This window comes from Paraburkholderia fungorum, from assembly GCF_046027215.1.
Lineage (GTDB): Bacteria > Pseudomonadota > Gammaproteobacteria > Burkholderiales > Burkholderiaceae > Paraburkholderia > Paraburkholderia fungorum_D.
Map to the genome: position 1 here is coordinate 2,303,278 of NZ_JAQQEN010000002.1, position 115,343 is coordinate 2,418,620.

At 60.5% G+C, this 115,343-nt stretch carries 86 protein-coding genes, 3 tRNA genes, 3 rRNA genes, 2 pseudogenes and 1 riboswitch (2 of these 95 only partly in view); of the genes and pseudogenes, 30 read left to right on the top strand and 64 right to left on the bottom strand.

All coding sequences use genetic code 11. The features are described from left to right. From selB to fdnG, 6 genes are all read right to left on the bottom strand, one after another. Positions 1-927: the 5' portion of a selenocysteine-specific translation elongation factor gene (gene selB / locus PQR27_RS30750; RefSeq protein ID WP_408527340.1), read on the bottom strand. 987 nt of this gene lie to the left of the window's left edge; only the first 927 of its 1,914 coding nucleotides appear in the window; it begins with the start codon at positions 925-927; its stop codon lies beyond the left edge, outside the window. Further along, the gene (selA, locus tag PQR27_RS30755) at positions 924-2,354 is read right to left on the bottom strand and encodes an L-seryl-tRNA(Sec) selenium transferase (RefSeq protein WP_408527342.1); all 1,431 of its coding nucleotides are present in this window, start codon (positions 2,352-2,354) and stop codon (positions 924-926) included. The genes selB and selA overlap by 4 nt, the downstream gene beginning before the upstream one ends. Before the next feature lie 16 nt (positions 2,355-2,370). Then, positions 2,371-3,366: a formate dehydrogenase accessory protein FdhE gene (gene fdhE, locus PQR27_RS30760; protein ID WP_408527343.1), complete on the bottom strand. Its 996-nt coding sequence runs from the start codon at positions 3,364-3,366 to the stop codon at positions 2,371-2,373. Between the two features lie 109 nt (positions 3,367-3,475). Then, a complete protein-coding gene (locus PQR27_RS30765) occupies positions 3,476-4,132 on the bottom strand; it encodes a formate dehydrogenase subunit gamma (protein ID WP_408527344.1) in 657 nt (218 codons plus the stop codon). Next, positions 4,119-5,051: a formate dehydrogenase subunit beta gene (gene fdxH / locus PQR27_RS30770; RefSeq protein WP_408527345.1), complete on the bottom strand. Its 933-nt coding sequence runs from the start codon at positions 5,049-5,051 to the stop codon at positions 4,119-4,121. The genes PQR27_RS30765 and fdxH overlap by 14 nt, the downstream gene beginning before the upstream one ends. Before the next feature lie 9 nt (positions 5,052-5,060). After that, complete coding sequence (fdnG, locus tag PQR27_RS30775) at positions 5,061-8,129, bottom strand: formate dehydrogenase-N subunit alpha (RefSeq protein WP_408527346.1); 3,069 nt, start codon at positions 8,127-8,129, stop codon at positions 5,061-5,063. Positions 8,130-8,314: 185 nt separating this feature from the next. On the opposite strand from fdnG, the gene selD reads away from it, so the two are divergent. Continuing rightward, on the top strand, positions 8,315-9,382 hold the full coding sequence (selD, locus tag PQR27_RS30780; protein WP_408527347.1) for a selenide, water dikinase SelD: 1,068 nt from the start codon (positions 8,315-8,317) through the stop codon (positions 9,380-9,382). 52 nt (positions 9,383-9,434) lie between these two features. Then, entirely contained in the window at positions 9,435-9,569 is a 135-nt protein-coding gene (locus PQR27_RS30785) for a hypothetical protein (RefSeq protein WP_408527348.1), read from the top strand. Between the two features lie 174 nt (positions 9,570-9,743). On the opposite strand, the gene PQR27_RS30790 is transcribed toward PQR27_RS30785, so the two are convergent. From PQR27_RS30790 to PQR27_RS30835, 10 genes are all read right to left on the bottom strand, one after another. After that, positions 9,744-9,820, bottom strand: a tRNA-Val gene (locus PQR27_RS30790). A 76-nt stretch (positions 9,821-9,896) separates the two neighbouring features. After that, positions 9,897-11,342 (bottom strand): NAD-dependent succinate-semialdehyde dehydrogenase, encoded by a 1,446-nt coding sequence (locus PQR27_RS30795; protein ID WP_408527349.1) that lies wholly within the window; start codon positions 11,340-11,342, stop codon positions 9,897-9,899. 169 nt (positions 11,343-11,511) lie between these two features. Further along, positions 11,512-12,426: a LysR family transcriptional regulator gene (locus PQR27_RS30800; protein ID WP_408527350.1), complete on the bottom strand. Its 915-nt coding sequence runs from the start codon at positions 12,424-12,426 to the stop codon at positions 11,512-11,514. Positions 12,427-12,449: 23 nt separating this feature from the next. Further along, the gene (gene fdxA / locus PQR27_RS30805) at positions 12,450-12,785 is read right to left on the bottom strand and encodes a ferredoxin (RefSeq protein WP_408527351.1); all 336 of its coding nucleotides are present in this window, start codon (positions 12,783-12,785) and stop codon (positions 12,450-12,452) included. Continuing rightward, positions 12,785-13,558 (bottom strand): enoyl-CoA hydratase-related protein, encoded by a 774-nt coding sequence (locus PQR27_RS30810; protein ID WP_408527352.1) that lies wholly within the window; start codon positions 13,556-13,558, stop codon positions 12,785-12,787. The genes fdxA and PQR27_RS30810 overlap by 1 nt, the downstream gene beginning before the upstream one ends. After that, positions 13,555-14,736, bottom strand: coding sequence for a CaiB/BaiF CoA transferase family protein (locus PQR27_RS30815; protein WP_408527353.1), 1,182 nt, complete (start codon positions 14,734-14,736; stop codon positions 13,555-13,557). The genes PQR27_RS30810 and PQR27_RS30815 overlap by 4 nt, the downstream gene beginning before the upstream one ends. Beyond that, entirely contained in the window at positions 14,733-16,118 is a 1,386-nt protein-coding gene (locus PQR27_RS30820; RefSeq protein WP_408528357.1) for an FAD-dependent oxidoreductase, read from the bottom strand. Before PQR27_RS30820 ends, PQR27_RS30815 begins: the two co-directional genes overlap by 4 nt. A gap of 37 nt (positions 16,119-16,155) precedes the next feature. After that, the gene (locus PQR27_RS30825) at positions 16,156-16,995 is read right to left on the bottom strand and encodes an ABC transporter permease (protein WP_408527354.1); all 840 of its coding nucleotides are present in this window, start codon (positions 16,993-16,995) and stop codon (positions 16,156-16,158) included. Further along, positions 16,995-17,828 carry an ABC transporter ATP-binding protein gene (locus PQR27_RS30830; RefSeq protein ID WP_408527355.1) on the bottom strand — a complete coding sequence of 278 codons (834 nt, stop codon included), beginning with the start codon at positions 17,826-17,828 and terminating at the stop codon, positions 16,995-16,997. Before PQR27_RS30830 ends, PQR27_RS30825 begins: the two co-directional genes overlap by 1 nt. A gap of 3 nt (positions 17,829-17,831) precedes the next feature. Further along, complete coding sequence (locus PQR27_RS30835; RefSeq protein ID WP_408527356.1) at positions 17,832-18,863, bottom strand: ABC transporter substrate-binding protein; 1,032 nt, start codon at positions 18,861-18,863, stop codon at positions 17,832-17,834. 517 nt (positions 18,864-19,380) lie between these two features. On the opposite strand from PQR27_RS30835, the gene PQR27_RS30840 reads away from it, so the two are divergent. Beyond that, a complete protein-coding gene (locus PQR27_RS30840; RefSeq protein ID WP_408527357.1) occupies positions 19,381-20,508 on the top strand; it encodes a porin in 1,128 nt (375 codons plus the stop codon). 426 nt (positions 20,509-20,934) lie between these two features. On the opposite strand, the pseudogene PQR27_RS30845 reads toward PQR27_RS30840, so the two are convergent. Continuing rightward, positions 20,935-21,048, bottom strand: a pseudogene (locus PQR27_RS30845) (IS6 family transposase); the annotation flags it as partial. A 207-nt stretch (positions 21,049-21,255) separates the two neighbouring features. Here PQR27_RS30845 and PQR27_RS30850 point away from each other — a divergent pair. Next, on the top strand, positions 21,256-21,717 hold the full coding sequence (locus tag PQR27_RS30850) for a hypothetical protein (protein WP_408527358.1): 462 nt from the start codon (positions 21,256-21,258) through the stop codon (positions 21,715-21,717). 193 nt (positions 21,718-21,910) lie between these two features. Here PQR27_RS30850 and rrf read toward each other — a convergent pair. From rrf to PQR27_RS30875, 5 genes are all read right to left on the bottom strand, one after another. Continuing rightward, positions 21,911-22,023 (bottom strand): 5S ribosomal RNA (rrf, locus tag PQR27_RS30855). Positions 22,024-22,243: 220 nt separating this feature from the next. Further along, positions 22,244-25,122 (bottom strand): 23S ribosomal RNA (locus PQR27_RS30860). A gap of 323 nt (positions 25,123-25,445) precedes the next feature. Continuing rightward, positions 25,446-25,521, bottom strand: a tRNA-Ala gene (locus PQR27_RS30865). 70 nt (positions 25,522-25,591) lie between these two features. Then, a tRNA-Ile gene (locus PQR27_RS30870) sits at positions 25,592-25,668 on the bottom strand. A 77-nt stretch (positions 25,669-25,745) separates the two neighbouring features. After that, positions 25,746-27,276: ribosomal RNA gene (locus tag PQR27_RS30875) — 16S ribosomal RNA — on the bottom strand. Together the 16S, 23S and 5S rRNA genes with 2 tRNA genes alongside form the textbook arrangement of a ribosomal RNA operon. Positions 27,277-28,064: 788 nt before the next feature. Here PQR27_RS30875 and rpoD point away from each other — a divergent pair. Continuing rightward, positions 28,065-30,065 (top strand): RNA polymerase sigma factor RpoD, encoded by a 2,001-nt coding sequence (gene rpoD, locus PQR27_RS30880; protein WP_408527359.1) that lies wholly within the window; start codon positions 28,065-28,067, stop codon positions 30,063-30,065. Positions 30,066-30,109: 44 nt separating this feature from the next. Here rpoD and PQR27_RS30885 read toward each other — a convergent pair whose 3' ends face one another. After that, on the bottom strand, positions 30,110-30,757 hold the full coding sequence (locus PQR27_RS30885) for a methyltransferase domain-containing protein (RefSeq protein WP_408528358.1): 648 nt from the start codon (positions 30,755-30,757) through the stop codon (positions 30,110-30,112). Positions 30,758-30,974: 217 nt separating this feature from the next. Further along, entirely contained in the window at positions 30,975-32,108 is a 1,134-nt protein-coding gene (locus PQR27_RS30890; protein WP_408527360.1) for a GGDEF domain-containing protein, read from the bottom strand. Between the two features lie 354 nt (positions 32,109-32,462). Between PQR27_RS30890 and PQR27_RS30895 the strand changes: the two genes are divergently transcribed. Further along, a complete protein-coding gene (locus PQR27_RS30895; protein ID WP_408527361.1) occupies positions 32,463-33,512 on the top strand; it encodes a VTT domain-containing protein in 1,050 nt (349 codons plus the stop codon). 196 nt (positions 33,513-33,708) lie between these two features. On the opposite strand, the gene PQR27_RS30900 is transcribed toward PQR27_RS30895, so the two are convergent. Then, positions 33,709-34,578 (bottom strand): CHAD domain-containing protein, encoded by an 870-nt coding sequence (locus PQR27_RS30900; protein WP_408527362.1) that lies wholly within the window; start codon positions 34,576-34,578, stop codon positions 33,709-33,711. A 364-nt stretch (positions 34,579-34,942) separates the two neighbouring features. Between PQR27_RS30900 and PQR27_RS30905 the strand changes: the two genes are divergently transcribed. Continuing rightward, a complete protein-coding gene (locus PQR27_RS30905; protein WP_408527364.1) occupies positions 34,943-36,529 on the top strand; it encodes an inorganic phosphate transporter in 1,587 nt (528 codons plus the stop codon). Positions 36,530-36,623: 94 nt separating this feature from the next. Here PQR27_RS30905 and ppk2 read toward each other — a convergent pair whose 3' ends face one another. Continuing rightward, positions 36,624-37,550, bottom strand: a complete 927-nt coding sequence (gene ppk2 / locus PQR27_RS30910) for a polyphosphate kinase 2 (RefSeq protein WP_408527365.1) — start codon at positions 37,548-37,550, stop codon at positions 36,624-36,626. A gap of 189 nt (positions 37,551-37,739) precedes the next feature. Next, on the bottom strand, positions 37,740-38,138 hold the full coding sequence (locus PQR27_RS30915; protein ID WP_408527366.1) for a VOC family protein: 399 nt from the start codon (positions 38,136-38,138) through the stop codon (positions 37,740-37,742). 185 nt (positions 38,139-38,323) lie between these two features. Between PQR27_RS30915 and PQR27_RS30920 the strand changes: the two genes are divergently transcribed. Beyond that, a complete protein-coding gene (locus tag PQR27_RS30920; protein WP_408527367.1) occupies positions 38,324-39,367 on the top strand; it encodes a S1C family serine protease in 1,044 nt (347 codons plus the stop codon). Positions 39,368-39,495: 128 nt separating this feature from the next. Here PQR27_RS30920 and PQR27_RS30925 read toward each other — a convergent pair. The 7 genes and pseudogenes from PQR27_RS30925 to PQR27_RS30955 all read right to left on the bottom strand — a co-directional run. Then, positions 39,496-39,894, bottom strand: a pseudogene (locus PQR27_RS30925) (gamma-glutamyltransferase); the annotation flags it as partial. 8 nt (positions 39,895-39,902) lie between these two features. Beyond that, positions 39,903-40,196: a gamma-glutamyltransferase gene (locus tag PQR27_RS30930; RefSeq protein WP_408527368.1), complete on the bottom strand. Its 294-nt coding sequence runs from the start codon at positions 40,194-40,196 to the stop codon at positions 39,903-39,905. A gap of 248 nt (positions 40,197-40,444) precedes the next feature. Continuing rightward, a complete protein-coding gene (locus PQR27_RS30935; protein ID WP_408528359.1) occupies positions 40,445-41,848 on the bottom strand; it encodes an MFS transporter in 1,404 nt (467 codons plus the stop codon). A gap of 250 nt (positions 41,849-42,098) precedes the next feature. After that, on the bottom strand, positions 42,099-42,863 hold the full coding sequence (locus PQR27_RS30940) for a phosphocholine cytidylyltransferase family protein (RefSeq protein ID WP_408527369.1): 765 nt from the start codon (positions 42,861-42,863) through the stop codon (positions 42,099-42,101). Positions 42,864-42,888: 25 nt separating this feature from the next. After that, positions 42,889-43,908: a flippase-like domain-containing protein gene (locus PQR27_RS30945; RefSeq protein ID WP_408527370.1), complete on the bottom strand. Its 1,020-nt coding sequence runs from the start codon at positions 43,906-43,908 to the stop codon at positions 42,889-42,891. Beyond that, on the bottom strand, positions 43,905-44,726 hold the full coding sequence (locus PQR27_RS30950; protein ID WP_408527371.1) for a HalD/BesD family halogenase: 822 nt from the start codon (positions 44,724-44,726) through the stop codon (positions 43,905-43,907). The genes PQR27_RS30945 and PQR27_RS30950 overlap by 4 nt, the downstream gene beginning before the upstream one ends. Beyond that, positions 44,723-45,421 (bottom strand): CDP-alcohol phosphatidyltransferase family protein, encoded by a 699-nt coding sequence (locus PQR27_RS30955; protein WP_408527372.1) that lies wholly within the window; start codon positions 45,419-45,421, stop codon positions 44,723-44,725. Before PQR27_RS30955 ends, PQR27_RS30950 begins: the two co-directional genes overlap by 4 nt. 236 nt (positions 45,422-45,657) lie before the next feature. Between PQR27_RS30955 and PQR27_RS30960 the strand changes: the two genes are divergently transcribed. Further along, on the top strand, positions 45,658-46,104 hold the full coding sequence (locus PQR27_RS30960) for a hypothetical protein (protein ID WP_408527373.1): 447 nt from the start codon (positions 45,658-45,660) through the stop codon (positions 46,102-46,104). Positions 46,105-46,313: 209 nt separating this feature from the next. On the opposite strand, the gene PQR27_RS30965 is transcribed toward PQR27_RS30960, so the two are convergent. Further along, complete coding sequence (locus PQR27_RS30965) at positions 46,314-48,290, bottom strand: PhoX family protein (protein WP_408527374.1); 1,977 nt, start codon at positions 48,288-48,290, stop codon at positions 46,314-46,316. A 190-nt stretch (positions 48,291-48,480) separates the two neighbouring features. Continuing rightward, positions 48,481-49,029 (bottom strand): hypothetical protein, encoded by a 549-nt coding sequence (locus tag PQR27_RS30970; protein WP_408527376.1) that lies wholly within the window; start codon positions 49,027-49,029, stop codon positions 48,481-48,483. Between the two features lie 626 nt (positions 49,030-49,655). Between PQR27_RS30970 and PQR27_RS30975 the strand changes: the two genes are divergently transcribed. The 3 genes from PQR27_RS30975 to PQR27_RS30985 all read left to right on the top strand — a co-directional run bounded on the left by PQR27_RS30975 (position 49,656) and on the right by PQR27_RS30985 (position 52,080). Then, positions 49,656-50,807, top strand: coding sequence for a porin (locus PQR27_RS30975; protein WP_408527377.1), 1,152 nt, complete (start codon positions 49,656-49,658; stop codon positions 50,805-50,807). A 284-nt stretch (positions 50,808-51,091) separates the two neighbouring features. Next, positions 51,092-51,433, top strand: a complete 342-nt coding sequence (locus PQR27_RS30980) for a sugar ABC transporter ATPase (protein ID WP_408527378.1) — start codon at positions 51,092-51,094, stop codon at positions 51,431-51,433. Between the two features lie 143 nt (positions 51,434-51,576). After that, positions 51,577-52,080, top strand: coding sequence for a metal-dependent hydrolase (locus tag PQR27_RS30985; RefSeq protein WP_408527379.1), 504 nt, complete (start codon positions 51,577-51,579; stop codon positions 52,078-52,080). A gap of 843 nt (positions 52,081-52,923) precedes the next feature. Here PQR27_RS30985 and PQR27_RS30990 read toward each other — a convergent pair. The 24 genes from PQR27_RS30990 to PQR27_RS31105 form a co-directional block, all read right to left on the bottom strand. After that, entirely contained in the window at positions 52,924-53,721 is a 798-nt protein-coding gene (locus PQR27_RS30990) for a YfaP family protein (RefSeq protein WP_408527380.1), read from the bottom strand. A gap of 291 nt (positions 53,722-54,012) precedes the next feature. Beyond that, the gene (locus tag PQR27_RS30995) at positions 54,013-55,797 is read right to left on the bottom strand and encodes a DUF2300 domain-containing protein (RefSeq protein ID WP_408527381.1); all 1,785 of its coding nucleotides are present in this window, start codon (positions 55,795-55,797) and stop codon (positions 54,013-54,015) included. Positions 55,798-55,808: 11 nt separating this feature from the next. After that, the gene (locus PQR27_RS31000) at positions 55,809-60,614 is read right to left on the bottom strand and encodes an alpha-2-macroglobulin family protein (protein ID WP_408527382.1); all 4,806 of its coding nucleotides are present in this window, start codon (positions 60,612-60,614) and stop codon (positions 55,809-55,811) included. Next, positions 60,611-61,312: a DUF1175 domain-containing protein gene (locus tag PQR27_RS31005; protein ID WP_408528360.1), complete on the bottom strand. Its 702-nt coding sequence runs from the start codon at positions 61,310-61,312 to the stop codon at positions 60,611-60,613. The genes PQR27_RS31000 and PQR27_RS31005 overlap by 4 nt, the downstream gene beginning before the upstream one ends. 144 nt (positions 61,313-61,456) lie before the next feature. After that, entirely contained in the window at positions 61,457-63,241 is a 1,785-nt protein-coding gene (locus PQR27_RS31010) for a DUF2138 domain-containing protein (protein ID WP_408527383.1), read from the bottom strand. Positions 63,242-63,613: 372 nt separating this feature from the next. Further along, a complete protein-coding gene (locus tag PQR27_RS31015) occupies positions 63,614-64,810 on the bottom strand; it encodes an aminotransferase-like domain-containing protein (protein WP_408527384.1) in 1,197 nt (398 codons plus the stop codon). Between the two features lie 159 nt (positions 64,811-64,969). Further along, the gene (locus PQR27_RS31020) at positions 64,970-66,142 is read right to left on the bottom strand and encodes an NAD(P)/FAD-dependent oxidoreductase (RefSeq protein WP_408527385.1); all 1,173 of its coding nucleotides are present in this window, start codon (positions 66,140-66,142) and stop codon (positions 64,970-64,972) included. Positions 66,143-66,276: 134 nt separating this feature from the next. Continuing rightward, complete coding sequence (gene amaB / locus PQR27_RS31025) at positions 66,277-67,776, bottom strand: L-piperidine-6-carboxylate dehydrogenase (protein ID WP_408527386.1); 1,500 nt, start codon at positions 67,774-67,776, stop codon at positions 66,277-66,279. 279 nt (positions 67,777-68,055) lie between these two features. Continuing rightward, complete coding sequence (gene tssM, locus PQR27_RS31030; protein ID WP_408527388.1) at positions 68,056-72,072, bottom strand: type VI secretion system membrane subunit TssM; 4,017 nt, start codon at positions 72,070-72,072, stop codon at positions 68,056-68,058. Positions 72,073-72,102: 30 nt separating this feature from the next. Then, positions 72,103-73,356 (bottom strand): type VI secretion system protein TssL, long form, encoded by a 1,254-nt coding sequence (tssL, locus tag PQR27_RS31035; protein WP_408527389.1) that lies wholly within the window; start codon positions 73,354-73,356, stop codon positions 72,103-72,105. Between the two features lie 222 nt (positions 73,357-73,578). Next, the gene (locus PQR27_RS31040; RefSeq protein ID WP_408527390.1) at positions 73,579-74,310 is read right to left on the bottom strand and encodes a hypothetical protein; all 732 of its coding nucleotides are present in this window, start codon (positions 74,308-74,310) and stop codon (positions 73,579-73,581) included. A gap of 2 nt (positions 74,311-74,312) precedes the next feature. Continuing rightward, entirely contained in the window at positions 74,313-76,625 is a 2,313-nt protein-coding gene (locus PQR27_RS31045; protein WP_408527391.1) for a hypothetical protein, read from the bottom strand. A 208-nt stretch (positions 76,626-76,833) separates the two neighbouring features. Continuing rightward, positions 76,834-77,256, bottom strand: coding sequence for a hypothetical protein (locus PQR27_RS31050; protein WP_408527392.1), 423 nt, complete (start codon positions 77,254-77,256; stop codon positions 76,834-76,836). An 8-nt stretch (positions 77,257-77,264) separates the two neighbouring features. Continuing rightward, a complete protein-coding gene (locus PQR27_RS31055; protein ID WP_408527393.1) occupies positions 77,265-79,538 on the bottom strand; it encodes a hydroxyethylthiazole kinase in 2,274 nt (757 codons plus the stop codon). 151 nt (positions 79,539-79,689) lie between these two features. Then, positions 79,690-80,373, bottom strand: a complete 684-nt coding sequence (locus tag PQR27_RS31060) for a hypothetical protein (protein ID WP_408527394.1) — start codon at positions 80,371-80,373, stop codon at positions 79,690-79,692. Next, a complete protein-coding gene (locus PQR27_RS31065; protein ID WP_408527395.1) occupies positions 80,373-82,688 on the bottom strand; it encodes a hydroxyethylthiazole kinase in 2,316 nt (771 codons plus the stop codon). Before PQR27_RS31065 ends, PQR27_RS31060 begins: the two co-directional genes overlap by 1 nt. A gap of 62 nt (positions 82,689-82,750) precedes the next feature. Beyond that, positions 82,751-85,276, bottom strand: a complete 2,526-nt coding sequence (tssI, locus tag PQR27_RS31070; RefSeq protein WP_408527396.1) for a type VI secretion system Vgr family protein — start codon at positions 85,274-85,276, stop codon at positions 82,751-82,753. A gap of 42 nt (positions 85,277-85,318) precedes the next feature. After that, positions 85,319-85,573: a PAAR domain-containing protein gene (locus tag PQR27_RS31075; RefSeq protein WP_408527398.1), complete on the bottom strand. Its 255-nt coding sequence runs from the start codon at positions 85,571-85,573 to the stop codon at positions 85,319-85,321. Positions 85,574-85,621: 48 nt separating this feature from the next. After that, positions 85,622-86,968 (bottom strand): type VI secretion system baseplate subunit TssK, encoded by a 1,347-nt coding sequence (tssK, locus tag PQR27_RS31080; RefSeq protein WP_408527399.1) that lies wholly within the window; start codon positions 86,966-86,968, stop codon positions 85,622-85,624. 23 nt (positions 86,969-86,991) lie between these two features. Continuing rightward, the gene (gene tssJ, locus PQR27_RS31085) at positions 86,992-87,492 is read right to left on the bottom strand and encodes a type VI secretion system lipoprotein TssJ (protein ID WP_408527400.1); all 501 of its coding nucleotides are present in this window, start codon (positions 87,490-87,492) and stop codon (positions 86,992-86,994) included. A gap of 76 nt (positions 87,493-87,568) precedes the next feature. Further along, entirely contained in the window at positions 87,569-88,054 is a 486-nt protein-coding gene (tssD, locus tag PQR27_RS31090) for an Hcp family type VI secretion system effector (protein WP_408527401.1), read from the bottom strand. A gap of 88 nt (positions 88,055-88,142) precedes the next feature. Then, positions 88,143-89,636, bottom strand: a complete 1,494-nt coding sequence (tssC, locus tag PQR27_RS31095) for a type VI secretion system contractile sheath large subunit (protein ID WP_408527402.1) — start codon at positions 89,634-89,636, stop codon at positions 88,143-88,145. 43 nt (positions 89,637-89,679) lie between these two features. Next, the gene (tssB, locus tag PQR27_RS31100; RefSeq protein WP_408527403.1) at positions 89,680-90,219 is read right to left on the bottom strand and encodes a type VI secretion system contractile sheath small subunit; all 540 of its coding nucleotides are present in this window, start codon (positions 90,217-90,219) and stop codon (positions 89,680-89,682) included. 10 nt (positions 90,220-90,229) lie between these two features. Next, positions 90,230-90,685 carry a hypothetical protein gene (locus PQR27_RS31105; RefSeq protein ID WP_408527404.1) on the bottom strand — a complete coding sequence of 152 codons (456 nt, stop codon included), beginning with the start codon at positions 90,683-90,685 and terminating at the stop codon, positions 90,230-90,232. Between the two features lie 12 nt (positions 90,686-90,697). On the opposite strand from PQR27_RS31105, the gene PQR27_RS31110 reads away from it, so the two are divergent. The 11 genes from PQR27_RS31110 to PQR27_RS31160 all read left to right on the top strand — a co-directional run bounded on the left by PQR27_RS31110 (position 90,698) and on the right by PQR27_RS31160 (position 103,452). Continuing rightward, positions 90,698-91,231 (top strand): TagK domain-containing protein, encoded by a 534-nt coding sequence (locus PQR27_RS31110; RefSeq protein WP_408527405.1) that lies wholly within the window; start codon positions 90,698-90,700, stop codon positions 91,229-91,231. Between the two features lie 44 nt (positions 91,232-91,275). Further along, positions 91,276-91,818: a type VI secretion system baseplate subunit TssE gene (gene tssE, locus PQR27_RS31115; protein ID WP_408528361.1), complete on the top strand. Its 543-nt coding sequence runs from the start codon at positions 91,276-91,278 to the stop codon at positions 91,816-91,818. A 29-nt stretch (positions 91,819-91,847) separates the two neighbouring features. Beyond that, positions 91,848-93,737 (top strand): type VI secretion system baseplate subunit TssF, encoded by a 1,890-nt coding sequence (gene tssF, locus PQR27_RS31120; protein WP_408527406.1) that lies wholly within the window; start codon positions 91,848-91,850, stop codon positions 93,735-93,737. Further along, positions 93,737-94,792 (top strand): type VI secretion system baseplate subunit TssG, encoded by a 1,056-nt coding sequence (tssG, locus tag PQR27_RS31125; protein ID WP_408527407.1) that lies wholly within the window; start codon positions 93,737-93,739, stop codon positions 94,790-94,792. The genes tssF and tssG overlap by 1 nt, the downstream gene beginning before the upstream one ends. A gap of 97 nt (positions 94,793-94,889) precedes the next feature. Beyond that, positions 94,890-95,939: a type VI secretion system protein TssA gene (tssA, locus tag PQR27_RS31130; RefSeq protein WP_408528362.1), complete on the top strand. Its 1,050-nt coding sequence runs from the start codon at positions 94,890-94,892 to the stop codon at positions 95,937-95,939. Between the two features lie 274 nt (positions 95,940-96,213). Continuing rightward, complete coding sequence (gene tssI, locus PQR27_RS31135; protein ID WP_408527408.1) at positions 96,214-99,036, top strand: type VI secretion system Vgr family protein; 2,823 nt, start codon at positions 96,214-96,216, stop codon at positions 99,034-99,036. A 156-nt stretch (positions 99,037-99,192) separates the two neighbouring features. Then, entirely contained in the window at positions 99,193-100,293 is a 1,101-nt protein-coding gene (locus PQR27_RS31140) for a hypothetical protein (protein WP_408527409.1), read from the top strand. Positions 100,294-100,303: 10 nt separating this feature from the next. Next, the gene (locus PQR27_RS31145; protein WP_408527410.1) at positions 100,304-102,043 is read left to right on the top strand and encodes a glucosaminidase domain-containing protein; all 1,740 of its coding nucleotides are present in this window, start codon (positions 100,304-100,306) and stop codon (positions 102,041-102,043) included. Between the two features lie 63 nt (positions 102,044-102,106). Further along, the gene (locus tag PQR27_RS31150; RefSeq protein ID WP_408527411.1) at positions 102,107-102,559 is read left to right on the top strand and encodes a hypothetical protein; all 453 of its coding nucleotides are present in this window, start codon (positions 102,107-102,109) and stop codon (positions 102,557-102,559) included. A gap of 33 nt (positions 102,560-102,592) precedes the next feature. Beyond that, positions 102,593-102,844, top strand: coding sequence for a PAAR domain-containing protein (locus PQR27_RS31155; protein ID WP_408527412.1), 252 nt, complete (start codon positions 102,593-102,595; stop codon positions 102,842-102,844). Then, positions 102,841-103,452 carry a hypothetical protein gene (locus tag PQR27_RS31160; protein WP_408527413.1) on the top strand — a complete coding sequence of 204 codons (612 nt, stop codon included), beginning with the start codon at positions 102,841-102,843 and terminating at the stop codon, positions 103,450-103,452. The genes PQR27_RS31155 and PQR27_RS31160 overlap by 4 nt, the downstream gene beginning before the upstream one ends. A 180-nt stretch (positions 103,453-103,632) precedes the next feature. Here the strand turns inward: PQR27_RS31160 and PQR27_RS31165 are convergent, their stop codons facing one another. Further along, positions 103,633-104,475, bottom strand: a complete 843-nt coding sequence (locus tag PQR27_RS31165) for an HTD2 family dehydratase (RefSeq protein WP_408527414.1) — start codon at positions 104,473-104,475, stop codon at positions 103,633-103,635. A gap of 362 nt (positions 104,476-104,837) precedes the next feature. Here PQR27_RS31165 and PQR27_RS31170 point away from each other — a divergent pair, with 362 nt between their 5' ends. Further along, a complete protein-coding gene (locus PQR27_RS31170) occupies positions 104,838-105,626 on the top strand; it encodes a 2OG-Fe(II) oxygenase (RefSeq protein WP_408527415.1) in 789 nt (262 codons plus the stop codon). 245 nt (positions 105,627-105,871) lie between these two features. Here the strand turns inward: PQR27_RS31170 and PQR27_RS31175 are convergent, their stop codons facing one another. Both PQR27_RS31175 and PQR27_RS31180 read right to left on the bottom strand, forming a co-directional pair. Beyond that, positions 105,872-106,603, bottom strand: coding sequence for a CbtA family protein (locus PQR27_RS31175; protein ID WP_408527416.1), 732 nt, complete (start codon positions 106,601-106,603; stop codon positions 105,872-105,874). Between the two features lie 11 nt (positions 106,604-106,614). Further along, positions 106,615-106,836 carry a CbtB domain-containing protein gene (locus PQR27_RS31180; RefSeq protein WP_408527417.1) on the bottom strand — a complete coding sequence of 74 codons (222 nt, stop codon included), beginning with the start codon at positions 106,834-106,836 and terminating at the stop codon, positions 106,615-106,617. A gap of 53 nt (positions 106,837-106,889) precedes the next feature. Further along, positions 106,890-106,979, bottom strand: a riboswitch (adenosylcobalamin (AdoCbl) riboswitch). A 94-nt stretch (positions 106,980-107,073) separates the two neighbouring features. On the opposite strand from PQR27_RS31180, the gene PQR27_RS31185 reads away from it, so the two are divergent. Beyond that, complete coding sequence (locus tag PQR27_RS31185) at positions 107,074-107,649, top strand: histidine phosphatase family protein (protein WP_408527418.1); 576 nt, start codon at positions 107,074-107,076, stop codon at positions 107,647-107,649. Between the two features lie 87 nt (positions 107,650-107,736). On the opposite strand, the gene PQR27_RS31190 is transcribed toward PQR27_RS31185, so the two are convergent. Continuing rightward, complete coding sequence (locus PQR27_RS31190) at positions 107,737-108,177, bottom strand: hypothetical protein (RefSeq protein WP_408527419.1); 441 nt, start codon at positions 108,175-108,177, stop codon at positions 107,737-107,739. A 1,003-nt stretch (positions 108,178-109,180) separates the two neighbouring features. On the opposite strand from PQR27_RS31190, the gene PQR27_RS31195 reads away from it, so the two are divergent. The 5 genes from PQR27_RS31195 to PQR27_RS31215 form a co-directional block, all read left to right on the top strand. After that, positions 109,181-110,707, top strand: a complete 1,527-nt coding sequence (locus PQR27_RS31195) for an ATPase domain-containing protein (protein ID WP_408527420.1) — start codon at positions 109,181-109,183, stop codon at positions 110,705-110,707. Between the two features lie 4 nt (positions 110,708-110,711). After that, positions 110,712-112,409: an ATP-binding protein gene (locus tag PQR27_RS31200; protein WP_408527421.1), complete on the top strand. Its 1,698-nt coding sequence runs from the start codon at positions 110,712-110,714 to the stop codon at positions 112,407-112,409. 131 nt (positions 112,410-112,540) lie between these two features. Beyond that, positions 112,541-113,146 carry a MarR family winged helix-turn-helix transcriptional regulator gene (locus PQR27_RS31205; RefSeq protein WP_408528363.1) on the top strand — a complete coding sequence of 202 codons (606 nt, stop codon included), beginning with the start codon at positions 112,541-112,543 and terminating at the stop codon, positions 113,144-113,146. Between the two features lie 6 nt (positions 113,147-113,152). Further along, entirely contained in the window at positions 113,153-115,255 is a 2,103-nt protein-coding gene (locus PQR27_RS31210) for an FUSC family protein (protein ID WP_408527422.1), read from the top strand. 46 nt (positions 115,256-115,301) lie between these two features. Beyond that, a protein-coding gene (locus PQR27_RS31215) for a DUF1656 domain-containing protein (protein ID WP_120348982.1) crosses the window boundary here: on the top strand, positions 115,302-115,343 show its beginning. It continues 168 nt past the right edge of the window; the window shows 42 of its 210 coding nt (coding positions 1-42); its start codon is at positions 115,302-115,304; the stop codon falls past the right edge of the window.

Genomic DNA, 115,343 nt, shown 5'->3' on the forward strand with positions numbered 1-115,343 from the left:
CGCGTCGAGCAACGCGACACGCGCGACCTGATGCTGCGTACCCAGATGCACATGCAGCGGCGCCCAATGCTCGAGGGTGAAAGGCACATCGGCAAGCAGCGTCAGCTTGACATCGATCCGTTCCGACGCTTGCGACAAACGCGGATCGACAACCCAGTCGCCGCGATCGATCACGCTCTTTTCGATGCCTGCGAGATTCAACGCGCAGCGCTCGCCAGCGCGTCCGATCTCGGCCGGCCGGTTCTGCGAATGGATGCTGCGTATTCGCACCGGCAGATTCTTCGGCGCGAGCAGCATCGTGTCGCCGACGCCGACCCTGCCCGACACGACCGTCCCCGTCACGATGGTCCCCTGGCCCGCGAGCGTGAAGACCCGGTCGACGGCGAGGCGGAACAGGCCATCGTCGCGCTTCATGTGCCACGCTGCCGCTGCCGCATGCAGATGCGCTTTCAATGCGGCGACGCCGGGGTCACCGGCAAGGATGGCGTGGGTATCGAATACAGGTGCATCCTCCAGCGCGCTACCGTTCAGAAACAACGCGATTTCCCGATGCACCTCCTGCAATCGCTGCGCGTCCACGCGGTCGATTTTCGTCAACGCGATCGCGCCGCGCCGGATGCCGAGCAGTTGCACAATCGACAGATGCTCGCGTGTTTGCGGCATCACACCGTCATCCGCGGCGATAACGAGCAGCGCGAAATCGATCCCGCTCGCGCCCGCGGTCATGGTGTGAACGAGCTTTTCGTGACCTGGCACGTCGATCAGGCCGAGCACGTCGCCGTTTTCAAGCGGCACGTATGCGTAGCCCAATTCAATTGAAATGCCGCGCGCCTTTTCTTCCTTCAGACGGTCGGTATCGACGCCCGACAGCGCTCTCACCAGACTCGTTTTGCCATGATCGATATGCCCCGCCGTGCCGACGATCATGCGTGCGTACCCTTCAACTGCTCGATCAGTTGCGCTTCATCGGCGGCTTCGAGGCAACGTAGATCGAGACGCAAGGCATCGTCCGCAATTCGGCCGATGACAGGGCGCGCCATTTCACGCAGCACCTTTTCGAGCGCGAGCAGTTGACGTCCGCCGCGCTTGCCGTCGGCTGTCCTGATGACAAGACCGTAGCTCGCCAGCACGTCTACGGGCAATGCACCGCTGCCGATCTGGCTGAACATGGGCTCGGCCATCACGGCGTACCGGTCGCCAATTGCGCATTGCAATGCAGGTTGCACGCGCTCTGCGGCAAGCCGGATTTCGCCGGCGGGACGCGTAAGCAAACGCAGTGTGGTCAACCGTTCAGTGAGCCTCTCCGGCGCACGATACAGTTGCAGCACAGGCTCGAGTGCCGCGAGCGTCAGCTTGCCGACCCGCAGCGCGCGCTTGAGTGGATGCTTCTTGATCTTCGCGATCAGATCGCGCCTGCCGACGATCAGCCCCGCTTGCGGACCACCGAGCAATTTGTCGCCGCTGAAGGTGACAAGGTCGGCGCCGGCCTCGATGGTTTCGCGCACCGTCGTTTCGCGCGGCAAGCCCCATTGCGTCAGATCGACTAGCGTACCGCTGCCGAGGTCTACCGCAACGGCGAGACCTCGCGCATGCGCGAGCGGCGCGATTTCGCCAACACTGACCGCTTTCGTAAAGCCATTGATCGCATAGTTACTCGCATGGACTTTCATCAGCAGCGCGGTGCCCGGGCCAATGGCTTCGTCGTAGTCCTTCAGATGGGTGCGATTGGTGGTGCCGACTTCGCGGAGCCTTGCACCCGCGCGGCTCATGATGTCGGGAATGCGAAACGCGCCGCCGATTTCAACCAGCTCGCCGCGCGACACGATGACTTCTTTCTTCGACGCCAACGCAGACAGCGTCAGCAACACAGCAGCGGCATTGTTGTTGACCACGGTTGCCGCTTCGGCGCCGGTCAGCTCGCAGATGAGTGCGTCGATCAGATCGTCGCGATCGCCGCGTTTGCCGGTGGCGAGATCGAATTCGAGGTTGGCGGGTTGCGTCAGCGCCTTCACGACGGCTTGCACCGCTTCGTCGGGCAACAGCGCGCGGCCGAGATTGGTATGAAGTACAGTGCCGGTCAGATTGAAGACACTACGTAGACGTGACTCATTACGCGTGCGGAGCGTGGCGCCGACGCATACCTGCAGTTGCGCGATATCGAGCGCGCTCACGGATGCATTGCCCAACTGTGCGGTGGCGCGCCAGCTATCGAGTGCGTGGCGTAACGCGCTCAGCACCTGGGTGCGGCCAAACTCGGTAACCAGCGCCGCAAATTCCGCCGACGCGATCACCTTTTCCACCGATGGCACGCGTGCCATGAGCGCTCGCAGTTCAGCGCCGGTCACATCGCTCACGAGGCAATCCTCTTTATCAGTCAGACTCGCCGGCAGGGTCGGCTGAATTGTCGGCCTGCTCCGGCCACAGCCACGGATGCGGCGACGCACGCCGGTAACCCTCCGCTCCCATCAGCAGATCAAGCGTCAGACTGGCGAGATCGTCCGCGAACGGATCGAAGTCGTAGTCTTTCGACTGAACGCCGATCTTCCGGTAAGTATGGCATTCGTCGCACGATTCCGCTTTCAGCGCTGCGTTCTTCGTTTCGGCCTCTCTCGCGGTCTCATCGGCGTCCTGCGATCCGACCGCGTGGTAAGCAATGCCTTTGGTCGAATCGCAATTCGAACACTTGGAGCGGACCATGTGCCACTCGGTTGCGCATAAGCCGCATTGCAGATAGCGGTAATTGTCATACTGGCCGCCCACACGCACGGTACTCGCCACGGGATGCGATCCGCACACGGGGCACAAGCCGAGCGTTTCGAGGTACGGCACCTCACGCTTGTCGATATCCGCGGCGAGGTCGGTCCACACCACTTGCAGCGCGGCCATGATGAACGGCGCGCTTGCCGGGTCGACCTCCCCGAAGCGCTGCGCGAAGATCGCGTCGGCCTGGGACTCGAGCGCGGCGGTGTCGAGCGTGCGCAGCTTTTCGAAGAGCGCTTCCAGCGGTGGTGTGAGCGGGCCGGCAACAGCGACTTTGTCGAGCAGTTGCCGCAGTACGTCATGCCACGCCGGATCGCGCATGCCGGAGAGCGCCGGAATCAGCGGCATGGAATGCTGTTGCGCGCTGGCGATTAATTCAGCGCTGGGCGGCTTCGCCTTGAAGCCCGTGATGACGGCTTGCTGCGCGTCCGCCAGCACGGCCATCAGACGCAGATAGCCGGCGATCGGATTGCCGAGCGCCGCAAGTTGCCGCAGACGCGCGGCACGCACCGAAAAAACCGCCAGACGTTCAGGCGTGCGGATACGTGGAATCGCCGAGGGATCGAGCGACTCGATCTCGCCGGCGTCAAGAATGCGTTGAACCAAAGTATCGACCTCGGAAAGCTGACAAGCCGCCGCGCTTCATCGAACAAGGGCGGCGGCGCGGGAAGTCGCGGGAAACCTCGGGAAGCCGCGCGCTTAAAATCACGCCGCGCTACTTGCCGATCATTTCCTTGAACCAGTTTGGGTGGTGCTTTCTCGCCCAGCCGTAAGTCACCGTGCCGCGCGTCATCGCGCCGACCGAGCCTTTGATCCACAAGGCCGCATAAATATGCACGACGATGCCCACGATCAGCACGAACGCCGCGGCAGCATGCACGAGCGCGGCGAGGCGAATAATTTCGATCGGAAAATACATCGAAAAATAGCGCCGCCAGATCACAATGCCGCTGCCCAGCAACAGCAGCATGCAGATTACCATCGTGAAAAATAGCAGCTTTTGTCCGGCGTTGTACTTGCCGATCGCGGGGAGCTTCTCCTCGCGGTTGTTGAGTACGTCGTCGATCTGCCGCATCCACTGCAAATCGGCCTTGTCGAGATAGTTGTGATGCCAGAACCGCAGCGCCAGAATCAGGAACGACAGGAACATCACGCAGCCGACAAACGGATGCAGGATGCGCGTCCATTGGCCGCCGCCAAAGATCGCGTATAGCCACGACATGGCCGGATGAAACATGGCGAGCCCCGACAACGCCAGCAGGATAAACGTGATCGCGGTGATCCAGTGATTCGTACGCTCATTCGACGTGTAACGCACGATCAGGCGGTTGCCTCTCACGTCCTTCAGTTCATGCTGTTCAGCGTGCTTCATCGGATGCCTCCTGCGAACGGCGTGCTTCGTCGGCTTCGCGCTGCGCTTCGGCTTCGTCCGCCTCGGTCACCTCGTTCGGGCCGACGCGCGTGTAGTGGAAGAAACCGGCCAAGGCCGTGAGCGCGATGCCTGCCAGTGCCAGGGGTTTGGCCAGCCCCTTCCACAGGTACACCATCGCGCTGATCTTCGGATTCTGCGCCAATCCGTGATACAGGTTGGCTTTATCGGCGTGATGCAATACATACATCACGTGCGTGCCGCCCACGCCGGCAGGGTCGTATAAACCGGCGTTCTGGAAGCCGCGCTCCTTCAGATCTTCAATCCGGTCCGCCGCCTGCTGTTTCATGTCCTCCTTGGTGCCGAACATGATCGCGCCGGTTGGGCAGGTCTTCACGCAAGCCGGCTCCTGACCGACCGCCACGCGATCCGAGCATAGCGTGCATTTGTATGCGCGATGGTCTTTCTTCGAAATACGCGGGATGTTGAACGGGCACCCGGTGATGCAATAGCCGCAGCCGATGCAGTTTTCCTCGTGAAAATCCACGATGCCGTTCGTGTACTGCACGATCGCGCCCGGCGACGGGCAGGCCTTCAGACAGCCCGGATCTTCACAGTGCATGCAGCCGTCCTTGCGGATCAGCCACTCGAGATCGCCTTGCGCGTTCTCGTACTCCGAGAAGCGCATGACGGTCCACGAATGCTCTGACAAATCGCGCGGGTTGTCGTAAATACCGGTGGTCGTGCCCACTTCGTCGCGCAAGTCGTTCCATTCCATACAGGCCGTCTGACACGCCTTGCAGCCGATGCACTTCGACACGTCGATGAGCTTGGCAACCGTCCCCGTAACCGGCTCGCGAATCTGCGGCTCCGGCAAGGTGGTGGCGGAGAGGCGTTTGATATCCAGTGATTGCAGTGCCATCTCTGCTCCTTATGCCTTTTCGACCTTGACGAGGAACGACTTGAATTCCGGTGTCTGTGAATTCCCATCGCCCACGGAAGGCGTCAGCGTATTGACGAGATAGCCCGGCTTCGTGAGTCCCTTGAAGCCCCAATGCAACGGCAACCCCACTGTCTGGACTTTTTTCCCCTCGATCATCAGCGGTTTGATGCGTTTGGTGACAAGCGCCACGGCAATGATATGCCCGCGATTGGACGACACCTTGACACGATCTCCCGCCACCACGCCCACTTCCTTTGCCAGATCCTCGCTGATTTCCACGAACTGTTGCGGCTGCACGATCGCGTTCAGGCGCGCGTGCTTGGTCCAGTAGTGGAAATGTTCGGTCAGACGATAGGTGGTGGCGGTATGCGGGAAATTCTCATGGGTGCCGAACGCAGCGCGATCGTCCGGGAACACGCGCGCCGCAGGACTGCTGACGACGGCCTTGTTATCCGGATGCAGCGGGTTGTAGCCAAGCGGCGTTTCAAACGGTTCGTAGTGCTCGGGGAACGGCCCTTCAACCAGCCCGGCACGCGAGAAGAAACGCGCGACGCCTTCCGGATTCATGATGAACGGATTCATGCCGTTTTCCGGCGGTTCATCGGCTTTGAAGTCCGGCACGTCCACACCCGTCCACATCTTGCCGTTCCACGCGATCAGCTTACGGGTGGGATCGAACGGTTTGCCGCTAACGTCACAGGAAGCCCGGTTGTACAGAATCCGCCGGTTCGCCGGCCATGCCCACGCCCAGTTCGGCGTATTGCCGATGCCGGTCGGGTCGGCGTTGTCGCGGCGGCCCATCTGGTTGCCCGCCTCCGTCCACGCTCCGCAGAAGATCCAGCAACCGCTCGCGGTGCTGCCGTCGTCGCGTAACTGCGCGAAGCCCGCCAACTGCTCGCCGGCTTTGGCAAGCACCCTGGTTTTGTCGGCAGGATCGGTCACGTCGGCGAGCGCCTTGCCGCTGAACTCCATGGCGATTTCTTCAGGCGTCGGGCTTTCCGGATCGGCATACGGCCAACTCATGTTGAGAATCGGATCGGGATATTTGCCGCCGTTCTCCTTATAAGCCTGACGAATACGCAGCCACAGTCCCGACATGATCTCCAGGTCGCTCCTCGATTCGCCTGGCCCAGTCGCGCCCTGCCAATGCCACTGCAGCACGCGGCTCGAACTGACCAGCGAGCCGCGTTCTTCCGCGAAACACGTGGTTGGCAAACGGAACACTTCCGTTTGGACCGCCGCTGGATTGACGTCGTTGAATTCGCCGAAATTCTTCCAGAACTCGGAGGTTTCAGTGGCGAGCGGATCCATGATGACAAGCCACTTCAGCCTGGCGAGACTTGCGCCGATCTTCGCCTTGTTCGGCGCCGCGGCAAGCGGGTTGAAGCCCTGGCAGATGTAGCCGGTCATCTTGCCTTGATTCATCAGCTCGAAGACCTGCAGCATGTCGTATGGTTTATCGAGCTTCGGCAGATAGTCAAAGCCGAAGTTGTTGCCAGCGTTCGCGTTGTCGCCCCACCACGACTTCATGAAGCTGACATGGAACGCACGATAGTTGCGCAAGTAGCTCAGCTGATTAGGCCGTAGCGGCTGGGCCGCGCGCTTCTTGATGTACGCCTCGAAGTCCTGCTCCGCTTCCATCGGCAAAGTCATATAGCCCGGCAGCAGATCCGACATCAATCCGAGGTCGGTCAAGCCCTGAATGTTCGAGTGGCCGCGCAGTGCATTCATGCCGCCGCCCGCGATGCCGATGTTGCCCAGCAGCAATTGCACCATCGCGCCGGTGCGGATGATCTGCGCGCCAATCGAGTGATGGGTCCAGCCGAGCGCATACAGGATCGTGCCGGCGCGCCCGGGAACTGAAGTCGACGCCAGCATTTCGCATACCTTCAGGAATTTTTCCTTCGGTGTGCCACAAATTTTCTCGACCTGCTCGGGCGTGTAGCGCGAGTAGTGCTGCTTCATCAGCTGATAGACGCAACGCGGGTTTTGCAGCGTCGGATCGATTTTCGCGTAGCCGTCGTCGCCAATCTCGTAGTTCCATGAGGTCTGGTCGTACTTGCGGCTTTCCGCGTCGTAGCCGGAATACAGGCCGTCCGTGAACGAGAAGTCCTCGCGCACGATGAACGGCATGTCCGTGTAATTCCTGACGTACTCGTGCTGGATCTTGTCGTTGGTGAGTAAATAGTTGATCACGCCGCCGAGGAACACGACGTCCGACCCGGTGCGGATCTGCGCGTAATAGTCGGCGACCGATGCCGTACGCGTAAAGCGCGGATCGACCACGATCAGCCTTGCCTTGCGATGCGCCTTCGCCTCCGTGACCCACTTGAAACCGCACGGGTGCGCCTCGGCCGCATTGCCGCCCATCACCAGAATCACGTCCGCGTTCTTGATGTCGACCCAATGATTCGTCATCGCTCCACGGCCAAACGTCGGGGCAAGACCTGCCACCGTCGGGCCATGTCAGACACGTGCCTGATTATCGAATGCGAGCATGCCGAGACTGCGGACAGTCTTGTGCGTCAGATAACCGACTTCATTGCTACCGGCGGATGCGGCGAGCATGCCGGTGGTCAGCCAGCGGTTGACCTTCCTGCCGTCTTCCGTCGTTTCGACGAAATTGGCGTCGCGGTCTTCCTTCATCAGTTTCGCAATGCGGTCGAGCGCGTCTTCCCACGAAATCCGTTTCCACTCATTCGACCCAGCCGCGCGGTACTCCGGATACTTCAGACGGCTTGAGCTGTGAATGAAATCGATCAGGCTCGCACCCTTCGGGCACAGCGTGCCGCGATTGACCGGATGGTCGGGATCGCCCTCGATATGGATGATGCTGGACTTTGCATTCTTGGCGTTGTCGCCGAGTCCGTACATCAGGATGCCGCAACCGACCGAACAATACGGACAGGTATTGCGGGTTTCAGTGGTACGCGACAGCTTGTACTGGCGGACTTCCGCTAACGCGGGTGCCGGCGAGAAGCCCAACAGGGCCAAACTCGATCCGGCGAGCGTGGTTGCGGAGACCTTCAGAAACTGTCGCCGGGACATATTGGACATTAATGGCCTCGGCTCTCTGTGGGATACCGATTCCGATTATAGGGTTTGGCATGAAGTCCTGCTGGATACGTGAAGGAGATCGAACCATGCCTTGTTTGCGGTACGCCGGCGCGTGGCCGCCATCACTGCAAGATGCGCGAACAACCTTCATAATTGCGGTCATTCAACGCCGAAACTCCGCGCTCATGACCGATACCCTTGCTACCGGGAGCCAGACTACGCCGCGTCTGACCAGCCTGTCACATGGCGGCGGCTGCGGCTGCAAAATCGCCCCCGGTCTGCTCGCCGACCTGCTCAGGCGCAGCGCGCCGCTGCCGTTCTTTCCCGACCTGCTGGTCGGCAACGATACCGCCGACGACGCCGCCGTCTACAAACTCAACGAGCAGCAGGCGATCGTCGCGACCACGGACTTCTTCATGCCGATCGTCGACGACCCGTTCGACTTCGGCCGCATCGCCGCGACCAATGCGCTCTCCGACGTCTATGCGATGGGCGGCACGCCGATCATGGCGCTGGCGATCGTCGGCATGCCGATCAATGTGCTGCCGCACGACGTGATCGCGGCCGTGCTCAAAGGCGGCGAAGCCGTGTGCGCCGAAGCGGGCATTCCGCTCGCGGGCGGCCATTCGATCGATTCGGCGGAGCCCATCTACGGGCTTGTCGCGATCGGCGTGGTCGATCCGCGGCGCGTCAAGCGCAATGCGGGCGCGCAGGCGGGCGACGTGCTGATTCTCGGCAAACCGCTGGGCGTCGGCATCCTGTCTGCTGCACTGAAGAAAGACCGGCTCGATTCCGCGGGCTACGCCGCCATGATCGCGGCCACGACCCAGCTCAACCGGCCCGGCGCCGCGCTGGCCATGCTGGACGGCGTGCATGGACTCACGGATATCACCGGCTTTGGCCTGCTGGGCCACACGCTGGAATTGGCTCGCGGTTCGAACCTGACCGCCCGCGTGCGCTACGCGGACCTGCCGTGGCTACCGGGAGTGGTCGAATTCGCCGAAGCGGGCATCTTTACCGGTGCGTCCAGTCGTAACTGGGCGGCATATGGACACGACGTCGGGCTGCCTGCTTCACTGCCGCCGACTGCGCGCACCCTGCTCACCGACCCGCAAACCTCGGGCGGCCTGCTGGTCTCGTGCGCGCCGGGAGCGGTCGACAACGTCCTCGCCATCTTCCGCGCCGACGGTTTCGGCGACGCCCGGGTCATCGGCGAAATGGTCGGAGGAGAAAGGCGTGTCGAAGTGAGCTGAGGTGGTATGCAGAGTAGTGAGTAACTTATTGGTAATTGCTTTGAGGTTCCAGATGAAACACATCGCAGCATTCTCCGTCGCGACCTGGTCGGCCGCGGCCATTCTGTACTTTGGACAGCACTCGGTGTCGATGATCGTCGTGAGCGGCGTCGTCGCGCTCGCAGGCTTCGATCTGCTTCGTCCTTAGCGGCGCCACGCGCTGACGTAAGGCGTATTTCGACAGCAAGTGCTGCCAGTAACTGCAAGCAATGAGGGAAACTGAAAAGACGGCCGCACAGTGAAAATATGCGTCGAAAGAGGTGCTGCGAGAACATGACAGTAGACGAAAGCAAGGCTGCTTTCGCCTACGTCACATATGCGTTGGTAGGCTCGATTGGATTCGAACCAACGACCCCCACCATGTCAAGGTGGTGCTCTAACCAACTGAGCTACGAGCCTTTAGAGGCGCGAATTATAGAGACTCCGCGCGCGCAGCACAAGACCCGAACTGACATTGATTGTCGGCTGGCTTCGACTATGCCGCCATCACCGAAACCGCCTTCGTGACCAGATAGCCTTCCATGGCTTCCGGGCCGCCTTCCGAACCGTAGCCGGAATCTTTCACGCCGCCGAACGGCATTTCCGGCGACGGCGTGGCCGGCTGGTTGATCCACAGCATGCCGACTTCCATCTGCTGCGAGAGCAGATGCACGTTGCGGAACGATTTCGTGAATGCATAGCCCGCGAGGCCGTACGGCAGACGGTTTGCTTCGGCGATCGCGTCTTCGAGCGTGTCGAAACCGCGGATCGCGGCGATCGGGCCGAACGGCTCGTTGTTGAACACGTCGGCTTCGAGCGACACGTTGGTCAGCACGGTCGGCGCGAAGAAGTTGCCTTCCGAGCCTACGCGTTCGCCACCCGTTTCGACCTTGGCGCCGGTCTTGCGCGCGTCGTCGAGCACCTTGCTCATCGCCGTCAGACGGCGTGCGTTGGCGAGCGGCCCGAGCGTCGTGCCTTCAGCCAGACCGTCGCCGAGCTTGAGGCTCTCAGCGTGCTTGACGAGTGCCGCCGCGAACTCTTCGCGGATGCTGTTGTGCACCAGAAAGCGCGTGGGCGAGATGCACACCTGGCCCGCGTTGCGGAATTTCGCGCCGCCTGCTGCTTTCACGGCCAGCGCCACGTCCGCGTCTTCGGCCACGATCACCGGCGCGTGACCGCCCAGTTCCATCGTCGCGCGCTTCATATGGGCACCGGCGAGCGCCGCCAGTTGCTTGCCGACTGGCGTCGAACCCGTGAACGTGACTTTGCGGATCACCGGATGCGGGATCAGGTAGGCGGAAATCTCGGCCGGATCGCCGAACACGAGGCCCACCGTGCCGGCCGGCACGCCGGCTTCAACGAACGCCTGCAGCAGCGCTGCCGGCGACGCCGGGGTTTCTTCCGGCGCCTTGACGAGGAACGAGCAGCCGCAGGCGAGCGCCGCGCTCAGCTTGCGCACGACCTGATTGACCGGGAAATTCCACGGCGTGAAGGCAGCGACCGGGCCGATCGGTTCCTTCAGCACCGTTTGCTGCGCCGCGAGGTTGCGCGACGGCACGATCCGGCCGTAGACGCGACGGCCTTCGTCGGCGAACCACTCGATGATGTCCGCGGCGGCCAGCACTTCGACACGCGCTTCGGCGAACGGCTTGCCCTGTTCCTGCGTCATCAGGCGGGCGATGTCGGAGGCGCGCTCACGCACCAGTGCCGCGGCTTTGCGCATGGTGGTGGCGCGTTCGTTGGCCGGCACCTTGCGCCAGGCTTCGAAGCCGCGCTGCGCGGCGGCCAGCGCGCGGTCCAGATCGGCGATGCCGGCGTGGGCGACCTTGCCGATGGCCTGGCCAGTGGCGGGATTGATGACGTCGAGGGTTTTGCCGCTGGCGGCGTCGCACCATTCGCCGTTGATCAGAAGTCGGGTATCGGTATAGCCTGATGTGACCATGTTGTGTTCCTGGTGGTTGGAGAACGATCGACCGCGATCCAGAGGGACGGGCGGTCAATCATTTAGGATTGCTGGAATATGGCCGCTCGCAGCGAAGGCTGCGTGGAGGCTACCGAATGCGGCCTCGCCGTGCCCTCCCGGCAAAGTCCAATCGGCAGCAATGCTGAGATCAGGCGTCGCGCAACGCCAGCTCGACATGCTTCAGGCGCCGCACGATACGTTCGACGAACTCCAGCGTCACGTGAGGCAGCACTCGCTGGTTGGGTGCGATGACGCCGACAGTGAGCTCATTGACATTCACGTCGTCGAGCGGCCTCCACACCACCTCGCCACGCGCCAGTTCGTCGAGGAAAGCCAGTTTGGAGAAAAATGAAATGCCCCGCCCCGACGCAATCAGCCGCTTGAGCAGCGTGGTCGAATTGCAGGTGACGCTCGGCTGCAGCGACTCCCAGTACTCGGGAAAATCAGTTGTGACGACGCCCTGGATCGGGGACCGTCCCTCCAGGCGCAGAAAAGCATGATTGCGGCATTCGTCGAAGCTGATGCGCTCGGTCTTTGCTAACGGATGCGACGAAGCCATGACGACACCCGGCGGCAATGAAACCTCGGTTACCACATCGAGACCGGTTGGCAACTTCGTAATGTACGAAATGCCGACGTCGTACTCACCACTGACAAGCCGCGTGGGTACATCGTGCGGCGGCACCGCGGCGATCGAATAGGTGACGGCCGGATAGGCGTCTGAAAACTCCTCGACGGTCGCCGGCAGGAAATCGACGAAGAGCGAATCCATTGCCGCCACCGACACATGTCCCTTGCGTTCGCCTTTGAGGTCGTCAAGTTCGCTGCGCATCAGGTGGAAGTCGTTCAGCGTCGCGCGAATGTGTTGCAACATGCGCTCGCCGGCCGCATTCAAGCGGATGCCATTGGGCAGCCGGTCGAACAGTTCGGTCCCCATCTCCGCTTCGAGCTTGAGGATCTGGCGGTTGACCGCGCTCGACGCGACATAGAGATTCTGCGCGGCCTTGCGGATCGAACTGCAGCGCGCCACTTCGACAAAATATTTCAGGACATTCGCGTGCATCGTGCTGCCTCAGTTCATCGGTGTCAGTTCATCGGCCGCACCGTCCAGGCGGCGACCACGGGATGATCGCAGGCTACCTTGCCCACGTCGCATGCGCCACCCGGGGAACCGAGCGCACTGGCGTCCGCGCCGAAAAAATCCCGGTTCACGGCGGCGAACATGGCCTCCGATTGCGGGAGTTCTTCATCGTGAAAGATCGCATCGGTCGGGCACACTGACACACACACCCCGCAGTTGATGCACTCCTCCGGGTGGATGTAGAGCGTGCGCCCGCCCTCGTAGATGCAGTCGACAGGGCAGCATTTCACGCACGCGCCGTCTTTGACGTCGATGCAAGGCGAAGTGATGACGTAGGCCATCAGCGTCCGCTCCAGACCGGTTTGCGCTTCTCCTGGAACGCGCGTACACCTTCATTTGCGTCCTCGGATTGCAGCGCGGCCACGAGAGCAGGCAGGCGCAACGCCTGGGCGTCCGCCGGCGAGAGCGTGGAGGTGCGCCTGACCACCTGCTTGATCGCCTGCACCGACAGCGGCGCGCACGCGAGCAGCGCCTGAACCCAGCGCCCGACGGCCGCATCCAGTTCGGCACGCGGCACGACTTCGTTGACGAGGCCCATATCGAGCCCCTCGCGTGCCGAAATCCGGCGGCCGGTCATCAGCATCGCCATCGCCTGACGGTAGGGAATCTGGCGTTGCAGCAGGGTCATGCCGCCGTCGAGCGGCATGCGCCCGACGAGCGCCTCGGGCAGCCCGAAGCTTGCCTCGTCGCAGGCGACCACCAGATCACACCCCAGCACCATTTCGAAGCCGCCACCCAGCGCATAGCCGTTGACCCGCGCGATCACCGGCACATTCAGCGTCTCGCGCAGTGCAATGCCGCCGAAACCTCCCGGACGCGGCGCCGCCCAATATTCAAGACCGCTCACAGACGGATTCTTCAGGTCCGCGCCGACGCAGAACGCGCGCTCGCCCTCGCCGGTCAGGACCACGACGCGCACGTCGCGGCTGTGCTCGAGCTCGGTCCACACGCGTTGCAGTTCGGCTTCGGTGGCGAGGTCCACGGCATTGAGCGCTTCGGGCCGCGCCAGCGTCACCGTGGCGACGTGCTGATCGATCACAAGACGCACGCTCATACAGCCTCCGTGGCGAGCTTGCTGCGTACTTGCTGCAGCACCTCTTCGGTATGCTGGCCGAGCCGCGGCGGCGCGCGCCACAGGCCAACCGGTGCGAGTGAAAGCTCGATCGGGCTGCCGATGAAGCGCACCGGCTGGCCCTCGCCCTCGCCTTCCAGAATCAACTGGTTATGCAGGGTCTGAGGATCGACCAGCGCTTCGCGCAGGTCACGCACCGGCGCACACAACAGGTCCTGTTCCTCGAGCCGGGCGAGCCAGTAGTCGCGCGTGTTGCTCGCAAAGCGCTCCCGGAAGGTCCGCTGCAATTCGGCCTTGTGAGCGAACTGCTGGTTGAGATCGCAAAAGCGCGCGTCCAGCGAGAGATCGTCGATCTGCAGCGCGGCGCAGATGTCGCGCAGCGGATTCGCCTTGAATGCACCGACGAGCACCAGCGCGCCGTCCTCGGTATCGAAGACACCCGAAAGCGGCATCGCGGCCCAGTTCACTTCCGAGTCAGCCATCATGATCATGGCGGCTTCCTGCATCTGCATCGCCAGCATCGAGTTGTACAGCGACACGTTGACCTTCTGCCCCTCGCCCGTGCGCTCACGATGCAGCAACGCGAGCAGGATGCCCTGCACCATGTGCATGCCCGCCGAATAGTCGGCGAGCGCGGTCGGGTACACGGAAATCGGCAGCGACTCATCCGCGCGACGCGCCATCACGCCGCTCATCGCCTGGGCAAGCACGTCCTGGCCGCCCTTATGCGCATACGGTCCGGTTTCACCGAAGCCCGTGCCCACCGCGTAAATGATCCGCGGATTCAAGCGACGGCAGTCTTCATAGCCGACACCCATGCGGTCCATCACGCCCGCGCGGAAATTGCTGACGACCACATCCGCTTCCGCGATCAGCGCCTTCAGATCAGCCATCTGTTGCGCGTCGCGCAGGTCGAGTGCCACGCTGCGCTTGTTGCGGTTCAAACTGCAGAAGATCGGATTGTCCGCGCCGGCCACCGGCTCGAACGTCGAGCGGCTGAGATCGCCCGTGCCCTTTCTCTCGACCTTGATCACGTCGGCGCCGTAATCAGCGAGCATCTGCGTGCAGACCGGGCCCATCATCACCTGCGTCAAATCGACTATACGTACCCCTGCAAGCGGCAGGTCAGGCGTCTTTGCAACGTGGTCGGCGACGCTCATGCGGCCTCCCGCTTGTTGATGTGCACGGCAAGCGACGGGACGTCGGCGTTGCGGCCGGTCTGGTCGCCCGGATCGGCGCCTTGCGCGCGCAAGGTCTTCTGCAGCGTGTGCACGTCGACGTCACGCACCCGCACGCCCGCGCTGAGCGCGAGCGCGGCAGCTACCCCAGCGGCTTCGCCCATCGCCATGCAAGGCGGGATTTCACGCGACATCTTCTGCGCCTGCGAGGTTGCCGAATAGTGGCGGCCGGCAACCAGCAGGTTGTCGATCTGCTTCGGCAGGAGCACGCGATACGGCATGTAGTAGTCACGGCCACGCGCGATGCTGTCGTTAAAACGCGTGCGCTGCGCGAGATCATCCTTCGTCATCACATACTCGCCTTCGAGCAGGCGCGTCTGACGCACGCCGGTTTGCGGCGCGACGTCGATCACGTAACACTGCTCAAAGCCTGGCAGCTTCTCGCGCACGAAATCGACCACCGCGTGAATGTGTTGACGCCCCTGCACTTCAGCGCGTGTCAGGTCCTCGGGTTTGAGGCCGTCGAGCCCCGCCATGTGCGGGCAGTTGCACCACACCACCCCGGGCAACGGTGTCTTCAGCCACCAGCAGCCCCACGAGCCACCGAGAATGCGCTTGATCTGGCGATCCAGTGCCGCGAATGCCTCGGGTTCTTCGGCTTCGAAACGCTCGGCCGCCTCCGTATCGACGCCGCCGAGCCGGAATACCGTGGTCGTAATATAGGTGCCGCCGACATGCGGCACGCCCGCCGACGCCGCGACATCCAGGTCGCCCGTTGCGTCGATCACGACGTCGGCAAGGATCGCTTCACGGCCGCTCTTCGTTTCGCAGATCACGCCCTTCACCTGACCGTCCTCGACCAACGTGCGCGAGAACCATGAATGCAGACGCAACTTGATGCCGAGCGATTCCACCATCTCCAGCGCGACGCGCTTCATCGCGTCCGGGTCGAACGCCGCGGCGAAGCACACCGGATGAGGCGTCTTCTGGCTGTGAAAGTCGAACGTGCCCCAGCGGCCCCACTGGCGATAGGCGGCCGGATCCTCGCCCCACTCGTCCGAGCGCGGAAACACCGCCAGCTTGCGCGCGGCCATTCGTTCGATGAAGGTCATGCAGACACCGCGCACCGAAATTTCCTGCAGGTGGTTGTCCCACATGTCGTCGAGTACCAGCACCATGCCGCCGGATGCAAGGCCGCCCAGATGGTTGTAACGCTCCAGCAAAATCACCTCGGCGCCGTTGCGCGCCGCGCCAATCGCTGCCGACAGGCCAGCGGGACCGCCACCAACCACCACGACATTTGCCTTGGCCGCGACGCGCACATCGCGTGCGCTTTCCTGAATCAGATCGCTGATCATATTGATTTATCTCCTCTGAGAATTCGGGTGTTTCGTGTTCGGTTCAGTGCGCGCTTTCGGGTTGCCATCTGACCACCAGCCGCTCGACGATCGCGATCGCCAGGAAAAACAGGCCGGACAGCACGGCGCTCATGATGATCGCCGTATACAGCAAGGCCGAATCGAAGCTGTAAGTCGCCTGGATGATCATTGCGCCGATACCTTGCGTGGCGCCGATCCACTCGCCGACCACCGCGCCAATCACCGACATCGACGCGGCAATGCGCAATGCGGAGAAGAGATACGGCAGCGAAGCGTAGAGGCGCAGCTTGAAGAAGATTTCGCGCTTGCTTGCCGACAGGATCTGCATCAGTTCCATCGCCTGCGGATTCACCGCCTGCAGTCCGCGGACCATGTTCACCAGCGTCGGAAAGAAACAGACGATCGCCGCGATCGTGATCTTCGGCTCAAGGCCGTTACCCATGATGAGAACCAGAATCGGCGCCTTCGCGACTACCGGAATTGAGTTGATCATCACCGCGACCGGATAGAAGATGTCCTGCAGCGTCTTGTTGTGCACGAAGACGGTGGCGATCAGAATCGCCGCCAGGTTGCCGAGCAGGAAGCCGCCCGTCGCCTCGATCGCGGTCGGCACCAGGTTCTGCAACAGTACATCGCTCTTGCTGAGAAGCGTCTCCAGAACGAGTAACGGCGACGGCGCGATAAACGGCTTCACATGAAAGCCCGCCACGACCGCCCACCACGCGAAGAGCAGGCCCGCGACACCGAGTACCGGCAGAAGGCGCGCCCGCCACAGCCGCTGACGGCGACTCGCAAGCCAGGCCTGCGCTTCAGGGTCCGCCGCTGGCGAAGACAGATTCAATTGCATTTCGGACGTGGTCATCAGCAGGTCTCCAGTACGCGTCGCAGATAGGCGGCGAGTTCGACGAATTCACGGGTCTCGCGGATATCGAGCGTTCGATCTTCCGGCAGCCCGACCGGGACGATCTCCTTCACACGCCCGGGGTTGGCGGCCAGCATCAGCACCCGCTGGCCGAGAAACGCCGCCTCATAGATGCTGTGTGTGACGAAGAGGGTCGTGAGGCCCATCTCTTTCCAGACGCGGCGCAATTCTTCGTTCAGACGATCACGCGTGATTTCATCGAGCGCGCCAAACGGCTCGTCCATCAGCAGGACTTTGGGGTCGCTGACGAGCGCGCGCGCAATCGCGACACGCTGGCGCATCCCGCCGGACATCTCGTGCGGGTAGGCATCCTCGCGACCCTTGAGGCCGACGAGTTCGAGCAGTTCACGGGGCGTCGCCCGGCCAGCACGTGCCTTGCCGCCCGCTACTTCAAGCGGCAACTGCACGTTCTGGATGGCCGTGCGCCACGGCAGCAACGCCGCGTCCTGAAACACGAAGCCGATGTCCCGATGCTCACGCGCGACACGTGGCGCCGCGCCAAGCACACTGATCTCGCCGCGACTCGGCTTGATGAGGTCCGCGACGACGCGCAGGAACGTCGACTTCCCGCAGCCCGACGGACCCAGAAGGGTGAGGAATTCGCCGGCCGCGACGTCAAGGCTCAACCCCTCGATCGCGGTGACGCTGCGCCGATCGGTGAAGAAGCGTACGTTGATATTGCGGCAGCTAATCGACAGATTGCTGTCTTGCAGGCCGGCGACGGACGAGCCGGCCCCGTCCGCGCGCGGCGGATTGATAGTGGCAGCATGCATGGATTACCCCTTGAGGCGAGAGGAACGGGTGGCGTTGAGAACGTCCATCGTCATCACGTCATCGACTTTTGGCTGACCTCTTTGGAACTGGCCCAGTTGACCGTACATCGCGATCTGCTCTTCCCAGACCTTCGCGTCCATCGTGCCCCAGCCCTGGGTCTGCGTGGTCTGATCGAACGCGTAGCCCATCAGCGAATCGATTGCGACGCGCTCATCGGCACGGTTCAGGTTCGGATATTCCTTGATGAGCAGATCGACAGCCTGATCGCGATGCGCATTCGCGTAGGTCCAGCCACGCGCGGTGGCGCGCAGGAAACGCGCAACGGTGTCGGGATGGTCCTTGAGCGTTGCGGTGTTCGCGTAGTACGGCAGCGCGTAGAGGCGCACGCCGGTATCCCACAGGCGCAAATCGACGCGATCTGCCCCGAGCGGCTTAAGTGCCGTGGTGTTGGTTTGCCAACCGGTTACCGCATCGACCTGACCGCTCAGAAGCGGCATCATGTCCGCGCCGATCGGCACAATGTTGACCTGGCTTTCCGGGATTTTGTTCTTCGCGAGCAGCGCCTTGAGCAGCACCATGCCCGTCGACTGGATACCGATCTTCTTGCCGATCATGTCGTGCGGCGTGCGCACAGGATTTTTCTTGAGCGAAAAGAAACTGTAAGGATGCTGTTGCAATCCGACGGCGATGCACTTGATCGGCAAGCCTTCCGAGACTGCGAGCATGATCGACGGGCTGGACGAAATCTCGCCGGCCTCGGATCGGCCCGAGGCGACAATCGCAACGCCATCAATGTTCGGGCCACCCGGCTGGATGTGAAAATCGATTCCTTCCTGCTCGTAATATCCGAGCCGCTTCGCCGTCACCTCTCCGACCTGGTTGCCGCCCGGGATCCAGCCCAGTTGCATATTGACGGTTGCCCTGTCGCCCGCAAAGGCACGCACCGACAGCAGTGCGCCCGTTGCAGCCATGCCGCCCGCCGCGAGTGTCATTCGCAGCAAACGCCGACGTCCGGCATTTTCGATTACTGACATCATCTCCTCCGTTGGTCCTTCCTGATACAAGGGACTGGGCCTCTAACGCTCAGTGCTGCCGGTCAAATCGATTATTAAGAGTCAAAAGTGTCCCCGCAAGCATCAATTTTGAAGATGAGTGATGCCGAAATTAGAGCACCCCATCTGTGCGCGATTTCCGACAAAGCACCCAAAAGCGTGCGCGATTCGTGCACCTCTTTGACCTCGACGCGCTAAAAATTCGATCACTGGTAGTCAAATTCGGTGCTAGCTGTCGCGAATTTTGTTCCGCAAGAATCGGCAGCAATCGCATCAGATTCGTATCGGCGCGCAGAGCGATCATCGAAAGGCGTTTGTAATGACACGCAATCTCACTGTGGGAGCACAGCGCTGAGCTGGCTGTTACCCGGAGAAAGCTGAGACCGTCATCGGAAGCACAAAGACATCGCTGTGCAATACGTTTGTTTCGTGATCCTAATTTCCAGTCAGCTTCAGGCTTTCGCTTTTACTTTCCCAAAACAAGCGTTCAAAGGAAACCATGAATCGACGCATCCTTGTTCTCGCCACCATGGCTCTGTTCTGCCAGACGGCATCTGCCCAAAGCAGCGTGACCCTGTACGGCCTGATTTCGACCGGCATCGTCTACGCGAATAACCAGAAAGGGGCCGACAAGCAAGGCCACTCGACGTGGCAATTCGCGAGCGGCCCGATGCAGACGCCTCGCTGGGGGATGAAGGGTGAAGAGGATCTGGGCGGAGGAATGAAAGCCATCTTCACGCTGGAAAACGGCTACAGCGTCGCTACTGGCGCCCTGTCGCAAGGCGGCCGTGAATTTGGCCGGCAGGCTTTTGTCGGCTTGTCGTCGAATACCCTCGGCACGGTGACCTTAGGCCGTCAATACGATGAGGCAGTCACCCTGTGTGTGTTCTCGTCGGCCTGTCAGTTTGCGGCATACGGCGCGCACATTGGCGACAGTGATAACGTGTTCGACACGTTCCGCATCAATAACGCAGTCCAGTACAAGAGCGTCGACTATAAAGGTCTTCAGTTTGAAGGCCTCTACGGGTTCTCGAACAAGGCAGGCGGCTTCTCCGACAACAATGCCTATAGCGCGGGGGTGCAATATCGCAACGGGCCGCTGTCAGCCGGTCTGGCGTACCTTCAGGTCAATACACCGAACGACCCCAATAACACGAACGGCGCTGTGGTCAACGACTATGGCTTCACGTCACCGTTCATCACGAATCCGGCAACCAACGCCGGCGTCAGCAAGCAGAGAATGTATGGAGCGGGGGGCGCCTATGGGTTCGGGGCGGCTAGCGTGTCGCTGCTTTATACCAACGCGCGATTCGACTATGTCGACACGTCGCGCCTGACACTTCAGAATTTTGAGGTTTCGCTGACCGACTATGTGACGCCACAACTCATGCTTGGCGCCGCGTATATCTTCACGACAGGGCAATACCGCCCGCAGGACAACAGTCCAAAATGGCATCAGGTAAATGCCGGCGTGGACTACTTTCTGAGTAAGCGCACCGATCTCTTCTTCGTGGGCATCTATCAGAAAGCGGCCGGCGACGCGCAATACGCGCAGATCTATTCGCTTTCCCCGTCCACCACCAAGTCGCAAGTCTCCGCCGTGATCGGACTCAGGCATAAATGGTAAGTAGCATGACTAACTTATTGAGCGGAAGGATATTCCAACCGGCCATCGTTGCGCGTCCCGCACACGCGGCGTCTGCGTGCGGCATGCAAGAACGCTACGACCGTTGCTGTCATTCGCGCTTCGTTGTAGTGGCCGCTTTTCAAATAGCCGGTTCGAAACGGGTAGTCGGTATTCTTATCCGTAAGAGACGTGCACCCATGTGAGTCGACGCGGATCAGCGCGTCTGCGCGGGTCCTCGTGGAACCGCCTGACAATTGGCGATCGCAACGCCAGCGCCCAATTCCATGACAGCCAGCTTTCGGCGTTTGGATCCGGGTTCCGGGCTGGTACATGTGCCGTCGCGAAAGCCGAGCACGCGACGCCCGTGTTCGCGCGTGAAGCGTGAGGTGCTGGCTGTTCTCAACTCGTTTAATCAGGTGGACACGGTCGCTCGAGCAGCCGCAGTTCAATGTCACGCAAGCTCGACTGGAAGCGGAAGTACCGGCGCGCTGCGCAGTGATTGATGGCGACAGGCCGGCGATGCCCGTAGTAGAGCGATTTCGATTCCGACGTCGCAGTACCTTACGCAATTCACTCCGCAACCTGACAATTCGCATCTAACGCATGCCGTTTGCATGAAAAATTGGCAAGCAAACGATTGCTTGTCAAAAAAATGAGCCAGTTTGCGTACGGAAACCACGGGAAGGTCTCAACCTTTTATCGCCCGCGCCGTTATTGCGTCTGCACAGGCATAAATATTGGACCTTCATGGCACAAGCTATTCCATTTTCCCGTAACACTGGCGCTGCGCGTGCGCGACATGCCAAAGCCATGCTGTTACCGATCGCCCGGCGGACCGCCGATGAACTCGCACTGCGAGTTCATCTCGCGCTCGACGCGTTGCGTCGCGGCGTCGGCGGCATGTCCGATGCGCAAACGCTTACGCAAGTCATGCTGTTGACCGGCTTTCTGGCTGAATCTGGCTTCGGCTCGGCGACCGGCGAGCAACTCGGTGCGGCCGAGCGAGCGGTAGCCGCGGTCTTCGATATCGGTCGCGAGACCGGCGAATGGCGGTTGGATAGCGAAGCATTTGCGCTTTTTGCTGAAATCGCGACGAATTACGACCGGCAACTGCATGGCGCGCCCCTTTGGGCCGTCACCGATGCCAGCGAGCGCCTCGACCGGTTTACCGCAGGCATGTCATATCAGCCGGTGCGGAGACGGGCTTAATGGAATCGAGTGACATAGGCCAGCGAGGGAAGCCCGTCGGCCAAGTTGGTCTGTCGCTGAAGGTTGCTGTATGGGTTGGGGCTGCGATAGTGCGGCGAAACTGTTCGCTTGAGATTCCCGGATTGTCCTGTTTTCACGCGCCGTAAACGCAGAAACCCCACCGTTCTGGTGGGGTTTCTGTTGCTGCTAGGGAGCCTGACGATTACCTACTTTCACACGGGAATCCGCACTATCATCGGCGTGGAGTCGTTTCACGGTCCTGTTCGGGATGGGAAGGGGTGGTACCGACACGCTATGGTCATCAGGCATGACTTGTTGTCGTGTCGCCCTTGAGGGCGGCACAACCAATCGGGAAGAAGTAGCTGAGAGGATGCCTCTCGCAACACGTTCAATACGTGCGGGTTGTGTTGTTTCTGGCACAACAACGATCACTCAACCGTGTGTGGTGTCCGCCCCCCCTTCGGGGGTGGGGTCCGCGTAAGTGCTGAAGCACTAGCGCTAACCGGACACGAAACACACCTGTTATAGGATCAAGCCTTACGGGCAATTAGTATCAGTTAGCTTAACGCATTACTGCGCTTCCACACCTGACCTATCAACGTCCTGGTCTTGAACGACCCTTCAAGGGGCTCGAAGCCCCGGGGATATCTCATCTTAAGGCGAGTTTCCCGCTTAGATGCTTTCAGCGGTTATCTCTTCCGAACATAGCTACCCGGCGATGCCACTGGCGTGACAACCGGTACACCAGAGGTTCGTCCACTCCGGTCCTCTCGTACTAGGAGCAGCCCCCTTCAAATATCCAGCGCCCACGGCAGATAGGGACCAAACTGTCTCACGACGTTTTAAACCCAGCTCACGTACCTCTTTAAATGGCGAACAGCCATACCCTTGGGACCGGCTACAGCCCCAGGATGAGATGAGCCGACATCGAGGTGCCAAACACCGCCGTCGATATGAACTCTTGGGCGGTATCAGCCTGTTATCCCCAGAGTACCTTTTATCCGTTGAGCGATGGCCCTTCCATACAGAACCACCGGATCACTATGACCTGCTTTCGCACCTGCTCGACTTGTCGGTCTCGCAGTTAAGCACGCTTATGCCATTGCACTATCAGCACGATTTCCGACCGTACCTAGCGTACCTTCGTACTCCTCCGTTACACTTTGGGAGGAGACCGCCCCAGTCAAACTGCCTACCATGCACTGTCCCCGACCCGGATCACGGGCCAAGGTTAGAACCTCAAACAAACCAGGGTGGTATTTCAAGGACGGCTCCACGCAAACTGGCGTTCACGCTTCATAGCCTCCCACCTATCCTACACAGATCGGTTCAAAGTCCAATGCAAAGCTACAGTAAAGGTTCATGGGGTCTTTCCGTCTAGCCGCGGGGAGATTGCATCATCACAAACACTTCAACTTCGCTGAGTCTCGGGAGGAGACAGTGTGGCCATCGTTACGCCATTCGTGCAGGTCGGAACTTACCCGACAAGGAATTTCGCTACCTTAGGACCGTTATAGTTACGGCCGCCGTTTACCGGGACTTCAATCAAGAGCTTGCACCCCATCATTTAATCTTCCGGCACCGGGCAGGCGTCACACCCTATACGTCCACTTTCGTGTTTGCAGAGTGCTGTGTTTTTATTAAACAGTCGCAGCCACCAGTTTATTGCAACCCCTTCACCCTTCTGGCGCAGGCCAGTCAAGCTACAGGGGCGTACCTTATCCCGAAGTTACGGTACCAATTTGCCGAGTTCCTTCTCCCGAGTTCTCTCAAGCGCCTTAGAATACTCATCTCGCCCACCTGTGTCGGTTTGCGGTACGGTCTTGTTAAACTGAAGCTTAGAGGCTTTTCTTGGAACCACTTCCAGTTGCTTCTTCACCGAAGTGAATGGCGCCACGCCCTTGAATTGCGCACCCGGATTTGCCTGAGTGCCTTCTCCAACGCAGCGACCGGGACTTCCAACACCCGGACAACCTTCCGCGATCCGTCCCCCCATCGCATTTAACAATGGTGCAGGAATATTAACCTGCTTCCCATCAGCTACGCATTTCTGCCTCGCCTTAGGGGCCGACTCACCCTACGCCGATGAACGTTGCGTAGGAAACCTTGGGCTTACGGCGAGGGGGCCTTTCACCCCCTTTATCGCTACTCATGTCAGCATTCGCACTTCCGATACCTCCAGCGCACTTTTCAATGCACCTTCGCAGGCTTACGGAACGCTCTCCTACCATGCACATAAATGTGCATCCGCAGCTTCGGTATATTGCTTAGCCCCGTTACATCTTCCGCGCAGGACGACTCGATCAGTGAGCTATTACGCTTTCTTTAAAGGATGGCTGCTTCTAAGCCAACCTCCTGACTGTTTTAGCCTTCCCACTTCGTTTCCCACTTAGCAATATTTGGGGACCTTAGCTGGCGGTCTGGGTTGTTTCCCTCTTGACACCGGACGTTAGCACCCGATGTCTGTCTCCCGTGATTGCACTCTTCGGTATTCGGAGTTTGCTATGGCGTAGTAATCCGCAATGGACCCCACAACCATGACAGTGCTCTACCCCCGAAGGTGATACACGAGGCACTACCTAAATAGTTTTCGGAGAGAACCAGCTATTTCCAGGTTTGTTTAGCCTTTCACCCCTATCCACAGCTCATCCCCTAACTTTTCAACGTTAGTGGGTTCGGACCTCCAGTACGTGTTACCGCACCTTCATCCTGGCCATGGATAGATCACCTGGTTTCGGGTCTACACCCAGCGACTGAACGCCCTGTTCGGACTCGCTTTCGCTACGCCTGCCCTAATCGGTTAAGCTTGCCACTGAATGTAAGTCGCTGACCCATTATACAAAAGGTACGCCGTCACCCCTTGCGAGGCTCCGACTGTTTGTATGCATGCGGTTTCAGGATCTATTTCACTCCCCTCCCGGGGTTCTTTTCGCCTTTCCCTCACGGTACTGGTTCACTATCGGTCGATCACGAGTATTTAGCCTTGGAGGATGGTCCCCCCATCTTCAGACAGGATTTCACGTGTCCCGCCCTACTTCTCGTACACCCAGTTCTTCCTCGCTGTTTTCGTCTACAGGGCTATCACCTGCTATGGCCGCACTTTCCAGAGCGTTCGACTAACAATGAAGATAAAGAGTACAGGCTGGTCCCATTTCGCTCGCCACTACTCTGGGAATCTCGGTTGATTTCTTTTCCTGCGGTTACTTAGATGTTTCAGTTCACCGCGTTCGCTTCGCATGACCTATGTATTCAGTCATGGATACTCCATAAGGAGTGGGTTTCCCCATTCGGATATCGGTGGATCAAAGCTCGTTTGCCAGCTCCCCACCGCTTTTCGCAGGCTACCGCGTCCTTCATCGCCTGTGATCGCCAAGGCATCCACCACATGCACTTGTTCGCTTGACCCTATAACGGGTGTGTCTCATGCCGCATCCACTGGGGATGCAGCGCTCCTCACATCGTTACAGGTTGAGTATTCGTGTTGCGCCGTATTCCAAAGCAATCTTTCGATCACCTTTTCATACATTGATACAATCACAACCCTGATTCACCTACTCGCACACCCATCTCTAAGTATGCTTTCGTGAATCTCTTTACTACTTCTTCCTGATTGTTAAAGAACGACAGCCGATATCGCAGTTGCTATAACCGCGTATCACTCTGACTGGCTCAATCGCCAATGCGAAACGCTCTGTGCCTTTAAACACAGAACCCTGCGCATTGAAGATTGGTGGAGGATGACGGGATCGAACCGACGACCCCCTGCTTGCAAAGCAGGTGCTCTCCCAGCTGAGCTAATCCCCCAGTCATGCAGATAACGCAATCTGATAGTCCCGGAGTCTTCACCGGTTAGCTGCAGCCACCGCAGAAACAGTGGTGGGTCTGGATGGATTCGAACCATCGACCCCCGCCTTATCAAGACGGTGCTCTAACCAACTGAGCTACAGACCCCTGAGTCTGTCTGCGTATCTGTCTTAATTTCACAGCCGATAAGCGTGAGCGCTCAACGTTTGACACGTTAGCTCGAGAAAGGAGGTGATCCAGCCGCACCTTCCGATACGGCTACCTTGTTACGACTTCACCCCAGTCATGAATCCTACCGTGGTGACCGTCCTCCTTGCGGTTAGACTAGCCACTTCTGGTAAAACCCACTCCCATGGTGTGACGGGCGGTGTGTACAAGACCCGGGAACGTATTCACCGCGGCATGCTGATCCGCGATTACTAGCGATTCCAGCTTCACGCACTCGAGTTGCAGAGTGCGATCCGGACTACGATCGGTTTTCTGGGATTGGCTCCCCCTCGCGGGTTGGCGACCCTCTGTTCCGACCATTGTATGACGTGTGAAGCCCTACCCATAAGGGCCATGAGGACTTGACGTCATCCCCACCTTCCTCCGGTTTGTCACCGGCAGTCTCCCTAGAGTGCTCTTGCGTAGCAACTAGGGACAAGGGTTGCGCTCGTTGCGGGACTTAACCCAACATCTCACGACACGAGCTGACGACAGCCATGCAGCACCTGTGTTATGGCTCCCTTTCGGGCACCCCCACCTCTCAGCAGGGTTCCATACATGTCAAGGGTAGGTAAGGTTTTTCGCGTTGCATCGAATTAATCCACATCATCCACCGCTTGTGCGGGTCCCCGTCAATTCCTTTGAGTTTTAATCTTGCGACCGTACTCCCCAGGCGGTCAACTTCACGCGTTAGCTACGTTACCAAGTCAATGAAGACCCGACAACTAGTTGACATCGTTTAGGGCGTGGACTACCAGGGTATCTAATCCTGTTTGCTCCCCACGCTTTCGTGCATGAGCGTCAGTATTGGCCCAGGGGGCTGCCTTCGCCATCGGTATTCCTCCACATCTCTACGCATTTCACTGCTACACGTGGAATTCTACCCCCCTCTGCCATACTCTAGCCCGCCAGTCACAAATGCAGTTCCCAGGTTAAGCCCGGGGATTTCACATCTGTCTTAGCGGACCGCCTGCGCACGCTTTACGCCCAGTAATTCCGATTAACGCTTGCACCCTACGTATTACCGCGGCTGCTGGCACGTAGTTAGCCGGTGCTTATTCTTCCGGTACCGTCATCCCCCCAGGGTATTAACCCAGAGGTTTTCTTTCCGGACAAAAGTGCTTTACAACCCGAAGGCCTTCTTCACACACGCGGCATTGCTGGATCAGGGTTTCCCCCATTGTCCAAAATTCCCCACTGCTGCCTCCCGTAGGAGTCTGGGCCGTGTCTCAGTCCCAGTGTGGCTGGTCGTCCTCTCAGACCAGCTACAGATCGTCGCCTTGGTAGGCCTTTACCCCACCAACTAGCTAATCTGCCATCGGCCGCCCCTGTAGCGGGAGGTCCTAAGATCCCCCCCTTTCCTCCGTAGAGCGTATGCGGTATTAATCCGGCTTTCGCCGGGCTATCCCCCACTACAGGACACGTTCCGATGTATTACTCACCCGTTCGCCACTCGCCACCAGGATTGCTCCCGTGCTGCCGTTCGACTTGCATGTGTAAGGCATGCCGCCAGCGTTCAATCTGAGCCAGGATCAAACTCTTCAGTTCAAACCTGTTACTGTTTTCGGTCTCTTTCGAAACCGGTCGCTCACTCAACGTACTGACGAATGATCATCCCATCCGAAGATGGGAAAACCTTCCTTTAATACTAGTGTGAGACTTGATACTTTCGCTTGTCGGCAGAATCCGGAGATCCCACCGCGCGTCGCGCATCAAGCGCCCACACTTATCGGCTGTTAATTTTTAAAGATCGAGTCCGCATTCACTACCAAACCCGCACCGGACACCTCAGCTTCAACCACCCGGCACCGCTTCGTTCTGCGTCGCTGCATCAGCAGCAGAGAAACGAGATTATGAAGAACGACCGGCATGTCGTCAACCCCCCTTTTGTGAATTTTTCTTTGGGTTAACGAGAATCGGCGCCCGAATGTGCACCTCACTATATGGAGCCGGATCGACGCATGCCATCCCATCGTGTGAGAACGGGCGACATCGTCTATAGTGAGGAGCATGTCCGCGCACGCGGCGAGCAGTTGAAATACCGCTATCAGCCCCCACCTGAAGGTACGGCTGACAGGGAAGCAAGAACCCGCGAAAAGAGCGCATGAAGAATTGTGTGTGCTCAAAATGCGCGCAAAGGCACAAGCTCGTATATAATGCGAGCCGCGCGAATTTCGCACTTTTCTATCGGCCCGCTTCGAGCGGGCTCATCTTTTTTGCTCCCCAGAGCAACAGCCAAACAACCGCGTTGAGTCACTCAGGTGATGTTGAGCCATGCTCGAAACGCCTGACGGTCGCGTCCTGCGTCTCATAGCGAAGTCTCTAGAGGAGAATACGTGAACCCTTTTGATCGCGAAGATTCGCAACACGAAACCGCCGGCTTCACCGCCAAGGCCCCCGGTCGCACTGCCAAAGGCAAGGGCGCGGGCAAAGCGATTCCCGTAGCGGCCGAACTGCCGCCGCAACAAGCTGAAGAGCGTCAGCGCCAGATGCGTGCGCTGATCCAGCTGGGCAAGGAGCAAGGCTACCTGACCCACGCTCAGATCAACGACCATCTGCCCGACAACTTCGCGCAAACCGCAGCGATCGACAGCATCGTCAGCGCGTTCAACGACATGGGCGTGCAGGTCTACGAGCAGGCCCCGGATGCGGAAACCCTGCTGCTGAACTCGAACGCACCTGCTGTGGTGTCGGACGATCAGGCAGACGAGGAAACCGAAGTCGCATTGTCGACGGTCGATTCGGAATTTGGCCGCACGACGGACCCCGTGCGTATGTATATGCGCGAGATGGGCGCGACCGAGCTGCTGACGCGCGCGGGCGAAATCGCGATTGCCAAGCGCATCGAAGACGGTCTGCACGAAATGGTGCAGGCGATCGCCGCTTGCCCCCTCGCAATCACCGCGATTCTGGCGAGCGCCCAGCAGGTGGCGGACGGTGATCTGCGCATCGACGAACTGGTCGACGGCCTGAACGAAGACACGGCGGCAGCGGAAGAAGCCAACGCAGGCACTGACGCGGCAGCCGACCTCGACGCCGACGCGACCGACGAGGACGACAGCGATAGCGACGACGAGGACGACGCCGGTCCGGCCGACTCCTCAGCCGCTGACGAAGCGCGCCTGAAGCAACTGACGAGCGATTGCCTCGAAATCTTCGCGCAGGTCGGCATTCTGTCCGACCAGCTGAACGCCTCGCACACGCGCGGCGACGTCACGTCGAAAGCCTATCAGCGCGCCCGCGAAGAGATTCAGCAACATCTCGCGAAAATTCGCTTCACGGCTCGCACGATCGATCGTCTTTGCGGCGACGTGCAAAGCCAGGTCGCACAGGTCCGCGAAATCGAGCGCCGCATCCTGCAAATCGTCGTGACGAAGAGCGGCATGCCACGCGAGCAGTTCATCGAATCGTTCAAGGGCCACGAAGCCGACCTCGGCTGGACGGAGCGCGCAGCGCGCGGGGCGTCGTCGTTCGGTGCAGCGCTCGAGCGCCATCTGCCGGCGATTCAGTCGGAACAGCAAAAACTGATCGACATCGAAGCGACCGTTTCGCTGCCGCTCAAGCATCTGAAAGAGATCAATCGTCAGATGGTCGCGGCCGAGTCGAAGATGCGCAAGGCCAAGAGCGAGATGATCGAGGCAAATCTGCGTCTCGTGATCTCGATCGCGAAGAAGTACGTGAACCGCGGCATGCTGTTCCTCGATCTGATTCAGGAGGGCAACATCGGTTTGATGAAGGCCGTGGACAAGTTCGAATACCGCCGCGGCTGGAAGTTTTCCACGTACGCCACGTGGTGGGTTCGCCAGGCGGTGACGCGTTCGCTCGCCGACCAGGCTCGCACGATCCGCGTGCCGGTGCACATGATCGAAACGATCAACAAGCTCAACCGCATTTCGCGCGAAATCCTGCAGCAGACCGGTCAGGAAGCGCATCCGTCGGTGCTGGCAGAACGCATGGAACTGTCGGAAGAGAAAGTGCGCGGCATTCTGAAGATTGCCAAGCAGCCGGTGTCGATGGAAACGCCGGTGGGCGACGACGGCGACGCCACGCTCGGCGACATGATCGAAGATTCGGCAGCCTCCTCGCCGGCCGACGCAGCCATGCAGGCCGACTTGCGCGCCGCGATCGACGACGCGCTCGACTCGCTGTCGCCGCGCGAAGCGAAGGTGCTGCGCATGCGCTACGGTATCAACACGAAGTCCGACCATACGCTCGAGGAAGTCGGCAAGCAGTTCGACGTCACGCGTGAGCGGATTCGTCAGATCGAGAGCAAGGCCATGCGCAAGCTGATGCATCCGAGCCGCGCCGATCGTCTGAAGTCGTTCCTCGACCGTTAAGCTAGCGGTTGCGCTTGTCGTGCAGTTTGCACGGCAAGCGCGCTTCAATCACGAGCCGCGCCGATCGACTGGTCCGCGCCAGGCTTTTCAAAAGCAAGGCGTGTCCAGTTCACGCCGCTGCGGCGGTTACCCTCCTGAATGGATGGCGTGCCGAGATTCAACACAGGCCGCAACTCATACAGCGCTGCAAGATCTATCGTCTCCTGCGCAGACACCTCAAACATACGGCGCCCCGGCGGCACCGGCCCATGTCGTAACGACATGATCAGCACACCCCCTTCGCACATTAACGAAGCCACCCTCGGCATCGATCGCGCACGCTGGTGAGCATCAAGATGCATCCACACGGCGGTGAGCATGACCACGTCGTACGTTCCCTTCCTTGCACACAGAACCGTCAGATCCGGAAGACTATCGTCGAGCCATTCGATTCTTGACGACGTGTGCATGGCCATTGCCGGAACGCGCAGTGCATCGGTTGGTTCGACCGCGACGACGGTGTGGCCCGATTCAGCCAGCGCGGCCGCATCGCCACCTGCACCAGAACCGATGTCGAGAATGCGAGCGGGACCGCGCGGGATCAGGTGCAGGATCGACCGGTGCAACTCGGCGAACGGAATCTCCCGCCAATTCCGCAAGAGCGCCGCTGCTTCGTCCGCGTAGCCTTCCGTCCCGCTGATCTGAGCCGACATCAATCAAGGCCCTCCCTGTTCGACTGACGCTGTCTCGCCGCGCGATTCAGTACCTCACTACTCTACGCGACTCGTTCGTCAGACCGCGGTGCGCTCAAACGAACAGCGAAATGGTCACCTCGGTCGGCCGGGCAATGGGCATCGCGGTCGCGCATCGACGCGGCGAGTCACGATCGGCCGGATCGGACCCCATGCACCTCAGGCTGGCGAATGAGGCTCAGCCGGTCGCAAGCGCTTCATCGGTGAGTTCGACGCGATTGCGGCCGCTCGCTTTTGCGCGATACAGCGCGCGGTCGGCGACGCTATTCAGGCGCGCGAGGCTGGCGTCCGCGGCATCGAGACAGGCGATGCCGATGCTGCACGTATAAGCAGGCAGATCGCGGTCCGCGCGCTGTTGCACCAATTGGCGAATCGCGCTGGCTCGCGCGTAGGCTTCGTTTGCGCTGGCGTCCGCGAGCAGGATAGCGAACTCTTCGCCACCGATACGTGCCAGATGATCGTGGGGCTCCAGGATTGCAGCCACGCGCTCGGCGAAGTCGACGAGCACACGATCGCCGGTGTCATGGCCGAAGCGATCGTTAATTGCCTTGAAATGATCCAGATCGACGATCAGCATGGTGACGGTCCGGCCAAGGCGTTGCGCGCGGCCCTGCGCCTTGGCGTGCAGGATTGCGAACGCGCGACGATTCAGCAGACCGGTAAGCGGATCGATCGCCGACTGCCTTTCGAGTTGCGCGTGTAGCCGGTTGGTCGCGACCATGACGAAGCCGACTGTCACCGTCAGCGTCATGAAGTTGCTGATTGCCAGATACGATATCTGGAATGGATTGTGGGCGAACAAATCGGCGGCGGTGTCGCCCGGCGCGATGCTGGAGGCGCAACGGACAGCGGTCGAAACCGCCTGGACGAGAAACATGAACCCGAGAAATGCCGAGTTGTAGTTGCGTCCGCCACAGAAGAACAGGAGCCGCGCCTGCGCGGCGTACAACACGGTGAGCAGCGCCGTCACACAGGCCATGCGACCAAAAAAGTCGGGATGTCCCCACAGCATCCAGGAGAAGCAGACGCTGCCGAATGCGACCGCACCGATGGCGAGGCGCCATGACGGTTTTCGTCCGAAGAATATTTCTGTGCCGATCAGCCATAGGGCGGCGCCGATCAGCATCGTGGAATTGGCGAGGACGATGGATGCCCAATCGGGGATGGCGCCGCGCAACGCCAGGAGGACTGCGGTGATTGAAATGACCAGAGCACCGGCCGCCCAGTAAGCCAGCCCCCGGATGTTGGCGGGGAAGCTACGGTTTAGCGAGAACAACACCATCGACATCAATCCGGGCATGACGGATGACATCAGGATGACTGTACGGAGGTCAATTGTGATCATCGAATACAGAAGTGGCTTGTTTGCTGCGCGGTGCTAGCGTTTGGATTGGTTGTCCTTCAATGTGTTTACGGCCTGATTGTGGGAAGCTGAATGTGGTTTTGGGGTTTGTGCCTTTCAGGCGGATGTTTTTGCTATGGGGTTGCGGTGCTTGCGATGTTTGCCGCCAAAGGCAAAACAGATCAACCAAAACCCCACACCAACAATCAAGTATCCTCCCCAACATACCCTCCAACCCCAGCAGGAACAAACCTTGCGCGCCAACCAAAGCGCAAAAACCCCGGCGCCCAGCCGGCAAAACCATAGCTATCAGGAGTCCCGCAATTGGTAGAATTTCCGTCTTCGGCGGTTTCAACCTGGGGCGGCTCAGTCGTATTCGTCAACGTCCTGTTGACGCGCCTCGGCGTACCGATCCCCGCGGTGCCGGTGCTCCTCTTCGCGGGCTCGGCGATCGCCGCCGGCACGCTATCTTTCTGGCCGGTCCTCTTCGCCGCCGTGCTCGGCGCGCTCATCGGCGACGGCGCGTGGTTCACCGCGGGCCGCGTCTACGGCCGCAAGCTGATCAGCGCTCTCGGCCGGCTCTCGCCCGCCATCGATTCCAAAGTCGCCAAAGCACGCTCGCTGTTCGAGCGCTTCGGCGTGCCACTCGTGTCAATCTCGAAGTTCGTTCCCGGGCTCGCACTCATCACCCCGCCGCTGATGGGCACGACGGCCGTCGATACCCGCATCTACGCCATCTGGGATCTCGTCGGCGTGCTGGCGTGGGCCACCTTCTGGCTGCTTGGCGGCGCCGCGGCAGAACGGGAGTTGCACATGCTGCTGGCATTCGTCCGCGCGCGCGGCGGCACCGTGATCGATATCCTGCTCGCAGCGGCCTTGGTGTACCTGGCGTTTCGCCTGTACCAGCGGCGTCGCGACCGCCGCCGGTTCGCGCTCGCGCCCCCCTCCACCACCTCGGAAGTCGCGCCCGGCCGTGGATGGCGCCATATCGCGCCGCCCTTGGTACTCGATGCCAGGCCCGCAGCAACGACGCATGAAGCGCCGCGCCGCATCCCCGGCGCGCGGACGCTCGATCCGCACTCGCCAGAACAGGTCGATTGCGCCCTGCTCGCGTACGATATGGTGATTTATTGCATTTGCCCGGACAGCTCGATCGCCGTCGACATCACGCAAAGAATGCGCCGCAAGGGCTACACCCGGATCCGCGCGCTGAGAGGCGGTCTGGATGCCTGGCAACGACGCGGCTTTCCCGTGGAGCCTCTATCGCCAACAGACGAACTGCGCCCCCGTAAGCGGGCGTCGGAACTCTACGGCGACATGCGCGGCGCAGTCACGCTACGCGGTCTCGCCCCGCGGCGCAGCGAGAGTATCTGACTGCACATGCCGCACACGCCAAAAGTCGGCCTAAGCGGCTTTTTTGAGCACCGCCGCACTCACCGCCTCCAATCCTGCGCCACCGAGACGAACTGACGAGATCGCAACCCGCCGCTTTGGCGGCAAAGCATAAAGCTGCCGATCGGCAGTCATGCATATCCGTTTTCCCGGACATGCGCGGCGCCAACCAGTCGCGTCACAGCTTGCGCAGCAGTCCCGCGGCCGAGCGCATCCTGCGCTTGCGTTCTTTCTTCAGCCAATGGAGCGCTGCATCGGTATCGCCGGATCCGGCCAGCAGCGCCGCGTTGTCGCGCAGCAACATTTCGCTCGCGACAATATCGTTCAGGGCGCCAAAACGTTTCTGAATCTGTTTCAGCCGCTTGAGGATACGTTTATGACTGCCGCGCAGAATCGGCTCGAAAAATTCGAGCAGGTAGCGCAGTTTCTTTCCGGCCTTTCTGACGTCATGAAACGACGCGTAGTTGGCGCGTTTCGCGTGAGACGCGCGTTTCATCCGTTTTCTTAGCGACCGTTCTGACACCGCCACGCGTTTGTCGACGAATTTGGCCAGCGGCACGCGCTCATGTGCGGTGTTCAGTTCTTTGGTGGCGCTCGTCAGCGCATCGCGCAACAGATGTTTGACGTCCGCGTTCGATAGCGTTTCGCGGCTCGTCGCCAGCGCGTCACCACGAACCTCTTCGAGCTTGGGCCTAATCGCGCGTGCGCCGCTATCATCCTGCGCGATCAGTTCGATCAGAATGTCCCAATCGCGGGTCTTGCCCGCCGCCGTCGCCAGATATTTGTAGAGCGCCCGTTGGCGGGTATTCTCGCCTTTGTCGAGCAAGGGTTCGAACGCCCACCATAACGAACGTAGACGCCGTAAGGACACGCGCAGTTGGTGCAAGGCTTCGGGCGACGCATCGTCGCGCACCGCAGCGGCATATTCGATCGCATGATCGACAAGAGGCGCCGCGTATGAAGCGAAGGCCGCCTCCGCCGAGGGCTCGTCGCCGGTCGCCTTGCCGTGCTCAGCGCGTGTGTCGCTCTTGCGGCTCTCCCGTTTCATCGACCCTCCTCCAAAGCCCTTTGTAAGCAGCGTAACAAATAAAGGTCCAACGTGTATCGCGCTCGCTCACAGCACTGGACGGCAAACCGTCGCGAGGAATGCGGTTCACGTTTCTTTCCGCTTCGTAAGAAAAGGACCCGTTGCAGGACCAGCTGCGTGGCCCGCGTAAAGTCATAGCATTTTTCGGACAGCTGATCGTAAGGATCCGCCGCGATCAAAGTAGCGGACCGCGGTAGCGCGCGAAAAATGGTCGCCCCTAGGTCCGCAAACCCTCGTCCTGCATAGACGTCACGTTACTGTCATCAATACGACATGCAGCCCCAGCAGGATCGGTGGTTCCGCGACAAACTTTGGGGCTCACGTCATGCCGGAACTTTCGTACCCGCAGCCAGGCGCTGCAAGTGGAAAGGGGCGCAGTATTGGCCTCATTGTTTTTCTGGTCGTGATCGCCATCGGCGCCATCTATTGCGCCACTCATCTGGTTGACGATTTACAACCGGTTCGCGAAGGCTCGGCTCTGCCCTATCTGCTGCTAGGTGTCGCGCTATTGATCGCGCTCGGCTTCGAGTTCGTCAACGGCTTTCACGACACCGCCAACGCCGTCGCCACGGTGATCTACACCCATTCTCTGGCGCCGAACATCGCGGTAGTGTGGTCCGGCACCTGGAATTTCCTTGGCGTGCTGACGTCGAGCGGCGCGGTAGCGTTCGGCGTCCTGCAATTGCTGCCCGTCGAACTGATCTTGCAGGTAGGCAGTAGCGCCGGCTTTGCGATGGTTTTTGCGCTGCTGATTGCCGCGATCATCTGGAATCTCGGTACCTGGTATTTCGGTTTGCCCTCGTCGAGCTCGCATACGCTGATTGGCTCGATCATCGGGGTTGGCCTCATGAATCAGCTGATGCATGGGTCCAACGGCACGAGCGGCGTCGACTGGAACCAGGCGCTCGGTGTCGGCAAGTCGTTGCTGTTTTCGCCGCTGGTCGGCTTTCTGGCGGCAGGTTTGCTGCTGCTGATCCTGAAGGCCGTGGTGCGCGTTCCGGCGCTGTATGCCGAACCCAAGGGCAAGGAACCGCCGCCGTTCTGGATCCGCAGCCTGCTGATTCTCACCTGCACCGGCGTTTCGTTCGCGCACGGTTCGAACGACGGTCAGAAAGGCATGGGCCTCATCATGCTGATCCTGATCGGCACGGTGCCGACGGCCTACGCGCTGAACAAGGCGGTCACGCCGGCGGAAACGCAGACCTTCGTCGCCGTCGCGCAACAGGCTTCGGCGACGCTCGCCAAGTACACGCAAGGCACCGCGCCTTCCGCTAACCCGCGCGCCGATGTCGAAGCCTATGTCCGCACGCGCCAGTTGACACCCGCCACGCTGCCCGCCCTGCAGCAACTGACCGACCAGATCGGTCATCAGGTCGGTGCGTCGGGATCGATGGCAGGCGTACCGCAAGGCATCATCGATAACGTGCGCAACAACATGTATGTCGCCTCCGAAGCGATTCGCCTGATGGACAAGGCCAAGCAACCCGCCTTCTCCGCGGAGGACGCCAAGATCATCGACAATTTCAAGGCGCAAACCGATCACGCCACCAAGTTCATTCCCACCTGGGTCAAGGTCGCCGTGGCCATCGCCCTGGGCCTCGGCACGATGGTGGGCTGGAAGCGCATTGTGGTGACGGTGGGCGAAAAGATCGGCAAGCAGCATCTGACTTACGGCCAGGGCGCATCCGCCGAACTGGTGGCGATGCTGACGATCGGCGCGGCCGACATGTACGGCCTGCCGGTATCCACGACACACGTGCTGTCGTCGGGTGTGGCGGGCACCATGGCGGCGAACGGCTCCGGTCTGCAGTGGAACACCGTACGCAGTCTGGTGATGGCGTGGGTGCTGACGCTGCCGATATCGATCGCGCTGGCCGGGGGCTTGTACTGGCTGTTCCGTATGGTGTTCTGAACGCAACAGGAGCCGATCAGCCGATCGCGCCCCCGATTGATGCAAAAAAGCGCGGCCATGCCGCGCTTTTTTTATTTCACCGTTCAGAAGCTGCTCAATAAATTTCCGGCACGATCATCGATTCGGGCACCGGCTGGCGACTGTATTCATTGTTGTAGACCCGCGCCGGCAACTCGACGCTCGAGTGTTCGATCTCGTGATACGGCAGCTGGCTCAGCAGATGATGAATGCAGTTCAGACGCGCACGTTTCTTGTCGACCGCCTGCACGACCCACCACGGCGCCTCGGGAATATGCGAGCGCTGCAGCATGACTTCCTTGGCCTGCGTATAGGCTTCCCAGCGGCGCCGGCTTTCCAGATCCATCGGACTCAGTTTCCACTGCTTCAGCGGATCGTGGATGCGGTTCTGAAAGCGGATTTCCTGCTCTTCGTCGGTAATCGAAAACCAGTACTTGAGAATCTGCACGCCGCTTCGCGCCAGCATCTTTTCGAATTCCGGCACCGAGCGGAAAAACTCTTCGTACTCTTCGTCGCTGCAAAAATTCATCACACGCTCGACGCCCGCGCGGTTATACCAGCTGCGATCGAACAGCACCATTTCGCCGCCGGCCGGCAGATGCGACACGTAACGCTGGAAGTACCACTGCGTGCGTTCGCGGTTATTCGGCGCCGGCAGTGCCGCCACGCGACACACGCGCGGATTGAGCCGCTGCGTGATGCGTTTGATCGCCCCGCCCTTGCCGGCCGCATCGCGCCCTTCGAAAATCACCACGAGGCGATGGCCGGTCTGCACGATCCAGTCCTGCAGCTTGACGAGCTCGCCTTGCAGACGGAACAGCTCGCGAAAGTACATCTTGCGCGCCTCGCGATGCTCGGGCGTAAAGCCTTCCGCACCGTCGATGATGCGGTCGTCGACCTCCATTTCGAGTTCCTCGTCGTATGCATCGATGAGGTCTTCCTCGAAACGGCGTTGCCGCTCTGCCAGCAATTCGACTTCAGGTCTCAGATCCAGCTCTTTCATTGCGGTTCTCCTGGCAACGGAAATGGGTAAGCACGCGGCGCAAGCTCGACGCGAACGGGTTCGATTATCGAAGCGCGAGGTGTCAGCCATGTTACCGGCGCGGCAACCGCACGTGGACGTCACCGGCGCATACGCATGGCCGTGCCTTTTCGATACCCATAATAGCGAGTTTTGCGTGCCGCTCCGGCGCTAACGCAGTGGCCGGGCAAAGCTGATTTCGTGGCCGTCCGGATCGGTGATGTGGAAATAGCGCTCGCCCCACGGCGCGTCAGAAGGCTCGAGCGAAGGCTTCAGACCCGCGGCCAGCGCCTTCCGGTAAAGCGCATCCACATCCGATACATAGATGATCACGCGCCCCCACCAGTTGACCGGCGCGCGCGTGTCGACAATCAGATTCAGGTACGAACCACCGAACGCAAACGAGGTAAACGCCTCCTGCGGACCGCCAAATTTGATGGGAAAACCGAGCGCCTGGTAAAACAGCACCGCGCGTGGCATATCGCGGGTGGCGAGCGTGATGGCACTAATCGATTCGATACGCGGTTCCGTCTGCGGACTCGATGAGGCTGGCGAGGCGGGCGAATTCATGGTGGCAGTCTCCCTGGCATGACAGGCGGCTCATGCGCGGCCGCACGGGTGCGGGCCCGGCCATCGGCTCGGCCCCGCTCAGGAAAGTGTCTCACAGGCCGCGCCGTCGCACGCATCCCCGCGCATGCTCTTGAAAACTCTCGCGGCGCCCCGCATCTCGAATTCCGTTTATCCGGAGCATCGCCATGGGAAGCCGTCCACGCTTCATCGATGACCTGTCGCGCGCCGCGTCCGACGCCCCCGGGCCACACACCCTCACGCCATTAGCCGACGACGTCCTGCTCGACGCCTATTCCCGCACCGTGATCGGCGCGCTGGAGCGCGTCCAGCAGGCGGTCGCCTTCATTTCCGTCGAACGCCGGCTACCCGGCGAAGCAGGCCGCGACGGCCGACCCCCACGCGGCGGCACCGGCTCCGGCTTTCTGTTCACGCCCGACGGCTACCTGCTCACCAATAGCCACGTCGTGCACGGCGCCACGCACATACGCGTGACGCTCGCCGACGGCGCGAAATTCGACGCCGATCTGGTCGGCGACGATCCCGGCAGCGATCTGGCCGTGCTGCGCATCGGCTCGCCCGAGCCGTTGCCGCACGTCGAACTCGGCGAGTCGTCGCGGCTCAGGGTCGGGCAGATCGCGATCGCGGTGGGCAATCCGCTCGGCCTCGCGCAAACCGTGACGACCGGGGTAGTGTCGGCACTCGGCCGCTCGCTGCGTTCGAATTCGGGTCGCATGATCTACGACGTGATCCAGACCGACGCCGCGCTCAATCCGGGCAATTCGGGTGGTCCATTGATCAATTCGGCGGGTCAGGTGATTGGCGTGAATACCGCGATCATTCCCGGCGCGCAGGCGATCTGCTTCGCCACCGCGATCGACACCGCCAAATGGGTCATCATGCAGATCTTCGCGCATGGCCGCGTGCGGCGCGCGTACATTGGCGTGGCCGGGACCACAAGGCCGCTGTCGCGCCGCGTGCAGCGCTATTTCGGCTTGAGCGCCGAAAGCGGCGTGCACGTTATGGAAATCGTCAAAGGCAGCCCGGCCGCGCTTGCCGGCCTGCGCACCGACGATACGATTGTCGCGATCGACACGCTGCCGGTACAGGATGTGGATAGTCTGCAGCGCACGCTCGATGCGTCGCGTATCGAGAAACCGGTCAATGTCACCGTGGTGCGCGGCGCACAACGGCTGGAACTGACGTTGACCCCGGTCGAGCAGACCACTTGATCTGACACGTTTGTCACGCTCGCCGTCCGCATGAAAAAAGCCTCGCGCCCGATCGATCGGGCGCGAGGCTTTTGGGACCGACAGGCGGCGCTTCTGCCACGAGGCGCCGACCAGCCACCTCCAACCGCTTACTGGATCACCCGCGTCACACCCCGGCCACGCGGATCGGCCGCGGCTTCCGGCGTATCGCCGTTGACCTTGATCGCCTGGATGTCGCCGCTGAAATCCTGCCCCTTCAGCGCGTAACCCTTCGCTTCGATCTGCTTGGCGAGTTCGCCGTCGATCGGCTTGTACGGCTCCCAGAAGATCGTATTCGGCGTCAACAACTGGTGATGGAAGCGCATTGCGCCGACCGCTTCCGGCAACGGCATATTGAAGTCGTAAATGTTGTTGATGACCTGGAAGATCGACGTGAAGATACGCGAGCCGCCCGGCGTGCCGATCACGAGCGATACCTTGCCGTCTTTGGTCAGAATCGTCGGGCTCATCGACGACAACGGGCGCTTCTTCGGTTCGATCGAATTCGCGTAGAGCGTCATGAAACCGCCCCGCCGATGTTGCCTGCTTCCGGATACGTCACGGCCAGCGTGAAGGCAATCGCAACAGCCGCGTCAACGGCATTGCCGCCTTCCTTGAAGATCTGTTCGGCGGCGTCGGCGCTGTATTTGTCCGCGACGGCAATAGCCGAAGCAGTGAGTACTGCCGGCTGCGTTTTCGCGGGTGCTTTGGCGAGTGCCGGGGCGGTTTCGAGGAAGCCTGCTGAGACAGAAACGAGTGTGACCAGGGCGAGTCCACTGGCAGCCGATCTTGCGTTGTGTAACAACTTCATTGCGTATCCCCCATCACTACAATTCATCTGACGAGAAGAGTTGCCTTCGCCTTGTAGCAAGCGAACCGGTTCTTTGCGAAGTTCAATATTCCGCAGGACGGATGCCGCGGCACGCATGCACGACGGCACAAAACATCATGCCGACGCGGCATCGAACGGTTAAAGGCCGCCCTTGTAAGTGACGAATTCGGTAGCAGCAGACATGCCTGCAGCGCGCGCGGGGGATGCGCGCGCCGCCCGTCACAGGCTCAGGCGGGACCCCGGCTGCCGCGCGCGATTTCGTCGCCCGCGCCGCTCGGCAAGCGCGCGGTGATCGGAATCGACAGGAACGAGAACAGGCCGACCACGATAAACGCGGGCCAGAAGTCGGAGAAGACGATGGCCGAATGACCCTGCACGTTATGCGAGATCTGCAGCACGATGCCCGCGATCGTCACGCCGAGACCCAGCGAAATCTGCTGGATCACACTCGCGACACTCGTCGCGCGGCCGACGTCGCGGCTTGGAATATCCGCGTAGGCCAGCGTGTTCAACGAGGTGAACTGCAACGAGGGGAAGAAGCCGCCAAACAGCACGACACACCAGATCAGCCAATGCGGCGTGCCGGGAAAGAACAGACCGTAGACCGCAATGGCGACACCCGCACAGCCTGCATTGAACATCAACACCTTGCGGAAACCGAAACGGCCGAGAATGCGCGAGGCCGCCGCCTTCATGAAGATCGAGCCAAATGCGGACGCGCAGGTAATCGAGCCTGACTTGAAGGCGGTCATGCCCAGGCCTTCCTGCAACGCGAGCGGCAACAGAAACGGTACCGCTCCGAGGCCGATGCGAAATAGCGAACCGCCGATCACACTCGCATGAAAACTCGGAATCCGCAGCAGTCGCAGATCGAGCACAGGCAACTCGACACGGCTCGCGTAGAGTACGTAAATCACCAACAGCACGACGCCGATCACGCACATGCTGACCGACACCGTGTTCGACACCAGTTCGCCGCCCACCAATGAAAGCCCCAGCATGAATAGCGACGCCCCGCTCGCGGACAAAGCGAAACCGGTCCAGTCGAGCCGCCCTGGATGCGCTTCGCGCACGTTCGCGATGTGCTTGTTTGCAAGCCAGATACCGAGCAGGCCGATCGGAATGTTGATGAAGAAAATCAGACGCCAGTGCAGATACGTCGTAATGAAACCGCCGAGCGGCGGTCCGAGCACCGGGCCGAGCAGGGCCGGCACCGTCAGATAGTTGACCGCGCGGATGAAGTCCGACTTCGGCACCGAACGGAAAATGATGATGCGCCCCACCGGCACCATCATCGCGCCGCCGATGCCTTGCACGAAGCGCGCAACCACGAAGGTGTCGAGCGACGTGGAGGCCGCGCACATCAGCGAGCCGGCCATGAAGATGCCAATTGCCGTGCGAAACACGGTGCGCGAGCCGAAGCGGTCGGCAACCCAGCCGCAGATTGGAATGAAGACGCCGAGGCCGATGACATAGGCCGTCACGGCGAGCTTGAGGGTAATGGGATCCTGACCGAGATCGCGCGCCAGAACCGGCAGCGACGTCACGATGACCGTGCCGTCTATGTTTTCCATGAACATCGCACACGCGACGATCAGCGGAACAATGAAAGTGCCTAAAGCGAGAGGCATTGGCATGACGACGGACTGCAAAGCCGTCGGCGCAAAGCTTGGATTATCGCATCGCATTCACAACAGATGTTGTTGAGCGACGGCATTTCGTCGCCGCACGCATGACACGCGACGGCTCGCCGCCGATCGTTGCGGACGCAACGAAGCGAAACGGGTTACGAAAAACAGCAGGGAGAAAGTAAGCGAGGCGATGGCGGGGCAGCCTTCAGCCGCCTCACCACCGCCTCGCTCGATAATGCAGATAGAAACTTTAACGCGACGCGCTGACCAGCGGTTGCAGTTGCGGCAGGATCTCGGTGCTTGCACGCGTCACGTCGTTCGGGAAGTCGATTTCGATCCACGGCGCGCCGGTCACGTCAGCCGTATCGAACACCTGGCTGCGCTCCAGCAGGAGGTCGCGTACCGCCTCTTCGTGCGGCAGGTTGGCCCGGCCGCTGTCGACATAGCCGGCCACGATCTGCGCAAAGCGTTGCGCGGTTTCCTGGCGGAAGCGGAAGAATCCCACCGATTCGCCGATGGTGTCGTACTCGAGATTGACGGCGAGCTGCTTGCGCAATTCGACCGGCACGCCTTCTTTCAGGCACAGCTTGACGGGTTCGTCGCCGGCTTCGAAATCACGGTCGATCAACAGGCGGTTGACCGTTTCGCCCGCCACCAGCGCGCTCAGGATGCGCTCGTCGTAGAGCACGTCGGCGTCCATCAGCAGCACGTCGCCGCCGCGCGTGAGCGCCTCGGCCACCGTATGCACCGTCAACACGCTGCCCAGGTCGTAACGCGTGTTCAGCACCGTTTCCACTTTATGCGGCCAGTTGATGCGCGCCAGTTCAGCCTGGACCGATTCCGGCTGAAAGCCGAGCGCCAGCACGACGTCCGTCACGCCGGCGGTTTCGAGCATTTGCAGATGCCGTTCGAGCAGGCTCATGCCGTCGAATTGCAACAGACACTTCGGGAACTGTGCTTCCGGCGGTTGCTGGAGACGCAGGCCGAGGCCCGCTGCGAGGATGATGGCACGCATGCGCGGTCCTTTGAAAAAATACGGATTAATCGACAACCGGCACGCCCGTCGTGGCGCGGCGCCGTTGCCAGCTTCGTTCGCTGAAGTGCAAAACCAGCAGACCCGGCAAGCCTAGCAGGATTTCACGGGCGCGCTTGGCGAGCGACAATGCCAGCGCCGCATCCGGCGGCAAACCGACAAGCGGCGCAAGCAGCAGATAACCGCCTTCCTGCACGCCGAGCGAGCCCGGAATCATAAACGCTGCGCCGCGGATGGCCTGCCCGAGGCTTTCGAGCAGAAGCGCATCGACCCAGTCGACCGGATGACCCAGAAAGCGCAGCGCGAGCCACACCTCGACCGTACCGACCACCCAGCCCACCAGACTCAATGCGAAGCTCGCCGCCACCCGGCCGCGTTCACGGTACATCGCCTGCACGGCCGCATCGACGGCTTCGGCGCGCGTCATGAGCGTGGACCAGTCACGCTTGCCGAACATCTTCGACACCACGCCCAGCAGACGGCCGAACAGGCCACGCCGTTGAGCGTAGTAGAAACCGACGATCATCGCACCCAGCACGCCGGTGGCGATCAGCGTTGCGGTTTGCAGGTCGTGCAGCGCGCCGTGTGCGGCATACGCGCCGAACAGCAGCAACCCAAGCAGCGCGAAAACGATTTGCGCGAGCGCCTGGGCGGTCGTGCTGACGGTGATCGCCGCGGCCGCATCGCGCATGCGCATGCCGCGCTGCGACAGTTGCCGGACCATCACCACCGGACCGCCAATCTGTCCCGCCGGCAACAGACTATTCACCGATTCGCCGATCCAGCGCGCGAACAGCGCTTCGCGCAACGTCAGTTCATGATGCACGCCATCGCGGCGGCGTTGGAACAGCACCGAGATCGCGCCCGCGTCGAGCGCAAGCGGCACGAGGTGGAACGCCGCAACGAGCGCGAGCCCCCAACCGGCCGCGAGCAGCGTCGAGGCAACCGAGCCGAAACCCTGCCACGCAAGCAGGCCGACAAAAAGCGCCGTCCCGATCGACAGCAGAATGAAGGCCGCGCGTGTCATGCGTGGTCCTTGCCGCGCGCTGTCATCTGACGGAAAACCTGGCGAAAACCGAAGTACGCGATCGCGTCCTTCATGTTCGAGATGAGACGGCGCCACGGACGCATGTTCGGGTCCGTAACGTATTCAAAAGTGAGCGACACGCGCATTTCGTTCGCACCGGCCGGCGTGATCCGATGACGCAGCTTGTCGCCGTCGAAAAACACCAGACCGCCGGGCACAATCTGCACCGAGCCCGGCTGGTCCGGCACGTCCGGGTTGCGCGTATGCAATTCGTAATCGAGCCGGCACGACGATTCGTCTATCACGCCGAGCAGCAGCGTGTAACGGCGGCCGTCATAGTACGAAGTATCGTAGTGCCAGCCGATGTGGTCCCCGGCACGCGTGTAGTAATACAGCGCGTAAGCATGCGGATCGTCCGCGGGCGACACCTGCAGCTTGTCGCCGCTCAGCTGCTCGAGCCAGCCGATCAGCTCTTTCGAGCGATACAGCTCGGCGATGAACGGCGCGAGACGGTCGATCGTATGGCGGCTCACGCTGCCGCCCTGTTTGTGGCCCGGCAGATAGTTGCGGTTCACTTCGTCGAGCAGCCCCCGCGCGCTCTGCACGAGCTGCGCGGTAACTTCCGGCGCGAGGAAGTCTTCCAGATACAGGAACGCGCCCTGAGCGGCAAAATCTTTGCGCAGACGCGGCGTGTCGAACGTGTGCGTACGGCTCGCCACGGCGCGGTCGGCATCGGGTGCGGGCGTGACCGACGGCGAGCCCGGCGAGCGTTCTACGGCAATTGTCGAGATCACGTCGTCTTCGGCGTGCGCACTCATTCGCTGGCCCACATTTGACTGGTTTCAGAAGCGCTGGCGGCGACGGCCGGGGGAGCGACGCGGCGCGAGACGCGCCAGTAATCGATCACCACCCAGGCGGCAAAGAGCGGCGCGCCGATCGATGCTGCCACGACAAATGGCGTCACAACGCTCGTGAGTGTGACGATGGGGAGCAGGTACAACACGTCTTCGGTTTCGAAACCACCGACCGATGCCTGTCTAGTACCCGCCTTGCCCGCCATTTCCTCGATGCGCATGCGCAGGAAAAAAATCAGCGCGACCGCAATGCCGGCCGCGGCGCCGAGCCAGCCAGACGCGACTTTGAATTCGCCGACATGCGTCGTGCCCACTCCGATGCCCATGCCGACGAACAACATGATTGTCACGAGGGCGTCGCAAGCGAGGTCGTAAAAATGACCGATCCGGCTCGACTTGCCACCGATACGCGCGAGTTCGCCGTCCGTGTGATCGACGAAGTTCGACAGCACGATCAGGAATGCGCCTGCATTGGCCCATTCAAATCCGCCGTGAGCGAGGCACAGAGCGCCTGCCAGCCCGATCAGCAGGCGCAGCGTGGTCAGGTGATTCGGGGTGACCCACGTGTTCACGAGCGGAGTCACGAGGCGGCGGGCGAGCCGCGCGTCCCATGTCCTGGGCGGCGGAACGTTGGTTGGAGTGTGCGGTTGCGAATTCATAACCCGGAAATATATACGGGATCGTAAAAGATTGCTTTCTTCGCGCACGTTTCTTTACGGTCCAATCGTTACCTGCGTGTGTGAGGGGTACAGCAAGATTTGCCGAATCGAGATAAAGTGCGGACCCAATTGTGCCTTTTCGCCGAACTCCCCGACGCGCCGCGTCTTTCGGGGCACGACCCCAAGCCATCGCCCGTTGCGAACACACCACATCGGACCCGTCGCCGTTCACGTTTATGAAACGCTCTTTTCCATCTGCATTTTCATCTGTACTCCTTGCGCTGTACGTCTTGACGCTGCCGCTTGCTACTCACGCCGCCGCGCTCGACGCACCGCTGACGTGCAATGAAAGCGGCCATCAATTTATCGCCGACCTTGCGCAACAACAGATGATCGACCCCAAGCCGACGCGCGTGGAGAGCAATTCGATCAATGCGTTTTCGCCCGTGAAGGGCGCCGAACTGACCGCATTCGGTTTTCGCGTGTTCGCAGTGGTGGGATATGAGAAGGACGACCCGATGTTTCGCGTCGGCGACGGCGAACCGCTCGCCAGTTCGGCTTACGGCGTGGTGGTGTTCGGCGGCGAATCCAAAGTGCAGAACGCGCTCGCAGGCTCGGGCAGTACGGCCATCGTGCACCGGGTGGCGCCGCTCGTGACGGCGATTTTCTGCAAGCGGAGTTGACGGCGGGAATTACAAGTGTAGAGGCGCTGGAAAGCAGTTGCGAGAAAAGCCGATACCGAATGCTCGGCACTTCGATATGACCTCGCCGCAAAATCGAAATCCGCTTCAGACGCCGGTCGCAGGGGGAAACCGCACATTGTCGCGAGGATCCCCCCTGCTGGCGCCTCGGCCAGATGGCCTATGCGGCGCCTTTCGCGCAGCCGCTCCCCTTACAGCTTGAGCGCCGCAGGGTCCGCCGTCAGATAACCCACCGACGCCCCGAACCGGTCCTTGTAGTTCGCGCGAACCAGCGGCTCGAGCACGTCCTTCAGCGCCTGCGTATGCTGGCTGCCCCAATCGCCCGCGTGCTGGAAATTGCTCATGATGTAGGTCCAGCCATTGAGTTCGTCGACCGCATGCAGACCGGTCGATTCGGCGCCCGCCGGTGTCGACAGCAGGCGTGTGAGCTGCTTCGTGTCGACGTTATAGGCCCACAGGAAATTGTTCACGTGGTAGCCGCTGTCCTCGCCGATAAAGAGCGTACGCAGCTTCTCCGAGAACTTCAGGTTGTCGGGGTTCGCAACCCGATCCGGATCGGCCTTGTTGCCGAGCGCATCGGCGGCGATGTCCCTGCCGACCAGCAGCGCGCTGGTGTGCACCGGCACCCACTCGCTGTTGATCGCGACGCCTTCGTTATCCTTCTGGCCGCCCGCGAGCTTGTGCTGAAGCACGCCGCCGGCGTTGATCGCGGCATCGACGGAAATGTTGCTTTCCGCATTCCAGCCCTTCGCGGTGTTGCCCTTCACCATCGAGTCGACGATGTTCTGCAGCGCGGAGTAGGCGATCTTGTCCTTGATGTTGAGCGTCGTGCCTTCCATCTTCGTGAAGCCCATGCTGCCGCCCGCGAGGTAAGCGTAGCGGTGGGTTTCGAGGAACGCCGCGGCCTTTTCCTTGCCCGGCATGATCCTGACCCACTGCGCAACGCCGCCTGCGAAGACCTTCTTATAGTTAGCGTCGGCAGGATCCGTCCATTTGACGTCGATCACATCCTGCGGCCGATTCGATTTCGCCATTGCCTCGACTTCCGCGCTCGTCGCGTGACCGAGCTTGATCCACTTCAGGTCCGCGCCCGCCGCGGCCGGGTCGACCGAGAAGCCGGCGCCGACTTTCGCCACGTATAACGTGCCCGCCGACAAATCCTTCTCGTTGTCCGCCACGAACATGAAGAGGCCGCTGTTGGTCGCGTCGTCGCCCATCAGCACCGTGCGGTTGTCCGGCATGACCTGCACCAGTTCGTGCGAAATGCGCCCGAGGCAGTAGTGCTTCCTGACCGTGCCGGTGCCATCCGCCTTGACCGTGATTTCCGGCAGATGACCATAGAGGTACGGGTTGAAGGGTGTATTCGCGTTGCCGTGCAGGTTGTCGTTGAACGCCTTGTACTGCGCGAGATTGCTGGCGCTGGTCGTGAACGGGTCCGGCTCGTATTCCTCGCTGGACAGATGCGTGTTCCACGGCGACAGGCTCGCGCCGCACGTAATCCACAGCCCATTCGCGGGCGATGTATCGACGTTGTGATACTTGACGAGCGTCAGCTTGCCCGTGGCCGGATCCTGATCCAGTGTCAGCACCGCGATCGGCGACGGGAGACGGCCATACATGCCGTCGCCGGACTGTGCCGACGTCGTGTATTCGAACTGGACCACGGCGAACACCGTGTTGCCCTTCACGCCGGCCACCTTCGCTCCGTCGATCTTCAGCAGCGACGTGCCGTCCGGCGAGTCCGAGAAGAACTGACGCCGTTTGGCCGGCACCGAGTCGTCGTAGATCGGCTGGTTGTTGATGTCGAAGTAGCCGCCGGCCAGCACCGTGCCGCCCTTGCCGTCCGGCACCAGGTCACCGGTCATGAAGAACGGCTGGTACGCGAGCTTAAAGGCCTTTTTCGAGCCATCGGAGTAAGAGACCGTCAGGCTCGAGCCGACCGTGGTGGTCGCCATCAACGCCGGATTGGCGAGCGACGGCGCCGCCATGCTGGTGAAAGAAGCCGAGCTGAAATTCGCGACCGGCGTGGGCGATGCAGCGGCCAGATCGTCGCTGCCGCCGCATGCGGTCAGCATCGACGCAGTTGCGAGGCCGCCTAGCGGCAGCATCGGCGCACCGACGATGAGTTTCAGGGCCTTGCGGCGGGAAAGGTCGAGCGGCTCTGCCATGTTGTTGTGATCCAGGGTTTGGGTACGGTAGGTGAATGCACAGCCGGCACGCACTCAGCCCCAAAACCGCATGGTTCACGCTCGCGCCGCTATGACGCGAGGATTCTATGAAGTGGATGTGAAAGTATATTGACAGTAATTGGTAATGTTAATTTCGGCCGTTCGTTAGCTTGGCTGCACTGCCAATTGATCAGCCCGGCCGGCGAAACTCGTTTTCGACCCAAGCGGCGGCGCTCGCCTTGCTGAGTTTGAAATTCGGCGCGACCTGCACTTGCGCAAGCTGTTCGCCGAACAGGTCGAGCGCGGTCAGCAGCGCGTACGGCTCGTCTTCATCCGGCACGATGTCGAGGGTGATGTCGAGTTCATCATCGCCGTCCGCGCTGGCCACCCGGACCTCTTTATGCAACTGCGCGCGCAGTTGCTGCTCATGGCGGCGCAGCACTTCAGAGGCAGTCTTCACCAGCGTGTTGAACGCCGACGTGTCGAGCGGTTTCGGGTCTTTCTTGTTACGGCCCATTGTCCACGGGCCGACGAGCGCCGGTTCGGCCTCGCCGTCCTTGATCATTTCGACGGCCCAGCCTTCGTCGTCTTGGTTCTTGATGACGCGTGCGGTCCAGCCGTCGTCGCGCCACAGACGCGCTTCGTGCTGGGTTTCGGGCTGAGTTTCGCCCATTTCGGACGAGCCTTCCGTCGTGGAGTCTGCAGCGGGGTCGGACGATGGAAGGGGTGTATCGGTCATTACAGGTTCACTCACGTTCGCGGGGGCGGAAATCACATCTCGAACATGTGATTCTACCCGCCCCGCCCGCGCCGGACGCGGCCCTGGCCGATCGGACAAGTCCCGTCAGGCTGTCGTTAACTGAAATAATCTATTTCCCTATTCGTTGGAACTTATAAATCCAATATAAAAATGACGAAAAAAAACGCGGCCCGAAAGCCGCGTATAAACAAATGAAAAAGACGCCCTTGGTCGAGGGCGGAGCCGATTGTAGAACCGTAATGCCCGGAGAAAGACCCCATAAACTGCAAGAGTGCCTTGCAGAAAATCCAACAGAACGTCCTACCGAAACCATTTGCGCAAATCCTTGCTGGACAAAGGCAAGCGCGGCCGTCGCGAGCGAGCAACACCACAAACATTGACAGCTCATTACCGAATCTCCAGCTCGACCTGTTTTCCCTTTATTTATCCATACTTACGCGACTTCAATCTTCTATTACGAATTTTCAAATGTATTGTTGTGCCATATGCGCTTAAAGATACGAATAGCAGGAATACACTTCGCGGCGAATCGTCCGGCAGCCGGCGGTATCGGCGGCGAGCACTGGAATGCGATTCTCTACGCACTGTCTCGGAGTTATCCAAACATGAAAAAAACCCTCATCATCGCGGGCATCATGGGCGCGTTCGCCGTTACCGCTCACGCGCAAAGCAGCGTCACCCTGTATGGCACGCTGGACGCCGGCCTCGTCTACTCGAACAACCAGGGCGGCCACAGCAACTGGCAACAAGGCAGCGGTTCGGTGTCGAACACCTACTTCGGCCTGCGCGGCAGTGAAGACCTCGGCGGCGGTCTGCACGCGATCTTCACGTTGGAAAACGGCTTCAACCTGAACAACGGCCAGTTTTCCGAAAGCAACACGATGTTCAATCGTCAGGCTTTCGTCGGTCTGAAGAGCGATCAATACGGTGCCCTGACGCTCGGCCGTCAATACGACTCCGTGGTCGACTACCTCGCCCCGCTGTCCGAAGCGGGTGGGGGTTACGGCAACAACCTGGCCGCTCACCCGTTCGACAATGACAATCTCGACAACTCGTTCTCGATCAAGAACGCCGTGAAGTACACGAGCGCGAACTACGCCGGCTTCAAATTCGGCGGACTGTACGGCTTCAGCAACTCGGCCGGGCAGTTCTCGAACAACCGTGCATGGAGCGTTGGCGCTTCGTATGACAACGGTCCGTTGAGTGTCGCGGCGGCTTACCTGCAACTGAACAATTCGGGCAGCTCCAATCTGGGCGGTGCCGTGTCGCAAGGCGACGGGACTGCTGCTGTCGCGGCCAACCTGCAGCGCACGTTCGGCGCGGGCATCAACTACACGTACGGCCCGGCAACGGCCGGCTTCGTGTACACGCATACGCAACTGGACGGCATCACCGGCGTCGATGTGGGCGGCGCGACGCTGCCCGGCGTCGCCGGCACGAACCTGCATCTGGACAACTATGAGTTGAACGGCAAGTATGCGTTGACGCCGGCGCTGAGCCTCGCGGCTTCGTACACGTTCACCGACGGCAAGATGTCGGGCTCGAACGGTTCGGGCGATCCGAAGTGGCACACGGTGTCGCTGCAAGGCGACTACGCGCTGAGCAAGCGTACCGATGTGTACCTGGAAGGCGTGTACCAGCACGCATCGGGGGAGCTCGGCAACTTCGGCGCGAACGTAGCGGCGATCAACACGCTGGCGCCGTCGTCGACCGGCAACCAGGTTGCCGCGGCGGTTGGCCTGCGCCATCGCTTCTAGGCTTTTTCAGCTGATGTGAGCAGACCGGGCGTACCGTTCCGGTCCGCAGCCGAACCCGCGCGTGACACGATCACGCGCGGGTTTTTCATGGCGCTTACGCTTTAACGTAGTGGTCGCAGCCACGTATGCGCGCGGTATACTGAGTCCAGCTGTCTTCCTTGCCGGCACGTCGTTGCGGCTGAACGGCGGCTTCGTCGCGAAGCACGACGTGACCACGTTCGATCGTTGCGCTTCGCCCGCGCCCCAAGTTCCCGTGTACGACCGGGGACGCCGACGATCGGACCATGAAAAGACTTCTTCTGCTTGCTCCCGCTGTCCTCCTCGCTGCCTGCGGTTCATCCGGCGGCCCGGCACGCGATGCTTCCCTGCCGTTGATGTATTTTTCGTCGCAGCGCGCCCCTGCTTATATTGCCGATTGCCTCGAGGGTCGGTTATCGCGTGTGCGCATGTCGAATGTGGGCAGCGCGACGGAACTTGCGGTCGGCTCGGATTCGAACAACTCGTATTTCGTCACATTGACGCCGTATAACGCGGGCTCGGTCATCAAGGTGATGCGCCCGGCGAATGCACCGGAGGATCCACCGGAACCGGAAATGCGCTTTGACATTGCACGTTGCGCGACCTGAGTTTTTTGTCGCGCGGGTGAGTTGTTGACAGGCATGCCGATAGGCGATTTTTTTAAGTCGCCTGTCGGCTATTTTTTTATCTGTTCATCTGCGAACATAGCCGCCCTTTGTCTTTTATGCGGCGCGCAGTGCCGCGAGCTTCGATGGCATCCAACAAAGCACATCACGCGACGGGTTTTGCGGCCGGCGTCATCGCGGCGGCTATCGTCGCACGCATTGGCAGCGGCGGGTCATTTCACCTTGGCGTGCTATTGAGTTTCATCACGGGGGTTGCCGGTAGCACGGCGCCTGATTGGCTCGAGGTGGCGTGGTGGTCACGCAAGCGCCGGTTGTGGATTACGCATCGCACGTTGACGCATTGGGGACTGGGGTGGCTCGCGTTGCTGGTGTTCTCGTATCACTGGCTTGGGCATTCGGTCTATGCTGCGCCGGCGTTTGGGTTTGCCTGTGGTGGGGTGATGCATTTGCTTGCTGATTGGCCGAATCCGCTCGGCGTGCCGTGGATTGCTGGACGGCATTCGTTGAATCTGTGGAATAGCGGGCACTGCGATCTCATCGTGGTTGGGGCGGCTTGGGTCGCCGCGTGGTTTGTTTGGATGCACGGTGTGCATGGGGGTTTGGTTTTGCAGTTTTTGAAAATGGGATAAGGGTTGGTGCTTTTTTTGCCTTTGGCGGCGGCATTTCGTTGTGCCTGCGGCGGTTACCTTTCCTTGTTTTGGTTGCCTACGGTGTTGGCCTTTCCTTGTCTTCTTATTGGTTTATTAGTGTTCCCCCTGTGCGGGGGGCACCTACTTTTCTTTGCCGCCGTAAAGAAAAGTAGGCAAAAGAAAGCGGCTCAAACCGCCAACTCTTAAGTGGGTCCCCTGGCTTGGAAGGGCTAGTGGTCCGATCAACGGATCACGCCTCGGTCCATTAGTGTCTGTGACACAGCCGTCATCCGCTCCCACTCCGCACTGTGTGCGTCGCGGATGGGTCTGCCAGGGAAACCGGGCGCTTCGTTTGTGCGCGGTGGGAGCCATCGGCTTCGCCTCGGCGAGGCGCCGAAACACACCGGTGGTTTGATGAAGTACCGCCTCGGCGCGCGCAGCGCCGCCGGAAGCATGACGGCCTGGTCACTCAGGCCAGAAGGTGCGCAGGCTCAATCTCTACGGGGCCACGATCCCCTCCAAGCCAGGGGACCCGCTTAAAAGCTAGCGGTGTGAGCCGCTTTCTTTTGCCTACTTTTCTTTGCGGCCGGCAAAGAAAAGTAGGTGCCTGCCCCGCACAGGGGCGACGCTAATAGACCAATAAGAAAACAAGGAAAGGCCAACGCCGCAGGCACAAGGACATGCCGCCGCCAAAGGCAAAAAAAGCACCACACCCCGTGGACTTGTCCACAGAAAAAGTTCACAAGCCTGTGGATATCCTGCGCAAGACTCGTGCAAGTCATTGACCAGGTTGAAATTCCACCCCCTGCCGGCAGCAAGTCAAAAGCTCATCGCCCATGCCGCTCAAGGCATAACAAAAGACTTCACGAGTGTCAGCTCGCCAGCCTTCCTCATTGGAACCCGAATCGTCTCGCTCTTCTCATTCGGCGTGTTCTCGTTGGTAATAATCGTGATCTGCGCGACAGTCATATCGCTACCACCACTCCCACTGCCGTAGTAGTTCACATAAACCAGATACGTGCCCTTCAACGGCGCAGCCGACGAATAAATCTCCGGCCCGTACCCCGTCGTCACGTCAACATCCAGCGCGCCGCCGTTCGCCGCAACACGGTCCCCATACCAGGTATGCACGCCATCGGGCGACACAACGTGTAAGTCCAGATCAGTGCCATCTGTATCCCATGCCAGCACCACCCGCAGTTTCGGCTCTGTCTTGCCGCTGTAGGCATCATAAAACTGCACGCGCTTGCGGCTGCCATCCTGCACGCGCAATTCGACACTGTTGCTGCCGGACGGAAACGCATATGGCCGCGAGAACTTGCCGTCCTCCTCCACGCGCTGCGGCAACGGCGTGCCATCCACCACCAGCGTGCCAACCGAAGTGCCCTTCTTCTTCGGCGCATTGCGAATCTGTCCTTCGATCAACGCAAATTTCGACTGGCCTTCCGGCGTCGAAACCGACACCGCCGGGTAATGCACGTCCTGCGTATAACGCTCGCTGTCACCGCCGGTATTGCGCCAGCCGTTCAATGGCGCGGCGAAGTCGATATCGCTGGCGTACGCCCCCGGCGTGGCCTGCAAACCAGCGGCGACAAGCATCACCCAGCCAGCCTTCATCCAACGCGTCGTCTTGACCTTCATCGTCACTGCTCCCATCCCGCTTTCAAAGTCGCTCGCTCTTCACAAGCATCAGGTCGCCAATCTTGCGCAACGCGCACGATCATCGGTTCTTCACGCCGCTCGTTCGGCGTCGTCTCGTCGGCCACTCGCAGCAACGTCGCGCTCGTGCACGGCGGCGCCTTGCATGCCCATCGCCGTGCGTGTCATCACGCGCAACCACGGCCAACGCTACCTCGGGCGCCGCGCGAGCACGATCGCGCCGCACGGCAAGCGGCAGGCGCAACAGGGCAGATCGCGAACGCGGCGCGTATTTCATTGGATCGGGTTGTCGGTACGAATCAACGTACGCGCCGTGCGTTCGACAAACGCCTCATCGACACCACGCGGATGATGCTGGAACGCGAGGTGAACATATTCATGCGCCAGCGCAATGCGGTCCTCTTCAGTTTGCAGGCGATACACATACACGCGATTGCGCTGTGCATCAGCATACGGACGCCCTTCGCGCACCGCGCAGACGGCCGGCACGTCCGGCGTCTCGTAACCCGCAGCGCCGTCCATGCGCCGCGCCCACAACGGCACGTTGCGTTGCAGCCATTCCTGGGCGCCCGCCACCGCGATGCAGTCGCCGGACAATGGACTTGCGAACGACGTCAGCGTGGCTTGCGGCCAGGTGCGCGCGAGGATGGCGTCGAAAGTGAGACCGTTTTGCGCAAAGGCCTTCGCGGCGAGCCAGCTCATCTGGCCCGGCTTGGCCTTGTCGTGGTGATACTGCACGGGCACGCCCGTCAGCACCAGCGAGTCGGTCAGATCGGCCGCCCGGCGTGCCGCTGCGGTAGGCGCGCGCGGCAGGACGCGCTGCGTGCTGCTGCTGTCGTCGATACGCAGGCAGCCGTGATCGTGATTGCCGTGCTGCGTGACATACGTACGCGCCGCCACGGCCAACGCCTTCGCCGCTTCCGGTTGACTTGTGTCGCCTTCACGCTCGACCACCCGTGCGACGTAATCATTCATGCCAAAGCGGCCGATCAGTTGCGGCGCGCCGGCGGCGTCGCGATCGAGCCGCAGTTCGCCGCGGCTTTCCACGCGCGCCCAGTTGCCATTGATGAACCCGATACGGAATTTGCCACGCAACGGACCGTCCGGCACCGCCGCCGAGCCTGTGTCGCCCAGCACCTGACGAATCGGATAGCGGGCGAAAAAGTCGACCAGCACGCATGCGCCGTCGTCCGGCACGGCGACCTGCGTAAGCAACGGCGCGACGCGCGGCGCGGCGGCTGCCAGCACACGGGCGCTACCGCCGGGTCCGCCCAGCCAGACCGGCGTGCCGTCGGCCAGCCAGCCAGCCGCGCCGCCGATCGACGCACCGGGCCGCGCCGGGTCCGGCATCGTCCACGTCTTGGCGCGCAGCACGCTGCCATAGAGCGACACCGTGCCCTCGCCGCGTCCGCTCGTCAGCACCGACACCAAAGTGTTCGCTGCGGCTTCGCGCGGCCGCGTAGGCATCGTCTGCAAGGCCACGAGCAACTCGGTCACCGGCACGCGCCGCGCCGGGGTCATCGCGTGGAGGTCGCGCAGCCAGCCGGGCGCGTGCGCCGCGGTCCAATATTTGCGCCAGTCAGCGGGATCGAGTTGCAGACGCGCGGGTTCGAAAAAGCGGCCACACGATTGCACCAGCGCGTGTTCGCGGTCGACATGGCCGCCCGTCATGCAGCAATACACTTCCTCGGGATCGCCGCCGCTGCATGTGTAATCCGGCGTGGCGATATTGCGATCCACCAGATATCCGTAGACGAACAGCTTCCACACGCTGCCAAGCGGCGTATCCAGCGTCGCCGGCAACGGCCGCGCGGCGGCTGCGGAAAACGCGTCCACAGTACCGCCGGCATCGACTTGCCAGAGCTGCGCCTGTCCATCTCGCAACCATGCAAAGCGCAGCGGCTGCGCCGACTTCGCGCTCGGCAATCCGGCCGCTGAAAACGGCACCGCCGCCTGCACGGCAGCACCGTTGAACGCACACGCCGCCCCCACGGCGAGCGCGATCCGCAGCGCAGCTGCCAGACGATCGCGCACGGGCCGAAGAAGAGCGGCATACATGGCGGTCTCGCTTACTCGATACGCAAGGTCGTCATGCGATCGCTCTTGCCGCCTTCGAACGCCTTCGCGTCCGGCTGATACATGCGGAAGTAGCGGGCGGGCGGCAGCGCAAACGTACCTGGCAACGCGAAGCGCACCAGTTGCCGCAACGCCACCGGCCGGTCGAGCAAAGGCACCGGCTGGTGATAAGCCAACTCGCCCATCTCATACGACGCTACGCGCTGGAATGGCTGCGGACCGCTTGCACCATCCTTCGCCCCCGGCAAACCGTCGATCGCCACGCCCCAGCTGGTCGCCTCGACATCGCCGCCCGGCGGCAGCGGCACATCGAGCAGACCGTAGTGGTAGGCATTGCCCGAGCGCGGCGTAAGCGTGACTTCGTCGACGTAAAGCGCGTTGCTGTCGATCGCGTCGCCCTGCTTGACGAGGCGCGCGGTGAACGCCGAACGTCCCAACTGGCTTTCAGCGTCGCCCTTCTTCGGATCGGCCTTCACTTCGAGCAGCTCGAGCTTGTAGAAACGGCGCTCGACCGTGATGTTCAGGCGGCTGTCCTCGCTCGTATGACTGCGGAACGACACCAGCGCGTTCACGTCCGTGCGCGCCGCGCCTGCATCGAGCGTGATGGGCAATCCCTCAAGGGGACTTGCTCCGGGGCGAGCAGCGCCGGTCCACTTCCAGAGCGGCGTGCCGGTCAGTGTCGCGGCTTGTGTCCAACCCGGCCCCTGCAGCGACGGCAGCGCGGTCGCCGCCACGTCGCCACCGAGCGCCTTGCGCAGCCACAACAACGTCAGTGCGCGGTCGAGCGTTGGATAGTCCGCGCTGCTTTTGGCGAGCAACGCCGATGCGTCGACAGCCGCGCCGCCATCCGAACCCGTCATGTACAACAGGCTTTGCACGAGCGGCGCCGGATCGTTGGCCAAGGCGGTGCGCGCGGCGCTGGCCGCTGCGTCGAAGCCATCCGGCAACTGCGCGTTGACACCACGCGCCATCGCCGCGATCAGCAGCGTCGTCATCTGTTTGCCGCGCGGCGTATCGGCTTGCGCGAACACGATGCTGTCCGACGCCCCGTACGTGGCACTGTGCGCCGCCGTCTTGCCCGACGCCGCCGCATCGCTCAGCAGGTCCGCCGCGACACCCGACACCGGCGTCGCGACCGGCAAGCCCATCTGCTGCATGAGCCACAGCGCCAGCGCGCGATGCAGCAACGGCTCTTTCGCTCCCGCGTCGCGATACACGTCCATGGCGTGTTGCCAGTTGTCCGCCGGCAGCGAAATGCCGAGACTGCGGCTCGCGAGCCAATCCGCGTAGTACGCGTAAGCGGTCATCAGCGAACTGCCGCCCGTCGTATCGCCCCACCAGCCGAAGGTGCCGCCGACGCCCGCCAGCATCGCCAGCCGCTGCCGCTGATTGCGCAGCAAGGCCTCGAGCCCTTGCGCCGAACTGGCGTTGCCGCCCTGGCCGATTGCGTCGTGCGCGAGCGCAAGCGGAATCAGGCGGCTCGAAGTCTGTTCGGCGCAACCGTACGGATAGTTGATCAGATCATCGGCGACGCGGGCGAATTCGCTCGCCGCACTGCCGACGAAGCGCACGCTCACGTCCTGCGCGTCTTGCGGCAGATTGAGCGGTTTGTTCGAGCCGTCGAGCGCGACGGTGGTCTGATGCAGATCGAGCCAGCCGCTTGCGTCGAGCCTGATGGTGGTCTGCAAACGATCCACATCCTGCCCCGCGCGACGCAGCGTGGCGTTGATCACACCGGCCTTCAGCGCGCCGGTCGGCAAACGCAGATAATTGGCGCCGCGCTTGAGCGTGACCTTCTGATTCAACGACACACCACCGCCATCGACCACCCATTGCGCGTCCATGTCCGCGTCGGTCTGATTGAAAGCAATCATGTCGACGGCCGGCTGATCGTTGACGCGGAAATGCGACGGTCCACTCCACTTCAGATACAAGGCCTTGTCTGAGCGCACGTACGCGGTGCGCTGACCCACCATGCCGTCTGCCGCTGCCGCGCGCACGGTGATGCGCCAGCGTGCCAGCGAATCCGGCATCCTGAACGTCATGGTCGCGTGGCCGTTGGCGTCAGTCTTGAGGTTGCCTTCCCATGCGGCGGTGTCCTGATCGTCGCGGCGCGGCCGTTCGAGCACCTTCACACCACGCTCGTTGTAGTTCGCGCGTTGTGGGCCACCCGGCGCGCCCTTCAACGGCGAGCGCGCGAGATCGTACGTGATGAACGAGAGACTCGACGACGTGCGCACGTTGTTACGCCGCGGGTGATAGAAAAAGTCGACGATGTTCGGCGCAATTTCCGGCTGCAACACGTACACCATTTCATCGACCACGCTCACCGTCAGATTCGCTGCCTCCGGCTTGCCGTTGAGCGTGCTGTCGAAATTCAGCGTGACGGTATCGCCCGGGCCGTAGACCGGCTTGTCGCTTTTCACGTTCAGCTCGATCTGCGGCTGCGCGACCACGATGCCCGCGTTCTGGAACACGTATTCGCCGGCATGCACGTACAGCACCGAGAACGTCATATTCGGCGCGAAGTCTTCGCCGACCTTGATGCGCGCCTTCCATTGCGACGGCGCCACGCGTTGCAGTTGCAGCCAGTCGCCGCCCGCGCTCAGCAAGGTGCGGCGCTCGAGTTTGTCACGCTCGAGCGTCAGCAGCGCGTCGTCGACCGGCAGGGGGAAAGTGATCAGCGCTTCGGCGGTATCGCCGATCCGGTACTTGTCGCGATCGAACACGATTTCGACGCTGCCAGGAATCGCCTTCACGCCATCGCCCGCGACCCAATGGCTCGTGGCAGCGAGCAGATTGCCCGTGTCGTCCTTGACCGACAGCATGTACGAACCCGGTTCGTCGAACTGCACCGGGAACGACAGTTTGCCGCCAGCCGCCGCCTTCAAAGCGCCTTCGCCGTGCGTCCGCGATTCGAGGCGCGTCCATTCCCACCTGGCCGGTGCGCGCGCGGCAGGGTCGAGCGTGCCGAGCGCCTGCAGATCGAAATTGACCGACTCCTTCGGTTGCGAGAAAGACCTGACCGCCGCCAGGCGGTATGGCGTCGCGCCGCGCGCGATCAGCACTTCACGCGTGACCCGCACCTTATACGCCGCGCCGTCCTGCGCGAACAGGGTCAGCGCATAACGGCTCGGTTCTTTCGCGGCAGGCAGCGTGAGGTTCGCGTTGCCGTCGCTATCGGTCTTGAGTTCCTGCTGCTCCAGCTTGACCGGGAACAGCCCTGCATAACGCAACTCGCCATCGACGATCGTCACTTTTTGCGCGCGCAGCGTGACGGATATTTTGCTGTCGCGCACCGGCTTGCCGTCCGGATAGCGCAACTGGATCTTGCCCTTCAGCGGTTCGCCGGTTGCGTAGTCGGCCTTATCCATCGACAGGTTCACGTCGAAATGCGGTTTCACATATTCGGCGACGCGAAATGCACTGCCGTACACATCGCCGTTGTAGCCGAAGCGCAGCGTGTAGCCGCCGGCGGTGGCGCCGGCAGGCAGCGTAAACGCCGTGTCCGCGCCCGTGTCGGATGCGAAATGCACCTTGCTGGTTGCGACCGGTGCGCCGTTCGGATCAAGCACGTCGAGCTTGATATCGGCATCGGCCGGCGCGGACGATTGCGTCGCGTTCTGAAAGGTGCGGCCGATAAATTTCACATGCACCGCGTCCCCTGGACGGTACATCGGGCGATCCGTGACCGCATAAATCTTGGTGTTGTAGATCTCGCTGTCGTAATAGAAATTCTCCGAAACGAACACGCCGCCTTGCGGATCGGTACCCAGCACATAGCTGCGTTCCGGGCTCACGTGTTGCAGCACGAGCGTGCCGTCGCTGCCGGTCGTGCCGCTTTGCAGCACGCCAACGCCGTCGGTCCAGTTCACGTCGCTATTGCCGACCGGTTTGCCGTTGTCGCGCCGCGTGGTCCATACCAGCATGCCGCTCGACGCCGCCTTCACGACCGCCACCGTGTCCGACACGAACAGCAGCGTATGCGCGCGATAGTTGCCGATTACCGCCTCGACGATATACAGGCCCGGCGGCAGCTTGCCGACCGGAATCATCACGTTGCCGGAACTCGCCTCGATGAAATTACTGCTGCTGCCTTCGAGTTTCACACCCTTGGGCGGCTCGATCACCTTCGCGTCCCAGATCGGATAGCGAAAGCGCGCGACCATGTCGTAACCCTTGAGCGGCGCGAACTGCGAGTTCGGTTGAAACTGCGTCTGCTTGCCGGTCTGCTCGCCGAGTCTGAATTGCGGCGCGGCTTCGGTCGCCCTGCTGCGCGTGGCGAACGACAGCACGCGCTGCCACGCGCGGCGCGCTTCGGTGAACCAGCGGTCCCATAGATAGGCCAGCGTATTCGCCAGCCCTTCGCCCTGATAGTTCGGCGCGACATTCAACCGATGCAGATTCTTCTGCGCCTTCAGGAAATCGAGCGGTTTCGGCACGCGATACACGACGATGTCCGCACCGCCATAAGCCTGCAATGCATCCTTGAATTCACGGCCGGGCGCTTCGAGCCGCACTTGCGCCAGTTGATCGCTGCTGAAACTCGCATCCGAAAGCAGGAAGAACGGCTGGCCATCGACCTTCTGCGAATCGAAGTTGCTCGCGGGCGCGGTTTGCAGCGTCGGATTCGCGGCGATGCTGCTATCCGCTGCGGTACTCGATGCCTCGTCGTCGGCATGGGCAGGCGCGATCGCCAGCGTCATCGCCGCGAACAGCGTCGCCACCGTGAGCGCCGCGCGCCGACGCATGTTGCCCAACCAGCCGTTCGACGTGGTGACAGAGTTCATTCGGGTCATGGTGTCAAAAAGTCCAAACGAAACACGCCAACGAAATTCGGATTGCCGTCGAGCGGTTGCCAGCGGGAGTCTTTCCATTGCATCAGGTCGGAGACGGCCACAGCACGCAGACCGGTGTCGGTCGGCGTAACGGTGCCGGTGTGATAAGCGATGTAGCGATCCAGCCAGATCATCAGATGCTGGTCGTCGCCCTGGTCGAAGAACAGCAGGTCGCCGGGCAGCGCCTGATTGACGTCCTTCGAGACGAAACGGCTGTTGCGCTGGATCAGCGCGATCGCGGAGGCATAGGCGCCAGTGGAGCCGTCGAGCTGAGTCCAGCGATTCGATAGCGTGCGCTGCGAAGCGGACAGTTGCAATTCGGGCGGCATGCTGCTGGTGTCCGTGAGGCTTGTCATGCCATTGGCGCGCAGCCATTTGCTGTCGTGCGGCTTGAGCGTTTCGCCGACGGCAAAGCGCACGAGGCCCGCGCAATCGCGTTGCGTCCAGCGCGGCGTCGGGCCGCGCCGCATCTGCTGGTCGACGATCCGTACGAACCATGCGCGAAACGCCGCCGATTGCTGGGGCGAGAGCGCATCGGGATCGGGCGATGCGGTGGTGCTGGTCAATGCGCATGCGTACTTTGCATACGGTAGGAGACTGGCTATGACGAACGCTGAGGCTGTGCGCGCGAGCCAGGTGCGGCGTGCGGCGACTGGCATGTCACACGAACGGGCGACCACGCGCGCGGTGGGCGCGACATGCGCGCTGATGGCTGCACGGACGACAGGTACACGCTCACGCGCGTGCGCCTGCACGTGCGGACCGATCGCGTGCGTCACGCTTGGGGCGCGAAGGCGGCGCACCTAGTTGCCCTCGGTGCCAGGCTGATCCGCGGGTGGTGCGACGCCACCGGTATCTGAACCCGCCCCCGTCCTGGCGCGGTCGAACCACCACTCGACCGGCACCCAGCCCGTCGACCCCGGCAAGTTCTGCGGCAACGTCAACGAAACTGGCGGGTAATGGGCGAGCGCATGCAGCTTCGGCACGAGGTGAGTGCGCGATGCATTACGGAACACGGATTCCTGATCGGCCGGCAGCGCGGCGCCAGCCTCACGCTCGATGAGCGCAGCCGCCGACGAAGGCGTCAGTGTCAGAATCGTGCGCGGCAGACGTTGCGGTGCGAGCGTGTCGGCCAGTGCCGGATAGCGCTTGTCGAGCACCGCAAGCGTGTCGTCGACCAGACGTGCATCGGGCGAGAAGATCAGATAGCCGTGCGCCAGTGCGAGCGTCACCGGGAAATAGCGCTCCGCCGAGAGTTGCGACGCAAACGACGCCTTGCTCGACAACGCGGTACCTGCCCGCGCGCTGACCGGACGTTGCCACACGGTGACGTCCGCACTCCTTTGCTGGGTGGTGACGGGCAGACGGCGATAACTTGCGTCGGCGTCGCCGGTTTGGGCGGCCTTCGCCTCATAGGCACCGATCACATTACCGAAGGTCTTGCCGAGCGCGGTCTTCAGCGCGGCGATGCTCGCCGCGTCCTGCGCCTTCACGCGCGCGACGAATACCGGCGCAATCAGCGTGGATTTCGCATACCAGCAAACGGCCGCGGGACCGGCGAGTTGATCGCCGATGGCAGTGGCGCTGTCCGCGCCGGCATCCGCCACCTTCCCCAGCAGCCTCGACGCTTCCTGCCAGTCCGCGGGCAAGCTCGCGCACGCGGCCGGATTGGCCGGCAACGCGCGCCATAAGTCCGCGCTATTCCACTGCTGCGGCAACTTGCCCGGCTGGATCAGCGCCGAGGTTTGCCAGCTTGCCGCGCCATTTGCGTTCGGCGAAAAATCGAATCGCAATGCGTCGATGCCGGAGAAAAACGCCTGATAGCCAAACGACAAATAATTGGCCGACACCACGAGGCGGTGTCCCTTCGGCGCACCGCCCGGCGCGTCCAACCGATAGGCATGGGCGGCATCGTCACGTCCCGATGAGAGCATGCCGGCGATCGCATCGGCCCGCTCGCTCAGCAAACCGCCCTTCGCGTCGAGTAGCACGCCGGGTGCGGACAGCACGACCAGCCGGTCATCTTTAGTGGCGAACAGGAGCGTGCGGCCGACCGCCAGCTTCAACGCGTAGACCGGCACGTCGCCGGAGAGCTTTGCGACCTGGCTCAACTGCGCGTCGCTCGCGGCGACGTTACCGAAGCCTTGCAGCAGTTTCGCGAGGCCATTGCGGCGCATGGACATCACCCAGTAGCCAAGGCGCCCGTCCGGCGAGTGCCACAACAGCACGTGGGCGGGTTCGTCGAATACTCGGCGGATCAGTTCGTCGCGCCAATCGAGTTGATGTTCAAACGCGAGACGCCGCAGCGCGCCCTCGGTGGAGAGCCGCGTGTTATCCGATTCGTAATAGTCGACGAAGTCTTGCGTCAACACGTCGTGCAACAGCGGCACGCGCAATATGTCGCGTGGCAAACGCGAGAGCGCTTCGCTGTCGATCACCGCATCCGGGTGATGAATATCGAGCACGATTTCGCCGGTGTCGGCCGCCTTGCGATGCGCAAACGGACGCCATACCGCCTGAATGACCACGCCGGCCACGACCAGAAGACCGACTACCAGGATTGCAATCTTTTTACGCGACATCTTCATCTGATTTGTTCTGGTTCGATGCAACGGTATTAACGTTGATGTCCGCGGAATTAACTCGCCGGAATCGCTCTCCAAAGGCAGCAGCGATGATACATGAGATTTTTAACCTAACGCCGGAGTCTGGCCGTATTTAACAGTTAGCCATGTTCAGGTATTTGACAGCGCAACCACCGCGCGTATTGCGATGCTGAAGGAGTAACCGCTTCTGCCTGAAATCGTGAATTGAGTTAATCGGTATGCGTTGCGCGTGAGTCGCATAAAAGCCGTCACGGTTAATCAGGCGCATAAAAAACCCGGCTGAGCTGCGTCGCTCGCCGGGTTATTTGAAGTATTGCGATTACTACTTTGTGACTAATGATGCGTGAGTCCGCGTCAGAAAAGTTCGAGCGCCTGCTTCATTCTCCGCACGCCGCTTTCGATATCGGCCACGCCGGGCGCCGCGAATGACAGGCGCAGTGCCGCCCGATCGATATTGTCTTTATAGAATGCGACACCCGGCACGAACATAACATTGCGTTCGATACAGGCGCGCAGATAATCCGAGGCATCCTGCCCGCCTGTCAGTCGCGCCCATACGAACATGCCGCCGGCGGGCCGATGAAATTCGATAGCGTCGCGCAAATGTGTATCGAGCGCGTCACACAGCGTGCCGCACTTTAGCGCGTAGGCTTCGATAATCCGCGGCAGATGACGCTCCAGCGCGCCGCTCGCGAGGTATTCGGCGGCAATCGCGTGCGTCCACGGCGAACTGCACAGATCGACGGTCTGCTTTGCCACCACGCAGCGGCGCAGGATCTCCGCGTGCGCGACCATCCAGCCGACCCGCAAACCGGGCGCGACGATCTTCGAGAGACTCGAAAAATGCACGACCCAGTCGCGCGAACCCGGCACCTGCTCGCTCAATGCGAGCAACGACGGCAGCGCCGCGCCGCTGAAGCGCAGGTCGCCGTAGGGGTCGTCTTCGACGATCAGAAAGTGGTGACGTGCCGCGAGTTTCAACAATGCCGTGCGCCGTTCGAGCGACAAAGTCGCGCCGGTTGGATTGGCGAACGTCGGCACGGTGTACAGCATTCTGGGCGGCTTTTTTAGCGTGCCCGTTTCGAGCAAAGTGGCGAGCGCGGCGACGTCGAGTCCGTCCCGATCGACCGGCACCGTCACCACCTCGGCCTGTTGCAGCTTGAGCGCCTGCAAGGTTGCCGGATAAGCGGGTTGTTCGACCAGCACGACGTCGCCCGGAGCGACCATCACGCGCAGCAGCAGATCGAAGCCTTGCTGCGAACCGGTCGTCACCAGTAATTCCTGCGCCGTGCACGACGTGCCGCGGCGTGTCATCATTTGCGCGAGTTGGTCTTTGAGGATGGCGAGACCGTCGGTCGGGCCATATTGGAGGCACAACGCGGGCTGCTGCGACGCACGCGACGCAGCGGCGTCGAGCCCTTCGAGGTCGAACAGATCGCTGGCCGGATAACCGCCAGCGAACGAAATCATGCCGGGCTGCGCCAGATACTTGAACAGTTCGCGGATCGGCGAACCGGTTGGCGCTTCGAATGCGGGATTGAACGTGAACATGGTGACGGGCCGCTTATGTGTCGATGGCTGACGAGAGAGGATCGGCGTCGATTGTGGCCATCGTCCGGGCGAGCGGCAAACGATATCTCCGCACTACGTATTGCGTTTTCCGCATCACCTGTATCCCCCCTATCACGCGCATTGCGCGGCGCGACCGGCCTACACCACGTTCTTCTCCACGATCGGCCGGTTTTCGAGCACACGGGTAAAGTCCAGCGAGCTGAGATCGAGCGTCGCATAGCGCCCTTGCAGGATCAGTTCGCTGACGCCGCGGCCGGTTGCCGGGCCTTGCTGCAAACCATGCCCGCTAAACCCGTTGGCGAAAATGCAGTTATCGACATCCGGGTGATAACCGATGATCGCGTTCTGGTCGAGCACGTTGTACTCGTAGTAGCCGGACCAGCAGTTCTGCACGCGCAGCGCTTCGAATTGCGGTACCCGATGCGCGAGCGTCGGCCAGATCACGTCGTCGAATAGCGCGTGATCGACCTCGTCGAGCGGTAAATCGTCGGGATCGTTGTCCGCTGACGGCGACGTGCCGCAGATAAACGATTGGCCTTCCGGGCGGAAATACACGCCGCTCGGGTCGATCAGTAATGGACAGTGCTCAAGCCGTGCTGGCGACGTGACATTGAAAATACTGCGGCGACGCGCAAACACCGGAATGTCGATGCCGATCATTTGCGCGACCTTGCGTGACCACGCGCCCGCGGCGTTCACGACCACGTCGCAGGCGTAGGTCTCGCCGTTCGCGGTCTGCACTTGCGTGATGCGCTTGCCGTCGCGCTGCAGGGCCGTGACGTCGTCGGCCACATAACGCGCGCCGAGCGCCTGCGCCTTCTTGCGCAGCGCCTGCACGAGCCCATAGCCGTCGAACCAGCCCTCACCGCTTTCGCCATAGGCGCCGGCGACGAGGTCATCCGTATTGAGCCAGGGAAAGCGCGCTTGCAAAGCAGCTTTGTCGAGCAAACTGATATCCGCGCCGAGACTTCTTTGCAGCGCGTGATTCTCGCGCAGCGTCGCCTCGCCGGCGGGCGTCGCGAGAAAGAGATAGCCGCCTTCGTGCAGATCGATCGACGGTTTGGCGCCGTCGATATTGAGCCGCTCGCCAATCGAGCGCAGAAACTCAATGCCGAACAGCGACATCTGAATGGAAAGCGGGGTGGAGAATTGCTGGCGAATAGAGGCCGCCGATAACGCCGACGACGAGCGCGCATAAGTCGGATCACGCTCGATCACGGTGACGCTGACCGTCGGGTCCGAGGCCCGCAGAAAATACGCAATCGAGCTGCCGATCACCCCACCGCCGACGATCACGACTTTGGAACTCACGTCTTACTCCACGAGTAGCGTGGCCGCCTTGAAACGGCGGGCGGCGCAAATGGATTGCTGAAGAAATTGTGTACGAGCAGCGGCGCGCGAATGCGCCGCTGCGTTGCTGCTCGATGCTCGATGTCCGAACGCGATCAGCCGATATTGAAGTCGATACCCTGTGCGAGCGGCAACGCCGACGAATAGTTGACCGTGTTGGTTGCGCGGCGCATGTACGCCTTCCAGGCATCCGAGCCCGACTCGCGGCCACCACCGGTTTCCTTCTCGCCGCCGAACGCGCCGCCGATTTCGGCGCCGCTCGGTCCAATGTTCACGTTGGCAATACCGCAATCGCTGCCCGAATCGGACAGGAAGCGTTCCGCTTCGCGCAGGTCGGTTGTGAATACGCATGACGACAGACCGTGAACCGCGGCATTGTTCGCCGCGACCGCATCCGCGAAATCCGAGTAGCGCAACACGTACAGAATCGGCGCGAAGGTTTCCTTCAGCACGATCGAGGTTTGCGACGGCATTTCGACGAGCGCCGGACGCACGTAATGGCCGCCTTCATAGCCCTTCACCTCGACGCGTTCGCCGCCGAACACCTTGCCGCCTTCAGCCGTAGCCTGTTGCAGCGCTTCCTGCATGCGGCCATACGATTGCTTGTCGATCAGCGGCCCCATCAGCGTGCCCTTTTCAAGCGGGTTGCCGATCGGCACCTTGCTGTACAGTTGCTTCAGACGCTCGATGGTTTTGTCGTAGACGCTTTCGTGCACGAACAGACGCCGCAGCGACGTGCAACGCTGGCCTGCCGTGCCCACCGCCGAGAACAGGATGCCGCGCATCGCGAGTTCATGATCCGCGGTTTGCGTGACGATTCCGGCGTTATTGCCGCCGAGCTCGAGCAGCGAGCGGCCGAAGCGCTTCGCCACTTCCACGCCGACCGTGCGCCCCATTTCGGTGCTGCCCGTCGCGCTGACGATCGACGCGCGTGGGTCGGCCACCAGCTTCGCGCCCACCTCGCGGCCGCCGTTGATCAACGCGGTCAGGCCAGCCGGTGCGTCGCCGAATTCCTGCAGTGCCTCCTTGAGAATCTGATTGACGGCAAGTGCGGTCAACGGCGTCTTTTCCGACGGCTTCCAGATCACCGCGTTGCCGCACACCAGCGCGAGCGCCGCATTCCACGACCACACAGCCGCCGGGAAGTTAAACGCCGAGATCACAAGGCAGGTGCCCATGGGATGCCAGGTTTCCGCCATCCGGTGTCCCGGGCGCTCGGAAGCGATCGTCAGACCGTACAGCTGGCGCGACAGACCGACCGCGAAGTCGCAGATGTCGATCATTTCCTGCACCTCGCCCATGCCTTCCTGGAGGATCTTGCCGGTTTCGAGCGTGATGATGCTGCCAAGCGCCTGCTTCTTTTCACGCAGACGGTTGCCGAGCAGGCGGACCAGCTCGCCGCGGCGCGGCGCCGGAACGTTGCGCCATGCCGTGTAAGCCTCTTGCGCCCTGGCGAGGGCCGCGTCGACTTCCGCCACCGTATTGCTGGCCACGCGGCCGATGAGTTCGCCGGTAATGGGCGAATGAACCGCGATGTCACCGGCTTGCGCCGCTTGGGCGATGCCGAGGTCGGCGAGGATGGTCGAAGCGTCCATGAGAATCCCTTTAATTTCCAATACGAAACAAGAGTAAGTTCGGAAACTATACACGCGGGTTTTTGCGACGGCAAGCGGATTTGCCCGGAGTCGGGTACGAAACGGCGCGGGTAGGCTTGCTGTGCTTGACGTACACACGCAGAGACTGACGCGCGCCGCACCAGCGTGCGCGCTCATGCTGGCGCCTGAGGCGAGCGCGATCGCCAACACATTCGTTTCTTATTGGAAACCCTCGCGTTCAGGCTCCCCGCCACGCGCCGGGCGCGCTGGCCGGCGCCACTAGTTTCTGGCGCTCACCGGCGGCAACCCCGGTGGCAGCCCTGGCGGCGGCCCGGTGTCGGGCAGTGTCAGCGTGGCCATGGAACTCGGGCACCGGAACGATTTCAGCACACTGCTCGTCAGCGGATTGGCGACGCTGCCCGTACTCGCGATGTCCAGCACGGCTTTGCGTCCGTCCAGTTCAAACTCGGCGTGCGTGCGCCCGCGGATCGCTGTTTCCAGTACGCGACTCTTTTGTAGCAGCCGTAGCAACGCCCATGGACCATCCGCCGCGATTGTCGACGTGTCAGGCCGGATACGCGGCGCCGCCGTGATCTCTGCATGCACGCCGCCACGCGGACCGGGCCAACTCACCTGAAACGGCGCCACCGGTCCGTGCTGATACAAAATGCTCTGCCCGTCGATATCGAGCATCAGGCTGGTGATCATCGGGTCCAGTTCGGCGATCCGGATCTCCGCCTTCCACGCCAGTTGCTTCTGGCCGGGCTCGCCAAAGAACACTTCGCGGATCGCCTTCCCCTGCTCGAACGGCGCGAGGTCGGGTCCCTGCACTGGCTCGGTTGCGCCCGCCAACGTCCGGTAGCGCCACGGCTTGGCAGACGTATCGACAAACGGCGCAAGCGTCTTCGCGAAGAAGTCGTCGAGTACCCCGCCCTGCGCGAAGACACGCGTAAAGTCGTCGATGCTGACATCCCGCTCGCTGTCCGGCGCAAACGGATAGCGGCCTTCCACCGTCAACCGGCACGCATCGCCAACCACCACCTGAATCTGACGCGACAACAACTGGCCGATGCCCCGATTCACCTCGCGCGAACCCTGCACCGCAAGGTTTTGCAGCACTTCGCGAAACGGCGCGGGCATAGTGTTCGCCGTCATCTTCAGTTTCGCAGCCGTGTCGCTCGTCGGCGGCAAGCTATTGTTGGCCAGAGCGTTGTCCGCAACGGTCAACGCAGTGTAGTAATCGTTCAGCAAACTGGCGACGCCGTCGAGGCCGGTTCTGCCAGCTTGTGTTTGCGCCGGCTGCGAGACCATGGGTCCATCGGCGCTGCCGGTCACGACCTCGCGCAACGGTGCAAAGTGATGATCAACAAGCTCACGCTCGATGCGCTCCTCCGCGCGTATGCCGAGCGCGCTGTCCGGCTTGTTCAGTTGACCGGCAGCTTTCTGCAGGAACGACGCGTCCGGCGCGGCGGCCCTCTGGGTCAGCGTTGTCTCATGAACGGCCGCGCGTGCAAGGCGCGAGAGCGGCGAATCAGGTGCCGCGAAACTGCGCAGTACCTGCAGGTTGAATGCGAGGCTCGTGCCCGCGATCGTGCGAATATCGCCGAGAAACGCATCCCACTGCTGCGCGTACTCGTTCAGATACTGCCGACGGATGGCTTCCGTTAGCGGGTCATCCGCCGTCACCGTGGCGCTCACGATTTCAGCCGTTTTTTTTTGAACCTCGTTCTGCCTGTCGCCCAACACCGAACGGCCCATCACCCAGGTGTCGTCATGACGCGCGGCCTCGACGAATTCCAGCAAGCGCTTATCGAACAGACTCCGATAGCCGTCGAAGGTAAAGATGCCGGGGACGCCACGCGAGAGCGGCGCTCCGCTTGCTCGTGTAAATACAGTGCCAGCCTGCGGCCCGACCGCGCGAAGCAGCGTGAATTCGTCCGGCGCCTCGTTCTGCATAGCCGCCTTCGCTCGCTCATAAAGACGCTGTGTCGCGTCGCTCGAATCGAGGAACGCGCGGCCCTGCTGAATCAATGTGTCGTTGCGTACGAACGGCGACTGCACCGCCCGCGCGCCGGAAAAGAGTTGCTGCACGTGCTCGATCATCGAAGCTCGTCCGCCAAACACCGCCGCGCTGTCCGTGCGGGCCCAATCGTCGAGTACCCATGCTTTCACGTCGGCGGCGTTGTACTTCGCCTTGTCATGGAGCATCAGATAGACGCGCAATGCGTCGTAGGCCGTCTTCGTGTCTCTGTCCGCGATAGCTTGCGATAACACGGCTTCCATGCGCCTCACGATCTGCGGCACAAGAAGATTGTCTCCTAGGGCGTCGTAGGTGCGGCGGCTTTCGGCGGAGACGTCTGGCGCAGCATACAGACCGAAACGGTAGCCGCTATCCGGCTTGGCCAGGTCAAGGCCCGGATAACTCGCCAGATAATGCGCGTCGGTCAACGTGTCGGGCACGGCCACTGGATTCGGCGCCCTGTATAGCTGTACCACCTTCGCTGAGAGCGCCTCGGCTTTGTGTCCGATCGCGTCGAGGTAGGCACGATTGTGGCCGAAGCTGATCCAGATGCCACTCGCGAGCCATGCAAAAATCAGCAGGGCCAGTGCATGCCCGACAACGCGCAGCAGCCGGAAGCGGAATTCCCAGCGCAGATTCGGGCGGACCAGATCCGCTTCCGCGAACACGAGTCTGGTGAGGAGATCATGCAGGAAGTAGCTCTGGTTGCTGCCTGGCTGCAACGCACGTTTCCTTAGCGGATGTCCAAGCGACGCAGCTAGCCGCTGAGCGACTGTGTTCCGTTCGGCCACCACTTCCTCACCCGATTGCGTCGCGCTCGTGAAATACACACCACGTAGCGTCGCGTACGACTGCGTTCCGTCGTAGCGGGAATCCGCGAACACATTGTCGATCAGCTCGCCAAGTGGTTGTGTCAGCGCGCCGAACTCTTCGCTGAGCGCCGCGAGTTTCCGACGCCGCTCCGCATCGTATTCGTCCTGCAGACGGGTGTTGACGCCGTCTGCGAGACGCGCGACGAGCAGTTCCATTTCGGCCTTGCTGCGCGCGCGAATACTCTCTTTAACGGCCGTCTCGCGGCCACAGGGCAATGTGAAGCCCCAGACTTGAGCACGGCCCTCGGCGGTCAGTGAGCCGAAGTACTCCGCAAAGCCGCTTAGTCGATCCGTCTTCGTAATGAGCAGATAAACTGGGAAGCGAATACCCAATGCCTGCCGCAGATCCGCGAGCCTCGCGCGCAAAGCTGCAGCCTCCGCGAGGCGAGCGTTGGCGTCCGTGCTTGCCAGTGCGGTCAGATCGACCGTCAGCAACGCGCCGTTGACCGGTGCGCGGGGACGATGGGCGCGCAACAGACCCAGAAAACCGAGCCATTCGGCTTCGTCGCTGGCGATGCGCTGCTTTGCGGGGTCGGTATGGATGGCCGTTTCGACGGCGGTGGCGTCGGCCTGATTCTCTGCGGCTCTGCTGTCTTTGTCTTTACTCGCAGACGCAACCGGCTTGTCCGGCAAAAGATCATGCGACGACGTGCCGTGGCGCGTGTAATGTCCTGCCGTGTCGATCAGCACCGCGTCGTTCGTCAGCCACCAGTCGACATGCCGGGTGCTGTCCGTCAAACCCTGTGCCGCACGCTGCATCTGGTCAGCCATGGGCAACGCGAGTCCCGCGCGCAACAACGCGCTCGTCTTGCCCGATGATGTCGAACCGAGCGTGATGTACCACGGCAACTCATACAGATAGCGCTTGCCCTGGAACAGTCGGCCGAGTCCGCGCGCGCCGGTACGCATTGCCTTGAGGTGCGCGAGCGCTCTGGTGACGTTCGCATTGACTTCCTTCAACGGGGCCGCTGCCGGCGACGCCTCTTTTTTACCGCCAAAATCGAGCACGCTTCTCAGGAACTGTTCGTCGCAGCGCATCTTCTGCCAGAGCCGCAATAGCCCGTACGCTATAAACACGACGAGCACGACGGCGATCGTCATTGCTCGCGCCGATACGGTCTCAAACGGCGCAGCATGCCCAAAACTCAGTAGCGGCGCGGCGTACCAGATCAGGAGACAAAGGAGCGCCACGAACACAGCGAGCGTCGACAAACCCGCGAGCCACAACAGCATGCCGGCAAGCAGAAGCGCGATGACCAGCACGCGCATGCTGGTGCCTGCTAGCGGCTTCAGTCCACCGAACGCCACCAACGGCCCAACGAACCAGACCGCCAAAGAGACGACCACGAGTAGGACGACAGCGAGAAACTGGCGCGTGACCAGAAACGACAGGAACTTTTTCATTCTTCAATCCTGATTTGACTGGCGGTGCGTCTACTGCACGACCGTAATTTCGACGCGACGGTTTTTCGCGCGTCCTCGCAGCGTGTTGTTGTCGCCGAGCGGATCCGCCTGGCCTTTACCGATCGCTTCGAGACGGTGAGCGGGGACGCCGGCTGTCTGCAGCAACTGCATCACCTGTGCGGCGCGCTCTTCGGACAGGGCCTGGTTCGATGCGAACTGGCGGCTTTTGATCGGTGCGTTGTCGGTATAGCCAGCGATCGTGACCTTGCCTGGCACCCGGGCAATAGCAGTGGCAATTTTCTCGACGAGCGAGGTCATGGCCGGATTGATGGCAACTTTGCCGGCGGGAAACATATCGTCGCCACGGAAAATCACTGAACTGTGATGCGCGGTTTCGTCGACGGTGACCGTGCCGGAAGTGATCTCGTCCTTGAGCAATTCCCTAAGATGCATGGATGGCGGCGCTGCGGGAGGCGTCATGCGACCGATGTTCCCAATCGTGCTCTGCACTTCGGCGCTTTGCTTCACCAGTCCATACTTGAAGTAGCCGAAGAGGCCGAGCAGGATGATCGATAACGTCGCGATAGTGATCCAGACCGGGAATTCATGAAACGAGTGTCGCCTGCGCTGCGCGCTGGTTTGCCAATGCGGCGACAGCGCTACCGCGACGGGACCGCGTTGGGCCGTGATTTCTGCGTAGAGACGCTGGCGCACGGTTTCGTGCTTGCGGCGGCCGTCCGCTTCGAATCGGTAACGTCCCTCGAAGCCCAAGCTCAGAATGCGATAGATGACTTCAAGCAATTCGATATGTTCGTGCGGTTCGGTCATCAGTCGGCCGATCAGCAGATAGACTTTGTCGCCTCCCTGCCGGTCTTCATGGAATGCGGACGCGAGACCATTGGTGATCCACTCGACACCGCTCGCGCCGCCTTTTCCCCATGTCGTCTGCGTGGCGGCTTCGTCGAGCGCGGTGCAGAGACAATAGCGCGCACCGATGACGTGGTCGCGGCGAATGTTGGTTTGCTCGCAGAGTTTCTGGAAGACGCGTAGCTCCTGCTCCAGCAGCAGGCGCAGTTGGGCGATGGCGTCTGACTCGAGGTAGTCAGGTAGGTCGGTTAAGGCGCGGAGTAGTGGGCGGGCGGCTTCGAGGAGTGGGTTCTTTGCGGTGGTGATGGTGGTTAGGCGGGTCGCCGAATTTGCCGGGGGCGAGGGAATCGCGCGACGTTGAGTTGGCGGAATTCTGGCGTCGGCGGTCGCGACGGGGTCGTTCGTTGAGTTGTTCATTGGATCGCGGGCGTCATCCTGATGCGTTGAGGCTTCTCTTAAGTTTGTGGCTATTGAACGCGGGAAATCGCATGGCTATTGTTCGAGGTAAGCGGCACAGGGCGACGTTGGCGTAACTTCCCGACGCCACCTTGACACGCGACACAAATTGGCTGAGTACGATTGATGATCGTTGCACTTCACGGGCGCCGCCAGCCAAATCGAGAGCAGTGCAACCTTAAGTCACTGCTCATTGAACTGGATAGACCTGATCATCTCCATGAAAAGGTCGTAGCTCAAACCTTCCTTAAGATTCGTCGTTTTCTTTCTCAGCAGACATGCCCAAGGCATTTCCGCCGACATCCTGTCATTACCCAATACCAGATGGACGCAGCGATTTTTGACTGTATAGTTCGCACAACGCTTTTTTTCTTTAGCCTGCATTTTTGACTTGCCGTAGATTTCCTCAGCGACCCAACCGTGCCAGTTGGTTCCGTATATGGGCGTGATCTCTGTTTTCCTAAGATTTTTACATTCATTGCCGAAGCTGTACCTCGGAAGGAGTTCGACGCTGTCGCCGCTTTTAGCGAACGTCGTGTGATGTCCGTGGTCCGGCGTGACCCATTCGTCGATTCCGATGGGTTGAATTTCCATGCTTATGTATTTGCTTGCCCATGCGGGGTCGTCAGGATAAAACGCGTACCCCATACTCAAAGTTGCACCCTCGGTTTTAGCGTCTCCCACGCAACCCGGCCAGATCGCCCGGTCGAAAAAATCTATCAGCACGGGCACTCGAAGTGAGAGTCCACACCTTTCCATGTGCGCCTCCTCGGGCGGCGCTTTCATTATGGTGGCGGTACGCTTCTGAAGCACCGAGAAGGACTCGATTCCTGGTATTTCGGCGTACGCAAACGAGAGCGAAGCAATGGCGGCGGTAACCAGTGAGCAGAAACGCAGAATAGAACGCAATCTCATGATCAATTTTCCTGTTGTCTTACGAACGTCGGGGCACTCGGCATGTCCGGGGTGTCGCCGAGGATGAAGTACACGTACCGAAAGAGTTCCTGTCGCTCGGCTAGTCCCGTGCTGCCACCATTGACGGGAGTCGTGATGGCCGCGACGTTCGCATTGCCGATACCGACATCGGCACGACGATTGATGTTCATACCGCTTCGCAGCGCCCCTGAATCAGGCGATTGCATCACCTTGCTGACCCAGAAATACCCTGCGGAATCCGCCACTGCCGTTTCATCCGTAGACAGCTTTTGAGAGTTTGGGCCGCTGGTGAAGTCAGTTGCGCGGTAGCGTCCGTATTGATCGTAGCTATTCCTTCCAGTCAGGTGAATAAGTCCGCGACCGCGAAATCTGGAGCCGTCTCCGAGTTGTGTGTTTCCAAGACCATTTGCCTTGTGGAGAATTTCTCCCGGCCGTTGAGCCATATAAGTTTGACGGTCTCGTCCGCGCAGGAAATTCATTCTCTGCAACCAGGAATGCTTGTGATCGAAATCGTCAGCGGCCTCTTGTGGTGTCAGGACCTCGTACATCGTTCTGAAATAACGTTCTTCGCCGGCTTCCATGGTCGTGAAAAGGGCACCGGTCTCCTTATAAATTTGCGCTAAAAAGTGGGCCTGCCGCTGCCCGCTCGTGAATCCATACTTGGCCCACATTCGATTAATTGTTAAGAACATGTTTGCGGGCATCACTCCACGGTCATCACTGTTGCCACGTTTCCATCGTCGTTCCGACTCCGACCAGGAGATACTTCCACCCGCGTCGCCCGACGAACTACGCGGAAGCGTCTGCACCAACTCCCGCAGGTTTCGCCAGGCACATTTCCGGAAATTCTCCACAAATGCTTTCGGCGGAAAATGCCAGCACTTCCCGGCTGGCGGGAGGTCCGGATCGTGAATATCCTCCCAAAACGCCAGCGCCTCGATATGGGCTTTGAGGGCAAGGAAATCATCGTTCGAGAGAGGTACCGGCAATGCCACGCTCGATTGCCTCAGCCATCCCCAACGCGCATCGATAGTGCCCCCGGATTTCGACCATTCTGTCGGAAACCTGCAGATTGCTTTTGAAAGACGCTCGCGCATTTCCTGACTGTGCAACGCATGGCACATGGCCTGATGCGTCAATTGACCGCTCGCGCTCACGTCAAGCCAGCGACGCACGGTGGGTGAATTGCACTGACTGTCCAACGTCGCGTCATCGTTGATCAAACTCCAGCCCGCCCAGTGCGGAAAGTCCGCGTCGCTGTAGATCTTGATCGCCGTCGAATACAGATTTATCCAGCCCGTAGCATCGGATGTATCGATTTTTCTCCAGTGACCGAACCTGGCATTGACGGGGAACTTGTCTGACCTGACCTCCCGTCCAAAACGCAATATGCCGTAGATCGCGCTCGACGGCGGAATCACAGCATAGGCGCAACCGGCGGCGCTATTTAAAGCAATGTATTCCGCTCTTAATCGGTTGGCCTCCTGGTACATCTTATATTCGTATTCGGCACCTTCCTGGGTCCGTTCACCGACTTGGACATAGCGATTGTCACCTTGATCCAGAAACGTTGTGAGCGTGCAGTTTCCTTTGTCGTAGCGCATTCGTATCACGTACTCCTGGCTGGTACGTCTCGCCGTCTGCCGCGTAATGATCTGGCAGGGTGGCGAATCACTGTCGTCGATTCGATAAGGATGAGGTCGGTTGGGAAAGATGTTTTCACCCTTCGGCACCTTGAACCACACGTCGCCATAGATCGCGTCCGTGCGACCGGCAGGAGCAGTCAAATGTCCAGTCGTGCGCCCCACGAGCCTCATCAGGTTCGCCTCGTCGCACACAATCTCGAAGTGAAGCTGGCCACGCTGCCCATAGATCAAACCAGCAACGCCGAGCACGTCCTTGCGATAGACACGATTGCCAACTGCTGGCGCGGTGACCGTTTGCAGGTGCATGTAGATCGAAAAGAACGTGACCTTTGCGCTATTGCCTTCGCCTATTTCAGTCGTGTGCCTGATGACCACGCACCCGTCATCGGTGCGCACGCCGCGATAAGACAAGGCCGCCTTCTCGGTGAGATCCGTTTTACGTACGTAGACGACTGTGCCGTCAGCGATCGCACGCACTCGTTCGGCGTTCCCCTGTGCATCACGCGGCGCAATCAGATGTACTCCTCCATGCCAGCCCAGATTGAAGCTAACGGGATAGGCACCATTTCCAGGCGCACATTCCAGCATCCCGGCCGCGCATACGTCGTGATCCGGCGCGAATGTGTCTCCGGCATCGGCTGAATCCATTTCGTGTCCTGCGACGAGTGGCAAGAACGGTGGGCTGATAATCATTTTTCTTTCTTCTTCCTTTGATGCAGGTTGCCGGAGCGCGGGCAAAGAGCACGAATCAATATGCGCGCTCCCTTGCCCAGATGCGCGGCTATCGTCATGCTATTTCTCACTCACCACCCCGTCGCCCACTATTAAACAAATCGCGCACTTCGATCGACCCGACCTACCAATCGCAGCCAGCCTGCGGGGAAGGAGTGACATCTGGGTCCTGAATAAAATAGAATTTCTTTCGACTGGCATAATTTTTATATTCCATTGAATAAACATTCGCGCCTTGACTGAATATTTCATATTCACCTGAAATTTTATTTCCGGATACCTCAATCCATTTTTCCGTCAACTGATATGGCCGGCCACTCTCGACCATTTCCGCCTGACCTCCCGCGTACACCAAGGAAATTGGCGCTCCCGATTTTTCGTACCTGACATAAGCACCGGACCACTTCAAGACATTGTCGTAGTACTTTCTCATTTCGAGGCGAACAGGTTTTGCACCCCCCGAATTGAAGCAAAAATCATCTACCGTTACTTCGCAATGCACTGGTAGAGATATAAGCAAGAGCGCGCATATCAGCAAATTTTTCATAGAAAATCCTAAAAGGGTCGCTGCCGTTCGAGTGCCGCTTGAATCGTGTGTTGCGCTCTGTAAAATTTCTTCTTCGGATGAGGGGGCTGCCCGACCATGACAGCATGGCCTTGCGCGTCAAGAACCGCCTCCTTCTGACTATTCCTACGCCATTCGAATATGATCGCAACCGAATCTGTGTCGTCCGAATCGTCCAAGAGAATGACCTTCAAATAGGCCACGGATTGAAGACGAACTTCGAGTCCATTGAGATTTTCAATCGCCACGTATCCGTTTACATCCTTGCTTACGGTAACTGCGCTGTGGATATCGATGCCGGCATCCATATGCCCAAGCATTCCACCCCGACTTACCACATAAAAACACGCACTATCTACGCAATTGTAAGCGTCGTGGTTTCCATTATTATTCTTTGCGATAAGAATGTCGGGATTCCACCCCAGCTCCTGAAATTCAGCGGGCGGATTTTGCTCACGAAATCCTCTAAACAGTCCGTATGACTTGTAATTGCTAATGTGCGTCAGTTGAATCAGACCCCGCCCGTAGTACGGGCTATAAGCCATACGCTCCCCGCCAATTTCTTTCACATATTTCAAATTACCCGTCTCGGGGATAACATGGGAAAACAGATGCAATAACCTGATTCGATGCCCGGATAGCCCATAACGCCTCGCTCCAATATTAAATGCCGCGACCCACGCCCTGGCCCGAACCAAAGCCGTTTCCCAAGAAGTGCTTGCGCGATGGAACTGCGCTCCCTGCAAATGCATAAGCCGACGAGGAAAGCACTGAGCCATTTCTTCCCCGCTCAACCATCCGCACTTGCTAAAGTGCTCCACATACGCCTTCGGCGGAAAATGCCAACACGCATGCGCCTTAGGAAACTCATCCTCGTGAACATCCTCCCAGAACGCGAGCGCTTGAATATGCTCCTGTAGTAGCCCGAAATCCGACTCCGAAAGCGGCGTCGACAGCGCGTCATTGCGGCTCATCAGCCAACCCCAATGGTGACTAATCGCCTGTTCGTCTCTCGACCACTCGGCTGGAAAACGACAGATCGCCTTCGATAGCCGCCGCTGAGCCATCTGTGAGTGCAATGCGCTTACCGCCTCTGCATGCGAAACATCTCCGTCGTCATCCAGATCGAGCCAACGCTTGATAGAGGGCGAGTCGCACCGGCTATCTGACGTTGCGTTGTCATCGATCAGACTCCACCCCGCCCAATGCGGAAAGTCCGCATCGCTATAAAGGCCGACATCAGGCGCACGCAAGTTCACCCAGCCGGTGACCTCAGGTGTTTTTATCTTGCGCCAATGCCCAAACTTCGCATTGACTGGCATAGCGTCGGGACCGACAACACGTCCAAAACGCAAAATCTCGTAAATGACGCTTGGCGACGGCGCCGATGCATATGCGCAGCCAGCCGCCTGATTGAGTTCCAGGTACTTCCCATACAGACGCGTGGCTTCCTTGTACAGGCCATACTCATAGCCCTCACTAACAGGAGAGGATCCGACGTCGACGTAGCTTCCATCGTCCTGCTGCTGGAATGTGGTCGATGCGCAGTTGCCCCGCGCATAGCGCATACGGATTACGTATTCGACCGTAGTCGACGTCCCCGGCTGAGGTTGAATACCTGAGTAAGGACAAGGTGCCGGCCCCTGATCGTCTTCGCGGTTCGGATGCGGCTCGCGCGTGAATATCAGCGCACCTCGCGGCACCTTGAACCACACGTCGCCATAGATCGCGTCCGTGCGGCCGGCAGGAGCAGTCAAAAGTCCAGTCGCGCGCCCCACGAGCCTCATCAGGTTCGCCTCGTCGCACACGATCTCGAAGTGAATCTGGCCACGCTGTCCATAGATCAAGCCAGCAACGCCGAGCACGTCCTTACGATAGACATGCTTGCCAACCGCCGGCGCAGTGACCGTTTGCAGGTGCATGTAGATCGAAAAGAACGTGACCTTCGCGCTATTGCCTTCGCCTATTTCAGTCGTGTGCCTGATGACCACACACCCGTCGTCCGTGCGCACGCCGCGATAAGACAAGGCTGCCTTCTCGGTGAGGTCCGTTTTGCGTACATAGACGACTGTGCCGTCAGCGATCGCACGCACTCGCTCGGCGTTCCCCTGCGCATCACGTGGCGCAATCAGATGCACGCCCCCATGCCACCCCAGATTGAAGCTAACGGGATAGGCACCATTTCCAGGCGCACACTCCTGCATCCCTGCTGCGCATACGTCGTGAGCAGGCGCGACTGTGTCTCCGGCATCGGCTGAATCCATTTCGTGTCCTGCGACGGATGGCAAGAACGGTGGGCTGATAATCATTTTTCTTTCTTCTTCCTTTGATACAGGCTGCCATGGTTTGAATCAATGTGTGCACTCCATTGCCCGGATACGCGGCTACCGTCACGCTATTTTCTATTCACTGGCATCAATCGCGTTGTGTAGGTGGTGAGCGATCCGGAAGCGTCTCACTGTTCCCCTCACCAACAAATTCAATTGACCGAAGCAAAGTCAACACGTACGGCATCAATCCGACCTTGCTGTAATACGGACGCGCAACCGCAGCCACGCTACCGCACAGCACGACCGGTGGGTGCCGAAGGCAAAATCCAAGAGAACGGTCGCGTGTTTCGGGATCTCCATTGATGGCGTCTTGCGTTACGCCCACGCCAGAACTGTTAGTCGCCCGCAAGGCGAACCGTCTGGTAACAGGTTTAACCAACGCGAGATCGCGCGAAGAGAGTGCAGAAAAGTCAGGCTCCCAGCGCTCCAGCTGTTTGTCGTATTTGGCGAAAACGATTCTCCGAACGGTTTCGGCGTCATCGGAACGTAAGCAAACGAACTGTATGAACATCTCTCCGAGACCGGATTCTCGATAAAGAGGATCACGTACAACATAGCGAGTTGCGGTAAGATCACCTCCATACGGATCGGTTAGCCGGATTGGGCAGTTGTTGCCCTTAGTGCTCACGATTATTTTCTTAACCCCTCGCTGGCGATCGTTCCCAAACGCCGACGCGGAGAGGACCAATGCGAGCAGTGCGGCTATGCCCGTACAGACGAGATCCTTCATACCGGAACGGTCACTCATCCAGAATCTGTGCAACAACATCAACTCCTCCTTAGAATTTGACCTTCGGGCACTTCCACTGCCTGATCTCCGATCACGGGAAACCGGCATTCCGTCAATACGGAAAGTGCAACCGCATAAGCCACACAGCGAGCCTCAAAGCCGTTGAGGCGAGTGGAGTACAGAACATTGATGCAGGAAGGCAGATTCACTGACGCTGAAGCCTTCCAGAAACTGGGGCTGCGGTAATAGCACTTCTGTCCGCCACTTGTGGCCAGAGCAACTTTGGTCAATACGTGGGGTTGATCTGCATGACTTGCCATTCGGAGACTCGACCAATAGAAGCCAGCACTCTCACACGCGTCGCTCTTCTCGGATTCTGCGACGTCTATGGGCCAATTCCGTATCTCGACAGGCAATTGCGATTCCGTCACCTGCCACACTGTATTGGTCCCTAAGACCATCGCTTGCTGCTCTGCGCTTTGTAGAGCCGAGCGTATGGAGGTTGAAATCTTGGAGGCTCGCCCTCGGAAGTCCCAATACTTTATGTAGTTGCTTGCCCACGTCAATTGCAAGAAGCCACGCCCATCCCATGGTGCATATCTCGCTCTCGGATTGTTTTCTGCTAATTTTCCGAGCCACTGTGTTTCCTGAATTGCGTTCCCAAAGAAGCTCGCCATACGAAGCGGTGTGCTGATGCCAAATTTTCGCAACGTGAGATTGACGAAGGGACGCTGATTTTCAGGACCGAGTCCTTGTGATAATGAATAGGGATCCCTCACCGGCTCCCAAAGCACATGCCCGTTATGCTTGCGCATCGCGTACCTAGGAACGAGCTGCCTGAACTCGTTCTCACTCAGCCACCCACACTTCCTAAGATGTTCAACAAAAGCCTTCGGCGGCCAGTGCCAGCATTCATCCCACGCCGGCAGCGACGAGTCGACCGCCCTGGCTTGCTCCCAAAACGCCAGTGCCTCTATATGCTCTTTCAGTTTGCTGAAATCCGCATCTGAAAGCGGCACAGGCAACGCCTCATGCGGACGCCTGAGCCAACCCCAGCGCGCCTCGATACCCGCCTTTGCCCATTCACTCGGAAACTTGCAGATCGCCTTTGCCATCCGCTCACGAATGGCCGGCACATTGAGTGCCGCGATCGCTTCGGCATGCGTGACGTTATTGTCCTGATTGAAGTCCAGCCACTTCTTGACGGTCGGCGAATCGCAAAGGCTATCGATAGAACTATCGTCGTCGATGAGATTCCAGCCGGCCCAGTGCGGAAAATCCGCGTCGCTGAAAACACTGATTTCAGGAAGATTGAGATTGATCCACCGCCCCCCCTCTGGCACGGCAATCTGTCGCCAGTGCCCAAACTTCGAATTCTCAGGGAGCCGATCGGGGCCCAACGCGCGCCCTAGCCGCAGCACTTCATAAATTGCGCTCGCGGATGGGACTAATGCTGCATTCAAGTTCAGATCGGCATACTTCCCGCTAAGCCGCACTGCCTCCTTGTACAGGTTGTATTCGTATCCAGCCGCGGCCTGGTGCGACCCGAATTCCTCATAGAGCCCGTCACTCCGGCGCTGAAAAGTGGTCAGCGTACAATCGCCTCTCTCGTACCTCATCCGGATGACATAGTCACGTTCAGTGAACTGTGCGGTCTGCGTTCGTATGGAACTGACTGGAGACGAATCGCTATCATCGCGTCGATAGGGATGAGGTTCATTCATAAAAAGTTTGCCGACCATCCGGCCGGGCTCAGCCGGATTGCCTTTCGGCACGACAAACCAGATATCTCCATAAACAGCCTCCCTGCGGCCCTCCGAGCCAGACAACAGCCCTGTCTCACGCCCAACGAGCTTTCTCAGGTTTGCCTTGTCGCACACGATTTCGAAATGTATCTGCCCTTGCTGACCGTATATCTCTCCCGCATTGCCGATCTTGTCCTTGCGATACAATTTTCTACCGGCAACGATCGCGTCGAACACCTTGTGAAGGTGCATGTAGATCGAAAAGAAGACAACGGTTGCGGTACTAGTGTCAGTCGCACTAGTAGCCTCGCCAATCTCAGTTTCGTGCCTGACAACAACGCAGCCGTCGTCAGTCCTGACATTGCGATAGTTGAGTGCGGTTGTCTGCGGCGAGTTCTGGCGAACATAGACAACGGTGCCATCCGCAATTGCGCGGACGGGCTCGATGATCGCTTGCGCATCTCGCGGTGCAATGAGATGCACTCCTCCATGCCAACCCAGGTTGAAACTAATCGGATATGCACCATTGCCAGGCGCGCACTCCTGCATCCCAGCCGCACACACGTCGTGGTCCGGCACGACCGTGTCTCCAGCCTCGGCTGAATCCATTTCGTGTCCCGTAAGGCTCGGCAAAAACGGTGGGCTAATAATCATCGTCCAATTCCCCGCACTCACAGCGAAAACGGAAACTTTGCATCCAGCTCTCCGGCCCCGAAAGCCGGAAGCTCAAGCGGCCTCCCTCGCGGTCCCATCAGCTGCGCACTCGCCGAGTGAATCAAAAACTTCCCGTTGGTAAAGCCGACAATCCCATCCGCGCTAATCACCAACTCGCTGCCGCCCCCATTGATACGAATCCCCTGTTTCGCCTTCAAGTTGATCCAATCGCTCGAACTGATGATCTCGACAACACGCTTTGCAATCATCTCGACGTTGTCGTCCTGCGCTTCGATCCGTACCGAGCCCGACGCGGCGACGAGCCGTATCCCGAGCTTGTGCGCAAACACCCTGAAGCTTCTCGCCACAGAAGCGAAAAGCGATTTGCCGGTGGCAATGCCAACGTGACCTCCCGTGGTGAGTGCTAGGTGTTCATCGCTCGCCAGATGTGTACTACCCGCGGTGGTCGACTGAATCCCGACAGGGCTCGCCAAGGTCAAATGCGGTGTCGTGAATTCAGGGAACGCGTTCTTGTCAGTTTTCGCACCGCCTCGTATCGCGTCGTTCTGCGTCCTGACCGCTTTCGCGACATCGCTCTGATCCGCACCCTCGTCTTGCGCTGCATGCTGTTGCGCGAGCGCGCTTAGGCTCTCTTGCAGGTCACGCGCATGCGTGAGCCGCTGCACCGTCTCGCCAAGATCCTTCACGTGTGCCTGGGCGTTTGCGCGCGCTTCGGTCGTCAGGAGCATGCCTTGCGCTGCCCGCAGCACGCCGTGTGCGTCGGTTCGCAATTCGAAACCTTCGCCGCGCGGATCCTGCCGCCCCTCATTGCCCGGAATGCGCGTGATGCTGCCGAGGTTCATTTGCGACAACGCGTGATCACTCGACAACTGCGTCTGAATCCTGCCTTGGGTGTCGTCCATTACCAGATGATTGGCCCGGCCGCCTGCACCAGCGTGACCCAGCTCGCGACTGCGAAATCCGGATAACGCCTGGTTGTCCGGCAACTTCCACGCCGGCTGCTGGAACGCGTTGACCACCCGCCCGGTCACGACCGGCAGATCGGGATCGCCCCTCAAGTGATCGACCAGTACCTCCTGCCCGACGCGCGGAAGATGAACCGCCCCAAAGTGATTCCCTTGCCACGGAGAAGACACACGCACCCAGCAACTCGAGCGTTCGTCTTGACGACCTTGCCGGTCCCACATGAACTGCACCTTGATCCGGCCATAGGCATCGGTCCAGATCTCCTGATCCTCCGGTCCCGTTACCACGGCGTTCTCGGGACCGTGGGTACGCGGCTTCTCTATCGTGCGTGGAAGGCGGAAGGTCTCGCTGGTCGGCTGCAATTCGAAGTCAGTCTGACAGCGATAACGCTGCCCCGCAGCCGCCTCCTCGCCGACATCCTCGATATCGAGTCTAGACGACACGACGAGGTATTCGCGATTGGCAGCCCGCTGCGGGTAGTGCGTCAGCGTGAAGGTTTGGCCTGCGACCAGTCCGCGCAGGTTGCCCTGACCGGTCGCGCGCAGACCGAGGCTGCGTTTCGCCTGCACGCGTACCAGCGCGAGAAAGTCCGCTTCGCTCAACGGCTGGTTGTGCTCGCCCGTCAGACCGCCGGCGCCCGACTGTGGCTGTGCATAGTCGCCCCACGCGTAGTGCTCCTGATGCGCAAACGCGGTGTTGCGAGGATCTTCGCGCTTCGCGCCGAGGTCCGCGCGGGGCCATGTGTAGTCGTAGTCGACTGTCGATACGGTACCGGTGCTAACCGAATTCTCCACCGTCAGCGCATGAATATGCTCCGCGTCGATGCGGCGCCCGGTAGGCGCCTCAAAGCGAATAGTGCGATACGCACTGCCATGCGGCTGGTGAGCGCCCATCGAGTCGCACAGTACAAGCCGATGCTTGCCATCGCTATGCTCGAACCAGAAGTAAAGACCCCACTCCTGCCATAGTCGACACAGGAATCTGAAATCGCTTTCCCAATGCTGGCTCTGGATGTCACGCTTCGGATAGGTCTCGTGAGGACGGGGTGCGGTCAGGCGCTTATCGACCGGGAACGCATACGCTGCCAACACGGCGTCTGTGATCTCCACGACAGTCATGTCCTGGAAGAGCCGGCAGTCCTGATTCTTTGTGGCGAGCCACAACCATGGCCGCAGCGTCATCGCATAGACAATCGAACGGCCCTCCTCGCGCACGATCTTTGCACTGGTTACGACTCCGGTGATCTCGCGTGTTCCCGCTCCGATGTTTGCACCGCCGACGTCGCCCGTCATGCCGGACACGAATTGACCGTTGCCCTCGATCTCGATCGACACGGTCACTTCTGTGCCGATCAACTTGTCGAGTTTGATATTTGCCGCGATGCCTGGAGAAAACGACAACGCATCCGGCGTCTTTAGCTCGAGCGCGTATTCGAACAGCTCGCCGAGCGCCTCCGTGCCAGAGAGCCGCGTTGGCGTGAGGACCGATACGTCACCGTAGGTGGGCAACGCCGCGCCCGAAACGGCCAGCGTGCGCGCTTGATCTGAAATGAACATAAGTAGACGATAGAAGTTGACGAAGTAGCCGCGACGGCAAGCTCAGGCCGAGGCGATCAAGACCGCCCCGCAACCGGTCTTGTCGCCGTCGTATGCCGCCGCGACGCCGCGATGGGTCATTCGACCGGTCGCGAGAATCGGAAACTTCCCGCCGCACTTCGGACAGGCGGCCAGGTGACCGTTTAACGCCACGGCAATTCCCATGTGACTGAGGTCCCGTGCCGCCTCGATCACCATGCCGCCGTGATCGGTCCAGTCGCCAAGCCGCACCATCGCTCTGCCTTGTTCGTCTTTCATCACGCACTCCTGTTTGCAGCGAGTCACACCAGTTGCCGCGGCTCGCGGCTATCCACGCACGCCCCACAACTCGAGCTTCAACGAAGGAAAATCACCCGCAACGTGCAATGCGATTCCGCCGTGACGCGCGATCTCGTCCCACAATGGGCCGCCGCGCGCGAGCTCGTAATAGACGTAGCCAGCATTGAAGGGGATCTGCCGAGGCGGCACCGGCAACGCCTGTAGCACGAGGCCTGGCAAGTGGCCGCGTACGAGATCCGGCAAGCGTTCGACAGGACCCACTTTCGCCTGCGCAGTGAATTGCTGTTGCAGCACGTCCGAAGGCATCTGCGCATGCACGGCGAGCACGACTGCGCTGAAGCCGCGCAGATCGACCGGATCGACCACTGCGTTGCGCATGCCGTAGCCCTGTTCAGCAAGCACAATGCTTTGCGCGCTCCGCACAAGCACGGCATTGAGCAGTCGATGCGTGTCGTCCACCACCGGCTTCAGACACCGATGCGGTGTCAGATGCTGATAGGCGGGATGCGAATCGAGCGGCCTGCGCGTATCGGTGCGCAGGTAGGTCGACAGTTCACCCGCCATGCTTATCAGCAGCGCATACAATTCAGCCGGTGACGTGCTCGGCACGCGACGCAAGTGTTGCAGCAAAGGCTCATACCGATTCAACGTTTGCAGCAGCAGGTAGTCGGAGACTTCAGCGACCGTGCCCGCTTTACCGTCGCCGCCTGTCAGGCGTTCTGCGAGCGCATCCGCACGCAGGCGAGTCAGTTCGTGAATCTTTGCAAGCCAACTGGAAAGCAGCTCGCTCGTCCCGAAACCCGTCACCGGTGGAACCAGCGTGTCGTCCAACTCGATGCTGCCGTCCGCGCGAATCGTCTTTACGCGGGTGAGCGGCAGGCCGATCCACGCGTCGGTCATTTCTTTCTCGGGGACAAGGCGTAGGCGCAGATTCGACAACTGCACCGTCTTAGGCCCCTGCGCGACCGAGTTCGTATCGCGCAACTCAGTGTCGAAAACGGCATACCGCGCGAGCGAATCGACGGCGTTCTCGAAGGTCGTCTCCTCGCCATTCGGGACACGAATCGGCACGGCCAGGCAAATCGCCTGCTCGAGATGTTCCGCGCGGACCGTGAGCGGCGCGGGCGGCGGCGTGCTACCCGGTGCGTCGAAGGGCGTGCCGTCCGCAAAAATCCCGCTCGCCGATTTGACGATCACCTTGCCGAGCGCCAAAGCCTCGGCGTCGATACTGTAGTGACTGAGGCCGAAGAAGAACGGCGAGAGCGACGCCGCACGCTTATGCGCGTAGTGCTCCAGGTAGCGCTCCTGTTGCTGAAACAGCTGCGGGCGCAAAAACAACCCCTCGCTCCAGACGACCTTGTTATGCCAACTCATGCAGTCTCCCCGCCTTGTGTCATCTATTTGCTTTCGGTGACTCTGATTGCATTCGCGTCGAGATAGACGGTCAGCTTCAGTTTCGGTGTGCGCCAGTACCATGCCGCTTCGGGCGCTACGGGCAGCCGATACGCCACGCGCCACACCGAGTTCGGCAGATCACGATAGGCCGCGAGTATTCCGAGCGTGGTTGTGGCCGGATCGATCATTCTTCGGATCGACGCACGCTCGCCCGGACGTAGCTGGAATTGATCGCGCGCGACGAGGTCGTCGGTCAGTACCGTCTTGTCCTTGTCCTGCAGTGAAAAGTAATCGGCGGAACTGAACGCGGCATCAGTCTTCAGTTCATAGACGCGCACGACAATCGGCGCGGCGCGTTTCTGGTCATCGGGATTGACACCAGCGGACGCAACCATCGCCAGGTCTAGTCGGATCGGCTCCCTGGACACCTTGGCGCCGCCGCCCGAGCACGCGGCAAGCGCAAGCGCGACAACGGGAACAATGACGGTATGAATCAGGCGCATGGTGATGACACATCATGAGTAAGGCCGGAACAGGCCCGGCGGGAACAAACCACCGGGCCGCGCATAACGGCAACGATCAGGCTTCCTTGTTGCCCTTGATGTCGAAGCTGGCCGTGACAGCGCCGCCGCTACCGCCCTGCGCGTTCTGCACGACGTACTCCTGCTTGATCTTCGAGAACGACAGCGATACGACCTCGCGGCTGCGTTCCGCGTCGTTTCTGGTGCCCGACGGTCTCACGCGGGTGACGATCACGTCGCTCATCGTGAGCTTCAGGTATTCAAGCGGATTGCCGCCTGCCTTGCGCATGACCAGCACGGCCTGATCGATATGCTTGCCGGTCAGCGCGTACTTCATGAGGTTCGGGCTCGCCCGGTCGATCGAATGTTCGAACGTCAGATCCTTCACCGTGGCCTTGCCGGCGCCACCGCCGCTGCCCGCGTGCATGGTCGAGTCCTGCAGGATTTCCCAATCCCATGTGAGCACTTCTATTTCATCCTTGTGCCTGTCGTCCAGCGACTCGCCATTGATGCCGTCGATCTTCAGGAAAATGTCCTGTGCCATGAGTTCACTCCTTGTGTGTGGTTGAAGAATGTGCGCGGAATCCCGCCCGCGTGTTTCCGGCGGATAGCAGATTCACCAGCGTGGTGTGTCAGGCAGCTTCCTTGACGGACGGCAACCTGGCAACGAGGCGCAGCGACACCGTCAGGCCTTCGAGCTGGAAATGCGGCCGCAGGAAAAACTTCGCCTGGTAATAGCCGGGATTGCCTTCAATGTCTTCCACCAGCACTTCAGCGGCAGCAAGCGGCCGGCTCGCCTTCGTCTCCTGCGACGAATTGGCGGGATCCGCGTCGACGTAGTTCATGATCCATTCGTTCAGCCAGCGCTGCATGTCTTCGCGCTCCCTGAAGGCACCGATCTTGTCGCGCACGATGCACTTCAGGTAGTGCGCGAAACGCGAGCAGGCGAACAGATACGGCAAACGCGACGACAGGTTCGCGTTCGCGGTGGCATCGGCATCGTGATACTCAAGCGGCTTTTGCAACGACTGCGCGCCGATGAAAGTGGCGTGATCGGTGTTCTTGCGATGAATCAGCGGGATGAAACCATTCTTCGACAACTCCGCTTCGCGCCGGTCGGAGATGGCAATCTCGGTCGGGCACTTCATGTCCACGCCACCGTCGTCGGTTGGGAACGTGTGGCACGGCAGGTTCTCGACCGTACCGCCCGACTCCACGCCGCGAATCAGCGAACACCAGCCGTACAGCTTGAACGAGCGGTTGATGTTCACGCCCATTGCATAGGCGGCATTGGCCCACGCATAGCGACGGTGGTCGGAGCCATGGGTGTCTTCCTCGAAATCGAATTCGTCGACCGGATTGGTCCGGGCTCCGTACGGCAAACGCGCGAGAAAACGCGGCATGGCGAGGCCGACGTAGCGCGCGTCGTCGGTATTACGGAGCGAATTCCACGGTGCGTATTCGAGGTTCTGCGCGAAAATCTTCGTCAGATCGCGCGGATTCGCCAGTTCCTGCCACGACTCCATTTGCAGCACCGACGGCGACGCGCCGGAAATAAACGGCGTATGCGCGGCCGCCGACACTTTCGCCAACGAGCCGAGCAGATCGACATCCGGCGGCGTATGGTCGAAGTAGTAGTCCGCCACGAGGCAGCCATATGGCTCGCCGCCGAGCTGGCCATACTCCTCTTCATAGATCTGCTTGAAGACCGGGCTCTGGTCCCACGCGAGCCCCTTGTAACGCTTCATCGAGCGGCGCAACTCCTCCTTCGAGACATCCATGAAACGGATCTTGAGGCGCTCGTCGGTCTCGGTGTTCGAAACAAGGTGATGCAATCCCCGCCATGCCGACTCCAGATTCTGGAACGCCTCGTGATGGAGGATCAGATTGATCTGCTCGGAGAGCTTGTGGTCGATCCGCGCGATGATCGCCTCGATGCTCTTGTAAGCGTCGTCGCTGATTGTGCTCGACTGCTGCAAGGCCTGTTCAGCCAGTGTCTGAACCGCGAATTCGACTGCCTCGCGTGCCTGCTCGGTTTTCGGCTTGAACTCCTGCGCGAGGCGATTTGTAAAATCGGAGTGGGTGACCGCAATGGGTGCGCTCACCTGGGTTTGCAGCTTTGCCATGATTGATCGATCCAATAATCCTGAGGTTGAGCTATGGAGCCGGTCACATTGCGGCTTCCGGACCTTCCGAGGTACCTGCAGGCCCCCCCAGGCGCTTTGGCACCGCTAGCGTCTTGAGCAGCGCCGGGTCCTGCAATAACTGGTTGACGAGCGACTCGGCGCCCGACTTGCCGTCCATGTAGGTTTGCAGGTTGGCGAGTTGCGTGCGCGCCTCCAGCAGCAGGCGCAGAGCATCCACCTTGCGAGCGACCGCGGCCGGCGAAAAGTCCTCGATACTTTCAAAGGTCATATCCACCATCAACTGACCACTCCCCGTGAGGGTGTTCGGCACGGCGAGTTCGACGCGGGGGCGCACTGCTTTCATCCGTTCATCGAAGTTATCGACATCGATATCGAGGAAGCGGCGATCGGCCATTGGCGCGAGCGGCTCGGCCGGTTTGCCAGACAGATCCGCAAGCACGCCCATCACGAACGGCAACTCCACCTTTTTCTCCGAGCCGTATACCTCGACGTCGTATTCGATCTGCACGCGGGGAGCGCGATTGCGCGCGATAAATTTCTGCGAGCTGCTGGAAGCGGACATAGGGACTCTCTCAGGTTCTTGGTTTGAGTTGATTAATGCAGTGGCCACAGTCATGCCATTTCCAATGGACATGATCTTCCGGAATAAACGTGGTTTCTTTGATTGCATTTTTATTAAACCCGTCCGGCCCGCGCATCGTCAATTGATAAATTCGTTGCTTTGGTAATTTTTTGTCAAATCGACACTTCTTCCGAATAACGAGAAATTGAATTAAAAAGAACACCACTGCACAGGCACACACCCATGCGCCAATAATTTGGCGACTAGGATTGTTCCCAATCGGGCTTAACCAGTGATTCATAAAATTAAGAATAAATTGGAATCCTCCCATTCCCACAAAACAAATAATCCAAAGACACGAGATTGTCGTCTTAATATAAATTTTTACCCAATTCGCATTATCGATAGGCAAAAACAAACCATTCGTGTTTAAAATCCAATTTCGCGCAATCGGAATAGCAGGCAAACGAAAATGGGCATGACCGCATTTTTCAGGAATGACGAATCGGAGCAACAGGAGCACAGCACAGTGTTCGCCGTGATCGGTATGCCGGCAGCGGTCGGGAGCACATCGATCCGCGCGGGAGAGGAAGCCGCTCACGACCTCATCGAGGCGCTGTATCAGCAGTACCGGCGCATGCTCGACGACCCACAGATATCATTGGGCGGCGACTGGGCAATGCAGGCAAAGCCCTTCACGGACCCGGTATCCAGCGGACGGGACGAAGCCTTGTCCGTCACGCCCGGCGATCTGTCCATAGAGGCCTTGCTGTCTGGAGTGCGCCACCTGGAAGATGAGTTCGGGCCACTCCAGAGAGGTGCGCTGGCCGACATGGCAGACACGGATCCCGTCCCCGAAATTCTCCATCTGTTCGCCCCTGCCGAATATCAGTCAGCAGCAGTCCGGCGCGCGCCTCCAATCCCACCCGGGCTAGCGCTGCGTGAACACCACGCGCCCGGTATCGACAGTCCGCTGTCCATACCTCGAACGAGCACCCGCGGTGCGCAATGAAGGCCATCACGTCACCTCGTCCATCCATCCCCGGCACGCGCGAAATGTCCGAAGCGCGCGCGAATACCGGGGCTATTACGGCGCCGCGTCGTGCAAATATGCGCCTGTTGCCGACCTTGCTCGATCGCCTGCGCGACGATGCACCCCTACGTCAAAACGAGGCGCCGGCCGAGTACACCGTCACGCGCGCGCAAATGCGCGACATACTGCAACGCGATTTGGCGTTCCTGCTCAACACTACCAGCATCGAAGATCAGATCGACCGCGAGCGTTACCCTTACGCGGCAGCCTCGACAGTCAATTTCGGCGTGCCGCCGCTTGCCGGCGCGTTCATGGCATCGCGCAAATGGTCCGAAATCGAACAGATCATTCGCCGTGCCATCCGCGAATTCGAGCCACGCCTCGTCCCGCGAACGCTGAGCGTCGTGCCCCTTAGCGCAATGGATGCGGACAGTCACTACAACGTCCTGTCCTTCGAAGTGCGCGGCATGATTCAGATGGACCCCTACCCACTCCAGTTCATCGTACAAAGCTCGCTCGATCTGGAGACGAGCCAGGTCAACGTGACCGACATGCGCGTGAGCTGACGCACGGCACATCAAACGGAAACCACGGCATGGACCCACGGCTGCTCGACTACTACAACCAGGAACTGATCTATATGCGCGAGCTGGCCGGCGAGTTCGCACACGCGCATCCAAAGATCGCGCGGCGTCTGGGTATGCATGCCGGCGACGTAGCCGACCCGTACGTCGAACGCCTGATCGAGTCGTTCTGTTTCATGTCCGCGCGCATGCAGATCAAACTCGACGCGGAATTTCCGCGCTTCACCGGGCGGCTGCTCGAGGTGCTGTATCCGAACTACGTCGCGCCCACGCCGTCGATGGCGGTCGCCCGTTTGTATCCGAGCAGCAAGGAAGGCAATCTGGCCGAGGGGTTTCGAGTCCCGCGTGGCACGGCATTCACCGCTCGCATACCGGAGGGCGAAAAAACAGCCTGTCAGTTTCGCAGCGGGCAGGATGTCACGCTTTATCCGTTGACGATCATCGCGGCACGTCTGACCGGCATCCCGCCGGATATTCCGGCGCTCGATCGTTATATACCGCCCCACGCGCAGATTCGCGGCGCGTTGCGCCTGCGGCTGCGCACAACTGGCGACATGCGAATTGCCGATCTCAAAGGCCTCGACCGGCTCCCCGTCTATCTGGCCGGCGACGAACAGGTGGCCTCCCAGCTCTTCGAATTACTGCACACAGCGGGTGTCGCGACGATTACCGGCGCGCCCGATCGGTTCGGTGCGCCCGAGGAAGCGTTGCACGCTGTCACGTCAGAGGCGCTCGTGCATGAAGGCCTCGATCCCGATCAAGGCCTGCTGCCGCTGACGTGGTCGAAGTTTCACGGCCACAATCTTCTGCACGAGTACTTCGCGTGTCCGAGCCGCTTCTATTTCTTTACACTGACAGGACTCGAAGCGGGCTTGCGGCGCATCAGCGGGCACGAGGCGGAAATCGTGGTATTGCTCGAACAGCCGCCCGACCGTCTGGCGAATCTCGTCGACGTCTCGCGTTTCGCGCTGTTCTGCACACCGGTCATCAATCTTTTCCCGAAGCACACGGACCGCATTGAACTGTCCGCCGTCGAAACCGAATTTCGCTTGATCCCGGCACGATTGACACCGTTGGACTACGAAGTATTTTCTGTCGAAACCATATACGGCCAGGCTGCCGCGACTTCGACCGAATTTGAGTTTCGTCCTCTGTACCAGACACTCAATAATGACGAAGGCAACCACGGACGATACTTTTCGATGCGCCGCGAGCGCCGGCTCACCTCTGACTCCGTGCGTCGTTACGGCACGCGCACACAGTACATCGGCACGGAAACGTTCGTCTCGCTAGTCGACCAGCATGAAGCGCCGTATGCCGAAGATATCCGCTACCTGTCGGTGGATGCGTATGTGACCAACCGCGACCTGCCGAGCCTCGTGCCGCGCGACGGCATTCGCGATCTGACAGTAGCCGAATCGGCACCGCTGGAAAGCGCCGGACTGATCCGTGCGCCGAGCGCGCCCAAAGCGCCCTATGCCGAGCGCGAAATGGCCTGGCGACTGATCCGTCAACTGAACTTCAACTATCTGCCACTGGACAATCTCGATCACCGCGCGGGCGGCCAGGGTCTGCGCGATCTGCTGCGTCTTTTCCTCAGCGGAGAGGACGCCGCGCATCGGCGGCAAATCGAAAGTCTGGTGGGCGTGAAGACCAAAGCCGTCACACGCAAGCTGCCAGGCAGCGGGCCGCTCGTGTTCGGGCGGGGTATCGAATGCATCTTGACGGTGGATGAATCCGGCTTTTCGGGTGTCAGTCCTTATCTGTTCGGGCTAATACTCGAACGTTATCTGGCTCGGCATGTGTCGATCAACGCGTTCACGCAAACTGAACTCCATTCCATGCAGCGCGGCCGCCTTGCGCGTTGGCCGGTGCGCCACGGCGCGCGAGGTGCGGCGTGATGCAGCGAGCCGCGCTGGTTGCCGTCGCCCGCGACACGGCCCTGTCGCCACAATGGGTCGAACATCTGCGGGCCGAGCCCTGGCGTCATGGCTTTCTGGCGCTGATGCGTCGCATTGGCGCCGATCCACGCATCGACCCGGTGGGCACGGCACGCCGACCGCAGGCAGAGCCGTTTCGCCTCGGCCAGCAACCGAGCCTCGCATTTGCGCCGCGCGAGATTGCTAGCGTCGGCGCAGCAAACGGCCGCCTGAAGGTGCGTCTCTTCGGCCTGGGCATGCTAGGTCCGAACGGACCGTTGCCGATTCACGTGACCGAGACCGCACGCGATCGCGAGGAGAGCCGGCACGACGCCACCCTCGTCAATTTTCTCGACGTCTTTCACCATCGTTATCTGACGCTGCTGTATCGCGCCTGGGAATCGGCACAAGCCGCAGCCGGTCTGGACCGCCCCGGCGACGAACGGTTCTCGTTCTACATCGCGAGTCTCGCGGGTCTCGACATGGCCGAGATCGGCGGGCAGCAGCTGCCCTCCCACGCGCGTCTGTCGGCATCGGCTCATCTGGTACGCGAAGCACGCAACCCGGACGGATTGCGTGCGACGCTCGAGCGCTATTTCGGCGTGCCGGTTGCAATCGAAGAATACGTGTTTCACTGGATCGACGTAGACCCTGCCGAGCACAGCCACCTTGGCAAGCCAGGTACGCCCGCCACGATGGCGCAAGGCGCGATGCTCGGCGAGCAGGTGCTCGATCGGCAGCACAGGTTTCGCATCGTGATTGGCCCGCTCGACATGGTCGAATATCTGCGCTTCACTCCACAGGGGGCGGATTTGCCGAAACTCGTCGAATGGGTGCGGGCATTTGTCGGCTACGAGTTCGCGTGGGAGCTCGAGTTGCGCATCAAGGCGCATAGCGCGCCGCCCGCGATTGTCGGCGGGCCGCAGCAACTCGGCTGGTCCAGCTGGCTTGGACGCTCGCCGACCGGCGAGGCGATTACTGGCATGCGTTTCGAGCCCGAGCAGTATGTCCATCAATTTTCGCGAAGCGATGCATAGCGGTCCCGTGGTCAAGCATGAGGTTCCAGCCATGAACAGCAGACAATCCTCTGTTCCCAAAACAATGTCGACGAACAAGCCCTCGCCATACGATTGGATGACGCCGGTGGATACGGAGGCGCCGTGCGGTCCCGATCTGGAATACGATCCGGAATTCGTGGTGTTATCCGCCAGCGTGGTCACCAGACCGGAGGCACAGTATGGCGACTTCGTCGGCATGCCGGAGCCGGTGAACTGGGGCGAGGTCGAGCGAGATTGTCGACGACTCATGATGCGCAGCAAGGATATGCGGCTGGCCGTTCTGTTTTGCCGCTGCCGTACACGCCTGGCGGGTCCCATAGGACTGGCCGAGGGGTTGGGTTTGCTCGCGGCATGGCTGGCTGCGTTTCCAGACTCGATCCACCCGCAACTCGCGGTGGACGCCGATCGCGACGCCGCGCTTGAAATCCGCATGAACGCATTGCAGACGCTGACGGACGCCGAGGGCTTGCTCGCCGACCTGCGCGAGTTCCCGCTGACGCGAACCAGCGCGACGCGGCTCCAGGTGCGCGACGTGGAACGTGCGTTTGCGCAACCGCGTGCCAGTGACGCGCTCGCGCCTGAATCGGCGGCTCGGCAACTGGAGGATCTGCGGGTGCAGCAGCCCACGGTGATGGACGCTATCGCCGCGGCGCTAGCGAGCGTTGCCGCTATCGATGCGTGGGCTCAGGAACTGCTTGGCGAGTATGCACCGGATCTATCGATGTTGATTCGGTTGCTGAGGCTTTTTCCTGTGACGGCGTCCTCTAACAGAGCCGCTCCGGAATCTGATCTTACGTACACACCCGCGCCCGATGGCACCCAGCGTAGCGTTGTCACGTCGGAGCCTGTCGATACCGCGCGTGTCGAACCCGAGTTGAAACCCGCCGATGATTGCGCTGGGAGCATCGCACACCAGTCGTGTGAGAGTCGCGTTGACAAAGGCCTGGCCAACCGAAACGCTGCTCTTGAATTGGTTCGGACCGCACGCCAGTGGTTCGAAACCCATGAGCCGAGCAGCCCCATACCCGTCTTGCTCAAGCGCGCCGAGACGCTTGTTGGCAAACGCTATTCTGAAACTGTGAACGCCATTCCCGCAGAACTGTTGGCAGAGTGGGATAAGGAATAGGCTTCCTTCCATCCGCGGAGAGATTTTTGGTCTACTGCATCGATCGTGCGCCGTAGGGAAGCATGGTTACAGGGGAATTTTCTCTCACTCGTTAAATTACTTTGTAATCCGAACTTAACATTTGACAAATCTTTACCTCTCGACGATGGACGACCACTGCGATTTTTTCAATAATTAAACGGAATGGCGCGGTATGCGGAGCGCTCTAATACTTCGCGCACGTATATCTTCTGCATCGTTCTGCGCAGCCGTCGCCTCACCGAGGATCCCTATCATGTTCAATCCGCTTCACACTCGCACTCTCCAGGTTTCCGGCGAAGCCTTGCCTGTTTGGGGCGGTGCACCGGTACTGGTGCCGGTGCGCCTAACCGGCACTGAAGCACTGGGCAAACTGTACGAGTATGCGCTCGACGTGGCGACAGTGGACGATCCGACACTACGCGTATGGGAGGCGCAAGAGCTGATCGTACCCGATACCCTGATCGGCAAGGTCGTCACCATCTCCATCGAGTTCAGTGGCAACGGTACCTTCCTTCCCGGCTTGCTCGACAACACCGGCACGGCCAATACGGGCGCCGGCATTCGCAGGATTTCAGGTCTCCTGACCGCAGTGCAGTCTGCGGGCGCGGATGATCGCCACGCGTACTACCGGTTCATCGTGCGGCCGTGGCTTTGGCTGGCAACGCGAAACCGCGAAAGCCGCATATTCCAGAACATCAGCGTCATTGATATCACGCAACAATTGCTCAAGGCCGCGTACCCATTTCCGATCGAACTGCGTTTGGGATCAATCGGTTTGAAGTCCGGGTACCCAGTCCGTGACTTTGTGCGGCAGTTCTGGCAGAGCGATTTCGAGTTTCTGACCATGCTCTGGCGCGAATGGGGCCTGTATTACTTCTTCGACGAATTGACCTTGATCCTGTGCGATTCACCCGGCTCCCAACGCAAACACGGAAATGCCTACGACACGATCCGCTATCACGCGCCGGACGGCACGCGCATTGAAGAGGAACACATTCACAAGATCAACGTGTCGCGCAAATTAACTGCCGGCAACGTAAGCCTGATCGACTACGACTACACCCGGTCGCGTGCGCAACTCACTGCCAGCAAGAAAGAATACAGCGAGACTGCGTTTGAAAATGCCGAGCACTACGCCAGTGGGGACTATTCGCAACCGCAGGCAGGTACGATGGGGTTGACGGGCGAACCTAATGACTGTGAAACTGAGGCGGGATACCTCGCACGTGTTCGCATGGATGCGATACGCTGCCGCAGTCTACGCCTACGCGGACGCGGCAACCTGCGCGGCTTAACAACGGGCAAAACGTTGTGGCTGACGGATCATCCGCAGAAGAAGATTAACGCCGAATATCTGGTCATAGCGACCACGCTCGACATCCGCAACGCCGGGAAAATAAGATCGACTTCCGTTCACAAACCGCAATACCAGTGCGTGACGGACTTCGTGCTTCAACCCGCAGACACATTCTTCAGGAATCGTCTAAAAAAGAAGCCCCGTTGCGGCGGAGAGACGGCCGTCGTTGTAGGGCCCGAGAACCAGCCGATGTGGGTCGATGGCTACGCGCGCATAAAAATCCAGTTCGTCTGGGACCGGTTGGGCAACAAGGATCAGAACTCCAGTTGCTGGGTACGAGTTTCCTCCCCCTGGCAAGGTGACGGATTCGGCGCGCTCTACTTACCGAGGATCGGTCAGGAGGTAACCGTCAACTACCACGAGGGCGACCCAGACAAGCCGTACGTGTCGGCGCGAATGGTGAACCAGTTTAATCAGCCACCATGGGAACTGCCGAAGAACCAGGCGTTGACGGGTACACGCACCCGCGACCTCGAAGGGAAACAGTCCAACCACTTCGTAGCGGACGACACTCCGGGTCAGCTTCAGGTTCAGGCTGCCAGTGACCACGCACAGTCTCGACTGGTGCTGGGCTACAACACGCGGATCGAGGGTAACAAAGGGAGGCAGGAAGCGCGCGGCGTGGGCTGGGAACTGGCCACTGACTCATGGGGCGTTGCACGTGCTGGCCGCGGCATGCTGATTACGACCGAGAAGCGTGAAGGCGCAACAGTAGCGGCCAAGGACATGGGCGAGACACTAGAGCGTCTCACCGAGGCGCAATATCTTCACAAGAACCTGGCGCAACTCGCGCTGCAGCACAAGGCCCAGCAGAACGAAGCGAGTCAGAACGACGCCACAAAGGCCATTCAGGACCAGAACAACGCGATACGTGGCAATGCAACTGGGACCGGCAATCCATTTCCGCAGCTCGCTGAGCCACACATGGTGCTTGCCAGTGCCGCCGGCATCGGAATAACAGCAGCTCAGAGCACGCATATCGCCAGCAATCTGGACCTCGCTGCCACCACGGGGCGTGACGTAAGCATTTCATCAGGCCGATCGCTATTTGCGACAGTTCGAGGCGCGGTTTCGATCTTCGCCTACCGGCTCGGCATGAAGCTGGTGGCGGCAAAGGGCAAGGTCGAACTCCAGGCGCAAAGCGACGAGATGGCATTGAGCGCGTTGAAAGACATCACAATCACGAGCTCGGACGGAAGAATCATCCTGAACGCAGCGAAGGAAGTCTGGATCGGCGCAGGTGGCTCATACCTCCGTATCAATGGAAATCTGATTGAAAATTGCACGCATGGCCAGATTCTCGAAAGAAGCACTGCGTGGGAAAAACAAGGCCCTACGGGCGCTCATCGGCAGAAACAGGCGTTCTTCGAGAGCCAGCAGCCACTGTCGTACAGCCAGCGTATATTCCTCGACACGGTTTTCAACAATCCCGCAGGCATTTCTGAGCCTGTGAAGTACCGGTTCATTGATGAAACGGGTGAAACTCTCGGCATCGGCATGATCGATGACAGCGGCAATACGTTGCGTGCATTCACTGCGTCTCCGCAGCCTATCAAGACTGTTTTCGATTTGAATCATGGCAAGTGGACGACACTGAGTTACCGGGATTCGGTCCGTATAGTAAGCAACGAAACCGATAAGACTGACGCCGGTGTCTTCGACTATGCGGATCACCAGAACGGCGACGACTCCGCTGCGGACGGCGACAGTTTTTCCTGAAACGCTACAAATAAGATTGAAATTTCGATCAAGGCTGATCTATAGCGGCCCGGGAGTCTGGCGTGCACATACAGTCACAGACACGAATTCGGCTTGACGATTAATCAGTGATACAAGGTAAGGAAATTGATGCACAGACTCGTACTCGCAGCGCTCATGCTGTTTCTCTCCAGCCTCGCCGTATTGAGCGCGGCTGAGCCAAGGGCGCCGGTAGACACGCCACTGGGTGTGCCTGACGGCTTCTCCGCAATCGCGATCGATTCGATTGGAAGCGGTCGCTACTGCGTAAGCGGATTTGTTTACGATGATGCCGGTCCGAGCGAATCGGCTTACGTCCTTCTGTTAGACGCCAATAGTCGTCAAGTCATTTGGCGCACGCTCGTTCCACACGACCGCGGATCAGTGAGTAGTTCGGCGACCCGCTGTCTGAGTGATGACCACGCGTATTACGTCATCACTCAGGAAAATACGAACAGTTCGGAATCGCTCAATCAGACACGCGTGGTCATCAACAAGATTTCCGACAATGGAAATCTGCTGCGGCAGAAGCCGATTGAGGCAGGGTTCGATGAATGGGCGTTTCTGCTCGACGTCCAGCCCGACGCGATCTCAGTCGGCGGCGGCACAAGCGCCACGCTCAATCGTGGCGGACAATTCGGCACTTTCGTTGAACAGTTCGATACCAATCTCGTGCGGACGAAAACGATAAGACTGGACAGCGGTGCGTTCTGGACCGCGTCGAACGCCAGACTCAACGGTGAATCTCTGCTCGTTGCGGGCCAATTTCTTCCGAATACTGCCTCGTTGCCAGGTCGCACGGTATTTCCGGCCTCGAAGATCGACCTCGCCAACAGAAAATATGTCTGGTCCAGCTACGCTTCTCCGCCCGACACGCAACAGGCACATACGATTTTCGCCGAGGAAGACACTACGTACACCGTTGCTCTGACCGCAACCCGTCTTTCAGTATTGATGCTCGACCATACAGGTAAGACAGTAAGCAGCTTTTCCGTAAAAAAGCCACTTTGCGGCATCAACGCATTGACGGTAGATGGTCGTACATTGAAGGTGCTCGGCTCATCCTGCGAGAAAGAGTCTTCTTCAGTAATCGCCGTGGTCGACATGATCGACAAGACAGTGGTTGTCCTGCGCAAACTGGACGCGAATGTCTCTGCGTCGCAATTCGACGGTCAATCCTGGGTTGGTATCGTGACAACCAAAACCCATGGCCAGGTGTTTAGGCGCGGCGCTGTATAGGGAGGCCATCATGACGGACATGTATACCGCCGAAAAAAGAGTCGCGTTTATCAAGAGCCTTTATTGCCCGGCGCGCCAGTGCGCGGATGAGACGGGATGTTCCTGGGAATTGATTCTCGCCCAAGCTGCCCAGGAAACGGGGTGGGGTGAAAAAATACTGCCTGGGACGAACAATGTTTTCAACATCAAGGCAACATCGGACTGGCAGGGAGAATCCAGAGCGTTCAACGTCTGGGAAAAGGTCAACGGTCAAAAGATATGGATCAATGCACCCTTCCGCGTGTACGCCTCGATCCTCGACAGCCTGCGTGACCGACAGAAGTTCCTTCAGGACAATCCGCGTTATAGGCACGCGGGACTCTATAGCGACGACATCAAAGGGAATTTCGTTGAGGAAGCTCAGGCACTAAAACGTGGCGGATATGCTACTGATGAAGCATATGCGGTCAAACTCAAACAGGTTTTCGACGGACCGACGATGCAGCGCGCCATTGCAGCCGCGAAGAAAGATGGATGCAAAGGATGCTTGCCGACAATCAATGTGTACATCCGGGATGCAGCTCGTGTGGAGCTTGCGAACTCGAAAGTCAAAGTCTCGCAAGGAAACAATACGTGTGAACTGCTCGCGGATAACAACGGACATGTGCAAATCCAGGCCGCCATATCCGGCGGACCGGTTGCAATCGAGGTATGGTCAGAACATGACCGCGCATGGATAGCCATTGAAGAAAAGGTACGACCGACCTCTCCTCCCACCGCAATTACGTTGATCGCCCCGACCTTGGTCATCGACTCGGTAACCGAACGTCATGAGCAACCGATCGCATCGGATACTGCCAGCACGCCGGCTCACACCAGGTCAACGCATACTCCGGCCGCAAGCGCATCGCCGCGTCGCTCGAAGTCGACTCACGCGACGGGTGAAAAAAACGCCGCCGATACCGACCTGGGAAACTACACGATCAAAAGAGGGGACTCTCTCATTCAAATCGCCAAAGCACATTCAACTAGCTATCTGACTTTGGCCCGCCTGAACGGAATCGTATCGCCTTATCACATTTATCCTGGGCAGATAGTCAAAGTGCCCAAGCCACGCCAGGCCTCCCAAAAAGCAGGGGTATTTCACGGTGCCGACACTCTGCCCCTGAGCCCGAACAATGCAGTACATGCGCTGCGTCATAGAGGCACAACCGATCATCCGCAAACGGATGTACTCAGCGCGCGCCGCGCTCCGTGGATGGCAATCGCTGAACATGAGTTCCAGGCCGGAGTGCGACGCAGAGGGGGTGCTCATCCCGACCGGCACATTCAGGAGTATTTCAGTGCCACGTCGTTGGGTCGGCAACGCTCCGATAACCTCGCTTATTGCGCTGCCTTTGTGAACTGGTGTTTGACTCGCGCAGGATTTCGCGGCAATAACAGCGCTGGCGCAAGAAGCCTTTCAACGTGGGGCCGGGCAACGCACGACAATAAACCCGCGTATGGCGCAATTGCGATCGTACATTTCCCCACAGGCGGATTTCACGTGACGTTTGTCAACGGGAAGGAGCCTGGCCGCTCAAATGCGCCGAGAATAGCGACGCTTGGCGGTAATCAGGGCCACGCGCATGAAGTCAGTCACAGTGCGGTTCCTGCGTCATGGATCACGCACTACCGGTTTCCTGTCGACTATATCGACCACGCAGAAGACTACGATCTTGACGAGGCGAGCGTCGATAGCGCCCAGATGAGTGCGGCGTCGACTCATTAATCATGTTCCCAATTTAAGGCTTCAGACACAGACCCAATGAAAATATCTCTTCCACGAATAGCAATGTCCATGCTTTCGATTGTCGCGCTCGCGTCGGCGTGTAAGGCTGCTGACCAGGATACTATGCTGAAATCAACCGACGTGCCCTATTCCGCCACAATTTCTCTTCGGGACGCCGGCCGCGATACAGATGGACGAAGATTGATTTCTTACCGGATCAATTTGGCGTCTGCCAAGTGCGAAGAACTGGTTATCGCCGGAAACGCAAAATTCTATGCCATGACTGATGGCATGCAGGTTGACTCGACATTCCTGCCGAACGGAAAAGTTGTAAAAACCAGCATCTTCAAAGACTACGGCAAGAACGGTGAAATTGACATTACCATGGACATCGAGTCTGCTCGGCCGCAGTATGCCGGCGTACTCATTAATCACTCACCCGCTGTCAATGGTGCCTGCTTCAATATCAATGAAGTCAGCTACGACTTCTACAGCCGGCCACCCCGTCGGCGGTAGAAATCATGCGATTTAAGTGGAGTGGCAAACAACATGGATTTCATCCGTTTGGGCGACGCTACTGACGATGGCGGCAAAGTCACGAGCGCTTCATCGGCGATGTTCTTCGATGGAAGGCTCGTCGCCCGCAAGGGCGATACAGTGTCGTGCCCGACTCATCCTGACCGCAGCCCCAATCTGATCGTGGAAGGCGACGACTCGATAATGGACAACGGCGTGGCGGTCGCGCGCCACGGGCACCATGCGGCATGCGGTTGCCGCCTGATTTCGAGCCTGCGAACATGACCAGACGGATTGGATTTCATCTCAGGGGTGAAGAATCGCAAAAAGGCGAAACACCTCACACCTTCGTCATCGTTTCGCGAGGCGGGTCAGGGACTTATCAACTCGTGATCAACGACTTGCCCCACGGCGCTCGCGCTGTCAGATGCTTTCTTTCGCCACTCGATGCGTTAATAGAAGCGAGTTGCCTTGCGAATTCCGGCCGAGACTACGAGGTCGTCACGGCCTCGGCGATCGACCGCAGTGCTATCTGCGACGATCGGGGTCAGCGTCTATTCGCCTGTTTCCACCAGGCATGGATCGGTCGTCAGGGTCGCATTTTGTTGCGCACTAACGGCTTACCTGTTGCAGATTGCCGCCTGATACGACGGCCGCCGCCGGGCGAGTTGCTAAGGTTCGAACTCGATGCCGATACGTTGGAAGCTCTTGACGAGGTCCGCCAACTGGCCGGACTGTTTGCATGGCTGGAAACGGTTCAGGATCTTGCTCGCTGGACCAACGCGCGGCTGCAAGGTGCCGTGCAGCGCGCTCTACGGACCATGCCTACCGTTGAGCGTCCAGATACGGGCTCTGAGCAGTTCGTGATGTTCGATCCAGAGTTAGGCCAATGACATTTCGTGCCGTTTGCTGCAGCGGCCCAATACCAGGCACCTCGTATCATGCGCCAATAGCGCAACGAGTTATTGCGGAAGTACTCGCCGTAAAGCGACTAGCAAAGATCGCGAACCGCTTCGCGAATATCCCGAAGCGGATTCAGTTGGGTGGATTGCATTGTCGAAATCTTCCGTCCTTCAAGCAAGCGCGGCAGTGGCGCGCATCGTCAGATAACCTTCGTGGTCTTTGGCCCATAAATCGACAGTCTTGCCATCGGCGGAGGGCCTGCCGCACACAGTGAAGGGCTGACCGGCGAAGGTCGGACGCAGCGCCTTGAACGCGAAGCTTTGGAAGCTCGCATCGGGTTGTTCGCGGCGCACCAGATCGACCAGCAAGGTCGCGATTAGCGGGCCGTGGACGATCAATCCCGGATAGCCCTCGACCTGCGTGACGTACGGATAGTCGTAATGGATGCGATGGCCGTTGAATGTCAGCGCGGAGTAACGGAACAGCATCACGGCGTTCGCGTCGATGGAGCGCCGCCACGTTTCGCCTTCGGGCGCAAGCGCCGGTTGCGGTGGCCGCGCGCCTTCCTGAGGCGCGTCACGATAGACGATGTCGTGTTCTTCTTCGAGCTTCAGTTCCCCGTCTGCCTCGATCGCGTGCTGCACCGTGACGAACACGAGACGGCCCGAACGGCCGGTCTTGTCTTCGATGTTGGCGATGGTCGAGGTCCGTTTGGCGTGCTCACCGACTTTCAGCGGTGCGTGGAAGGTCAGCCGGCCACCGGCCCACATGCGGCGCGGCAGCGGCACCGGCGGCAGGAAATCGCCGCGCTTCGGGTGGCCATCCGGCCCCACGTCGGACAGCGGTGCAATTGGCAGAAAGTATAGCCAGTGCCACAACGGTGGCACCGTGTCGCCGTTTTCGGCGCGATCGAGCGTGGCGGCCATCGCCGTGAGAGGAAAAGCGGTGATGTCGTCTTCGGTCACCGCCTCTTTGTTGAGCCAGTCGTCGAGTTTCTCTGGGGAGGCAGACATGAGCAGAGTCTCCGGATACGCATGTTGAGCTAAATAGGGGCCTACTATGAACCAGTTAGTGTGTTTCGCGAAGTTTGAATTTTCGAAGCGGGTCTTTGCCTTTGCTTAAGCCCCTGATACGTCCACTTGGCGGACGCTTCGGTCAGGCTCCTTCGCGCGAGTGTGCCATGGCTTCATCTTCGGCGCGTTGCCGGACCTGAAGTGCCATCGCTTCAGCGTGGCTTACCGTGGTGATTTTGCCGAGAGGCCGGCGTGCGGATGCGCGGGGCGATGTGAATTGAAGAGCAAGAGTCGGAGTGCGTCGCGCGGCTTGCATGCTTACACTCAAGCATCGCTCGATGATCGCTTGATGGAGAATGCTCATGGATACTGTGGCAAAGCACACGGCTACACTGGAACTGGAATTGCAACCGCGGCGGACGACGCAGAAGGATGTTGGCACGTGTTCGATCGTACAACGCGTCGACGCTATCGACTGGTTCGAAGTCGAAGATCAGTTGAACCGCTATGGCTGCGCGATGTTGCACGACCTGCTCACGGATGACGAGTGCGACGTACTGACCGCGCTCTATCCGCGCAACGAGTTGTACCGCAGCCGCGTCGTGATGGCGCGACATGGATTCGGACGTGGCGAATATAAGTATTTCGCGTATCCGCTGCCACCGTTGGTCGCCGATTTACGCACGCGGCTTTATCCGCATCTTGCGCCGGTCGCGAATCGCTGGAATGCGGCGATGGATATTGACGTCCGTTATCCGGCCGTGCACGCAGAGTTTGTTGAACGTTGTCACGCCGATGGGCAAGTGCGTCCCACTCCGTTGATTCTTCAATATGCCACGGACGATTACAACTGCCTGCATCAGGATCTGTACGGCGAACACGTGTTCCCGTTGCAGACGGCGATTCTGCTGTCCGAGCCCGGCAAGGATTTCACGGGCGGGGAGTTCGTTATGACCGAGCAGCGGCCACGGATGCAATCACGCGCGGAAGTTGTGCCGCTCGGCAAGGGCGACGCCGTGGTGTTTGCGGTTCATCATCGGCCCGTGCAGGGCACGCGTGGGGTGTATCGCGTGAATTTGCGGCATGGTGTTAGTCGGGTTAGGTCTGGCCGACGGCATACTGTTGGGGTGATTTTTCATGATGCCGGGTGAGGGGTAGATTTTTTTGCCTTTGGCGGCGGCGTTTTGTGGTCGTGGTTGTGCCTACGGCGGTGGCCTTTCCTTGGTTTGGTTTTTTGGGGTTTCCTTGCTCTGGGTTTTTTGGCCTTTCCTTGTGTTCTTATTGGTTTATTAGCGTCGCCCCGCACAGGGGCGACGCTAATAAACCAGAAACAAAACAAGAAAAGGCCAAAGAGGCAAGAACCAGAAAACGCCGCCGCCAAAGGCAAAAAAAACCATCACCGAGACGTCACAGCAACACCATGCGAAAACTGCCCCCGCTCGACCAGAGCGCCAAACAACAGTCCAATCGTCGCCCACATAATCACCTGCATGCCGATCGCCGCAGTGCGGAATTTCCATAGCAATACAGCAGGAAAAGCAGCCGGCACTTCGTTAATGGTCGGCATCGACAATTGCACTGCGCCAATAATCACGATAAACACGACCACTGCCACAATCGACCCATTCCAGGCACCAAACTTCATCGCGACACGGCGACGGACCTTCAGCGAAAACACCATCGTCGCGAGCGATATCGCAATCATCAGGAAAAATAAACCCGTCCGCATCCCGATCGTCTCGGGATCCCCCACCGATGGTGGATTCGCCGGATACTTGATGTTCGGAACAATCACCACCGCAATGAACGCGCCAAGCGCAAGCCATGCGGACAAGGCCCGCACGCTCAAACTACCGACCCGCCCATAGGCATAGGCAAACACCAGCGAAAACAATCCGCCGAATGCGGCGCCATATGTCACCACGCCGGTCAACAGCCCGAGGCCGGCTTGCGTGCCGCGGCTGACCAGTTCGGGTTCAGGCGCTTCACCCTTGGCCGCATCGGCCTTTTCCTCGAAGGAAATCGCCTGATCGACCTGCGGTTCGCCGACGACTCTGGCGAAGCCGAACGTGAGCAATCCCGCGGCGATGCCCGCAAGCATCCCGCGTACCAACAATTTACCAACCATGTTCGACTCCGTTAGTGGCAGGGAAAGCCGAGCAGATGGCGGCCGTCGTGCACGAACTCATGCACGTACATGCCGGGCACCAGCGACGTGGCACCCTCTTCCGCACCAACGAAATACAGCGCCAGCAGCATCAACAAACCGCCGAACACGACCCAGGGCAGCAATTCACGTAGCGGAATCGGCGTGGGTTGCGCGACAGGCTGAGCCGCGGAATGGAAAACAGCATCGTTCATATTGGACATCTCCTGGGGGTAACGCGCCCCGATAGTCGATTGAAGAGGAATGGTGCGAAGCTCAGGTCTGGCTTTCGGCTTGTCAATGTGCCGATTACAGTGGCGCGACCGCGCCGGGCTCTCACCGGCTTCCGTGCTTCGCAGTCCCGCTATTCTACGCGCTAAACTTTGCGCATCGGTAACGCAAACATGCTTGCCGCAGGCGGTTCTGGCGCAGCCTCTTCGGAAAGGAATTCAATGGACACACGGCTGTTGCTGGTCAGCCACGCGCCGACCGCCGCAATGCGCGCGGGCCGCTTCCCCGCGGACGATCCACTCGACGATCGCGGCCGCGTCGACATCCTCGCCGCCCAAACGCGGCTATCCCTTCCGGACGACGCGACCGCCTTCGTCAGCCCGGCCATCTGCGCGCGCGAAACGGCGTCGGCTTTAGGGCTCATGGCAACGGTCGCTGCCGGTCTGGCGGATCTCGACTACGGCCAATGGCATGGCAGGCGTCTCGCCGATCTCGCCACCGAAGCGCCGCAAGACCTCGCCACATGGACGCGCGATCCGGAGGCCGCCCCACACGGCGGGGAGTCGTTCAGTCAACTCGTGAAACGGGTGGGCCTGTGGCTCGACGCGCAAAGCGGCGCACCAGACGAGACGCGCAATATCGTTGGAGTCACGCATGCGTTGGTGATCCGGGCCGCGATCATTCATGTGCTCGGGGTGTCCCCAGCGGTGTTCCCGCGCATCGAAATCGCGCCGCTCTCGGTGATTGAACTGCGACGTTCGCCACGTGGATGGACATGGTGGCCGGCGTCACCGTGACAAACGATGTGCCTCGGCCGCGCGCCGCGGGGCGTCTTCAGGAGGCATACCGCTTCTATACCGGGAACGCCATTGCGAAGGCGAAGTTCATTTCCCCGACACGACCAGCCGCAGCTTGTTCGAACCCGCGGGCGTCGCCGTGATTTCGGTCCGCTTGCCGGGTGAGCCGATATAGAAATGCTGACGTCCCGGCGAATTCTGATCGTGCGTCGCGTCTGGCAAACACGACGCGATGTCCGCTGCGACGGCTTGCAGCGCATCCGCATTCGAGCCGGCGTCGTGATGTGGCGTCCACATGCATTGATAGCTGCCGTGGCTTGCTGAACAGGCCGCGTCGTCGCCGTAGGGTTGCGCGATGCCCTTGCCGTCGTCTGGCGTGAGCGCGGCTAGACCACCCGGCGCAGCCGCGATGATACGTTTGAGGGACGCGCATGGACTCGGCGCGTCGTCGGCGTTTGTGATGCGGGGCAGCAGAGTGCCTAGTGATAGGGCGGCAATCGTGATTGCGAGTAGCCTGGGGTTGTTCATCTGGGCGCGGTCCTTGAGAGCGGGGCCCTTCGGGCGGGAGCACGGTTCGTGCCTATGAGCGCTCGCGCGCGTGGTCTCGCGTGGTCTATTTGCGGCGTGTATGCCTGTGGCGTTGGCCTTTTCTTGTTCTGGCTTCTTTGGCCTTTCCTTGCATTCTTATTGGTCTATTAGCTTCGCCCCTGTGCGGGGCAGGCACCTACTTTTCTTTGCCGGCCGCAAAGAAAAGTAGGCAAAAGAAAGCGGCTCAAACCGCCAACATCTAAGCGGGTCCCCTGGCTTGGAGGGGCTGGTGGCCCGATTAACGGATCACACCTCGGTCCATAAGCGCCCGTGACACAGCCGTCATCCGCTCCCACTCCGCACTGCGTGCGTCGCAGATGGGTACAGCACGGAAACCGGGCGCTCCGTTTGTGCGCGGCGGGGGCCATCGGCTTCGCCTCGGCGCGGCGCCGAAACACACCAACGTTTTGGAAGTGCCGGCGCTGAAGCCGGCTAGGTACGCCACGGTATGCCGCTGCGAACTACCTGAAGACCCATGGTTTTAGAAGTACTGGTGCTAGCAGTGAAGCCAGCAAGTCGGCGGGGTGTGCCACCGTGAGTCGCCGCGCAACGGCAATCGCGAGCGCAAAAAGCAGGAACTGGTTTGATGAAGCACCGCCCCGGCGCGCGCAGCGCCGCCGGAAGAATGACGGCCTGGTCACTCACGAGAGCAGGTGCGCAGGCCCAATCTCTACGGGGCCACGATCCCCTCCAAGCCAGGGGACCCGCTTAGATGTTGGCGGTTTGAGCCGCTTTCTTTTGCCTACTTTTCTTTGCGGCTGGCAAAGAAAAGTAGGTGCCGCCCCGCACAGGGGCGACGCTAATAAACCAATAAGAATGCAAGGAAAGGCCAACGCCGTAGGCAAACAAAAACACCAAAAACCGCCAGCCCCAAAGCTGGCCCAAAACTTGCGCCCTCGCCATACCGGCCTGAACAAACCAGGCCCTCAATACCAGCTAAGCCATGCCTAACCCGACCCCCGCCGCCCCGTCGGCCCGCCTCACCCGCCTTTCCTGCGGTATCGCAGGAATCAACGACATCCTCGGAGGTGGGCTCACCCCTCACCGCATGTACCTCGTCGAAGGCGCGCCCGGCACGGGCAAAACTACCCTGGCCTTGCAATTTTTACTCCAGGGCGCCGCCGAAAACCAGATCGGCCTGTACATCACCCTCTCCGAAACCCGCTCGGAACTACTCTCCGTGGCCGACAGCCACGGCTGGGATATCAGTCCGTTCACTATCCTCGAACTGCTATCCGATGAGGGCCTGGACCCGCAGTTCGAGCAAACCGTCCTGCACCCCGCCGAAGTCGAACTCGGCGAAACCGTGCGCAATGTCATCAAGCTGGTGGACGAACTCAAACCAGCGCGGATCGTCCTCGATAGCCTCTCCGAATTGCGGCTGCTGTCGCAGAACGCGCTGCGCTATCGCCGCCAGATTCTCGCGCTCAAGCGCTATTTCGCCACGCGCGAATGCACAGTCCTGCTGCTCGACGACAACTCATCGGACCCCGGCGACGTGCAGTTGCACAGCATCGCGCACGGCGTGATCAGCCTCGATAACCTCGTACACGACTACGGCGGCAACCGCCGGCGCATGCGCGTCACCAAGATGCGCGGCATCAAGTTTCGCGAGGGCTATCACGACTTCACGCTCGACACCGGCGGCATTCATGTCTACCCACGTCTGGTCGCCAACGAGCACCATGCGGAATTCCGCGCCGAAGTGGTCAGCACCGGCACGCAGGGTCTCGATGCGCTGCTCGGCGGTGGCCTGATTCCCGGCACCAACGCACTGATGATCGGCCCGTCAGGCGTCGGCAAAACCACCACCGTGGTGTCGTGCCTGATCGCGGCGCTGGAGCGTGGCGAGCGCTGCGTCTACTACGTGTTCGACGAAACTCTCACCACGCTGATGATCCGCTCGGCCACACTCGGCATGTACCTGGCGCCACACGTTCAGAGCGGCTTGCTGACGCTGCGTCAGATCGACCCCGCGGAGATCTCGCCCGGCGAATTCGCCAGCGACGTGCGCAACTCGGTCGAGAACAAAGGCGTCAGGTACGTCGCCATCGACAGTCTGAACGCCTATCTTCAGGCGATGCCCGGCGAGCGCTATCTGCTCCTGCAGATGCACGAACTGCTCGGCTATCTGAATCAGCAGGGCGTCATCACGATGCTGGTGCTGGGTCAACACGGCATCATCGGCGAAATTCAGAACGACATCGACATCAGCTATCTCAGCGACGTCGTCGTGCTGTTCCGCTATTTCGAACATCATGGCGAAGTGCTCACCGCCGTCACCGCGGTCAAGAGCCGCGCGAACGCGCACGAGCGTTCGATCCGGCAGTTCCGCCTCGGCAGCGGCGGCGTGGAAGTCGGCGAAGCGTTGCGCGATTTCGAAGGCGTACTGTCCGGCCTGCCCGCTTATCGAGGGAGTACGGCCCTGCTCGGCGCGACCGACCATCTCATCGACACGGCCAGGTCGTAACGTCATGGAGCAACGCGTCCTTATCCTGGCGCCGTTTGGCCGCGACGCCGATGTCATAGCCGAGGTCCTGCACAAAGACGAGCGCGAATGTGTCGCGTGCCGCGACGTCGACACGCTCACCCATAATCTGAATGCCGGCGCGGGCAGCGCCCTGATCGCCGAAGAAGCCCTCGCCGACAGCCGTGCGGCGCCGCTCTTCGCATGGCTCGAACAACAGCCGGCGTGGTCGGACTTCCCTTTCATTCTGCTTGCCGCCAATCGTGTCGGCCGCCGTTCCGCGCGCGGCCTCGAAGTGCTCGAACGGCTCGGCAACGTGGTAGTGCTCGAACGTCCGCTGAACTCTGAAACCTTGCGCCGCGCGGTGGTGTCGTCGCTGCGGGCGCGCGCGCGGCAATACGAATCGCGCCGCCATCTGGCCGAACGGATCGAAGCGCAAAACGCCCTGGTGCAGTTGAACGATTCGCTGGAGAGCCGCATCGCCGAACGCACCCACGAACTCGCGTCCGCGAACAACCGGCTGATGATGGAAATCCATGAGCGCGCCAAGGTGCAGGCCGTGCTGGTCCAGTCGCAAAAGATGGAGGCGCTCGGGCAACTCACCGGCGGCATCGCGCACGACTTCAACAATCTGCTGAATGTCATCATGGTCAATGCGGAACTGATCTCACGGGTCGGCAGCGACGAGCGCATCCGCGCCATGGCCGCAACCGTCAAACGCGCGACCGAGCGCGGCGCGAAGCTGACCGGCCAGTTGCTCACCTTCTCGCGCAACAGCAACCTCGATCTGAAAGCGGTGGACGTGGTGGCCCTGCTGCAAGGCATGCACGACATCATCACCGTGTCGCTTGGCTCCAGCATCGGCTACACCAACGAGTTTGCCGCCGAGGAAATGTGGACCGAGGCCGACGCCAATCAGCTCGAACTGGCGATTCTCAACCTGGCGATCAACGCGCGCGATGCAATGACGGGCGGCGGCCAGCTCGGCATTCACGTGAAGGAATGCAGCGCACCTGATCAGACACTCGCCGACGGACGCTATGTAGTCGTCGAAGTCGCCGACACCGGCTCGGGCGTTCCTCCCGACGTGGTGTCGCGCGTGTTCGACCCTTTCTTCACGACCAAGCCGGTCGGCAAGGGCACCGGGCTCGGCTTGAGCCAGGTTTACGGCATCGCGCGACAGGCCGGCGGCACGGCGCGCCTCTTTAGCGAGGAAGGCGTCGGCACCACGGTGGAGATCTGGCTGCCGCTGCGCGAGCCCGTCGCCACGCAGACCGAGGCGGCGTCCGACGTCGAGCAGAACGCCGTCGGCGTGAAGCGCGTACTGGTGGTGGAGGACGACAGCGAAGTGCGCGCGATGCTGGTGGAATGCCTGAGAATGCTCGGCTATACCGTGACCGAAGCGGCGGACGGACCCACCGGGCTGAATCGTCTGAAAGACGACAACCCCGACTTGCTGATGGTCGACTTCGCGATGCCGGGCATGAACGGCATCGACGTGATCGCCGAGGCGCGCAAGATGCGCGAGGATCTGCCGGTGATTCTCGCCACCGGTTACGCAGACGTGGATATATCCGGCCTCGCCGTGAAGCGCTGCACCATCTTGCGCAAACCGTTCCAGCTCGACGACCTGGCGCGTACGGTCCGGCTCGGCCTCGGCGAGGCGCGCAGCGATGCTGCCGCCAGCGGCACGGGGCGGGGCTGAGGAAACGCCCTTGCCGTACGTGCTTGCGTCCCCCGCTGCTCATGGCTGTCCACTTTCGCCTATGAAACCTCCCGACAAAAAATTCAATTCAATAGTTTGCTAACGAATTTTTAAGAAATACAATGTCGGCCATGTCGAATCTCGATACCTTGCGCCGCACCGTCAGCAGCACCTTGGTCGTCGCTGCCAGAAAATGGCGGCGCACGAGCCATGGCGTGCTCGCGGCCTTCAACGTCTCCGAAGCGTGCGCCACGCCGCTGCTGACCGCCAGCCGGCTTGGCGAAGCGGTGCGCCAGGTCACGCTGGCCGATCACATTGGTATTGAAGGACCGTCGCTGGTTCGGCTGCTCGACCAGTTGTGCGCAGCCGGCCTGATGCGCCGCGACGAAGATCCGGAAGACCGGCGCGCGAAAACGGTCGTACTCACCGAAGAAGGCCGCGCCGCCACCGCAAAAATGGAAGAAGAACTTGTCACGCTGCGCGCGCAGGCGCTCAAGGGCGTCTCGCGCAGCGATCTCGAAGCGACCTTGCGTGTGCTGGCCGCATTCACCGCCGACGCCGCCACCGCTACCACCACCGCGCCCGAGCGCGCGGAACCACGCGCGCCGCACACACCGCACACACCGCATTCGCCGCGCGCCGCCCACGAGCCGGCCAACCCTGGCGGAAAAGCGAACAAATCCCGCAAAGGCAAAGCCGGCCCAGCCGCAGGGCCAAACGTCAGGGACACGGCGTAACGGTTTATGGTCTACCCCTCAATTCGCGACTGGCTGTTCTCGGTCAAGACGTTTGCCGCGGCAATGATTGCGCTCTATATCGGTCTCGCGCTCGAATTGCCACGGCCGTACTGGGCAATGGCCACGGTCTATATCGTGTCGAATCCGTTTGTCGGCGCGACTCGCTCCAAGGCGCTCTATCGCGCGCTCGGCACTGCCCTCGGCGCGTCGGGCGCGGTGCTGCTGGTGCCGCCGTTCGTCGAGTCGCCCTATCTGTTCAGCGTGGTCGTCGCCTTGTGGACCGGTACGCTGCTCTATCTGGCGGTGGCTGACCGCACCGCGCGCAGCTACGTCTTCATGCTGGCGGCCTACACCATGCCGATCATTGCCCTGCCTTCGGTGAACGATCCTGGCGGTGTATTCGACCTGGCGGTCAGCCGGACGGAAGAAATCACGCTCGGCATTGTGTGCGCGAGCATTGTCGGCGGGGCGCTGTTTCCGAGCCAGCTCGCCCCCACCATCATCGAGCGGACCGATGCCTGGTTTCGCGACGCCGCCTTCTACTCAACCGAAACCCTGTCCGGGCGCATTGCCGGCTCGGCAATCTCAGCGGCGCGCCAACGGCTGGCGGCGACCATCAACGGGCTGGAATTACTGCTAAGCCAGCTTGCCTACGACGACACACGGCCGGACATTCTGGCGCGCACGCGTGAACTGCGCGGGCGCATGCAGTTGCTGCTGCCGATCATGTCGTCGCTGGCCGATCCGCTGGTCGCGCTCTACAACAGCGGCCGCCAGACCTGGCCCGAGGGCCTCGAAGCATTGCTCAACGACGTCATCAACTGGTTCAACGAAGCGCTTCCCGCCGCGAGTGAGGGCCATCACCCCGACGCGGTAGCGAACGGCTTGCGTGAGCGCATCGCCGCCATGCAACCCTCACCGGCCGCGCTGGCGAGCTGGGACGGCGCGTTGCTCTCGAACGCGCTGTGGCGTATGAAACAGGTGATCGACGTGTGGCAGGACTGCCGCTCGCTGCGCATCATCATCATGCGCGAAGAAGGTTCGTGGCGGCCGCGTTTTCGGCATTGGCGGCTGGGCGGCACGGAGCGCTTCTTCGACCGTGGCCTCATGCTGTTCTCGACGGTCTCGGCAGGCACCGCGGTCGTTCTCGCGTGCGGCCTGTGGATCAGCTCAGGCTGGGCGGACGGCGCCAGCGCGGTGACGCTCGCGGCGGTGGCCTGCTGCTTCTTCGCCGCGCTCGACGAACCGGCGCCGATGGTGTTCCGGTTCTTCGTGGCAACCGCGATCAGCGTGGCAGCGGCGGGCGTCTATCTGTTTGCCGTGCTGCCGCATGTCCACGACTTCCCCATGCTGGTCATCCTGTTCGCCGCACCGTTCATCCTGGTCGGCACGCTGATCCCGCGCCCCCAATTCAACATGGCGACGGTGCTGGTCGCGGTCAATACGGCCACCTTCATCAGTATTCAGGACGCTTACGACGCCAACTTTCTGATCTTCCTGAACAGCAATCTCGCGGGCCTCGCCGGCTTGCTGTACGCTTATCTGTGGACCCGGGCAACGCGCCCGTTCGGCGCCGAATTCGCCGCCTCACGGTTGCTGCGCTCGAGCTGGGCCGACGTCGCGCTGACAGCATCCACGCAGCCGATCGAAGATCCGCGCAACCTTGCCGCACGCATGCTCGACCGCCTCATGCAACTGATCCCGCGCCTTGCCGCGACGGACGACCACCGGCATCCGTCGATCGAAAGCTTTCGCGATCTGCGAATCGCCTTCAACGCGCTCGATCTGCGCCGCCTGATGCGCAAGCTCGGCGGCGAGGCGCCGGTCGCGATCGAACGCGTACTCGAAGACGTGCGCGCGTATTTCGACCACTGCGTCGACCGGCGTACGCGCCAGCCGGTGCCCGAAAGCCTGATGTCGTCGATCGATGCAGCGGTGGCGCGCGTCACCGCACAAGGCCTCGCCAATGCCGGCGCGCCCACGGCGACCTCGCAGACCTCGGCGCGCCAGTTGCGCGACGCGTTGCACGCGCTGGTTGGCTTGCGTCTTTCGCTGTTTCCGGCCACTTTGATCACGCCCACGCCGCCCGAACCGGAGGCCGCCGCCTGATGCGCCCATCCCGCAAGCTGTTTCACACCCCTCTCCATTCCGCGCGATGATCGGTGAAATCGATATCTTCGGCGTGTTCGTGCCCGCC

What these genes read in the sequence shown, in the direction of transcription:
- PQR27_RS30765 (WP_408527344.1), bottom strand. Translation starts at nt 4,132, where the DNA reads ATGAAGCACGCTGAACAGCATGAACTGAAGGACGTGAGAGGCAACCGC.
- fdxH (WP_408527345.1), bottom strand. Translation starts at nt 5,051, where the DNA reads ATGGCACTGCAATCACTGGATATCAAACGCCTCTCCGCCACCACCTTG.
- selD (WP_408527347.1), top strand. Translation starts at nt 8,315, where the DNA reads ATGACCGATACCCTTGCTACCGGGAGCCAGACTACGCCGCGTCTGACC.
- PQR27_RS30785 (WP_408527348.1), top strand. Translation starts at nt 9,435, where the DNA reads ATGAAACACATCGCAGCATTCTCCGTCGCGACCTGGTCGGCCGCGGCC.
- PQR27_RS30795 (WP_408527349.1), bottom strand. Translation starts at nt 11,342, where the DNA reads ATGGTCACATCAGGCTATACCGATACCCGACTTCTGATCAACGGCGAA.
- PQR27_RS30800 (WP_408527350.1), bottom strand. Translation starts at nt 12,426, where the DNA reads ATGCACGCGAATGTCCTGAAATATTTTGTCGAAGTGGCGCGCTGCAGT.
- fdxA (WP_408527351.1), bottom strand. Translation starts at nt 12,785, where the DNA reads ATGGCCTACGTCATCACTTCGCCTTGCATCGACGTCAAAGACGGCGCG.
- PQR27_RS30810 (WP_408527352.1), bottom strand. Translation starts at nt 13,558, where the DNA reads ATGAGCGTGCGTCTTGTGATCGATCAGCACGTCGCCACGGTGACGCTG.
- PQR27_RS30815 (WP_408527353.1), bottom strand. Translation starts at nt 14,736, where the DNA reads ATGAGCGTCGCCGACCACGTTGCAAAGACGCCTGACCTGCCGCTTGCA.
- PQR27_RS30825 (WP_408527354.1), bottom strand. Translation starts at nt 16,995, where the DNA reads ATGACCACGTCCGAAATGCAATTGAATCTGTCTTCGCCAGCGGCGGAC.
- PQR27_RS30830 (WP_408527355.1), bottom strand. Translation starts at nt 17,828, where the DNA reads ATGCATGCTGCCACTATCAATCCGCCGCGCGCGGACGGGGCCGGCTCG.
- PQR27_RS30835 (WP_408527356.1), bottom strand. Translation starts at nt 18,863, where the DNA reads ATGTCAGTAATCGAAAATGCCGGACGTCGGCGTTTGCTGCGAATGACA.
- PQR27_RS30840 (WP_408527357.1), top strand. Translation starts at nt 19,381, where the DNA reads ATGAATCGACGCATCCTTGTTCTCGCCACCATGGCTCTGTTCTGCCAG.
- PQR27_RS30850 (WP_408527358.1), top strand. Translation starts at nt 21,256, where the DNA reads ATGGCACAAGCTATTCCATTTTCCCGTAACACTGGCGCTGCGCGTGCG.
- PQR27_RS30885 (WP_408528358.1), bottom strand. Translation starts at nt 30,757, where the DNA reads ATGTCGGCTCAGATCAGCGGGACGGAAGGCTACGCGGACGAAGCAGCG.
- PQR27_RS30890 (WP_408527360.1), bottom strand. Translation starts at nt 32,108, where the DNA reads ATGTCATCCGTCATGCCCGGATTGATGTCGATGGTGTTGTTCTCGCTA.
- PQR27_RS30900 (WP_408527362.1), bottom strand. Translation starts at nt 34,578, where the DNA reads ATGAAACGGGAGAGCCGCAAGAGCGACACACGCGCTGAGCACGGCAAG.
- PQR27_RS30905 (WP_408527364.1), top strand. Translation starts at nt 34,943, where the DNA reads ATGCCGGAACTTTCGTACCCGCAGCCAGGCGCTGCAAGTGGAAAGGGG.
- ppk2 (WP_408527365.1), bottom strand. Translation starts at nt 37,550, where the DNA reads ATGAAAGAGCTGGATCTGAGACCTGAAGTCGAATTGCTGGCAGAGCGG.
- PQR27_RS30915 (WP_408527366.1), bottom strand. Translation starts at nt 38,138, where the DNA reads ATGAATTCGCCCGCCTCGCCAGCCTCATCGAGTCCGCAGACGGAACCG.
- PQR27_RS30920 (WP_408527367.1), top strand. Translation starts at nt 38,324, where the DNA reads ATGGGAAGCCGTCCACGCTTCATCGATGACCTGTCGCGCGCCGCGTCC.
- PQR27_RS30930 (WP_408527368.1), bottom strand. Translation starts at nt 40,196, where the DNA reads ATGAAGTTGTTACACAACGCAAGATCGGCTGCCAGTGGACTCGCCCTG.
- PQR27_RS30935 (WP_408528359.1), bottom strand. Translation starts at nt 41,848, where the DNA reads ATGCCTCTCGCTTTAGGCACTTTCATTGTTCCGCTGATCGTCGCGTGT.
- PQR27_RS30940 (WP_408527369.1), bottom strand. Translation starts at nt 42,863, where the DNA reads ATGCGTGCCATCATCCTCGCAGCGGGCCTCGGCCTGCGTCTCCAGCAA.
- PQR27_RS30945 (WP_408527370.1), bottom strand. Translation starts at nt 43,908, where the DNA reads ATGACACGCGCGGCCTTCATTCTGCTGTCGATCGGGACGGCGCTTTTT.
- PQR27_RS30950 (WP_408527371.1), bottom strand. Translation starts at nt 44,726, where the DNA reads ATGAGTGCGCACGCCGAAGACGACGTGATCTCGACAATTGCCGTAGAA.
- PQR27_RS30955 (WP_408527372.1), bottom strand. Translation starts at nt 45,421, where the DNA reads ATGAATTCGCAACCGCACACTCCAACCAACGTTCCGCCGCCCAGGACA.
- PQR27_RS30960 (WP_408527373.1), top strand. Translation starts at nt 45,658, where the DNA reads ATGAAACGCTCTTTTCCATCTGCATTTTCATCTGTACTCCTTGCGCTG.
- PQR27_RS30965 (WP_408527374.1), bottom strand. Translation starts at nt 48,290, where the DNA reads ATGGCAGAGCCGCTCGACCTTTCCCGCCGCAAGGCCCTGAAACTCATC.
- PQR27_RS30970 (WP_408527376.1), bottom strand. Translation starts at nt 49,029, where the DNA reads ATGACCGATACACCCCTTCCATCGTCCGACCCCGCTGCAGACTCCACG.
- PQR27_RS30975 (WP_408527377.1), top strand. Translation starts at nt 49,656, where the DNA reads ATGAAAAAAACCCTCATCATCGCGGGCATCATGGGCGCGTTCGCCGTT.
- PQR27_RS30980 (WP_408527378.1), top strand. Translation starts at nt 51,092, where the DNA reads ATGAAAAGACTTCTTCTGCTTGCTCCCGCTGTCCTCCTCGCTGCCTGC.
- PQR27_RS30985 (WP_408527379.1), top strand. Translation starts at nt 51,577, where the DNA reads ATGGCATCCAACAAAGCACATCACGCGACGGGTTTTGCGGCCGGCGTC.
- PQR27_RS30990 (WP_408527380.1), bottom strand. Translation starts at nt 53,721, where the DNA reads ATGAAGGTCAAGACGACGCGTTGGATGAAGGCTGGCTGGGTGATGCTT.
- PQR27_RS30995 (WP_408527381.1), bottom strand. Translation starts at nt 55,797, where the DNA reads ATGTATGCCGCTCTTCTTCGGCCCGTGCGCGATCGTCTGGCAGCTGCG.
- PQR27_RS31000 (WP_408527382.1), bottom strand. Translation starts at nt 60,614, where the DNA reads ATGACCCGAATGAACTCTGTCACCACGTCGAACGGCTGGTTGGGCAAC.
- PQR27_RS31005 (WP_408528360.1), bottom strand. Translation starts at nt 61,312, where the DNA reads ATGCCAGTCGCCGCACGCCGCACCTGGCTCGCGCGCACAGCCTCAGCG.
- PQR27_RS31010 (WP_408527383.1), bottom strand. Translation starts at nt 63,241, where the DNA reads ATGAAGATGTCGCGTAAAAAGATTGCAATCCTGGTAGTCGGTCTTCTG.
- PQR27_RS31015 (WP_408527384.1), bottom strand. Translation starts at nt 64,810, where the DNA reads ATGTTCACGTTCAATCCCGCATTCGAAGCGCCAACCGGTTCGCCGATC.
- amaB (WP_408527386.1), bottom strand. Translation starts at nt 67,776, where the DNA reads ATGGACGCTTCGACCATCCTCGCCGACCTCGGCATCGCCCAAGCGGCG.
- tssM (WP_408527388.1), bottom strand. Translation starts at nt 72,072, where the DNA reads ATGAAAAAGTTCCTGTCGTTTCTGGTCACGCGCCAGTTTCTCGCTGTC.
- tssL (WP_408527389.1), bottom strand. Translation starts at nt 73,356, where the DNA reads ATGAACAACTCAACGAACGACCCCGTCGCGACCGCCGACGCCAGAATT.
- PQR27_RS31040 (WP_408527390.1), bottom strand. Translation starts at nt 74,310, where the DNA reads ATGAGATTGCGTTCTATTCTGCGTTTCTGCTCACTGGTTACCGCCGCC.
- PQR27_RS31045 (WP_408527391.1), bottom strand. Translation starts at nt 76,625, where the DNA reads ATGGATTCAGCCGATGCCGGAGACACATTCGCGCCGGATCACGACGTA.
- PQR27_RS31050 (WP_408527392.1), bottom strand. Translation starts at nt 77,256, where the DNA reads ATGAAAAATTTGCTGATATGCGCGCTCTTGCTTATATCTCTACCAGTG.
- PQR27_RS31055 (WP_408527393.1), bottom strand. Translation starts at nt 79,538, where the DNA reads ATGGATTCAGCCGATGCCGGAGACACAGTCGCGCCTGCTCACGACGTA.
- PQR27_RS31060 (WP_408527394.1), bottom strand. Translation starts at nt 80,373, where the DNA reads ATGTTGTTGCACAGATTCTGGATGAGTGACCGTTCCGGTATGAAGGAT.
- PQR27_RS31065 (WP_408527395.1), bottom strand. Translation starts at nt 82,688, where the DNA reads ATGGATTCAGCCGAGGCTGGAGACACGGTCGTGCCGGACCACGACGTG.
- tssI (WP_408527396.1), bottom strand. Translation starts at nt 85,276, where the DNA reads ATGTTCATTTCAGATCAAGCGCGCACGCTGGCCGTTTCGGGCGCGGCG.
- PQR27_RS31075 (WP_408527398.1), bottom strand. Translation starts at nt 85,573, where the DNA reads ATGAAAGACGAACAAGGCAGAGCGATGGTGCGGCTTGGCGACTGGACC.
- tssK (WP_408527399.1), bottom strand. Translation starts at nt 86,968, where the DNA reads ATGAGTTGGCATAACAAGGTCGTCTGGAGCGAGGGGTTGTTTTTGCGC.
- tssJ (WP_408527400.1), bottom strand. Translation starts at nt 87,492, where the DNA reads ATGCGCCTGATTCATACCGTCATTGTTCCCGTTGTCGCGCTTGCGCTT.
- tssD (WP_408527401.1), bottom strand. Translation starts at nt 88,054, where the DNA reads ATGGCACAGGACATTTTCCTGAAGATCGACGGCATCAATGGCGAGTCG.
- tssC (WP_408527402.1), bottom strand. Translation starts at nt 89,636, where the DNA reads ATGGCAAAGCTGCAAACCCAGGTGAGCGCACCCATTGCGGTCACCCAC.
- tssB (WP_408527403.1), bottom strand. Translation starts at nt 90,219, where the DNA reads ATGTCCGCTTCCAGCAGCTCGCAGAAATTTATCGCGCGCAATCGCGCT.
- PQR27_RS31110 (WP_408527405.1), top strand. Translation starts at nt 90,698, where the DNA reads ATGACCGCATTTTTCAGGAATGACGAATCGGAGCAACAGGAGCACAGC.
- tssE (WP_408528361.1), top strand. Translation starts at nt 91,276, where the DNA reads ATGTCCGAAGCGCGCGCGAATACCGGGGCTATTACGGCGCCGCGTCGT.
- tssF (WP_408527406.1), top strand. Translation starts at nt 91,848, where the DNA reads ATGGACCCACGGCTGCTCGACTACTACAACCAGGAACTGATCTATATG.
- tssG (WP_408527407.1), top strand. Translation starts at nt 93,737, where the DNA reads ATGCAGCGAGCCGCGCTGGTTGCCGTCGCCCGCGACACGGCCCTGTCG.
- tssA (WP_408528362.1), top strand. Translation starts at nt 94,890, where the DNA reads ATGACGCCGGTGGATACGGAGGCGCCGTGCGGTCCCGATCTGGAATAC.
- tssI (WP_408527408.1), top strand. Translation starts at nt 96,214, where the DNA reads ATGTTCAATCCGCTTCACACTCGCACTCTCCAGGTTTCCGGCGAAGCC.
- PQR27_RS31140 (WP_408527409.1), top strand. Translation starts at nt 99,193, where the DNA reads ATGCTGTTTCTCTCCAGCCTCGCCGTATTGAGCGCGGCTGAGCCAAGG.
- PQR27_RS31145 (WP_408527410.1), top strand. Translation starts at nt 100,304, where the DNA reads ATGACGGACATGTATACCGCCGAAAAAAGAGTCGCGTTTATCAAGAGC.
- PQR27_RS31150 (WP_408527411.1), top strand. Translation starts at nt 102,107, where the DNA reads ATGTCCATGCTTTCGATTGTCGCGCTCGCGTCGGCGTGTAAGGCTGCT.
- PQR27_RS31155 (WP_408527412.1), top strand. Translation starts at nt 102,593, where the DNA reads ATGGATTTCATCCGTTTGGGCGACGCTACTGACGATGGCGGCAAAGTC.
- PQR27_RS31160 (WP_408527413.1), top strand. Translation starts at nt 102,841, where the DNA reads ATGACCAGACGGATTGGATTTCATCTCAGGGGTGAAGAATCGCAAAAA.
- PQR27_RS31165 (WP_408527414.1), bottom strand. Translation starts at nt 104,475, where the DNA reads ATGTCTGCCTCCCCAGAGAAACTCGACGACTGGCTCAACAAAGAGGCG.
- PQR27_RS31170 (WP_408527415.1), top strand. Translation starts at nt 104,838, where the DNA reads ATGGATACTGTGGCAAAGCACACGGCTACACTGGAACTGGAATTGCAA.
- PQR27_RS31175 (WP_408527416.1), bottom strand. Translation starts at nt 106,603, where the DNA reads ATGGTTGGTAAATTGTTGGTACGCGGGATGCTTGCGGGCATCGCCGCG.
- PQR27_RS31180 (WP_408527417.1), bottom strand. Translation starts at nt 106,836, where the DNA reads ATGAACGATGCTGTTTTCCATTCCGCGGCTCAGCCTGTCGCGCAACCC.
- PQR27_RS31185 (WP_408527418.1), top strand. Translation starts at nt 107,074, where the DNA reads ATGGACACACGGCTGTTGCTGGTCAGCCACGCGCCGACCGCCGCAATG.
- PQR27_RS31190 (WP_408527419.1), bottom strand. Translation starts at nt 108,177, where the DNA reads ATGAACAACCCCAGGCTACTCGCAATCACGATTGCCGCCCTATCACTA.
- PQR27_RS31195 (WP_408527420.1), top strand. Translation starts at nt 109,181, where the DNA reads ATGCCTAACCCGACCCCCGCCGCCCCGTCGGCCCGCCTCACCCGCCTT.
- PQR27_RS31200 (WP_408527421.1), top strand. Translation starts at nt 110,712, where the DNA reads ATGGAGCAACGCGTCCTTATCCTGGCGCCGTTTGGCCGCGACGCCGAT.
- PQR27_RS31205 (WP_408528363.1), top strand. Translation starts at nt 112,541, where the DNA reads ATGTCGAATCTCGATACCTTGCGCCGCACCGTCAGCAGCACCTTGGTC.
- PQR27_RS31210 (WP_408527422.1), top strand. Translation starts at nt 113,153, where the DNA reads ATGGTCTACCCCTCAATTCGCGACTGGCTGTTCTCGGTCAAGACGTTT.